The organism is Streptomyces sp. NPDC044921, assembly GCF_056432865.1.
In genome coordinates, this window is sequence record NZ_JBWKIF010000008.1 from 1 (window position 1) to 113,944 (window position 113,944).

General features: G+C 71.8%; 101 protein-coding genes (1 of these 101 cut by a window edge). 58 read left to right on the top strand and 43 right to left on the bottom strand.

Annotated features, from left to right (window positions below):
- Both AC07DA_RS14355 and AC07DA_RS14360 read right to left on the bottom strand, forming a co-directional pair.
- Positions 1-411 (bottom strand): helix-turn-helix domain-containing protein (locus tag AC07DA_RS14355; protein WP_479127870.1); only part of this gene is annotated, 411 nt, incomplete at its 3' end.
- A gap of 121 nt (positions 412-532) precedes the next feature.
- Positions 533-1,237, bottom strand: a complete 705-nt coding sequence (locus tag AC07DA_RS14360; RefSeq protein WP_479127872.1) for a uridine kinase family protein — start codon at positions 1,235-1,237, stop codon at positions 533-535.
- A 56-nt stretch (positions 1,238-1,293) separates the two neighbouring features.
- Between AC07DA_RS14360 and AC07DA_RS14365 the strand changes: the two genes are divergently transcribed.
- Positions 1,294-1,701, top strand: a complete 408-nt coding sequence (locus AC07DA_RS14365) for a hypothetical protein (RefSeq protein WP_479127874.1) — start codon at positions 1,294-1,296, stop codon at positions 1,699-1,701.
- A 68-nt stretch (positions 1,702-1,769) separates the two neighbouring features.
- Here AC07DA_RS14365 and AC07DA_RS14370 read toward each other — a convergent pair whose 3' ends face one another.
- Genes AC07DA_RS14370 through deoC form a run of 3 tightly spaced genes read right to left on the bottom strand, consistent with a single transcriptional unit; the run spans position 1,770 to position 5,086 of the window.
- Positions 1,770-2,660, bottom strand: coding sequence for an aldehyde dehydrogenase family protein (locus tag AC07DA_RS14370; RefSeq protein ID WP_479127876.1), 891 nt, complete (start codon positions 2,658-2,660; stop codon positions 1,770-1,772).
- Positions 2,661-4,118 carry an aldehyde dehydrogenase family protein gene (locus AC07DA_RS14375; RefSeq protein ID WP_479127878.1) on the bottom strand — a complete coding sequence of 486 codons (1,458 nt, stop codon included), beginning with the start codon at positions 4,116-4,118 and terminating at the stop codon, positions 2,661-2,663.
- Positions 4,119-4,123: 5 nt separating this feature from the next.
- Positions 4,124-5,086 (bottom strand): deoxyribose-phosphate aldolase, encoded by a 963-nt coding sequence (gene deoC / locus AC07DA_RS14380; RefSeq protein ID WP_479127880.1) that lies wholly within the window; start codon positions 5,084-5,086, stop codon positions 4,124-4,126.
- 101 nt (positions 5,087-5,187) lie between these two features.
- Here deoC and AC07DA_RS14385 point away from each other — a divergent pair, with 101 nt between their 5' ends.
- Positions 5,188-5,904, top strand: coding sequence for a PH domain-containing protein (locus tag AC07DA_RS14385; RefSeq protein ID WP_479127882.1), 717 nt, complete (start codon positions 5,188-5,190; stop codon positions 5,902-5,904).
- Between the two features lie 418 nt (positions 5,905-6,322).
- On the opposite strand, the gene AC07DA_RS14390 is transcribed toward AC07DA_RS14385, so the two are convergent.
- From AC07DA_RS14390 to AC07DA_RS14400, 3 genes are all read right to left on the bottom strand, one after another.
- Positions 6,323-7,969 (bottom strand): phospho-sugar mutase, encoded by a 1,647-nt coding sequence (locus AC07DA_RS14390; RefSeq protein WP_479127884.1) that lies wholly within the window; start codon positions 7,967-7,969, stop codon positions 6,323-6,325.
- Between the two features lie 335 nt (positions 7,970-8,304).
- Positions 8,305-9,129, bottom strand: a complete 825-nt coding sequence (locus AC07DA_RS14395; RefSeq protein WP_479127886.1) for a purine-nucleoside phosphorylase — start codon at positions 9,127-9,129, stop codon at positions 8,305-8,307.
- Positions 9,130-9,224: 95 nt separating this feature from the next.
- Positions 9,225-9,662: a gamma-glutamylcyclotransferase family protein gene (locus AC07DA_RS14400; RefSeq protein ID WP_479127888.1), complete on the bottom strand. Its 438-nt coding sequence runs from the start codon at positions 9,660-9,662 to the stop codon at positions 9,225-9,227.
- 84 nt (positions 9,663-9,746) lie between these two features.
- Here AC07DA_RS14400 and AC07DA_RS14405 point away from each other — a divergent pair, with 84 nt between their 5' ends.
- Positions 9,747-11,195, top strand: a complete 1,449-nt coding sequence (locus AC07DA_RS14405; RefSeq protein WP_479127890.1) for an NAD(P)H-quinone dehydrogenase — start codon at positions 9,747-9,749, stop codon at positions 11,193-11,195.
- 165 nt (positions 11,196-11,360) lie between these two features.
- A complete protein-coding gene (locus AC07DA_RS14410) occupies positions 11,361-12,338 on the top strand; it encodes a DeoR/GlpR family DNA-binding transcription regulator (RefSeq protein ID WP_479127892.1) in 978 nt (325 codons plus the stop codon).
- A 237-nt stretch (positions 12,339-12,575) separates the two neighbouring features.
- Here AC07DA_RS14410 and AC07DA_RS14415 read toward each other — a convergent pair whose 3' ends face one another.
- Positions 12,576-14,348, bottom strand: coding sequence for an acetyl/propionyl/methylcrotonyl-CoA carboxylase subunit alpha (locus AC07DA_RS14415; RefSeq protein WP_479127894.1), 1,773 nt, complete (start codon positions 14,346-14,348; stop codon positions 12,576-12,578).
- A gap of 336 nt (positions 14,349-14,684) precedes the next feature.
- Here AC07DA_RS14415 and AC07DA_RS14420 point away from each other — a divergent pair, with 336 nt between their 5' ends.
- Positions 14,685-15,110 (top strand): hypothetical protein, encoded by a 426-nt coding sequence (locus AC07DA_RS14420; protein ID WP_479127896.1) that lies wholly within the window; start codon positions 14,685-14,687, stop codon positions 15,108-15,110.
- Here the strand turns inward: AC07DA_RS14420 and AC07DA_RS14425 are convergent.
- The 4 genes from AC07DA_RS14425 to AC07DA_RS14440 form a co-directional block, all read right to left on the bottom strand.
- Entirely contained in the window at positions 15,079-15,699 is a 621-nt protein-coding gene (locus AC07DA_RS14425) for a Maf family protein (RefSeq protein ID WP_479127898.1), read from the bottom strand. The genes AC07DA_RS14420 and AC07DA_RS14425 overlap by 32 nt on opposite strands.
- Positions 15,700-15,730: 31 nt before the next feature.
- Positions 15,731-15,859: a morphogenic membrane protein MmpB gene (gene mmpB, locus AC07DA_RS14430; RefSeq protein ID WP_479127900.1), complete on the bottom strand. Its 129-nt coding sequence runs from the start codon at positions 15,857-15,859 to the stop codon at positions 15,731-15,733.
- A 111-nt stretch (positions 15,860-15,970) separates the two neighbouring features.
- The gene (locus tag AC07DA_RS14435; protein WP_479127902.1) at positions 15,971-16,180 is read right to left on the bottom strand and encodes an acyl-CoA carboxylase epsilon subunit; all 210 of its coding nucleotides are present in this window, start codon (positions 16,178-16,180) and stop codon (positions 15,971-15,973) included.
- A gap of 15 nt (positions 16,181-16,195) precedes the next feature.
- A complete protein-coding gene (locus tag AC07DA_RS14440; protein ID WP_479127904.1) occupies positions 16,196-17,800 on the bottom strand; it encodes an acyl-CoA carboxylase subunit beta in 1,605 nt (534 codons plus the stop codon).
- A gap of 110 nt (positions 17,801-17,910) precedes the next feature.
- Between AC07DA_RS14440 and AC07DA_RS14445 the strand changes: the two genes are divergently transcribed.
- Both AC07DA_RS14445 and AC07DA_RS14450 read left to right on the top strand, forming a co-directional pair.
- The gene (locus AC07DA_RS14445) at positions 17,911-18,774 is read left to right on the top strand and encodes a biotin--[acetyl-CoA-carboxylase] ligase (RefSeq protein WP_479127906.1); all 864 of its coding nucleotides are present in this window, start codon (positions 17,911-17,913) and stop codon (positions 18,772-18,774) included.
- Positions 18,775-19,020: 246 nt separating this feature from the next.
- Entirely contained in the window at positions 19,021-20,127 is a 1,107-nt protein-coding gene (locus AC07DA_RS14450) for an adenylate/guanylate cyclase domain-containing protein (protein ID WP_479127908.1), read from the top strand.
- A 41-nt stretch (positions 20,128-20,168) separates the two neighbouring features.
- Here AC07DA_RS14450 and AC07DA_RS14455 read toward each other — a convergent pair whose 3' ends face one another.
- Positions 20,169-20,867 carry a hypothetical protein gene (locus AC07DA_RS14455; RefSeq protein ID WP_479127911.1) on the bottom strand — a complete coding sequence of 233 codons (699 nt, stop codon included), beginning with the start codon at positions 20,865-20,867 and terminating at the stop codon, positions 20,169-20,171.
- Positions 20,868-21,083: 216 nt separating this feature from the next.
- Between AC07DA_RS14455 and AC07DA_RS14460 the strand changes: the two genes are divergently transcribed.
- The 3 genes from AC07DA_RS14460 to hutH all read left to right on the top strand — a co-directional run bounded on the left by AC07DA_RS14460 (position 21,084) and on the right by hutH (position 25,148).
- On the top strand, positions 21,084-21,884 hold the full coding sequence (locus tag AC07DA_RS14460; RefSeq protein ID WP_479127913.1) for an enoyl-CoA hydratase/isomerase family protein: 801 nt from the start codon (positions 21,084-21,086) through the stop codon (positions 21,882-21,884).
- A gap of 353 nt (positions 21,885-22,237) precedes the next feature.
- Complete coding sequence (locus AC07DA_RS14465; RefSeq protein WP_479127915.1) at positions 22,238-23,386, top strand: GGDEF domain-containing protein; 1,149 nt, start codon at positions 22,238-22,240, stop codon at positions 23,384-23,386.
- Between the two features lie 223 nt (positions 23,387-23,609).
- The gene (gene hutH, locus AC07DA_RS14470) at positions 23,610-25,148 is read left to right on the top strand and encodes a histidine ammonia-lyase (RefSeq protein ID WP_479128385.1); all 1,539 of its coding nucleotides are present in this window, start codon (positions 23,610-23,612) and stop codon (positions 25,146-25,148) included.
- A gap of 79 nt (positions 25,149-25,227) precedes the next feature.
- Here hutH and AC07DA_RS14475 read toward each other — a convergent pair whose 3' ends face one another.
- Positions 25,228-25,542, bottom strand: coding sequence for a hypothetical protein (locus AC07DA_RS14475; RefSeq protein ID WP_479127917.1), 315 nt, complete (start codon positions 25,540-25,542; stop codon positions 25,228-25,230).
- Between the two features lie 109 nt (positions 25,543-25,651).
- On the opposite strand from AC07DA_RS14475, the gene AC07DA_RS14480 reads away from it, so the two are divergent.
- The 3 genes from AC07DA_RS14480 (at position 25,652) to AC07DA_RS14490 (ending at position 31,142) form a co-directional block, all read left to right on the top strand.
- Entirely contained in the window at positions 25,652-25,984 is a 333-nt protein-coding gene (locus AC07DA_RS14480) for a hypothetical protein (protein WP_479127919.1), read from the top strand.
- Between the two features lie 263 nt (positions 25,985-26,247).
- On the top strand, positions 26,248-27,498 hold the full coding sequence (locus AC07DA_RS14485) for a L,D-transpeptidase (protein ID WP_479127921.1): 1,251 nt from the start codon (positions 26,248-26,250) through the stop codon (positions 27,496-27,498).
- A gap of 389 nt (positions 27,499-27,887) precedes the next feature.
- Positions 27,888-31,142, top strand: a complete 3,255-nt coding sequence (locus tag AC07DA_RS14490; RefSeq protein ID WP_479128387.1) for a S8 family serine peptidase — start codon at positions 27,888-27,890, stop codon at positions 31,140-31,142.
- A gap of 63 nt (positions 31,143-31,205) precedes the next feature.
- Here AC07DA_RS14490 and AC07DA_RS14495 read toward each other — a convergent pair whose 3' ends face one another.
- Positions 31,206-32,114: a helix-turn-helix domain-containing protein gene (locus AC07DA_RS14495; protein WP_479128389.1), complete on the bottom strand. Its 909-nt coding sequence runs from the start codon at positions 32,112-32,114 to the stop codon at positions 31,206-31,208.
- Between the two features lie 181 nt (positions 32,115-32,295).
- On the opposite strand from AC07DA_RS14495, the gene AC07DA_RS14500 reads away from it, so the two are divergent.
- On the top strand, positions 32,296-33,336 hold the full coding sequence (locus AC07DA_RS14500) for an NAD(P)-dependent alcohol dehydrogenase (protein WP_479127923.1): 1,041 nt from the start codon (positions 32,296-32,298) through the stop codon (positions 33,334-33,336).
- 156 nt (positions 33,337-33,492) lie between these two features.
- Positions 33,493-33,882, top strand: a complete 390-nt coding sequence (locus AC07DA_RS14505) for a VOC family protein (RefSeq protein WP_479127925.1) — start codon at positions 33,493-33,495, stop codon at positions 33,880-33,882.
- A gap of 92 nt (positions 33,883-33,974) precedes the next feature.
- Here AC07DA_RS14505 and AC07DA_RS14510 read toward each other — a convergent pair whose 3' ends face one another.
- The 4 genes from AC07DA_RS14510 to AC07DA_RS14525 all read right to left on the bottom strand — a co-directional run bounded on the left by AC07DA_RS14510 (position 33,975) and on the right by AC07DA_RS14525 (position 38,350).
- Entirely contained in the window at positions 33,975-34,919 is a 945-nt protein-coding gene (locus AC07DA_RS14510; protein WP_479127927.1) for a DUF5829 family protein, read from the bottom strand.
- Between the two features lie 277 nt (positions 34,920-35,196).
- Entirely contained in the window at positions 35,197-36,312 is a 1,116-nt protein-coding gene (locus AC07DA_RS14515) for an AI-2E family transporter (protein WP_479127929.1), read from the bottom strand.
- A 117-nt stretch (positions 36,313-36,429) separates the two neighbouring features.
- Complete coding sequence (gene msrA, locus AC07DA_RS14520) at positions 36,430-37,098, bottom strand: peptide-methionine (S)-S-oxide reductase MsrA (RefSeq protein ID WP_479127931.1); 669 nt, start codon at positions 37,096-37,098, stop codon at positions 36,430-36,432.
- 130 nt (positions 37,099-37,228) lie between these two features.
- Positions 37,229-38,350 carry a hypothetical protein gene (locus tag AC07DA_RS14525; RefSeq protein ID WP_479127933.1) on the bottom strand — a complete coding sequence of 374 codons (1,122 nt, stop codon included), beginning with the start codon at positions 38,348-38,350 and terminating at the stop codon, positions 37,229-37,231.
- Between the two features lie 164 nt (positions 38,351-38,514).
- Here AC07DA_RS14525 and AC07DA_RS14530 point away from each other — a divergent pair, with 164 nt between their 5' ends.
- Positions 38,515-39,669, top strand: a complete 1,155-nt coding sequence (locus AC07DA_RS14530) for a cystathionine gamma-synthase (protein WP_479127935.1) — start codon at positions 38,515-38,517, stop codon at positions 39,667-39,669.
- Between the two features lie 18 nt (positions 39,670-39,687).
- On the opposite strand, the gene AC07DA_RS14535 is transcribed toward AC07DA_RS14530, so the two are convergent.
- The 3 genes from AC07DA_RS14535 to AC07DA_RS14545 form a co-directional block, all read right to left on the bottom strand.
- A complete protein-coding gene (locus AC07DA_RS14535; RefSeq protein ID WP_479127937.1) occupies positions 39,688-39,936 on the bottom strand; it encodes a hypothetical protein in 249 nt (82 codons plus the stop codon).
- A gap of 46 nt (positions 39,937-39,982) precedes the next feature.
- Entirely contained in the window at positions 39,983-40,486 is a 504-nt protein-coding gene (locus AC07DA_RS14540) for a sigma factor-like helix-turn-helix DNA-binding protein (RefSeq protein ID WP_479127939.1), read from the bottom strand.
- 455 nt (positions 40,487-40,941) lie between these two features.
- Positions 40,942-41,448, bottom strand: coding sequence for a MarR family winged helix-turn-helix transcriptional regulator (locus tag AC07DA_RS14545; protein WP_479127941.1), 507 nt, complete (start codon positions 41,446-41,448; stop codon positions 40,942-40,944).
- 163 nt (positions 41,449-41,611) lie between these two features.
- Here AC07DA_RS14545 and ilvA point away from each other — a divergent pair, with 163 nt between their 5' ends.
- The 3 genes from ilvA (at position 41,612) to AC07DA_RS14560 (ending at position 44,778) form a co-directional block, all read left to right on the top strand.
- Positions 41,612-42,841 (top strand): threonine ammonia-lyase, encoded by a 1,230-nt coding sequence (gene ilvA / locus AC07DA_RS14550; protein WP_479127943.1) that lies wholly within the window; start codon positions 41,612-41,614, stop codon positions 42,839-42,841.
- A gap of 162 nt (positions 42,842-43,003) precedes the next feature.
- Positions 43,004-43,981, top strand: coding sequence for an ATP-binding cassette domain-containing protein (locus AC07DA_RS14555; protein WP_479127945.1), 978 nt, complete (start codon positions 43,004-43,006; stop codon positions 43,979-43,981).
- Positions 43,978-44,778 (top strand): ABC transporter permease, encoded by an 801-nt coding sequence (locus AC07DA_RS14560; RefSeq protein ID WP_479127947.1) that lies wholly within the window; start codon positions 43,978-43,980, stop codon positions 44,776-44,778. Before AC07DA_RS14555 ends, AC07DA_RS14560 begins: the two co-directional genes overlap by 4 nt.
- A gap of 98 nt (positions 44,779-44,876) precedes the next feature.
- On the opposite strand, the gene greA is transcribed toward AC07DA_RS14560, so the two are convergent.
- Together greA and AC07DA_RS14570 are read right to left on the bottom strand one after the other, a co-directional pair.
- On the bottom strand, positions 44,877-45,374 hold the full coding sequence (greA, locus tag AC07DA_RS14565; protein ID WP_311679916.1) for a transcription elongation factor GreA: 498 nt from the start codon (positions 45,372-45,374) through the stop codon (positions 44,877-44,879).
- A 179-nt stretch (positions 45,375-45,553) separates the two neighbouring features.
- Positions 45,554-45,952 (bottom strand): DUF4307 domain-containing protein, encoded by a 399-nt coding sequence (locus AC07DA_RS14570; protein WP_479127950.1) that lies wholly within the window; start codon positions 45,950-45,952, stop codon positions 45,554-45,556.
- 147 nt (positions 45,953-46,099) lie between these two features.
- Here AC07DA_RS14570 and mca point away from each other — a divergent pair, with 147 nt between their 5' ends.
- Together mca and AC07DA_RS14580 are read left to right on the top strand one after the other, a co-directional pair.
- On the top strand, positions 46,100-46,981 hold the full coding sequence (gene mca / locus AC07DA_RS14575) for a mycothiol conjugate amidase Mca (protein ID WP_479127952.1): 882 nt from the start codon (positions 46,100-46,102) through the stop codon (positions 46,979-46,981).
- Positions 46,974-47,273, top strand: a complete 300-nt coding sequence (locus AC07DA_RS14580; RefSeq protein ID WP_479127954.1) for a hypothetical protein — start codon at positions 46,974-46,976, stop codon at positions 47,271-47,273. The genes mca and AC07DA_RS14580 overlap by 8 nt, the downstream gene beginning before the upstream one ends.
- Positions 47,274-47,368: 95 nt before the next feature.
- On the opposite strand, the gene AC07DA_RS14585 is transcribed toward AC07DA_RS14580, so the two are convergent.
- The gene (locus AC07DA_RS14585) at positions 47,369-50,566 is read right to left on the bottom strand and encodes a tetratricopeptide repeat protein (protein ID WP_479127956.1); all 3,198 of its coding nucleotides are present in this window, start codon (positions 50,564-50,566) and stop codon (positions 47,369-47,371) included.
- Positions 50,567-50,813: 247 nt separating this feature from the next.
- On the opposite strand from AC07DA_RS14585, the gene AC07DA_RS14590 reads away from it, so the two are divergent.
- From AC07DA_RS14590 to AC07DA_RS14610, 5 genes are all read left to right on the top strand, one after another.
- Entirely contained in the window at positions 50,814-52,847 is a 2,034-nt protein-coding gene (locus AC07DA_RS14590; RefSeq protein WP_479127958.1) for a thioredoxin domain-containing protein, read from the top strand.
- Between the two features lie 146 nt (positions 52,848-52,993).
- Positions 52,994-54,304 carry a glycosyltransferase gene (locus AC07DA_RS14595; RefSeq protein WP_479127960.1) on the top strand — a complete coding sequence of 437 codons (1,311 nt, stop codon included), beginning with the start codon at positions 52,994-52,996 and terminating at the stop codon, positions 54,302-54,304.
- A complete protein-coding gene (locus tag AC07DA_RS14600) occupies positions 54,301-55,950 on the top strand; it encodes an ArnT family glycosyltransferase (RefSeq protein WP_479127962.1) in 1,650 nt (549 codons plus the stop codon). The genes AC07DA_RS14595 and AC07DA_RS14600 overlap by 4 nt, the downstream gene beginning before the upstream one ends.
- Positions 55,947-57,140 carry a glycosyltransferase gene (locus AC07DA_RS14605; protein WP_479127964.1) on the top strand — a complete coding sequence of 398 codons (1,194 nt, stop codon included), beginning with the start codon at positions 55,947-55,949 and terminating at the stop codon, positions 57,138-57,140. The genes AC07DA_RS14600 and AC07DA_RS14605 overlap by 4 nt, the downstream gene beginning before the upstream one ends.
- On the top strand, positions 57,137-59,542 hold the full coding sequence (locus tag AC07DA_RS14610) for a galactose oxidase-like domain-containing protein (RefSeq protein ID WP_479127966.1): 2,406 nt from the start codon (positions 57,137-57,139) through the stop codon (positions 59,540-59,542). The genes AC07DA_RS14605 and AC07DA_RS14610 overlap by 4 nt, the downstream gene beginning before the upstream one ends.
- Positions 59,543-59,621: 79 nt before the next feature.
- Here the strand turns inward: AC07DA_RS14610 and AC07DA_RS14615 are convergent, their stop codons facing one another.
- The 4 genes from AC07DA_RS14615 to trhA all read right to left on the bottom strand — a co-directional run bounded on the left by AC07DA_RS14615 (position 59,622) and on the right by trhA (position 63,441).
- Positions 59,622-60,353 (bottom strand): Mut7-C RNAse domain-containing protein, encoded by a 732-nt coding sequence (locus AC07DA_RS14615; RefSeq protein ID WP_479127968.1) that lies wholly within the window; start codon positions 60,351-60,353, stop codon positions 59,622-59,624.
- A gap of 33 nt (positions 60,354-60,386) precedes the next feature.
- The gene (locus tag AC07DA_RS14620; protein ID WP_479127970.1) at positions 60,387-61,013 is read right to left on the bottom strand and encodes a TetR/AcrR family transcriptional regulator; all 627 of its coding nucleotides are present in this window, start codon (positions 61,011-61,013) and stop codon (positions 60,387-60,389) included.
- 5 nt (positions 61,014-61,018) lie between these two features.
- Entirely contained in the window at positions 61,019-62,569 is a 1,551-nt protein-coding gene (locus AC07DA_RS14625) for a DHA2 family efflux MFS transporter permease subunit (protein ID WP_479127972.1), read from the bottom strand.
- Positions 62,570-62,727: 158 nt separating this feature from the next.
- The gene (gene trhA, locus AC07DA_RS14630; protein ID WP_479127974.1) at positions 62,728-63,441 is read right to left on the bottom strand and encodes a PAQR family membrane homeostasis protein TrhA; all 714 of its coding nucleotides are present in this window, start codon (positions 63,439-63,441) and stop codon (positions 62,728-62,730) included.
- 328 nt (positions 63,442-63,769) lie between these two features.
- Between trhA and AC07DA_RS14635 the strand changes: the two genes are divergently transcribed.
- Positions 63,770-65,599, top strand: a complete 1,830-nt coding sequence (locus AC07DA_RS14635) for a phosphoenolpyruvate carboxykinase (GTP) (RefSeq protein WP_479127976.1) — start codon at positions 63,770-63,772, stop codon at positions 65,597-65,599.
- Positions 65,600-65,806: 207 nt separating this feature from the next.
- Here AC07DA_RS14635 and AC07DA_RS14640 read toward each other — a convergent pair whose 3' ends face one another.
- Together AC07DA_RS14640 and AC07DA_RS14645 are read right to left on the bottom strand one after the other, a co-directional pair.
- On the bottom strand, positions 65,807-66,229 hold the full coding sequence (locus AC07DA_RS14640) for an ATP-binding protein (protein ID WP_479128392.1): 423 nt from the start codon (positions 66,227-66,229) through the stop codon (positions 65,807-65,809).
- Positions 66,230-66,261: 32 nt separating this feature from the next.
- The gene (locus tag AC07DA_RS14645; RefSeq protein ID WP_479127978.1) at positions 66,262-66,465 is read right to left on the bottom strand and encodes a hypothetical protein; all 204 of its coding nucleotides are present in this window, start codon (positions 66,463-66,465) and stop codon (positions 66,262-66,264) included.
- Between the two features lie 158 nt (positions 66,466-66,623).
- Between AC07DA_RS14645 and AC07DA_RS14650 the strand changes: the two genes are divergently transcribed.
- Positions 66,624-67,367 (top strand): helix-turn-helix domain-containing protein, encoded by a 744-nt coding sequence (locus AC07DA_RS14650; RefSeq protein WP_479127980.1) that lies wholly within the window; start codon positions 66,624-66,626, stop codon positions 67,365-67,367.
- 1 nt (position 67,368) lies between these two features.
- The gene (locus tag AC07DA_RS14655; RefSeq protein WP_479127982.1) at positions 67,369-67,560 is read left to right on the top strand and encodes a DUF397 domain-containing protein; all 192 of its coding nucleotides are present in this window, start codon (positions 67,369-67,371) and stop codon (positions 67,558-67,560) included.
- Between the two features lie 28 nt (positions 67,561-67,588).
- Here AC07DA_RS14655 and AC07DA_RS14660 read toward each other — a convergent pair whose 3' ends face one another.
- The 5 genes from AC07DA_RS14660 to AC07DA_RS14680 form a co-directional block, all read right to left on the bottom strand.
- Complete coding sequence (locus tag AC07DA_RS14660; RefSeq protein ID WP_479127984.1) at positions 67,589-67,966, bottom strand: hypothetical protein; 378 nt, start codon at positions 67,964-67,966, stop codon at positions 67,589-67,591.
- Positions 67,967-68,094: 128 nt separating this feature from the next.
- The gene (locus AC07DA_RS14665; protein ID WP_479127986.1) at positions 68,095-68,580 is read right to left on the bottom strand and encodes a hypothetical protein; all 486 of its coding nucleotides are present in this window, start codon (positions 68,578-68,580) and stop codon (positions 68,095-68,097) included.
- Positions 68,580-72,437, bottom strand: coding sequence for a DNRLRE domain-containing protein (locus AC07DA_RS14670; RefSeq protein WP_479127988.1), 3,858 nt, complete (start codon positions 72,435-72,437; stop codon positions 68,580-68,582). Before AC07DA_RS14670 ends, AC07DA_RS14665 begins: the two co-directional genes overlap by 1 nt.
- Positions 72,438-73,254: 817 nt before the next feature.
- Complete coding sequence (locus AC07DA_RS14675) at positions 73,255-73,626, bottom strand: hypothetical protein (RefSeq protein WP_479127990.1); 372 nt, start codon at positions 73,624-73,626, stop codon at positions 73,255-73,257.
- Positions 73,627-74,369: 743 nt separating this feature from the next.
- Positions 74,370-77,582 carry an RHS repeat-associated core domain-containing protein gene (locus AC07DA_RS14680; protein ID WP_479127992.1) on the bottom strand — a complete coding sequence of 1,071 codons (3,213 nt, stop codon included), beginning with the start codon at positions 77,580-77,582 and terminating at the stop codon, positions 74,370-74,372.
- A 645-nt stretch (positions 77,583-78,227) separates the two neighbouring features.
- Here AC07DA_RS14680 and AC07DA_RS14685 point away from each other — a divergent pair.
- Genes AC07DA_RS14685 through AC07DA_RS14695 form a run of 3 tightly spaced genes read left to right on the top strand, consistent with a single transcriptional unit; the run spans position 78,228 to position 80,496 of the window.
- On the top strand, positions 78,228-78,842 hold the full coding sequence (locus AC07DA_RS14685) for a hypothetical protein (RefSeq protein WP_479127994.1): 615 nt from the start codon (positions 78,228-78,230) through the stop codon (positions 78,840-78,842).
- On the top strand, positions 78,830-79,489 hold the full coding sequence (locus AC07DA_RS14690) for a hypothetical protein (RefSeq protein WP_479127996.1): 660 nt from the start codon (positions 78,830-78,832) through the stop codon (positions 79,487-79,489). The genes AC07DA_RS14685 and AC07DA_RS14690 overlap by 13 nt, the downstream gene beginning before the upstream one ends.
- On the top strand, positions 79,438-80,496 hold the full coding sequence (locus tag AC07DA_RS14695; RefSeq protein ID WP_479127998.1) for a hypothetical protein: 1,059 nt from the start codon (positions 79,438-79,440) through the stop codon (positions 80,494-80,496). The genes AC07DA_RS14690 and AC07DA_RS14695 overlap by 52 nt, the downstream gene beginning before the upstream one ends.
- A 222-nt stretch (positions 80,497-80,718) precedes the next feature.
- Here the strand turns inward: AC07DA_RS14695 and AC07DA_RS14700 are convergent, their stop codons facing one another.
- Both AC07DA_RS14700 and AC07DA_RS14705 read right to left on the bottom strand, forming a co-directional pair.
- Positions 80,719-81,177, bottom strand: coding sequence for an SCO4983 family protein (locus AC07DA_RS14700; protein ID WP_479128000.1), 459 nt, complete (start codon positions 81,175-81,177; stop codon positions 80,719-80,721).
- 110 nt (positions 81,178-81,287) lie between these two features.
- Positions 81,288-82,499, bottom strand: coding sequence for a pyridoxal phosphate-dependent aminotransferase (locus AC07DA_RS14705; RefSeq protein WP_479128002.1), 1,212 nt, complete (start codon positions 82,497-82,499; stop codon positions 81,288-81,290).
- A 126-nt stretch (positions 82,500-82,625) separates the two neighbouring features.
- Between AC07DA_RS14705 and AC07DA_RS14710 the strand changes: the two genes are divergently transcribed.
- Positions 82,626-83,555: a hypothetical protein gene (locus AC07DA_RS14710; protein WP_479128004.1), complete on the top strand. Its 930-nt coding sequence runs from the start codon at positions 82,626-82,628 to the stop codon at positions 83,553-83,555.
- Between the two features lie 352 nt (positions 83,556-83,907).
- Positions 83,908-84,831 (top strand): S1 family peptidase, encoded by a 924-nt coding sequence (locus AC07DA_RS14715; protein ID WP_479128007.1) that lies wholly within the window; start codon positions 83,908-83,910, stop codon positions 84,829-84,831.
- Between the two features lie 21 nt (positions 84,832-84,852).
- On the opposite strand, the gene AC07DA_RS14720 is transcribed toward AC07DA_RS14715, so the two are convergent.
- Together AC07DA_RS14720 and AC07DA_RS14725 are read right to left on the bottom strand one after the other, a co-directional pair.
- Entirely contained in the window at positions 84,853-86,466 is a 1,614-nt protein-coding gene (locus tag AC07DA_RS14720; protein WP_479128009.1) for an N-acyl-D-amino-acid deacylase family protein, read from the bottom strand.
- A gap of 13 nt (positions 86,467-86,479) precedes the next feature.
- Entirely contained in the window at positions 86,480-87,757 is a 1,278-nt protein-coding gene (locus AC07DA_RS14725; protein ID WP_479128011.1) for an amino acid deaminase, read from the bottom strand.
- Positions 87,758-87,891: 134 nt separating this feature from the next.
- Here AC07DA_RS14725 and AC07DA_RS14730 point away from each other — a divergent pair, with 134 nt between their 5' ends.
- The 5 genes from AC07DA_RS14730 to AC07DA_RS14750 all read left to right on the top strand — a co-directional run bounded on the left by AC07DA_RS14730 (position 87,892) and on the right by AC07DA_RS14750 (position 92,350).
- Positions 87,892-88,962: a sugar kinase gene (locus tag AC07DA_RS14730; protein WP_479128013.1), complete on the top strand. Its 1,071-nt coding sequence runs from the start codon at positions 87,892-87,894 to the stop codon at positions 88,960-88,962.
- On the top strand, positions 88,959-89,720 hold the full coding sequence (locus AC07DA_RS14735; protein ID WP_392110059.1) for an IclR family transcriptional regulator: 762 nt from the start codon (positions 88,959-88,961) through the stop codon (positions 89,718-89,720). Before AC07DA_RS14730 ends, AC07DA_RS14735 begins: the two co-directional genes overlap by 4 nt.
- Positions 89,717-90,127 carry a RidA family protein gene (locus AC07DA_RS14740; RefSeq protein ID WP_479128016.1) on the top strand — a complete coding sequence of 137 codons (411 nt, stop codon included), beginning with the start codon at positions 89,717-89,719 and terminating at the stop codon, positions 90,125-90,127. Before AC07DA_RS14735 ends, AC07DA_RS14740 begins: the two co-directional genes overlap by 4 nt.
- A gap of 116 nt (positions 90,128-90,243) precedes the next feature.
- The gene (locus AC07DA_RS14745) at positions 90,244-91,722 is read left to right on the top strand and encodes a GntP family permease (protein ID WP_479128018.1); all 1,479 of its coding nucleotides are present in this window, start codon (positions 90,244-90,246) and stop codon (positions 91,720-91,722) included.
- 103 nt (positions 91,723-91,825) lie between these two features.
- On the top strand, positions 91,826-92,350 hold the full coding sequence (locus tag AC07DA_RS14750; RefSeq protein WP_479128020.1) for a hypothetical protein: 525 nt from the start codon (positions 91,826-91,828) through the stop codon (positions 92,348-92,350).
- On the opposite strand, the gene AC07DA_RS14755 is transcribed toward AC07DA_RS14750, so the two are convergent.
- Positions 92,347-93,699, bottom strand: coding sequence for a M14 family metallopeptidase (locus tag AC07DA_RS14755; protein WP_479128022.1), 1,353 nt, complete (start codon positions 93,697-93,699; stop codon positions 92,347-92,349). The two genes, AC07DA_RS14750 and AC07DA_RS14755, sit on opposite strands and share 4 nt — an antisense overlap.
- A gap of 273 nt (positions 93,700-93,972) precedes the next feature.
- On the opposite strand from AC07DA_RS14755, the gene AC07DA_RS14760 reads away from it, so the two are divergent.
- The 4 genes from AC07DA_RS14760 to AC07DA_RS14775 all read left to right on the top strand — a co-directional run bounded on the left by AC07DA_RS14760 (position 93,973) and on the right by AC07DA_RS14775 (position 99,442).
- Positions 93,973-96,471 carry an ATP-binding protein gene (locus tag AC07DA_RS14760; RefSeq protein ID WP_479128024.1) on the top strand — a complete coding sequence of 833 codons (2,499 nt, stop codon included), beginning with the start codon at positions 93,973-93,975 and terminating at the stop codon, positions 96,469-96,471.
- A gap of 27 nt (positions 96,472-96,498) precedes the next feature.
- A complete protein-coding gene (locus AC07DA_RS14765; RefSeq protein WP_479128026.1) occupies positions 96,499-97,401 on the top strand; it encodes an anti-sigma factor RsbA family regulatory protein in 903 nt (300 codons plus the stop codon).
- An 81-nt stretch (positions 97,402-97,482) separates the two neighbouring features.
- The gene (locus AC07DA_RS14770; RefSeq protein ID WP_479128028.1) at positions 97,483-97,965 is read left to right on the top strand and encodes an ATP-binding protein; all 483 of its coding nucleotides are present in this window, start codon (positions 97,483-97,485) and stop codon (positions 97,963-97,965) included.
- 163 nt (positions 97,966-98,128) lie between these two features.
- Positions 98,129-99,442 (top strand): Nramp family divalent metal transporter, encoded by a 1,314-nt coding sequence (locus tag AC07DA_RS14775; RefSeq protein ID WP_479128030.1) that lies wholly within the window; start codon positions 98,129-98,131, stop codon positions 99,440-99,442.
- Positions 99,443-99,461: 19 nt separating this feature from the next.
- Here AC07DA_RS14775 and AC07DA_RS14780 read toward each other — a convergent pair whose 3' ends face one another.
- Positions 99,462-101,150 (bottom strand): chitinase, encoded by a 1,689-nt coding sequence (locus tag AC07DA_RS14780; RefSeq protein WP_479128032.1) that lies wholly within the window; start codon positions 101,148-101,150, stop codon positions 99,462-99,464.
- Between the two features lie 490 nt (positions 101,151-101,640).
- Between AC07DA_RS14780 and AC07DA_RS14785 the strand changes: the two genes are divergently transcribed.
- The 15 genes from AC07DA_RS14785 to AC07DA_RS14855 form a co-directional block, all read left to right on the top strand.
- Positions 101,641-102,474, top strand: coding sequence for a hypothetical protein (locus tag AC07DA_RS14785; RefSeq protein ID WP_479128394.1), 834 nt, complete (start codon positions 101,641-101,643; stop codon positions 102,472-102,474).
- A gap of 70 nt (positions 102,475-102,544) precedes the next feature.
- Positions 102,545-103,252 (top strand): Flp pilus assembly protein CpaB, encoded by a 708-nt coding sequence (gene cpaB / locus AC07DA_RS14790; RefSeq protein WP_479128034.1) that lies wholly within the window; start codon positions 102,545-102,547, stop codon positions 103,250-103,252.
- Positions 103,253-103,258: 6 nt separating this feature from the next.
- Complete coding sequence (locus AC07DA_RS14795) at positions 103,259-104,509, top strand: CpaE/TadZ family protein (protein WP_479128036.1); 1,251 nt, start codon at positions 103,259-103,261, stop codon at positions 104,507-104,509.
- 2 nt (positions 104,510-104,511) lie between these two features.
- Positions 104,512-104,895, top strand: a complete 384-nt coding sequence (locus AC07DA_RS14800) for a pilus assembly protein (protein ID WP_479128038.1) — start codon at positions 104,512-104,514, stop codon at positions 104,893-104,895.
- 1 nt (position 104,896) lies between these two features.
- A complete protein-coding gene (locus AC07DA_RS14805; protein WP_479128040.1) occupies positions 104,897-105,253 on the top strand; it encodes a TadE/TadG family type IV pilus assembly protein in 357 nt (118 codons plus the stop codon).
- A gap of 25 nt (positions 105,254-105,278) precedes the next feature.
- On the top strand, positions 105,279-106,616 hold the full coding sequence (locus tag AC07DA_RS14810; RefSeq protein ID WP_479128042.1) for a CpaF family protein: 1,338 nt from the start codon (positions 105,279-105,281) through the stop codon (positions 106,614-106,616).
- A gap of 9 nt (positions 106,617-106,625) precedes the next feature.
- Positions 106,626-107,570: a type II secretion system F family protein gene (locus tag AC07DA_RS14815; RefSeq protein ID WP_479128044.1), complete on the top strand. Its 945-nt coding sequence runs from the start codon at positions 106,626-106,628 to the stop codon at positions 107,568-107,570.
- Positions 107,571-107,588: 18 nt separating this feature from the next.
- Positions 107,589-108,476, top strand: coding sequence for a DUF5936 domain-containing protein (locus AC07DA_RS14820; protein ID WP_479128046.1), 888 nt, complete (start codon positions 107,589-107,591; stop codon positions 108,474-108,476).
- Positions 108,477-108,487: 11 nt separating this feature from the next.
- Positions 108,488-110,218, top strand: a complete 1,731-nt coding sequence (locus AC07DA_RS14825) for a sensor histidine kinase (protein ID WP_479128048.1) — start codon at positions 108,488-108,490, stop codon at positions 110,216-110,218.
- A gap of 42 nt (positions 110,219-110,260) precedes the next feature.
- Positions 110,261-111,214, top strand: a complete 954-nt coding sequence (locus tag AC07DA_RS14830; protein ID WP_479128050.1) for a response regulator — start codon at positions 110,261-110,263, stop codon at positions 111,212-111,214.
- Between the two features lie 145 nt (positions 111,215-111,359).
- Entirely contained in the window at positions 111,360-111,593 is a 234-nt protein-coding gene (locus AC07DA_RS14835) for a hypothetical protein (RefSeq protein WP_453047212.1), read from the top strand.
- Positions 111,593-112,210 (top strand): pilus assembly protein TadG-related protein, encoded by a 618-nt coding sequence (locus tag AC07DA_RS14840; protein ID WP_479128396.1) that lies wholly within the window; start codon positions 111,593-111,595, stop codon positions 112,208-112,210. The genes AC07DA_RS14835 and AC07DA_RS14840 overlap by 1 nt, the downstream gene beginning before the upstream one ends.
- Positions 112,211-112,226: 16 nt before the next feature.
- Positions 112,227-112,808 carry a hypothetical protein gene (locus AC07DA_RS14845; protein ID WP_479128053.1) on the top strand — a complete coding sequence of 194 codons (582 nt, stop codon included), beginning with the start codon at positions 112,227-112,229 and terminating at the stop codon, positions 112,806-112,808.
- 8 nt (positions 112,809-112,816) lie between these two features.
- Positions 112,817-113,464, top strand: a complete 648-nt coding sequence (locus tag AC07DA_RS14850; RefSeq protein WP_479128055.1) for an OmpA family protein — start codon at positions 112,817-112,819, stop codon at positions 113,462-113,464.
- Positions 113,465-113,506: 42 nt separating this feature from the next.
- Positions 113,507-113,944, top strand: partial view of a hypothetical protein gene (locus AC07DA_RS14855; protein ID WP_479128057.1) — the start only. 678 nt of this gene lie beyond the right edge of the window; the window shows 438 of its 1,116 coding nt (coding positions 1-438); its start codon is at positions 113,507-113,509; its stop codon lies beyond the right edge, outside the window.

Genomic DNA, 113,944 nt, shown 5'->3' on the forward strand with positions numbered 1-113,944 from the left:
GAGCTCGCCCGGGCGGTCGCGTTCGTAGCGGCGTATGACCCGGCCGGTGGTGCGGTCCAGGTGGGTGAGGCGGGCCAGTCGGTAGCGGACGAGGATCCGGTGGACGGTGGAGGGCACCAGGCCGAGCAGGTGCGCGATGCGGGCCGGTCCCCAGCGGCGCAGGAGCCTGACCTTGATGATCCGGCGTTCGGTGCGGGTCGGTGTCCGGCGCGGGCTGTGATGAGGGCGGGAGGAACGGTCGGACATCCCGGCTTCGCCCAGAGCACGGTAGCGGTCGGCCCATCGCTGGGCCGTGGTGGGTGAGACCTGGAAGCGCTCTGCGGCCCGCCGCAACGGCCAGCGGTCCTCGACCACGCAGCGGGCCAGACGCAGCCGTCCGGTCTCGGTCAGGGGTGCATTACGGTGGACCACGAGGGCCTTTCTGGTCGGTGCAGACGTCGCAATCCACACCGAACCCGAAAGGCCCTCACCCGTTCAAGATCCCTCAGCCGAGACCTGGCTCACCCGTCCACAACCTCCCCGGACAGAACATCTAGGCCGCCGTGCCCAGCCCCGCGCAGGGGCCCGCCGCGGCGGCCGCCAGCCGGCCCATCGCCTCGTCGCGGTCGCAGGCGTACGCGCCCAGCGCGGTCTGCCGGGCGACGATCGTGCGCTCCTGCCGCATCAGGCGCCAGCCGCGGCGCAGCAGGAACGGCACCGACTTGCGGCCCTCCCTCAGATCCCGCACGAAGCGGCGGCGGAAGGTCTTCACCGGGCCCCGGCTCAGGCACAGCGCGTCGGCGAGGACGCCGAGCTCCCGGCAGCGCGTGACGATCTCGGCGGCGAAGATGCCCTCCGCGATGAACAGCGGGGTCCGTCCGATGTCGACCGTCTCGGCGCCGGTGCGGGCGCTGAGCCCGATGTCGTAGACGGGCACGTCCGTACGGCCCGTGCGGCACAGCTCGGTGATCGCGGCGACGGCCGTGTCCGCGTCCCAGGAGTCCGGGTGGTCCCAGTCGATGTCGGAGCTCCCCGCCACCAGGGGCAATGTCGGGTCGTCGCCCTCCTTGTAGAAGTCGTCGAGCCGCAGCACCGGGAGGCCGGAGCGGGCCGCGAGGAGGGACTTGCCGGAGCCGGAGGGGCCGCAGAGCAGCACGACTCGCGCGGGTATGGGCACAGGGGAACTCACGGGACACCAGTGTGAGGCATCCGTCGGGCGCCGTACGACCCCGCGGGTCGGCTTTGAAGCGCGCGTCACACCCCAACTACCTTTCGCGTTGTTTCGGTTACCGAGTGCATCAGAAGGTGGCAGCGATGGCCCGACACGACTCCCCCAAGAAGCCGACCGCCCGGCGCGCCCTGGCCGTCCTCGCGACCGCGGGCGCGGCGCTGGGCGCGGGGACCACGACGGCGGCGGCGGACGCGGAGTCCCTCCTCGGCGTGGCCAGCACGCGGCCCACCTCCCTCGGCAGGATCGACCCGCAGTCCGGCCTGCAGGCCGCGACCGGCACGGTCGGCTACGTCACGGGCCCGGTCGCGGGCCTCAAGCCCAACCCGCTCGCCGGCACGGGAGTCGACCCGCTCGACAACGGCGTCGGCACCCAGCTGGGCGACTTCAAGCCGATGACGTCCCAGGCGCTGACGGGGCCGGTGGCGCAGGCGCGGTCGGTCGCGGGCATCCCCGTGGTGGGGCAGGCGGCCGGGCTGCTGCCGCGGCAGTAGGCGCACGTGTGGAAGAAGCCCCGGCCCTCCCGGACGGAGGAGGGCCGGGGCTCCGGCTGTGGGCGTGCCTAGTAGGAGGAACCCGACGCGCCCAGCGAACCCGTGGGGTGCCAGACCGTCTTGGTCTCCAGGAACGCCGTCATGCGGTCGGTGCCGGGCGTCCGCGCGTAATCCACAGGCTGTGGACGCAGCACGCGCTTGAGGTTGTCGGCCGCCGCGATCTCCAGCTCCATCGCCAGCGCCTCGTCGGCGCCCGCGAGGTCGATCGCGTTGACGTCCTGGTGCGCGGCGAGCGGGGTGGCGATCTCGGCCGTGCGGCCCGACAGGACGTTGACCACGCCGCCGGGGACGTCCGAGGTGGCGAGCACCTCGGCCAGGGACAGGGCGGGCAGCGGGGCCTTCTCGCTGGCCACCACGACCGCCGTGTTGCCCGTCGCGATCACCGGGGCGAGCACCGACACCAGGCCCAGGAAGGACGACTCCTGGGGCGCCAGGACGGCGACCACGCCGGTCGGCTCCGGGGAGGACAGGTTGAAGAACGGGCCCGCGACCGGGTTCCCGCCGCCGACCACCTGGGCGATCTTGTCGGTCCAGCCCGCGTACCAGACCCACCGGTCGATCGTCGCGTCCACCAGCGCAGCGGCCTTGGACTTCCCCAGGCCCTCCGCGTCGGCCACCTCGCGCACGAACTGGTCCCGGCGGCCCTCCAGCATCTCGGCGACGCGGTAGAGCACCTGGCCCCGGTTGTACGCCGTCGCCCCGGACCAGCCGCCGAACGCCTTGCGGGCCGCGACGACCGCGTCCCGGGCGTCCTTGCGGGAGGACAGGGGCGCGTTGGCCAGCCAGTTGCCCTTTGCGTCGGTCACCTCGTACACCCGGCCGCTCTCGGAACGCGGGAACTTCCCGCCGACGTACAGCTTGTAGGTCTTCAGGACGTTGAGCCGATCAACTGCACTCATTTAACGCTCGCCTTCCGGGCTCGACGGGGCGAGGTACGCCTCCAGGCCGTGGCGGCCGCCCTCGCGGCCGAAGCCCGACTCCTTGTAACCGCCGAACGGCGAGGTCGGGTCGAACTTGTTGAACGTGTTGGACCACACGACGCCCGCACGGAGCTTGTTCGCGACCGCCAGGATGCGCGAGCCCTTCTCCGTCCAGATGCCGGCGGACAGGCCGTACGGCGTGTTGTTGGCCTTGGCGACCGCCTCGTCCGGCGTGCGGAACGTCAGCACCGACAGCACCGGGCCGAAGATCTCGTCCCGGGCGACCGTGTGCGCCTGGGTGACGTTCGTGAACAGCGTCGGGGCGAACCAGTAGCCGCTCTCGGGCAGTTCGCAGGCCGGGGACCAGCGCTCGGCGCCCTCCGCCTCGCCCTGCTCGACGAGCGAGGTGATGCGGGTGAGCTGCTCCTCGGAGTTGATCGCCCCGATGTCGGTGTTCTTGTCCAGCGGGTCGCCGAGTCGCAGCGTGGACAGGCGGCGCTTGAGGGAGTCGAGCAGCTCGTCGTGGATCGACTCCTGCACCAGCAGGCGGCTGCCCGCGCAGCAGACCTGGCCCTGGTTGAAGAAGATGCCGTTGACGATGCCCTCGACGGCCTGGTCGACGGGTGCGTCGTCGAAGACGATGTTCGCGCCCTTGCCGCCGAGCTCCAGGGTGAGCTTCTTGCGGGTGCCGGCGACCGTCCGCGCGATCTCCTTGCCGACGGCGGTGGAGCCGGTGAAGGCCACCTTGTCCACGTCCGGGTGGGCGACCAGCGCCGCTCCCGCGTCGCCGTAGCCCGGGAGGATGTTGACGACGCCCCTGGGCAGGCCCGCCTGGCGGCAGATGTCCGCGAAGAACAGGGCCGAGAGGGGGGTGGTCTCGGCCGGCTTCAGGACGACCGTGTTGCCCGTCGCGAGCGCCGGGGCGATCTTCCACGCCAGCATCAGCAGCGGGAAGTTCCAGGGGATGACCTGGCCGGCGACACCGAGCGGCCGCGGGTTCGCGCCGAAGCCGGCGTGGTCGAGCTTGTCGGCCCAGCCCGCGTAGTAGAAGAAGTGCGCCGCGACCAGGGGCAGGTCCGCGTCGCGCGTCTCCTTGATCGGCTTGCCGTTGTCGAGGGTTTCGAGGACGGCCAGCTCGCGCGAACGCTCCTGGATGATCCGCGCGATGCGGAACAGGTACTTGGCGCGCTCCGAACCCGGCAGCGCCGACCACGTCCCGAAGGCCCGGCGCGCGGCCTTCACCGCGCGGTCGACGTCCTCGGACCCGGCCTGCGCGACCTCGGAGAGCACCTCCTCGGAGGACGGCGAGACGGTCTTGAAGACCTTGCCGTCGGCCGCCTCGACGAACTCGCCGTCGATGAACAGGCCGTAGGAGGGCGCGATGTCGACGATCGAGCGGGACTCGGGGGCGGGGGCGTATGCGAATACCGATGCCATGGTGATCAGTCCACCGTCACGTAGTCGGGACCGGAGTAGCGGCCGGTGGCCAGCTTCTGGCGCTGCATCAGCAGGTCGTTGAGCAGCGAGGAGGCGCCGAAGCGGAACCAGTGGTTGTCCAGCCAGTCCTCGCCCGCCGTCTCGTTGACCAGCACGAGGAACTTGACGGCGTCCTTGGACGTGCGGATGCCGCCGGCCGGCTTCACGCCGACCTGGATGCCGGTCTGGGCGCGGAAGTCGCGCACCGCCTCCAGCATCAGCAGCGTGTTCGCCGGGGTCGCGTTGACCGCGACCTTTCCGGTGGAGGTCTTGATGAAGTCCGCGCCGGCCAGCATGCCGAGCCAGCTCGCGCGGCGGATGTTGTCGTACGTCGAGAGCTCGCCCGTCTCGAAGATGACCTTCAGGCGCGCCGAGCTGCCGCAGGCCTCCTTCACGGCGGTGATCTCGTCGTACACCTTCAAGTATCGCCCCGCGAGGAACGCCCCGCGGTCGATGACCATGTCGATCTCGTCGGCGCCGGCGGCGACGGCCTCGCGGACGTCGGTCAGCTTCACGTCGAGCGAGGCGCGGCCGGCCGGGAACGCCGTGGCCACCGAGGCGACCTTCACGCCGGAACCGGCGACGGCCTCCTTGGCCACGCCCACCATGTCGGGGTAGACGCAGACCGCGGCCGTCGTGGGCGTCGTACGGTCGGTCGGGTCGGGCCGGACCGCCTTCGCGCCGAGCGCCCGGACCTTGCCCGGGGTGTCCGCGCCTTCCAGCGTCGTCAGGTCGACCATCGAGATGGCGAGGTCGATCGCGTACGCCTTGGCGGTCGTCTTGATCGATCGGGTGCCGAGGGAGGCCGCACGCCCCTCGAGTCCGACCGCGTCGACGCCCGGGAGCCCGTGGAGGAAGCGGCGCAGCGCGCTGTCGGACGCGGTGACGTCCTTGAGGGGGTGAGCTGCGGTGAGTGCAGAACTGGGCATGGTCACCAGACGAGCATATCTACGCGCGTAGCGGCTGTACAGCCCTCCGACTGTCCGCGGGCGGATGACGGAGCGCGGAAGCGGTCCGGCAGAATCGAGACATGACGAGCCCCGAGTCCCAGTCGCCAGCGTCGCAGCCTTCGGAGCCCGAGTCCCAGGACCGGGTGTACCGGTCGGCACCGGCCATCGCCGGTGGTGTGCTGCTGCTCGCCGTCGTCGGATGGCTCGGGATCGACGCCGTCGTCTCGGGCGAGGGGCGCACGCCGTGGCTGGCCCTCGCCCTGATGCTCCTCGTCGTGCCGCTGGTCGTCGCCTTCACGCTGCGGCCCGCCGTGTACGCGGGCGACGACCGGCTGCGGATCCGCAACCCGTTCCGCGTGATCGTGATGCCGTGGGGGAAGGTCGCGTCCCTGCGGTCCGCCTATTCGAACGAGATCCTCACCGACTCCGGCGCGAAGTACCAGCTGTGGGCCGTGCCGGTGTCGCTGCGGGCCCGCAAGAAGGCCGCGCGGCGCGAGATGCGGGCCACCGCGCAGGCGCGGCGGGCGATGGGCCGCGACGGGGCGCGGGACGAGGGCCGGGGCAGCGCGCTCGGGATGCGCTCGGGGCTCGGGGGCGGTCTGGGTACCGGGCCCGTCTCCGACGGGCCCGTCCGGGCCGAGACCGACCGGATCGTCGACGAGCTGCGCGGCCTCCACGAGGCGCGGCGCGAGGCGGAGTCGGCGCAGGGCGAGGTGACCGTGCGGTGGGCCTACGAGGTGATGGGGCCGGCGGTCGCCGGGGCGGTGCTGGTGCTGGTGTTGCTGCTGGCGGGCTGAGGCCGGCCGGGGGCGAGGCGGCACGCCGGGCGGGCGGGTGGCCGGCCGGGGCTGCGGTGGGTGCCGGGGTGGTCGGCCGGTGTCCTGGGGGGGGTGTTGCCCGAGTGCGCCGATCTCCTGCTCCTGGTCGGCGGGGGTGGTCGGCCGGGGCTTAGGTCGGTGCCGGTGCGGCCCGCCGGGGTCCCGGTGAGTGACGGCGGCGGTTCGGGTCGTGTCGGTCCAAGGGGGCGCCCTCGGCACAGACACCTGGCCACCCCGGACCCACCGTGGCGGGTGCTGGGAGCCGGGGGGCTCGGTTGGTGCCCGGGTGGTTCACGTCCGGCCCGGGCGCCCACGGTGCCGGGGTGGTAGGGCCGTGCCCGGGAGGGCTCCCCGCGGCCCCGGTGGGTGCCGGGGCCGCTCGGCTGGGGCGTCCCCGTCAGATGCCCGCCGCTGCCGACAGGTCGCGCTTGATCGACGCCAGTACGTCCGTCGCCTTCGCGCGGGCCGCGGGCAGGTCGGCGTGCGACGCGACGGGGACCACGACCTCCAGGTAGCACTTCAGCTTCGGCTCGGTGCCGCTCGGTCGGACGACGACCCGGGCGCCCTCCAGCGTGTAGCGCAGCCCGTCCGTGGGCGGCAGGGTGTCCGTGCCCCGCGTCAGGTCGTCGGTCCGGGTGATGGGCAGGCCGGCGAGCTCGGTCGGCGGCTGCTCGCGCAGGCGGGTCATCGCCGCCGCGATCAGCGAGACGTCGTCCACGCGGACCGACAGCTGGTCCGTGGCGTGCAGGCCGTGCTCCACCGCCAGGTCGTCCAGGAGGTCGAGGAGGGTGCGGCCCTCCTCCTTCAGCTGCGACGCCAGCTCCGTGACGAGCAGCGCCGCCGTGATGCCGTCCTTGTCGCGGACGCCGTCGGGGTCCACGCAGTAGCCGAGGGCCTCCTCGTAGCCGTAGCGCAGGCCCTCCGCGCGGGCGATCCACTTGAAGCCGGTCAGGGTCTCGACGTGGCGCAGGCCCGCCTTCTCGGCGATGCGGCCGAGCAGGGACGACGAGACGATCGACTCCGCGAAGGTGCCGGTCGCGCCGCGGCGGACCAGGTGGGCGGCGAGGAGCGCGCCCACCTCGTCGCCGCGGAGCATGCGCCAGTCGGTGCCGTCCTGGACGGCGACGGCGCAGCGGTCCGCGTCCGGGTCGTTGGCGATGATCAGGTCGGGGGAGGTCTCCCGGGCCTTGGCGAACGCCAGGTCCATCGCGCCGGGCTCCTCCGGGTTGGGGAACGCGACCGTCGGGAAGTCGGGGTCGGGATCGGCCTGCTCGGTGACCAGGACCGGCTCCGGGAAGCCGGCGCGGGCGAAGGCGGCCAGGAGGACGTCCTTGCCGACGCCGTGCATCGCCGTGTACACCGTGCGGGCGGTGCGCGGTGAGCCCTCGGAGAGGACCGCGTCCGTGCGGGCGAGGTAGGCGTCGAGGACGCTGTCGTCGAGGGTGTCCCAGCCCTCGGTGGGGCGGCGGACCGTGGTGAGGGACGCAACGGCGGCGATCTCCGCGGCGATGTCGACGTCCGCCGGGGGGACGATCTGGGAGCCGTCGCCGAGGTACACCTTGTAGCCGTTGTCGCGGGGCGGGTTGTGGCTGGCGGTGACCTCCACGCCGGCGACCGCGCCGAGGTGCCTTATCGCGAAGGCGAGGACCGGGGTCGGCAGGGGGCGGGGGAGGATCGCCGCGCGGAGGCCGGCGCCGGTCATGACGGCGGCGGTGTCGAGGGCGAAGTCGCGGGACTTGTACCGGGCGTCGTACCCGATCACGACGAGGCCGGCCGTGTCGTCCCCGTGCGGGGTCCCCTGCTTCTTGAGGTACGCGGCGAGGCCGGCGGCGGCGCGGATGACGACCGTGCGGTTCATGCGCATGGGGCCGGCGCCGAGTTCCCCGCGGAGGCCGGCGGTGCCGAACTGGAGGGTGCCGCCGAAGCGGGCGGCGAGTTCGGCGTGGTCCTGGGCGTCGATGAGGCGGGCGAGCTCGGTGCGGGTGTCCGGGTCGGGGTCCTCGGTGAGCCACGCCTGGGCCTGTGCGATGAGTTCGTCGTGCACGGTGTGGTCAGCCTCTCCGGTTGTCGTGGGTGCGGGTGCGGGTGCGGGTGCGGGTGCGGGTGCGGGTGCGGATGCCTGCGGCGGCCTGTGCGGGGGTGGTGCGGTGCGCGTGGCGCGTGACGCCGGGTGGGGGTCGGGGCCGCGCCGGGGGGTGTCCGTCCTCGGAACGGCGCGATCGACTTGCGTGCCGACTCACTCCTCGTTGACGCGCCAACCGCTGCGGGCGGACACCCCCCGACACGGCCCCTTCCGTCGTCCGGCGGGTGCGGGCGCGTCCCGGCTTCCGCCGCGGGCGCCGGCCCTGCCGGCTGGGGATCAGCGCCCGCCGGGTGCCCTTACAGGCGGCCCAGGACCTGGGCCAGCAGGGAGCCCATCCGGGTGGCGCTGTCGCGGCCCGCCTGGAGGACCTCCTCGTGGTTGAGGGGCTCGCCCGTCATGCCCGCCGCCAGGTTGGTCACCAGGGAGATGCCCAGGACCTCCGCGCCCGCCTCGCGTGCGGCGATGGCCTCCAGGACCGTCGACATGCCCACCAGGTCCGCGCCGATGACGCGGGCCATGCGGATCTCGGCCGGCGTCTCGTAGTGCGGGCCGGGGAACTGGGCGTAGACGCCCTCCTCCAGCGTGGGGTCGACCTCCTTGCACAGGGCGCGCAGGCGCGGGGAGTAGAGGTCGGTGAGGTCGACGAAGTTGGCGCCGACGATGGGGGAGGTGGCGGTGAGGTTGATGTGGTCGCTGATCAGGACCGGCTGGCCCGGGCGCATGCCCTCGCGCAGGCCGCCGCAGCCGTTGGTGAGGACGACCGTCTTGCAGCCGGCCGAGACGGCGGTGCGCACGCCGTGGGCGACGGCGGCCACCCCGCGGCCCTCGTAGTAGTGCGTGCGGCCGAGGAAGACCAGGGCGCGCTTGTCGCCGATCCGGTAGGAGCGGATCTTGCCGCCGTGCCCCTCGACCGCCGGGGGCGGGAAGCCGGGCAGCTCGGTGACCCGGAACTCGGCCTCGGGGGCGCCCAGGGCGTCCACGGCCGGAGCCCAGCCGGAGCCCATCACGAGGGCGACGTCGTGGGTCTCGGCGCCCGTGAGTTCGCGCAGGCGGGCCGCGGCGGCGTCGGCGGCCGCGTGCGGGTCGCCCTGGATGTCGTCCGGAAGAAGAGATGCGTTCACGCCGACGAGGGTAGCCGGTGATTGCCTACGCGCGTAGATGGTGGAGCTGACGGGGTGGCGATCGTTGTCTTGTCGTTTCCGACGAGGCGCTCGCGTCAGCAGGGGCGCTTGCGGAGCTCCATGACGTAGTCGTGGGGGGCGCCGGCCGACTCCGCCGCGTCGGCGATCTCGCCCAGGTAGCGGGCGGAGGGCAGGCCGCCCTCGTAGGCGTTGAGGGTGAAGGCCCAGGCGGGCTCCTCACCGTCGAGCGTGTGCACCCGTACGCGCGTGCGGCGGTAGATGTCGAGACCCACGCCCTCCCAGCGGTCCAGCGACTCCTCGTCCATCGGCGCGATGTCGTAGAGGGCGACGAAGACCTGGCAGAGGGGGTCCTCCACGATCGTCGGCAGGGCGCCCTCCCAGCCCATGTGCTCGCCGCCGAAGGTCAGTCGCCATCCGTTCAGCCAGCCGGTGGCGCGCAGCGGCGAGTGCGGGGCGCGGCGGGACATCAGCCGCGCGTCGAGGTTGCCGGCGTACGCGGCGTAGAGCGACATGGGGAGAGGGTACGGCAGGCCGTGCGGCGCCACTGACGTAACAGAGCCGCCCCGGGGCGGTGCCGCGCCGGGGGGTGCGGGACAATGGAGTACGTGACTCGGATCGTGATCATCGGTGGCGGACCCGGCGGATACGAAGCGGCGCTGGTGGCCGCACAACTCGGTGCGGAGGTGACCGTCGTCGACCGCGACGGTCTGGGCGGGGCGTCGGTGCTCACCGACTGCGTGCCGTCGAAGACCCTGATCGCCACGGCCGAGGTGATGACCACCTTCGACTCCTCCTACGAGGAGCTGGGCATCATCGTCGCCGACGACACCCCGCACATCGAGCAGGCAGCCCGGGTGGTGGGCGTGGACCTGGGCAAGGTCAACCGGCGGGTGAAGCGGCTCGCGCTCGCCCAGTCGCACGACATCGCCGCCTCGGTGACGCGCGCCGGGGCGCGTGTCCTGCGCGGGCGCGGGCGGCTGGAGGGCATGCAGGCGCTCGACGGGTCGCGCAAGGTCGTGGTGCGCGCCGCCGACGGGAGTGAGGAGACCCTCACGGCGGACGCGGTGCTCATCGCCACCGGTGGGCATCCCCGCGAGCTGCCCGACGCCCAGCCCGACGGTGAGCGGATCCTGAACTGGACCCAGGTCTACGACCTCGACGAGCTCCCGGAGGAGCTGATCGTGGTCGGGTCGGGTGTGACCGGCGCCGAGTTCGCCGGTGCCTACCAGGCGCTGGGCTCGAAGGTGACGCTCGTGTCGTCGCGGGACCGGGTGCTGCCGGGTGAGGACCCGGACGCGGCCGCCGTGCTGGAGGAGGTCTTCCGGCGGCGCGGGATGAACGTCATGGGGCGTACCCGGGCGCAGTCCGCCAAGCGGGTCGGGGACCGGGTCGAGGTGACCCTCTCCGACGGGCGGGTCATCACCGGGTCGCACTGCCTCATGGCAGTCGGTGCCGTTCCGAACAGCTCGGGCATGGGGCTGGAGGAGGCCGGTGTCCGGCTGCGCGAGTCCGGTCACATCTGGACCGACAAGGTCTCCCGCACGACCGCTCCCGGTGTGTACGCGGCCGGTGACGTGACCGGGGTCTTCGCCCTCGCGTCCGTGGCCGCCATGCAGGGACGTATCGCCATGTACCACTTCCTGGGGGACGCGGTGGCCCCGCTGAACCTGAAGACCGTCTCGTCGAACGTCTTCACCGACCCGGAGATCGCCACCGTCGGTTACACCCAGGCCGACGTCGACGCCGGGAAGATCGACGCCCGGGTGGTGAAACTGCCGCTGCTGCGCAATCCGCGCGCCAAGATGCAGGGCATCCGCGACGGCTTCGTCAAGATCTTCTGCCGGCCGGGCACGGGCATCGTGGTCGGTGGCGTGGTCGTGGCGCCGCGCGCCTCGGAACTGATCCACCCCATCTCGATCGCGGTCGACAACAATATGACGGTCGAACAGATCGCGAACGCCTTCACCGTCTACCCCTCCCTGTCCGGCTCGATCGCCGAGGTGGCGCGGCAGTTGCACACCCGGAAGATGAACGGCGACGGCTGAGGCCGGAACCCGCTCCTCGCTGGTCACGGCGCGTGTTCGCTCATGCGTGCGGCATAGGCGGGGCGACTAGGCCCTATACCACTTCCCGCTGCTCCGTGCGAACATCTTCTGCTATTCAGCGCAAACTGCTGAAAGCAGACGGTCGCTGGCGTTACTGTCAGTTTCGTGTTCGCTGCAGAACGTCGCCAATTGATCCTCGAAATGGTGCGAGCGAACGGGGCCGTGTCGCTCCGTGAGCTCGCCCGCGTCGTCCAGACCTCCGAAGTGACCGTACGGCGGGACGTGCGCGCGCTGGAGGCAGAAGGACTCCTCGACCGCCGGCACGGCGGTGCGGTACTGCCGGGCGGTTTCACGCGGGAGTCCGGCTTTCCGCAGAAGTCCCATCTCGCGACCGCCGAGAAGACCGCCATCGCCGACCTCGCCGCGAATCTCGTGGAAGAGGGGGAGGCGATCGTGGTCGGGGCGGGTACGACGACCCAGGAGCTGGCCCGCCGGCTCGCCCGGGTGCCCGGCCTGACCGTCGTCACCAACTCGCTGCTCGTGGCGCAGGCGCTGGCCCACGCCAACCGGGTCGAGGTCGTGATGACCGGCGGTACGCTCCGCGGCTCGAACTACGCCCTGGTGGGCAGCGGGGCCGAGCAGTCCCTGCACGGGCTGCGCGTGTCCCGGGCCTTCCTCTCCGGGAGCGGGCTGACCGCCGAGCGCGGGCTGTCCACGTCCAACATGCTGTCGGCGTCCGTGGACCGGGCGCTGGTGCAGGCCGCCGCGGAGGTCGTGGTCCTCGCCGACCACACCAAGCTCGGGACGGACACGATGTTCCAGACCGTGCCGACGGACCTCATCACGCGCCTCGTGACGGACGAGCCGCCCGCCCACGACGACCGTGCGGCCACGGAGCTCCAGGCGCTGGCCGACCAGGGTGTGCAGATCACCGTGGCCGGCGGGCAGGGGGGTTCCGCGGGGTCGGCCGGCCCCGGGGGTGATGCCGTCCCGGCGCGCCAGCAGCGCCGGGACGTGCCGTTGCCCGGGCCCCGGCGGCAGGTGCCGGGGAGTGGGGGCGGCGGGTTGCGGTCCACCTCGATGCTCGGGGAGCAGGGGCCGGGGACCGAGCGGGCCCGGGTGGCGGACCTGCGGCGTCGTTGAGTGTCGCGGCGGTGGGTGGAGTCGCTGCGGGTTGCGAGGTGCTCGGCGTTGCTGCTGGGGGACCGGGCGTTGCGCAACCCGGCGGTGCGGGATGCCGCTGCGCCCACCCGTGCCGCCCCAGCGGCACGACTGCCCGCAGCTGGGTGGAGCACCTGAGCGGCATGCGGGCCCTCGGTTGCAGGCAGCAGAGCGGCGCGGCCCCGACCCGGGGCCGCGCCGTAGGCGATGCGGTAGCGGTCAGTCCTTGATCTCGCAGATCGCCGCGCCCGACGTCACCGACGCGCCGATGTCCGCCGACAGGCCCTTGATCGTGCCGGACTTGTGCGCGTTCAGGGGCTGTTCCATCTTCATGGCCTCCAGGACGACGACCAGGTCGCCTTCCTTGACCTCCTGGCCCTCCTCGACCGCGACCTTGACGATCGTGCCCTGCATCGGGGAGGTGAGGGTGTCGCCGGAGGCGACGGGGCCCGACTTCTTCGCCGCGCGGCGCTTGGGCTTGGCGCCCGCCGCGAGGCCCGTGCGGGCCAGGGACATGCCCAGCGAGGACGGCAGGGAGACCTCCAGGCGCTTGCCGCCGACCTCGACGACCACCGTCTCGCGGCCCGGCTCCTCGTCCGTCTCGGCGTCGGCCGGCGCGGTGAACGGCTTGATCTCGTTGACGAACTCCGTCTCGATCCAGCGGGTGTGGACCGTGAACGGGTCCGACGAGCCGGTGAGCTCGGGCGCGAACGCCGGGTCCCTCACCACCGCGCGGTGGAACGGGATCGCCGTGGCCATCCCCTCGACCTGGAACTCCTCCAGCGCACGCGCGGCCCGCTGCAGGGCCTCCTTGCGGGTGCGGCCCGTGACGATCAGCTTCGCCAGCAGGGAGTCCCACGCCGGGCCGATGACCGAGCCGGACTCCACGCCCGCGTCCAGCCGGACACCCGGGCCGGACGGCGGGGCGAACGTGGTGACGGTGCCGGGCGCGGGCAGGAAGTTGCGGCCCGGGTCCTCGCCGTTGATACGGAACTCGAACGAGTGACCCCGCAGCTCCGGGTCGCCGTAACCGAGCTCCTCGCCGTCGGCGATGCGGAACATCTCGCGCACGAGGTCGATGCCGGCGACCTCCTCAGTGACCGGGTGCTCCACCTGCAGACGGGTGTTGACCTCCAGGAAGGAGATCGTGCCGTCCACGCCGACGAGGAACTCGACCGTGCCGGCGCCGACGTAGCCGGCCTCCTTCAGGATCGCCTTCGACGCGCGGTACAGCTCGGCGAGCTGCTCCTCGGAGAGGAACGGCGCGGGGGCCTCCTCGACCAGCTTCTGGTGGCGGCGCTGCAGGGAGCAGTCACGGGTGGAGACGACCACCACGTTGCCGTGCTGGTCGGCCAGGCACTGGGTCTCGACGTGCCGGGGCTTGTCGAGGTAGCGCTCGACGAAGCACTCGCCCCGGCCGAAGGCCGCCACGGCCTCGCGGACGGCGGAGTCGTACAGCTCCGGGACCTCCTCCAGCGTGCGCGCGACCTTCAGGCCGCGGCCGCCGCCGCCGAACGCCGCCTTGATGGCGATGGGCAGGCCGTGCTCCTCGGCGAAGGCGACGACCTCGTCGGCGCCGGACACCGGGTCGGGCGTGCCGGCCACCAGCGGGGCGCCCGCGCGCTGCGCGATGTGCCGGGCGGCCACCTTGTCGCCGAGGTCGCGGATGGCCTGCGGCGGCGGGCCGATCCAGATCAGGCCCGCGTCCAGGACCGCCTGCGCGAACTCGGCGTTCTCGGAGAGGAACCCGTAGCCGGGGTGGATCGCGTCCGCGCCGGACTCCCGGGCGGCCTTCAGCACCTTCTCGATGTCGAGGTAGCTGGTCCCGGGGGTGTCACCGCCCAGGGCGAACGCCTCATCCGCGGCGCGGACATGCAGAGCGTCCCGGTCCGGGTCGGCGTAGACGGCCACGCTCGCGATCCCGGCGTCCCGGCAGGCCCGGGCCACGCGGACAGCGATTTCGCCACGGTTGGCGATGAGCACCTTGCGCACGATTGAGGCTCCCTCCTTGAAACAAGCCGAGTTTAGGGACTGCCGACACGGCACTTCGACCCGTCCCCAGTGGTGAGCTTGCCCACACGGAGCGTGATGCGAGGCTCGCTCGACCCGCGAAATCCCTTGTCGCACCGCGGTACGCAGTACTCCTCCGGCAAACCCTAGCCCGCCGCTGTGGTCAAGGTCTCTGTCATCACGTGCTGCGGGCCACTCTGTTTCTTTGTGGAGTCCCTACGAATGGCCCAATGATTCTTTGCCCGCCACCGGGCCCTTGTCCCGGGGTTTACCGGTTAGTAGCGTTCCCGGTGTCTCGGACGGAGGAAGGTGGGCGCGGTGGTGCGCAGGCCGGTGGCGTGGGTCGTGGCGGTGGTGCTGTTCGCCGAGGCGTTCGGCGTCGCGGCGCTCAACTGGTTCCTGGGGGTCGTCGTCGACCGGCAGGACATGTCACTGGCCGGACTCGACCCGCACATGATGGCGGTGTCGTCGAAGGCCGCCGGGATCGTCTTCGGCCTCTACTTCGCGCTGTGCGGCCTGGTCGCCCTGCTCGTGGCGCTGCGCGACCGGCCCCCGGCGGGGTCCGGGCGCGTGCTGCTGGTCAGCGCGGCGGTGGTGCACGCCCTGCTGGGCGCCTTCGCCTGGGGGCTCGTCGGCTGGCCGGCGTTCCTGTCCATGGTGCTGGTGCTCGCCCTGATCGTGCTGCTGCTGATGACCCACGACCGGCCGGCGCTCACCTCTCCGCCGGCGCCCACAACTCCGTGATGCCGACGCCCAGTTCGGCCAGCAGCCGGCGGACCAGGGGCAGGCTGATGCCGATGACGTTGCCGTGGTCGCCGTCGATGCCGTCGATGAACGGGGCCGAGCGGCCGTCCAGGGTGAAGGCCCCGGCGACGTGGAGGGGTTCGCCGGAGGCCACGTAGGCGGCGATCTCCTCGTCGGTGGGCTCGCCGAAGTGGACGACGGTGGACGCGGTGGCGGAGACGTACCGGCCGGTGAGCGTGTCGTAGAGGCAGTGGCCGGTCTGCAGGGTGCCGGCGCGGCCGCGCATCGCCTTCCAGCGGGCGGTGGCCTCCTCGGCGTCGGCGGGCTTGCCCAGGGCCCGGCCGTCCAGGTCGAGCACGGAGTCGCAGCCGATCACCAGCGCGCCCTTGACGTCCGGCCGGGCCGCGACGACGGAGGCCTTCGCCTCGGCGAGGGCGAGCGCCAGGTCGGCGGGGGTGGGGGCGGTGACGGCGTCCTCGTCGACCCCGCTCACGATCACCTCGGGGGCGAGGCCGGCCTGGCGGAGCAGGCCGAGCCGGGCGGGGGACTGGGAGGCGAGCACGAGTCGGCGGCGCGGCTGGTCTGTCATGCGTTCAGCGTATCGGCGCCGCCGCGCTCCCTCACCTCACGCCGATCACGAGCATCGCCAGCACCATGGCCAGGGCCAGGAGAACGCTCAGCCGCCGCAGCATGCCCTGCGTGTCCCGCAGTTCCTGGGGCGGTTCGTTCTCGGGGTCGGACCACAGCATGAGTCCAGCGTGCGGCTCGGCGGGGCGGGGCGCCTGAGTAGGGGTACTCAAATTCGGCGCCCCGCGTGGCTCCGCCGCGCGCGGGCCCCCGCGCCCCTGGGGGCGGGAGCCCTAGTCCGGCCAGTACGTACGGCCCCAGGCCGACGGCCCCGGCTGGGGCAGGCGGTGGGCGGCGATGCGGGACGGGTCGGACCAGGAGTCGCGGGGCGCCGGCGCGCCGGGCGGCGTGGCGGCCGCCGCCGCGGCGCGGGCCCTGACCACCGCCAGGGCGGCGGCCAGCTCCTCCGGGGTCGGGTTGCCCCGTACGACCTTGATCGTCATATGGGCTCCTGGTGGCTAGAGGGGGATGTTGCCGTGCTTCTTCGGAGGCAGGGATTCCCGCTTCGTACGCAGTTGACGCAGGCCCCGTACGACGTGCCGGCGTGTCTCGGACGGCAGGATCACCGCGTCGACGTAACCGCGCTCGGCGGCGACGTAGGGGTTGAGGAGGGTGTCCTCGTACTCCTGGATCAGCCGGGCGCGCACCGCCTCCAGGTCCTCGCCGGCCGCCTCGGCCTCCGCGAGGGTGCGGCGGTGCAGGATGTTGACCGCTCCCTGGGCGCCCATGACGGCGATCTGGGCGGTGGGCCAGGCGAGGTTGAGGTCCGCGCCGAGGTGCTTGGAGCCCATGACGTCGTAGGCGCCGCCGAAGGCCTTGCGGGTGATGACCGTGATGAGCGGGACGGTCGCCTCGGCGTAGGCGTAGATCAGCTTGGCGCCGCGGCGGATGATGCCGTCGTGCTCCTGGTCGACGCCGGGCAGGAACCCGGGGACGTCGACGAAGGTGAGCACCGGGACGTTGAAGGCGTCGCAGGTCCGCACGAAGCGGGCCGCCTTCTCGCTGGCCTTGATGTCCAGGCACCCGGCGAACTGCATCGGCTGGTTGGCGACCACGCCGACCGGGCGGCCCTCGACCCGGCCGAAGCCGGTGACGATGTTCGGCGCGTACAGCGGCTGCGTCTCGAAGAACTCGGCGTCGTCCAGGACGTGCTCGATCACCGCGTGCATGTCGTACGGCTGGTTCGCGCTGTCCGGGACGATCGCGTCCAGCTCGCGGTCCTCGTCCGTGACCTCCAGGTCCGCCTCCTCGGGGAAGGAGGGCGGCTCGGAGAGGTTGTTGGACGGCAGGTACGACAGCAGCTGCTTGACGTACTCGATGGCGTCCTTCTCGTCCCCGGCCATGTGGTGGGCCACGCCGGAGGTCGCGTTGTGCGTGCGGGCGCCGCCCAGCTCCTCGAAGCCGACGTCCTCGCCGGTGACGGTCTTGATGACGTCGGGGCCGGTGATGAACATGTGCGAGGTCTGGTCGACCATGACCGTGAAGTCGGTGATGGCCGGGGAGTAGACCGCGCCGCCCGCGCACGGCCCGACGACCAGGCTGATCTGCGGGATGACACCGGAGGCGTGGGTGTTGCGGCGGAAGATCTCGCCGTAGGCGCCGAGGGAGGCGACGCCCTCCTGGATGCGGGCGCCGCCGGAGTCGTTGATGCCGATGACCGGGCAGCCGGTCTTCAGCGCGAAGTCCATGACCTTGACGATCTTCTGCCCGTAGACCTCGCCCAGCGCTCCGCCGAAGACGGTGAAGTCCTGCGAGAACACGGCGACCGGGCGGCCGTCGACGGTGCCGTACCCGGTGACGACGCCGTCGCCGTACGGGCGGTTCTTGTCGAGGCCGAAGTTGGTGGAGCGGTGCCGGGCGAACTCGTCGAGCTCGACGAACGAGCCCTCGTCGAGCAGGAGCTCGATCCGCTCACGGGCCGTCAGCTTGCCCTTGGCGTGCTGCTTCTCCACGGCGCGTGCGGAGCCGGCGTGCGTCGCCTCGTCGATGCGGCGCTTGAGATCCGCGAGTTTGCCCGCGGTCGTGTGAATGTCAGGCTGCTGCTGCTCTTCCGGCTCGGACATCGGGATGCGGCTCCCTGCCTGCTCAAAAGGGGGGACGGTTACTCATCCGTAGAGTAGTGGGGGCCCTCCACATCGGCAGTGCGGCGTTTACCACACCTAGGGTGGCTTGCATGACGCCGCGAGATGCATCAGAGCCGAACGGGAGCCGCTGGTCCGACCTGGACCGGCCGCCCCTGAACGTCACCGCCCTGCGCCGGGGCCTGGTGCGGGAGGGAGGGCTGTGGTCACGGGTGGACGTCGTCCAGCGCACCGGCTCGACCAACTCCGACCTGGTGGCCCGGGCGGCCGGGGGCGAGGCCGTGGAAGGGGCCGTGCTGGTCGCCGAGGAGCAGACGGCCGGGCGCGGCCGCCTCGACCGGCAGTGGACCGCGCCGCCGCGCTCCGGCCTCTTCTTCTCGGTCCTGCTCACGCCCGGCGAGGTGCCGGTGGCGCGGTGGGGGTGGCTGCCGCTGCTCACGGGGGTGGCCGTCGCGGCGGGACTGGCGCGGGCGGCGGGCGTCGACACGGCGCTGAAGTGGCCGAACGACCTGCTGGTCACCGTCGGGGGAGAGGAGCGCAAGGCCGGCGGGATCCTCGCCGAGCGGGCCGGTGACGGGGTCGTCATGGGGGTCGGCATCAACGTCACGCTCCGGGCGGACGAGCTGCCGGTGCCGACGGCGGGGTCGCTGGCGCTGGCCGGTGCCGTCAGCACGGACCGGGACCCGCTGCTGCGCGGGGTGCTTCGATCCCTGGAGGAGTGGTACGGGAAGTGGCGTGCGGCGGAGGGCGACCCGGGGGTGAGCGGTCTGCAGGAGGCGTATGCGGCGGGGTGCGCGACGCTCGGGAGGGTCGTGCGGGCGGAGCTGCCGGGGGACCGGGCCGTGGTGGGGGAAGCGGTGGCCGTCGACGGCGACGGGCGGTTGGTGCTGGCGACGGGGGAAGGGGTGCAGGAGCCGGTGGGCGCCGGGGACATCGTGCACGTGCGGCCGGCGTGAGCCGGGGCGGGACCCCGCCCCCGCCCGGCCCCGCCCCGTCCGGCGAGGGCGGACGAGACCGTTCGGGCCGACCGGGGGCCGAAGGGTGGGGCGGATCCCCCCGGGGGCGGTGGGGAAACGCCGTACACCCGGACGAGGCGCGGCACCCCACCCCCGGCCGGACCTGACGGAGTGAGCTGGCGCACACCTGCCGTAGAGTTGAGGCCGGTCGATACATGACCGTGACAGATCGGAAGGGCAGCACGCGTGACCGTCGACGACTCGGGCTCCGGCACGGACGCGCAGGGCGCCGACCCCGGCGAGGATCCGCTCGCCCTGCGGCTGGAACAGCTCATCCTGGGCGCCGAGCGCCGCTACACCCCGTTCCAGGCGGCCCGCAGCGCCGGCGTCTCCATGGAACTGGCCTCCCGCTTCTGGCGGGCGATGGGCTTCGCCGACATCGGGCAGGCCAAGGCCCTCACGGAAGCGGACGTGCTCGCCCTGCGGCGCCTGGCCGGTCTCGTCGAGGCCGGGCTGCTGAGCGAGGCGATGGCCGTCCAGGTGGCCCGCTCCACCGGGCAGACCACCGCGCGGCTCGCCGAGTGGCAGATCGACTCCTTCCTGGAGGGCCTGACCGAGCCGCCCGAGCCGGGCATGACGCGCACCGAGGTGACGTACCCGATCGTCGAGCTGCTCCTGCCCGAGCTGGAGGAGTTCCTGGTCTACGTCTGGCGCCGCCAGCTCGCGGCCTCGGCCGGCCGGGTGGTCCAGGCCGCCGACGACGAGGAGATGGTCGACCGGCGGCTCGCCGTCGGCTTCGCCGACCTGGTCGGATTCACGCGGCTGACCCGCCGGATGGAGGAGGAGGAGCTCGGCGAGCTGGTCGAGGCCTTCGAGACCACGGCCGCCGACCTGGTGGCCGCCAACGGCGGACGGCTGATCAAGACCCTCGGCGACGAGGTGCTGTACGCCGCCGACGACGCCGGCACGGCCGCCGAGATCGCGCTGCGGCTGATCGAGACCATGGCCCACGACGAGACCATGCCGGAGCTGCGCGTCGGCATGGCGTTCGGCACGGTGACCACCCGGATGGGCGATGTCTTCGGCACGACCGTGAACCTGGCCTCCCGGCTCACCTCGATAGCTCCGAAGGACGCCGTCCTCGTCGACACCGCGTTCGCCGAGGAGCTGATCCGCACGCAGGACGCCCCGGCCTCCGAGGCGGAGGCGGCCGAGGAGGCCGCGGCGGCGGAGAAGGAGGGCGAGGAGCCGCCCGTCTACCGGTTCGCGCTGCAGCCGATGTGGCAGCGGCCGGTGCGCGGGCTGGGCGTCGTGGAGCCCTGGCTGCTCACGCGGCGCGACACGACGCCGTAGCCGCTCGCGCCGTAACCGCTCGCGGGGGCCTCGGCGGGTCGTCAGCGGCGGTCGACCGGTGCGTCCACGCACAGGCCGATGATCGGCACGCACATGTCCGGGTCCCGCGGCTGCTTCGGCTCGTCGGGCTTGTCGGGCTGCTCCGGCGCCGGTGCCGCGGTGGGGGCGCTCCGGCTGGGCGGTGCCGGCGCGGTCGGGGCCGGGCGCGGGGTGTCGCCGCGGGGCGGCGGGGCCGAGGCGTTCGGCCGGTCGGGAAGGGGCGTGGTGCCGGGCCCGGCGGCCGGGGGCCGGTCCGGGGTCCGGCCGGAGCCGGTGCCCGGCGCGGACGGGGCGGGTCGCGCCTCGCCGGTGACCGGTGACGGGGTGAGGCCGCCGAGGGCGGTGGGCGACGAGGGGCTCGCCTCGGGCGCGGTCGGGAGGACCGCCGCCGTGCCGGGGGTCTCGTCCCTGCCGGAGACCACCGGGTCCGGGCGGGACTCGGCCCCGACGGTGGCCCCGCCGTCCGAGCCGGTGCCCGAGGTCAGGCGTACGAGGCTCAGGGCGCCCGCCGCCAGGGCGAGGCCACCGGCGGCGAGCAGGACCTTGCGTGGGCGGGGCTTGCGGTGCCGGCCGCGGGGGCGAGGGGCCAGGGGGCCGGGCCCCGCCGGGGACGCCTCGCGGGGCGCGGCGGGCTCCGGCCGGCGGGGCCGTACGGCTCCGGTGCCCTGCTGCGGCTTCGCCGCGGTGTTCGTCGTCCTCATGGTTCCCTCCCCGATGCGCACGCGCCCCCTGTGCGCCGTAGCGGACGCACGTTATGCGCTCTCTTGGGTGTTGGGGGACGAGTTGGGCGGATGTCACTCGAACGGGTGGGCGGGATGGGATGGGGGAACCGGCCGCGTCCGCCCTTTTCCCCCCGGGGCGCGGCTGCGATGATCTGAGCGTCGGTTCTTGTTAACCCGCGTTAACCGGAGGGTGTCATGAGTGAGGAACGGTTCGGGGAGTTCGTGCTGGTGCGGCGGCACGAGCGGGGACATGTCGCGGAGCTCGTCCTGGACCGCCCCAAGGCCATGAACGCGGTGTCGACCGAGATGGCGCGGTCGGTCTCCGGCGCGTGCGCGGCGCTGGGGGAGGACCGGGACGTGCGGGCGGTCGTCCTCACCTCGACGCACGAGCGGGCCTTCTGCGTGGGGGCCGACCTGAAGGAGCGGAACTCGTTCAGCGACGCGGACCTGCTCCGGCAGCGGCCCGTGACGCGCGGTGCGTACACCGGGGTGCTGGAGCTGCCGGTGCCGACGGTGGCGGCGGTGCACGGGTTCGCGCTGGGCGGCGGGTTCGAGCTGGCGCTGGCGTGCGACGTGATCGTGGCGGACCGGACCGCGGTGGTGGGACTGCCGGAGGTGTCGGTCGGGGTCATCCCCGGGGGCGGCGGGACGCAGCTGCTGCCGCGGCGGGTGGGGGCCGCCCGGGCGGCCGAGCTGATCTTCTCGGCGCGGCGGGTGGAGGCCGCCGAGGCCGGGCAGTTGGGGCTGGTCGACCAGGTGGTGGAGGAGGGCCGGGACCGGGAGGAGGCGCTGGCGCTGGCCACCCGGATCGCCGGGAACTCGCCGGTGGGGCTGCGGGCGGCGAAGCGGGCGCTGCGTCTGGGGCAGGGGCTGGACCTGCGGGCCGGGCTCGAGGTCGAGGACGCGGCCTGGCGGGCGACGGCGTTCTCCGGGGACCGGGCGGAGGGCGTCGCCGCGTTCAACGAGCGGCGCAAGCCGGAGTGGCCCGGGGAGTAGGAGCGCGCGAAGGGCCGAGCGGCAGCGTCGCCGCCGGGGTGGCGGGGCGGCGGGGCGCCGCGGCGGCGGGGAGTGCCTGGAGAGGTGCGTGAGAGGAGCCGTCCGGGGCGCGGTGGGGAGGGTTCGAGAGGGGCCGTCCGGGGCGCGGTGGGGAGGGTTCGAGAGGGGCCGTCCGGGGCGCGGTGGGGAGGGTCGGAGAGGGGCCGTCGGGGGCGCGGTGGGGAGGGTTCGAGAGGGGCCGTCGGGGGTGGGGGCCGGTGCCTGTGAACACCGTCCGTCTCGTGTGAACCCTCGCCCTCCCCGTTCGCCCCGTCAACAGAACGGTTTGGCCGAAAACTCCCTAGCCTGGGGTGATGGGTGAGGACAGACGGCTGGCTGCCGTCGTCGCGTTGGCTCAGGGGATGGCGGCCGCGCACGGCTTGCGTGAGGCGTGGCGTGCGGCGGCTTCGGGGGCGTGCCGGGCGCTGGGCGGCAGCTTCGCCGCGCTGTCGGTGTGGGAGCGGGAGCTCGGGCGGCTGAAGGTCCTCGTGAACGTCGGTGAGCTGGCCGAGGGCGAGGAGGAGTTCCCGGAGGACGAGGCCTACCCGGTGCACCAGTTCGCCGAGATCACCGAGTTCCTGCACGAGCAGTGGGCCGGCGGTGGAGAACCCGACGCCTGGGTGGAGACCGCCGAGGGGCTCGCCGCCGGGCGGCCCGGTTACTGCCACCAGCGGGTCGCCGCCCTGCGCCGCCGGGGCCGCGGCTGCTGTGTCGTCGCGCCGATCGTGCTGCACGGCAGGGCGTGGGGGGAGCTGTATGTGGCCCGCCCGGCCGGTGAGCCGGTCTTCGGGCGGGCCGACGCCGACTTCGCCACCGTCCTGGCCTCCGTCGTGGCCGCGGGCATCGCCCAGACCGAGCGTCTGGAGGAGGCCCGGCGGCTCGCCTTCACCGACTCCCTCACCGGTCTCGCCAACCGCCGTGCCGTCGACGTACGCCTGGAACAGGCCATCGAACGGCACCGCAGGGACGGCGCCGTCGTCAGCCTCGTCGTCTGCGATCTGAACGGGCTCAAGCGGGTCAACGACACCCACGGGCACGCGGCCGGCGACCGGCTCCTGGAGCGGTTCGGCTCGGTGTTGTCGCTGTGCGGGGCGATGCTGCCGGGGGCGCTCGCGGCGCGGCTCGGCGGGGACGAGTTCTGCCTGCTGGCGGTCGGGCCGCCCGCGGACCAGGTCGTGAAGGCGGCCGGTGAACTGTGCCGCAGGGCCGCTGAGTTGGAGCTCGGGGACGGTGTGGCCTGCGGGGTCGCCTCCACCGAGGATCCGATCGGGACCGTACGCTCGGCCCGCCGGCTCTTCCGGCTCGCCGACGCCGCGCAGTACCGGGCCAAGGCCGAGCGGGCGGGCCGTCCGGTCGTCGCCGGCCGGGCCGGACCCGACGACCCCGTGATGCGGCTCGCGGACGAGCCGTCCCAGGAGGCGGGCGGCGAGCGCCGTCGTTTCCGCGGCCGACACGCACCCTGACGCGACCGCGGCGGTCCTGGGGCCCCACGGCCCCTCCGGCCCCTCCGGCCTCGCGGCTCGTGGTCCGAGGCCGGCGCGGTGTCGGGGCCCCGGCCCTTGCGGTCTTGCGGCCCCGCTCTCCCGCGCCCCGCGTCCCCCCGAGGTGTGACGGACCGGTAAGGGGCGAACCCCGTCCCCAGTGGTGACATTGGGGAATTCACTGCGTACGCTCCTGAATATGGATATGCACACTGTGGTGGTGGGGACGTCCGGGGTGACCGCGTCCGACGTGCTCGCCGTGGCGCGCGGTGGTGCCCGCGTCGCACTCTCGGAGGAGGCCGTGTCCGCCCTCGCGGCGGCCCGCGAGATCGTGGACGCGCTGGCGGCCAAGCCGGACCCCGTGTACGGCGTCAGCACCGGCTTCGGCGCCCTGGCGACCCGGCACATCAGCCCCGGGCTGCGCGCCCAGCTCCAGCGCAACATCGTCCGCTCGCACGCCGCCGGCATGGGCCCCCGGGTCGAGCGCGAGGTCGTGCGCGCCCTGATGTTCCTGCGGCTGAAGACCGTCTGCTCGGGGCACACCGGCGTGCGCCCCGAGGTCGCGCAGACCATGGCCGACCTGCTCAACGCCCGGATCACCCCGGTCGTGCACGAGTACGGCTCCCTCGGCTGCTCGGGCGACCTCGCCCCGCTGTCCCACTGCGCGCTCGCGCTCATGGGCGAAGGCGACGCCGAGGGCCCCGACGGCACCGTGCGCCCGGCCGCCGAACTGCTCGCCGCGCACGGCATCCAGCCGGTCGAACTGCGCGAGAAGGAGGGCCTCGCCCTCCTCAACGGCACCGACGGCATGCTCGGCATGCTGGTCATGGCCCTCGCCGACCTGGAGACGCTCTACCGCTCCGCCGACGTCACGGCCGCCCTGTCCCTGGAGGCCCTGCTCGGCACCGACAAGGTCCTCGCTCCCGAGCTGCACGCCATCCGGCCGCACCCGGGCCAGGCCGCCAGCGCCGCCAACATGCTGGCCGTGCTGAAGGGCTCGGGTCTGACCGGCCATCACCAGGACGACGCCCCGCGGGTCCAGGACGCCTACTCGGTGCGCTGCGCCCCGCAGGTCGCCGGGGCCGGGCGCGACACCATGGCCCACGCCCGGCTGGTCGCCGACCGCGAACTGGCCTCGGCGGTGGACAATCCGGTGGTCCTGCCCGACGGGCGGGTGGAGTCCAACGGCAACTTCCACGGGGCGCCCGTCGCCTACGTGCTGGACTTCCTCGCCATCGCCGCCGCCGACCTCGGCTCCATCGCCGAGCGGCGCACCGACCGGCTGCTCGACAAGAACCGCAGCCACGGACTGCCGCCCTTCCTCGCCGACGACGCCGGTGTGGACTCGGGTCTGATGATCGCTCAGTACACACAGGCCGCGCTGGTGAGTGAGCTGAAGCGGCTCGCCGTACCGGCGTCGGCCGACTCGATCCCGTCCTCCGCCATGCAGGAGGACCACGTCTCGATGGGCTGGTCGGCGGCGCGCAAGCTGCGCACGGCCGTGGACAACCTCACCCGGGTCCTCGCCGTCGAACTGTACGCCGCCACCCGCGCGATCCAGCTGCGCGAGGGGCTGACCCCGGCGCCCGCGACGCAGGCGGTCATCGACGCCGTGCGGGAGGCGGGCGTCCAGGGCCCCGGCCCGGACCGGTACCTCGCGCCCGATCTGGCCGCGGCGGACGCGTTCGTGCGCGACGGGCGGCTGCTCGCGGCGGTGGAGTCGGTCACCGGGCCGCTCCAGTAACCAGCCGTCGGGAAGCGGAGGGGCCCCGCCGTCCGGCGGGGCCCCTCGGCCGTGCCCGTCGCCGGCGGCTCAAGTGCGGTCAGAGACCGAGGCGTTCCCGGCGGACCGAGTACACGACGAACCCGGCGCCCAGTGTGAGGCAGAAGGTCCCGCCGATCACGTACGGCGTGCTGTCGAAGCTTCCGGTGTCCGCGAGGCGGGTCCCCGGGACGGAGGCGTCCGCGGTCGTGGCCGCGATCCGCGCCTGCTCCGTGACCTGCGGCGACGGGTTGGTCGAGACCGCGTCTCTCACCGGGGAGTCCGACGTCGCGTTGGCGGACGGGACGAACCACAGGGCGCCCAGCAGGGTCGCCGCTGCGGTGGCGGTCAGCAACGGACGGCGAGCGGATGACACGGAATATCGATCCCCTTGTGACGTCGGCGAATTGGCCGTGTGGGGCGATGTTAGTGAAAGGCGCGGGTCACGGGAAAGTCACGGGCGGTCTTGGCCGTACGCTCCCGCCATGAGCACTCCAGAGACATCACGTTTTGTCCGGCTTCGGGTGGAGCTCGTCGTCGAGATCGAGGACCCCGACGCGGTCACCAAGTCGGCGCTGGGCCGGATCTCCACCGACGCCGCGATGCCGGAAGCGGAACGCGCCCACGCCGAGAGCGCTGTGACGGAAGACACCGCCGAGGCCCTCGCCTATCTCGTCGACCCGTTCGACCTGGTCAGTGAGGTGCCCGGGGTCGAGCTGCAGCAGGCCTCCTGGAGCAGCGAACGGATCGACTACGACCCCGATTCGCCGGACTGGGACCTCGACGAGGATGATGGCGACGACGACAGCGACGGTTGACCGCGCGGGAACCTCGTGACCCCGGGCGGCAACCGCCGCCCGGGGTCCTCGCGTCCGAAGCGGCGCACGGCCACACCCGTATCGCCCGGCACCGTCCGTCACGGACGTGGTGATCCCCACACCTGCGCCACCTGGGGAACCGGACGAACCGGTCGTAGCGTTGAAAGTTCTCGACGGGGACTCGCGAGTCCCGACGGGGGCACTTGGTTGGTGACGGGGGACTCGGGGTTTTGGGGAAATCGGCAACGATGGAGAAGCGTGTGATGACGGTCAGTAAGCGGCGCAAGGGCCTGACGGTCGCGTCCGCACTGCTCGGCGGAGTGCTGGTGCTCTCGGCCTGTTCCGGCGGCGACGACAGCGCCTCGGGCAGCGACGGCGGCGACAGCTCCCAGTCGAAGGTCGACGAGGCCGCGGCCAAGAAGACCTCCGAGGCCCAGATCAAGATCACGCCCAAGGACGGCTCGAACAACGCCTCGATCAACAACTCCGCCACCGTCACCGTGAGCAAGGGCACGCTCACGAACGTGAAGATGACGACGGCCGACGGCACCGAGGTGAGCGGCCAGATATCCGCCGACAAGAAGAGCTGGAAGCCCAGCACGCAGCTCGAGCGGTCCACCACCTACAAGCTGGCGGCGGAGGCCGAGGACTCCGACGGGCGCGTCGCCCACGAGAACGCCTCCTTCACCACGGTCTCCCCGGCCAACAGCTTCATCGGCAACTTCACCCCGGACGACGGCACCACCGTCGGCGTCGGCATGCCGGTCTCGATCAACTTCGACAAGGCGATCACCAACAAGGCCGCGGTCCAGAAGGGCGTCACGGTCAGCACGACCAGCGGCCAGGAGGTCGCCTGCCACTGGTTCAACGCCAACCGCATGGACTGCCGGCCCGAGGACTACTGGAAGGAAGGCTCCACCGTCACGCTGAAGCTCGCGCTCGACGGTGTCGAGGGCGCCGAGGGCGTCTACGGCGTCCAGCAGAAGACGGTCACCTTCAAGATCGGCCGCAACCAGATCTCCTACGTCGACGCCAAGACCAAGCAGATGAAGGTCACGCAGGACGGCAAGGTCGTCCGGACGATCCCGATCTCGGCCGGCGCTCCCGAGAACAAGACCTACGAGGGCCGCATGGTGATCTCCGAGAAGTTCAAGGAGACCCGGATGAACGGCGCGACCGTGGGCTTCACGGACGACGACGGCAAGGGCGAGTACGACATCAAGGACGTGCCGCACGCCATGCGCCTGTCCACCTCCGGCACCTTCATCCACGGCAACTACTGGGGTGCCAAGTCCATCTTCGGCAATGTGAACACCAGCCACGGCTGCGTCGGCCTCCAGGACGCCAAGGGTGCGAACGATCCGAACACGCCGGGCGCGTGGTTCTTCAACAACTCGATGATCGGTGACGTGGTCGTCGTCCAGAACACCGGCGACAAGACCATCGCACCGGACAACGGCCTCAACGGCTGGAACATGAACTGGGCCGACTGGAAGGCCGGTTCGGCAGTCTGACGGCCGGCAGCGCACGCGCGGAAGCCGCCGTCCGCCCCTCTTCCGGGGGCGGGCGGCGGCTTCGGCTTTCCCGGCCGCTTCTCATCCCCCCATCTCCGTCAAGGAGAACACGCGTGCGTAACGCCCCGACTCTGTAACGGGTTTCCGGCGGCTGTGTAACAGTCGGCCGACGGATTTCCTCCTCGCTTCTCATCTATTGAGTGCCTGATCACCCCTCGGCATACTGCCTGTTCCCGGGGGGTGTACGCGCATGCGTACGAGACCACCCCCGGCCGGGTGAACGGGGAATTCGCCCGGTACTTCTGCAAGGGGGAAACTTGCGCAGACAAGTGAAAAGGGCGTGCGCGGCCACGGTCGCCACAGCGGCAGCCGTGGCCCTCGCGGCGGGCATGACCAGCCCGGCGTCGGCCGACGGCGAGCGGACGGCCGCCGCCTCCAAGCGGGCCTCGCTCACCGCCAAGCACCACATCACGCTGATCACCGGTGACCGGGTCTCCCTGGACGCCAAGGGCCGCGTGGTCGGCCTGGAGCGGGCCAAGGGCCGTGAAAACATACCCGTCCAGGTCCGCAAGATCGACGGACACACCCTCGTGATCCCGGCCGACGCGGCCCGTCTCGTCGCCTCGGGCAAGCTCGACCAGCGTCTCTTCGACGTCACCGAGCTCAACAAGGCCACGACCCGCAAGGCCCAGAAGAAGGGCCTGAAGGTCATCGTCGGCTACCAGGGCAGCGCCGCGGCCACGAGGGCCGAGGTCCGTGACGCGGGCACCCTGCGCCACACGCTGAAGACCCTGAACGCCGACGCGGTCCAGACGCCGCAGGGGGAGACCCCCGAGCTCTGGGACGCCGTCACCAACGGCGACAAGACCGCCTCCGGCATCGCGCACGTCTGGCTCGACGGTGTCCGCAAGGCCACCCTCGACAAGTCCGTCCCGCAGATCGGCGCCCCCAAGGCCTGGGCCGCCGGCTACGACGGCAAGGGCGTCAAGATCGCCGTCCTGGACACCGGTGTCGACGGCACGCACGCCGACCTCAAGGGCCAGGTCGTCGCCGACAAGAACTTCTCCGCCGCGCCCGACACCACCGACAAGGTCGGCCACGGCACGCATGTCGCCTCCATCGCGGCCGGCACCGGCAAGAGGTCCGGCGGCAAGTACAAGGGCGTCGCGCCCGGCGCGAAGATCCTCAACGGCAAGGTGCTCGACGACAACGGATACGGCAACGACTCCGAGATCGTCGCCGGCATGGAGTGGGCCGCCGCGCAGGGCGCCGACGTCATCAACATGAGCCTCGGCGGCATGGACACGCCCGCGATCGACCCGATGGAAGCGGCGGTGAACAAGCTCTCCGAGGAGAAGGGCGTCCTGTTCGCCATCGCCGCCGGCAACGAGGGCGACTTCGGCGAGCAGACCGTCGGCTCCCCGGGCAGCGCCGCCGCGGCCCTGACCGTCGGCGCGGTCGACCACAAGGACGTCCTGGCGGACTTCTCCAGCCGCGGCCCCGGCACGGACGGCGCCCTCAAGCCCGACGTGACCGCGCCGGGCGTGGACATCACCGCGGCCTCCGCCCCGGGCAACCTGATAGCCCAGGACGTCGGTGAGAAGCCGGCCGGCTACATGACCATCTCCGGTACGTCGATGGCGACCCCGCACGTCGCGGGCGCGGCGGCGATCCTGAAGCAGCAGCACCCCGACTGGAAGTACCCCGAGCTCAAGGGCGCCCTCACCGGCTCCACCAAGGGCGGGAAGTACACGCCGTTCCAGCAGGGTTCGGGCCGCATCCAGGTCGACAAGGCCGTCAAGCAGACCGTCATCGCCGAGCCCGTGTCGGTGAGCTTCGGTATCCAGCAGTGGCCGCACACCGACGACAAGCCGGTCACCAAGCAGCTGACGTACCGCAACCTCGGTACGAAGGACGTCACGCTGAAGCTGACGTCGACCGCCACCAACCCCAAGGGCCAGGCCGCCCCGGCCGGCTTCTTCAAGCTCGGCGCCACCTCGGTGACGGTCCCGGCCGGTGGCAAGGCCTCCGTCCCGTTCACCGTCAACACCAAGCTGGGCGGCACGCTCGACGGCGCGTACTCCTCGTACGTGACGGCGACCGGCGGCGGCCAGACGGTCCGCACGGCGGCCGCGGTGCAGCGCGAGGTCGAGTCGTACGACGTCACGCTCAAGGTCCTGAACCGCGACGGCCAGCCGGCGAAGAACTACAGCGCCGACCTGACCGGCATCGCGGGCCTCGGCAAGGGCAAGGGGGCCATGCCGTACGACGCGGACGGCACGGTCACCGCGCGGCTCCCCAAGGGCACCTACGCCCTCAACGGCAACGTCTACGTGGGCGACGACCCGGAGAAGTTCGCGGGTGTCGACTGGCTCGCGCAGCCCAAGCTGAATGTCACCAAGGACACGACGGTCACGCTGGACGCCCGCAAGGCCAAGCAGGTGGACATCACCGTCCCGGCCAAGGGCACCAAGTCGGAGTTCGCCTCGGCCGACTACACGGTGACGACCGGTGACTCCAGCTACGGCTTCGGCTGGTGGCTGGACTCCTTCGCCGACATCCGCAGCGCCCACGTCGGTCCGCAGATCACCGACGGTTCGGTCACCCAGCAGTGGGACGGCCACTGGAGCAAGGGCGCCAGCGAGGAGTACAACACCATCGCCGGCGGCCCGGTCAAGCAGCTCGCCACCGGTTTCACCAAGCACTACAAGGCCGGCGAGCTGGCCACCGTGAAGGTCGGCCTCGGCGCCTCGACGGGCGGCAAGAAGGGCGCCCTCAACGCGGTGGGCTGGATGCCGTGGAGCTCCAGCGCCTCCTCGATCGGCATCGCGCAGACCCTGCCCGGCACGCGTACGGTCCACCTGTCCGCCCAGGGCGGTGTGCGGTGGCAGATGGAGTTCGCCCAGTACGGCGGGGTGGACGCGGACGGCTTCCCGATCGACGAGGCCGCCTACTCGATGGGCCAGGAGAAGTACGCGGCCGGCAAGAGCTACTCCAAGACCGTCAACACGGCCGTCTTCGGACCGCGGCTCGACGCCGACTTCGGCATCTTCCGCGACGGCAACGAGATCTTCGGTTCCCTGCCGCTGTTCGCCGACGGCAAGCGCAACGTGGGCTACTCGCAGTTCACGTCGGCGGCCACGACCCTGTACCGCAACGGCAAGAAGGTCGGCAGCAACGACGACCCGCTGTTCGGCGAGAAGACGTTCAAGGTCCCGTCCGGTGACGCCGAGTACAAGCTGACCACGTCGGTCAAGCGCAGCGTCAAGGTCGCTGCGGCCTCCACCCGCATCGACGCCAGCTGGACGTTCCGCTCGAAGAAGGTCACCGACCTCAAGCAGCTGCCCGCCTCCACGGCCCGCTTCAACGCGGCCACCGGGCTGGACAGCAAGGTCCCGGCCGGCAAGCAGGTGACCGTCCCGGTCACCGTCGAGGGCGCCGCCAAGGGCAGCAACCTCAAGTCGCTGTCGGTGTACGTCTCGTACGACTACGGCAAGACCTGGAAGAAGCTCGACGTCAAGAAGGGCAAGGTGTCCTTCAAGAACCCGGCGAAGGGGAAGGCCGTCTCCTTCCACGCCAAGATCGCCGACAAGAAGGGCAACAAGTCGACGATCTCGATCTACAACGCGTACTACGGAAAGTAGGCCGTAGGGCCCGTCCGTGACGGCCCGCCGGGAGCCTCGGCTCCCGGCGGGCCGTTCGCGCGTCTACGGGGCCGGGCTCTCGGCCCCCGCCCGCGTCGCGTCCGCCCCCCAGCTCGCCAGCAGGCGCAGGGCGTCCGCCGAGGCGGTGCCCGGCTCCGCGTGGTACGTGATCAGGGACTGCTCGGCGTCGTCCACCAGGCGGAACGTCTCGAAGGACAGCGTCAGCTCGCCGACCAGGGGGTGGCGCACGCGCTTGACGCCGTAGCTCTTCTCCTTGACGTCGTGGGCGGCCCAGAGGCGGCGGAACTCCTCGCTCTTCACCGACAGCTCGCCCACCAGGGCCGACAGCTGCGGGTCGTCCGGGTGGCGGCCCGCGTCCATGCGCAGGTAGCCGACGATGTCGGCCGCCTTCTGCTCCCACTCGGCGAACAGCTCGCGGTACTCGGGACGCAAAAAGATCATCCGCGCCCAGTTGCGCTCCTGGGCCGGCAGCTCCGCCCAGTCGCCGAAGAGGGCCGCGGCCATCCGGTTCCAGGCCAGCACGTGCGAGCGGCGCCCGACGACGTACGCCGGGACGCTGTCGATCGAGTCCAGCAGGTGCCGCAGCGCCGGCCGCACCTGCTGGCTGCGCGCCACCGGCTTCTTCTTGTGCTGCTTCGGCTTCGCCAGGTGCGTCAGGTGCGCGTGCTCGGCGTCGCTCAGCCGCAGGGCGCGCGCGATCGCGTCCAGCACCTCCGCCGAGACGTTGTGGCCGTTGCCCTGCTCCAGCCGCGTGTAGTACGCCACGGACACCCCGGCCAGCTGCGCCAGCTCCTCCCGGCGCAGCCCCGGCACCCGCCGCCGCCCGAAGTCGGGCAGCCCCACGTCCTCCGGCTTCAGCCGGGCCCGCCGGGTGCGCAGGAACTCGCTGAGCTCGGCGCGCCGGTCCAGGCCGCCTCCGGCCGTCTGTGCGGGTTCGGGCTGTTCGTCCACCATGCCCTCCAGTATCGCCGGTCGTACGCACAGCAGCCTGACCCCGCCAGTGGTACGCACGCCGTGCGTACGCAAAACCGTGGTCTGGGTGGCGTTCCGGCATTCCGGCACGGTGGGGAGCGTGCCCGGCCGGACGATCCAGAAGGCAGCCGGGCGCACAACCCCGCTAGGAGAACCCGGCATGACCACTGTTGCTGCGTACGCCGCTCCCGCCCCCAAGGCACCGCTGGAGCGCACCACCATCGAACGCCGCCAGGTCGGCGAGTACGACGTCCTGATCGACATCAAGTTCGCCGGCATCTGCCACTCCGACATCCACCAGGCCCAGGAGGGCTGGGGCGAGGCGATCTTCCCGATGGTCCCCGGCCACGAGATCGCCGGTGTCGTCTCCGAGGTCGGCGCGGGCGTGACCAGGTTCGCCGTCGGCGACCGCGTGGGCGTCGGCTGCATGGTCGACTCCTGCCGCGAGTGCGAGAACTGCAGGGCGGGCCGCGAGCAGTACTGCGTCCAGGGCAACATCCCGACGTACAACGGCATCGGCAAGGACGGCGAGCCCACCTACGGCGGTTACTCGGAGAAGATCGTCGTCGACGAGAACTTCGTCGTCCGCATCCCCGACGGACTGTCCCTGGACGTCGCCGCGCCGCTGCTGTGCGCCGGCATCACCCTCTACTCACCGCTCAAGCGGTTCGGCGCCGGCCCCGGCAAGAAGGTCGCGATCGTCGGTCTGGGCGGCCTCGGCCACATGGGCGTGAAGATCGCGCACGCGCTCGGCGCCGAGGTGACCGTGCTGTCGCAGTCGCTGCGCAAGCGCGAGGACGGCCTGAAGCTGGGCGCGGACCACTACTACGCCACCAGCGACCCGAAGACCTTCGAGGAACTGGCCGGCACCTTCGACCTGATCGTCTCCACGGTCTCGGCCCCGCTGGACTTCGGCGCCTACCTGTCGCTGCTGAAGACCGAGGGCACGCTCGCCAACGTCGGCGCCCCCGAGGAGCCGATCTCCCTCAACCTGTTCTCGGTGATCGGCGGCGGCAAGTCCCTCGCCGGTTCGATGATCGGCGGCATCGCGGAGACCCAGGAGATGCTGGACTTCTGCGCCGAGCACGGCCTGGGCGCCGAGATCGAGCTGATCCGCGCCGACCAGGTGAACGAGGCGTACGAGCGGGTCGTCGCCAGTGACGTGCGCTACCGGTTCGTGATCGACACCGCCACGATCTGAGACCCGGCGCTTCCGCAACCCGGAGGGCCCCGGCGCACCCGCGCCGGGGCCCTCCGGGCGTGCTCGTGATGCGCGAGGGCGTACACGCGGGGTACACAGGGGTACACAAGGGAGTGCACCGGAGGAGGTTCACCGATACGCCAGGGGAGGCCCGCCATGACCGTGCAGCTGAACCACACGATCGTCGCCGCCCACGACAAGCGCGCCTCGGCCCGCTTCCTCGCGGACATCCTCGGGCTGGAGGTGAGCGCCCCCTACGGCCCGTTCCTGCCGGTCGAGGTCTCCAACGGCGTCACGCTCGACTACATGGACAGCCCCGGCGCGATCACCCCGCAGCACTACGCCTTCCTGGTCTCGGAGCAGGAGTTCGACGAGATCTTCGCCCGGATCCGGGCGGCCGGCCTGACGTACTGGGCGGACCCCTTCCACAGCCGGCCCGGCGAGATCAACCACAACGACGGCGGCCGCGGGGTGTACTTCGACGACCCCGACGGCCACCGCCTGGAGATCATCACGAGGCCGTACGGCAGCGGCGGCCGGGGCTGAACGCGCCGCACCCGTCCGGCCCGGCACCCGTCCGGCCCGGCACCCGTCCGGCCCGGCGGCCGCCCGGCCGGACGGGTGCTGGCACCCGGGCCTCAGTCCGTCCGGCCCGGCCGGTCCCGGCCGTCGAAGGTCCACACGGCGCGCGGGCCGGGGCCCACGACCAGGTCCGAGTTCCCGAGCCGCTCCACGTGCCGGGTCGCCACCGGCCTGTTCAGCGACATCTCCACCTGCCGCAGACCCACCTGGTCGAGGGGCACGGCATCGAACCGGAGGGTGGTGCCGCCGCCCTTGGCGACGACGCCCCCGCCCGGCACCGACCGCACGGCGAACCCGCCCGCCTCCAGCAGCGGCACGGTGCTGGCGAGGTCCCGCGCGGTCACCGCGAGCCGGACGCCGGTCACGTCCCGCATCAGATGGTCGCGGTAGCCGTCGGACAGGTAGCGCTCGCGCCCCACGTCATCGGGATACGCGGCGGGCTCGGTGGCGCCGCGCGGATCGGCGAAGTACTCCGGCCGGTACTCCATGCCCCACGCGCCGAACGCGTCGTACTGGTCGGTGGTGAAGACCGCGTCGAACCACGGCACGGGGACGCCGTCGCCGAAGTCGCGCGTCTGCAGGAACTCCACCGGGTCGGCGACGCCCTGCTCGCGCAGCCGGGCGATGACCGTCGCCAGGTCGCCCGCCCGCTCCGCCGAGACGCCCATGCCGCCGGCGCCGAGGGTGCCGTCCTTGCCGGGCAGGTCGCCCACGCCGAACAGTTCGAGGTAGGTCTCGCGGCCGATGAGGTAGCGGCCCGTCCAGGTCTGCCCGCCGGAGCCGGTCGTGGTGCGGACCTGGAAGTTCGCGAAGTTTCGGAGGTACGCCGAGTGCTCGATCGCGTCGGCGGTCTCCCGGTCGAGCACGCCGTAGGCGTGGTTGTAGTACAGCAACTGCCGTCCGCCCCCGCCGCCGTCCCCGGCGTGCGCGGCGCCCTGGACCGCCCCCGCGAGGGCCAGGGTCATGACCATGATCACCTGTAACGCTCGTCTGAGAACCATGCGGGGAGCGTAGGCCGGGAGGAATTGGTTCCGCTGAGGATTACGGCGCCACGGCGGCGGAGGCCCGCCGGGCAGCCGCCCACGGGCGTGAAGGCCGTCAGGGCGCACCGCCCGCCGCGCTCACGCCCCGCCCGGACCGGCCGCCGCCGCGGCAGAGGGGCGGCGGCCGGGACAAGGGGGCACCCCAGCACGCAGCCAGCGGGCCGCCTCCACCCGACGCGACGTGCCCACCGGGCGGAGGCCGCTCCCCGCCCGCCCGGCGGAGCCCGCTGCGCGGCTAGGGCGCGGCGGGTCCCGCGAGGTCCGGATCGTCCTCACCCGGTCCCGGTGAGGGCTCCGTGAGCTGCTCGCGCACGTAGTTCCACACCACCGCGATCAGCGCCGCGACGGGCACGGCGAGCAGGCTGCCGACGATGCCGGCGACGTTGCCGCCCAGCGTCACCGCCAGCAGCACGACGGCCGCGTGCAGGCCGAGGCCACGGCTCTGGATCATGGGCTGGAAGACGTTGCCCTCCAGTTGCTGCACCACGACGATGATGACCAGCACGATCAACGCGTCCGTGAGGCCGTTGTAGACCAGTGCGATGAGGACCGCGACGAAACCGGCGAACAGGGCGCCGATGATCGGCACGAACGCGGAGACGAAGGTCAGCACCGCCAGGGGCAGCACCAGCGGGACGCCCAGGATCCACAGGCCCAGGCCGATCAGGACGGCGTCGAGCAGGCCGACGGCCGCCTGGGACCGTACGAAGGAGCCCAGTGTGTCCCAGCCGCGGGCGAACACGACGGGGACGTCGGTGGCGAGCCGGCCGGGCAGCTGACGGGCGAGCCAGGGCAGGAACCGCGGGCCGTCCTTCAGGAAGAAGAACATCAGGAACAGCGCGAGCACGGCGGTGACGACCCCGTTGACCACGGTGCTCACCCCCGTGACGACGGCGCCGACCATGCTGCCGAGGCCCTCCTGGGCCCGGGCCACCGCGGAGTCGAAGGCCCGGTCGATCTGGGCGTCCCCGATGTTCAGCGGCGGCCCGGCGGCCCACTCGCGCAGTCGCTGGATGCCCTCGACGACACCGTCGGACAACTCCGCGGACTGGGACGCCACCGGCACCGCGATCAACGCCACCACACCCGCCGCGACCAGCAGGAACACCACGGTCACCACCGAGGCGGCGAGCGCGGGCGGCCAGCCGCGCCGCCGCAGGACCCGCACCGCGGGCCAGGTGAGGGTGGTCAGCAGCAGCCCGATCACCAGCGGCCACACCACGGACCACATGCGGCCCAGCAACCACAGAGCCACGGCCAGCCCGGCCAGGACCAGCAACAACTCACCGGACACCCGCGCGGATATCCGCAACGCGGTACGGGATCTGGAGGAACTCAGGGGCGCAGTCACGAGGGCACCCTATGGGGTGCCCACGGCCCTGGGGGCCCACCGGCCCGCCGCGTCACACACCTCGCACGAGCCGACGAGGCGCGACGCCGCCGACGGGCCTTCCCACCGGCCCCGAGGTCACCCCTCGGCCCGGACCACCCCGACCGGGCAGGAGACGCCCGTCCCGCCGATCCCGCAGTAGCCGGCCGGGTTCTTGTCGAGGTACTGCTGGTGGTAGGCCTCGGCCGGGTAGAAGGGGCGCTCCTGGGCGGGGAGGATCTCCGTGGTGACGGACCCGTGGCCGGACGAGGTCAGGACCTGCTGGTAGGCGGCGCGGGACGCCTTGGCGGCGGCCTCCTGCGCGGGGGTGTGGGTGTAGATCGCGGAGCGGTACTGCGTGCCCACGTCGTTGCCCTGGCGGAAGCCCTGCGTGGGGTCGTGGGACTCCCAGAACGTCTTCAGCAGGCGCTCGTACGAGATCACCGCCGGGTCGTACACCACCCGCACGACCTCGGTGTGGCCGGTCAGGCCCGAGCAGACCTCCTCGTACGTGGGGTGCTCGGTGTGACCGCCCTGGTAGCCGACCAGGGTCGTCCAAACACCGGCCGGGAGCTGCCAGAACACCCGCTCGGCGCCCCAGAAGCAGCCCATGCCGAAGTCGGCGGTCCCCAGGCCCTCGGGGTAGGGGCCGAGCAGCGGCTTGCCGAGGACGGTGTGACGGTCGGGGACCGTGAACAGCGGCTCGGAGCGGCCGGTCAGGGCCTGCTCGCGGGTCGGCAGCCGGGGCGTGCGGCTGTGCGGGAACATGCGGTCTCCAGCGGGCTCCGGTCGTCTCCCCGGTGTCTCCGGGGAGGGCGTGCCGCCCGCGATCGGGCAGCGTCCCTTCCAACCTGCCCCGATCCCACGGAATTCCGGGGCGGAGCCCGTCCGGAGCGCCTCAGTGCGGCAGGTTCGCCGGGCTGCCGCCGTTCGCCTCGAAGCCCGCCACCGCCAGCGCCCGGTACACCGCGAACTCCGCGGCCGGGTCGGCGGACAGCGTCCAGGGCAGGGCGCCCACGTGCCCGTCGATGTGGACGAGCTGGCTCATCGCCTCGGACCAGCGCTCGCCGCGGACCAGGAAGAACACCAGCATGTGCCGCACGTGCGCCAGCATCGGGTCGTCCGGGCGGGCCGAGTGCACCGCGTGCAGCGCGCCGTGCACCGCCTTCGTGACGACCTCGGTCTGCCAGAAGCCGCTGACCAGCGTCACCTCGGGCAGGTGCTCGAACACCGCGAACAGGGGCATCGCCGCCAGCAGGGAACCCCGCGGCGCCCGGGCCGCGGCCGCCTCCGCGAACGCGTACGCCAGCTCCCGCGAGCCGTGCCACTTCTCGCACCAGTAGTGCAGCGCGGCCAGGTGCGCCCCCATGTGGTTCGGCGCGCGGTCCAGGATCCTCAGCCACAGCTGCTCGAAGTCCTTCTGGGAGTAGCCCAGGCCGCGGGCCACCGACAGCTCCACGATGTACGGGATCGGATCCCCGGGGGCCAGCAGCGCCGCGTCGCCGCAGGCCGCCTTCGCCTCCTCCATGATGATCCGGAACTCGTCCGTGCCGGGCGACGCCGTCCGCCACGCCTGCTGTACCAGGAACTCCGCGTGCACCGCCGCGCCGCCCGCGTCCTTCGGCGCCTCCGCCCGCCACACCCGCAGCCACTGGCCGCCCGGCGACTCGCCCACCCCGCCGGGCCGCTGCGCGAGCTCCAGCGAGGCCGCGCCCGCGAAGGCCTGCACACGCTGCCAGCGGCGCTCGCCCTCCGTCTCCGTGCCCGCGAGGAGCTGCTGGGCCGCGCGGTAGTCCTGCGTGCGCTGCACCACGTCCAGGACGTCCATCAGGTCCTGGTCGGGGCCGGGCATGCGGATGTCGAGCTCCTCCTCGCGGACGAAGCCGTAGTTCGCCGGGTCCGCGGCGTCCGGGTGGTCGGGCGAGACCAGCCCGACCGCCGCACCGCGCCCGCGCCGCAGGAAGGGGAGCAGCACGAAGCCCAGCATGACCAGTGCGATCAGGACCCAGAGAATCTCCATGCCACAAGCGAACCAGACCGCGCCGGCAAATGGCCAACCTGGTCCGCGAACCTGTGGAAAACCCGGCCCAGCTCCGCCCTCCGCCCTGGGGAGAACCCGGGCCGGGGTCCGGGCGGCCCTCGTGCTCCGGCACGTTCCGCGTCGGCGCACTACCCTCGGTGCCCATGAGCGACAGGCACATCAGTCAGCACTTCGAGACGCTCGCGATCCACGCGGGCAACACCGCCGACCCCCTGACGGGCGCGGTCGTCCCGCCGATCTACCAGGTGTCCACCTACAAGCAGGACGGCGTCGGCGGCCTGCGCGGCGGCTACGAGTACAGCCGCAGCGCCAATCCGACCAGGACCGCGCTGGAGGAGAACCTCGCCGCCCTGGAGGGCGGCCGCCGCGGCCTCGCGTTCGCGTCCGGGCTGGCGGCCGAGGACTGCCTGCTGCGCACGCTGCTCAGCCCAGGCGACCACGTGGTCATCCCCAACGACGCCTACGGCGGCACGTTCCGCCTGTTCGCCAAGGTCGTCGCCCGCTGGGGGGTGGAGTGGTCGGTGGCCGACACCGGCGACCCGGCCGCCGTGCGGGCCGCCCTCACCCCGAAGACCAAGGTCGTGTGGGTGGAGACCCCCTCCAACCCGCTCCTCGGCATCACCGACATCGCCGCCGTCGCCCAGGTCGCCCGGGACGCGGGCGCCAGGCTCGTCGTCGACAACACTTTCGCCACGCCGTACCTTCAGCAGCCGCTGTCCCTCGGCGCGGACGTCGTGGTGCACTCCCTGACCAAGTACATGGGCGGCCACTCGGACGTCGTCGGCGGTGCCCTCGTCGTCAGCGACCCCGAGCTCGGCGAGGAGCTGGCCTTCCACCAGAACGCGATGGGCGCCGTCGCCGGCCCCTTCGACTCCTGGCTGGTGCTGCGCGGCACCAAGACCCTCGCGGTGCGGATGGACCGCCACAGCGAGAACGCCGCCAAGGTCGCCGACATGCTCACCCGCCACGCACGCGTCACGAGCGTCCTCTACCCGGGGCTGCCGGAGCACCCCGGCCACGAGGTCGCCGCCAAGCAGATGAAGTCCTTCGGCGGCATGATCTCCTTCCGGGTCGAGGGCGGCGAGCGGGCGGCCGTCGAGGTCTGCAACCGCGCCAAGGTCTTCACGCTGGGCGAGTCCCTGGGCGGCGTCGAGTCGCTGATCGAGCACCCGGGCCGGATGACGCACGCGTCCACGGCCGGTTCGCTCCTGGAGGTCCCCGGCGACCTGGTGCGGCTGTCCGTCGGCATCGAGAACGCCGACGACCTGCTGGAGGACCTGCAGCAGGCGCTCGGCTAGTCCGGGCGCCGGCCGGGGTCACCAGCCGGTCAGGGGTGGAGTCGTGTCCGACGGCGGCTCCACCCACGGGCGGGCCGTCAGCGCCCAGACGGTGAACGCCACGGCCGCCGCGAACAGCAGCAGCCACAGCGCGCGGCGGGCGAGCGTGCGCCGCCGCAGCACGCGGGTGCCCCGGCGCACCGCCTCCGGGTGGATCTCCGGCGGCAGGGGCCGCTGCGCCTGCTCCAGGAGCCGCCGCACCGCCGCCTCGCGGTCGTTGCCGCTCATGTCCGCCTCCGGCTGTCGTGAGGGACGCCGCACCGGGCAGGCCGTCTCACGACGGCACGGCCTTCGCGGCCGTCACGGCGGGGGACGGGCCTCGCGGACGGCGCAGCAGCGTGGTCGTCGCCCGGTGGCAGATGGCCCGGACCCGCTCGGGGGACAGGCCCAGCAGGGCCGCGGCCTGCTCCTCGGCGACCCCCTCGTGGAGCCTCAGCACGACGATCAGCCGTTCCTGCGCGGTGAGCGCGGCCAGCGGACTCGCGGGGTGCGGTCGGGCGCGGCCGAACCCGCCGCGGAGGTGCCAGGCGCCGCGCGCGAAGCGGGTGGCGAGTTCCTGGCGGGTGAGGTCGTAGGGGTCCTCGCCGCGCAGCCCGTCCCAGCGCGCGTACGTGCGGGCCAGCGCGAGCGTCAGCAGGCGCCGCGCGCGCGGGTTGTCGTCCGGGGCCTCGGCGGTGAGCAGGGTGGCGGCGTGCAGCAGCCGCCCGGCCGCGCCCGCCACGAACGCCTCGAACTCCCGGGCGCGACGGGTTGCCCGGTACGCGTGCCGCTCTCGCACCTCGCCTCCCGCCCCGACGGCGACCCCGATGAGGATGCGGCCCCGGCCGCGCGCGGCGGGGACCCGGTCTCATATCAGGCCAGAGGCGCCCCCGCGGTCAAGAGCCGCGCACGGCCCGGCTCCGTCCCGCGGTACCGGGTCTCTTTCGCGTCCAGGCGGTCACCGGCCGCGCGTGCGGGCCGGGGACACCACCACGAGCGCATGCCGGGACGATCGCCGCATACGTGTGCACTCGACGGCTCTCGGCCCGCCGCGCGCGTGCTCCGGGAGAACACCCGCGGCCCGGCACACGCGTGTGCCGGGCCGCGGACTTCGTGCAAGGGGCCGGTGAGGGCGAGGATCAGGATGAGGTGCTGTCGGGTGGCGGTGTCGGCGTCCGTCCCCGGCGGCGTGTGCGGCGTGCTCCACCCCGCGTCACACGCGGAAGATCCCCTCGGACCGGGCGAGCGGGGCGATCAGGAGTCGGTCTGCGCCTCCGGCCCCGGCACCCCCTGCGCCGACATCCGCGCCGACAGCGCGGTGTTGAAGCGCGTCAGCAGGGAGCAGAACGCCTCGCGCTCCTCCGGTTCCCAGTCCTGGGTGAGCTCGGCCATCAACTGGCGCCGGGACGAGCGCACTTCCTCCAGCCGGGACTGCCCGCGCGGGGACAGCTGGAGCACCACCGCCCGCCCGTCCTCCGGGTGGGAGGTGCGCTTGACCAGACCGGTGTCGACGAGCGGTGCGACCTGCCGGGTGACCGTCGACGAGTCGATCCCCATGCTCGCCGCGAGCGCCTTGACGCCCATCGGCCCTTCCTTGTCGAGCCGGTTGAGCAGCAGGTACGCGGCGCGGTCCATCGAGTTGCGCACCTGCCCCACCCCGCCGAGCCGGGTCTGTTCCGCACGTCGGGCGAACAACGCCACCTCGTGCTGCAGCGTGTCGAGGAGGCCGGTGTCACCGACGGTCGTCATGTCCATCGACATTTCAGGTGTTGTGGGCATGGCCGGGGGCTCACTTCGTGGAGGGCTGGCAGATTGGGGGACAGGGTACGCGGCCGGGAGGCGGGTCGTACCGGCGCTGCGCAAAGCGGGTCTCGGAGGTTGGTCACAACGGCCGTCCCGGCCGGTGAACTGCGATGCTGGAGTCATGAGCTACAGCACGGCTGACTCCTTTCGGCCCGTCACCCTCGACGACGTGCGCGGCGCACAGAAGATGCTCTCGGGTGTGGCGCGGGTGACCGCGATGGAGACCAGCAGGTACCTGTCCCGCGCGGTGGGCTCACCGGTCCACCTCAAGTGCGAGAACCTCCAGCGGACGGGCTCGTTCAAGCTGCGCGGCGCGTACGTGCGGATCGCCGGCCTGCTGCCCGAGGAGCGCGCCGCCGGTGTCGTCGCCGCGAGCGCCGGCAACCACGCGCAGGGCGTCGCCCTGGCCTCCTCCCTGCTCGGCGTGCGCTCCACGGTGTTCATGCCGAAGGGCGCCCCGCTGCCCAAGGTCAGCGCGACCCGCGAGTACGGGGCCGAGGTGCGGCTGCACGGCCAGGTGGTCGACGAGACGCTGGCCGCGGCGCAGGAGTACGCGGCCGAGACGGGCGCGGTGTTCATCCACCCCTTCGACCACCCGGACATCATCGCGGGCCAGGGCACGGTGGGCCTGGAGATCCTGGAGCAGTGCCCCGAGGCGAGCACGATCGTGGTCGGCGTCGGCGGCGGCGGTCTCGCCGCCGGGATCGCGGTGGCGGTGAAGGCCCTGCGGCCGGACGTGCGGATCGTCGGTGTCCAGGCGACGGGCGCTGCCGCCTATCCGCCCTCCCTGGCGGCGGGGCGGCCGGTCACGGTGGAGAACCCGGCGACGATGGCCGACGGCATCAAGGTCGGGCGGCCGGGCGACGTGCCGTTCGGGATCATCGGCGAGCTGGTCGACGAGGTGCGCACGGTCGGTGAGGACGAGCTGTCCGCCGCGCTGCTGCTCTGCCTGGAGCGGGCCAAGCTGGTCGTGGAGCCCGCCGGGGCGAGCCCGGTCGCGGCGCTGCTGAGCGAGCCCGGCGCCTTCGAGGGCCCGGTCGTCGCGGTGCTCTCCGGCGGCAACGTCGACCCGGTGCTGATGCAGCGCGTGCTGCGGCACGGCATGGCCGCGCAGGGCCGCTACCTGGCCGTCCGGCTGCGCCTGACGGACCGGCCCGGTGCTCTGGCCACACTTCTGGGCGTGTTGTCAGTGGTCGACGCTAACGTCCTCGATGTGAGCCACGTGCGAACCGACCCGCGGCTCGGGCTCACGGAGGCGGAGGTCGAGCTGCACCTGGAGACGAAGGGCCCGGCGCACTGCGTCGAGGTGGGCCAGGCGCTGCGCGAGGCGGGCTACACGGTCATCGACTGACGGGGTCCGCCCCGGCCCGGCTGCCCGGTCAAGATCGCCTTTCGCCTTCCGTAGCGCACGCGGGAAAACTCGTTGAGGGACGCGATACATCGCGTTATGGTGTGTCTGTGAGCAACCTCACCGGACATCTGTCCGGTCATCCCCGAAGACGTGGAGATGTGTATGCCAGGCGCCATTTACGCCGAGGGTCTGGTCAAGACCTTCGGTGACGTCAGGGCCTTGGACGGCGTCGACCTCGACGTGCCCGAGGGCACGGTCCTGGGCCTGCTCGGGCCGAACGGCGCGGGCAAGACGACCACCGTCCGCTGCCTGACCACCCTGCTGCGGCCCGACAGCGGACGGGCCGTCGTCGCGGGCATCGACGTGCTGAAGCAGCCCGACGCGGTCCGCCGCTCCATCGGCCTGTCCGGCCAGTTCGCGGCGGTCGACGAATACCTCACCGGCCGGGAGAACCTCCAGATGGTCGGCCAGCTCTACCAGATGAAGGCCAAGGCGGCGAAGGAGCGCGCGGCCGAGCTGCTGGAGCAGTTCCACCTCACGGACGCCGCCGACCGCCCCACCAAGACGTACTCGGGCGGCATGCGCCGCCGCCTCGACCTCGCCGCGGCCCTCGTCGTCTCGCCCCCCGTGATGTTCATGGACGAGCCCACGACCGGCCTCGACCCGCGCAACCGCCAGCAGTTGTGGGAGGTCATCAAGCAACTGGTCTCCGGCGGTACGACCCTGCTGCTGACCACGCAGTACCTGGAGGAGGCCGACCACCTGGCGCACGACATCGCGGTGGTCGACCACGGCAGGGTCATCGCCCAGGGCACCTCGGACCAGCTCAAGGCCCGCACCGGCGGCGAGCGCGTCGAGGTCGTCGTCCACCAGGGCGAGCGCATCCCGGCCGCCGCCGAGGTCCTGGCCGGCTTCGGCAAGGGCGAGGTCACGGTCGAGGACCACATGCGCAAGCTCACGGTGCCCGTGACCGGCGGTGCCAAGCTCCTGGCGGAGGTCATCCGGGAGCTGGACACCCGCGGCATCGAGATCGACGACATCGGCCTGCGCCGGCCGACCCTCGACGACGTCTTCCTGTCCCTGACGGGACACGTGGCCGAGGCCAAGGGCGAGGAGAGCGACAAGGAGGCCACCCAGTGAGCGCCATCAGCGATTCCGCGGTCATCGCCCGCAGGAATCTGATCCGCATGGGCCGGATCCCCGAGATGATCATCTTCGGGCTGTTCCAGCCGATCATGTTCGTGGTCCTGTTCACCTACGTGTTCGGCGGCTCGATCCAGGTCGGCTCGTCCAGCTCGACCCAGGCCTACCGCGAGTTCCTGATGGCCGGCATCTTCGCCCAGACCGTCACGTTCGCCACCGCGGGCGCGGGTGCGGGTATCGCCGACGACATGCACAAGGGCCTCATCGACCGGTTCCGCTCGCTGCCGATGGCGCGGGGCGCGGTGCTCACCGGCCGGACCATCGCCGACCTGGTGCAGACGGCGCTCACCCTGGTCGTCCTGGCGGTCGTGGCGGTGATCGTCGGCTGGCGCACGCACGAGAACTTCGGCAAGGTGCTCGCCGGCTTCGGCCTGCTGCTGCTCTTCGGCTACGCGTTCTCGTGGATCGGCGCGCTCATCGGCCTGTCCGTGCGCACGCCGGAAGCGGCGACCTCGGGTGGTCTGATATGGCTCTTCCCGCTGACCTTCATCTCGAACGCGTTCGTGGACGCCAACCAGATGCCGTCGTTCCTGCGGCACGTCGCGGAGTGGAACCCGTTCAGCGCGGTGGTGCAGGCGTGCCGCGAGCTGTTCGGCAACCTCCCGCCGGGCTTCAAGACGCCTGACGCCTGGCCGATGCAGCACCCCGTGTGGGCCTCGCTGATCTGGTCGGTCGTGATCATCGCGGTCTTCCGGACGCTCGCGGTCCGCAAGTACCGCCGGGCCACCGGCTGACGGCTCCGGCCCGGGACCCGGTCCGCCGGGCGACGGCATGACGATGCCCCCGGCGCCGCTGCGGTGCCGGGGGCAGGTCCAGGTCCGATGGGGGCGGCTCAGCCCTCGTACGGCTCGGCCTTGAGGATCTTCACCGAGGCCTTCTTGCCGTTGGGCAGCTCGTACTGCGCGTCCTCGCCGACCTTGTGGCCGATCACGCCGGTGCCCAGCGGGGACTGCGGCGAGTACGTCTCGATGTCGGAGCTCGCGTACTCGCGCGAGGCGAGCAGGAACGTCAGCGTGTCGTCCTCGTCGCCGTCGAACGCGATCGTGACGACCATGCCGGGGGCCACCGCGCCGTCCGCCGCGGGCGCCTCACCGACCTTGGCGCTCTCGAGGAGCTGGGTGAGCTGGCGCACACGCAGTTCCTGCTTGCCCTGCTCCTCCTTGGCCGCGTGGTACCCGCCGTTCTCACGCAGGTCGCCCTCCTCGCGCGCCGCGGCGATCTTCGCGGAGATCTCCGCCCGCGCGGGACCAGTAAGGTACTCAAGCTCAGCCTTGAGCTTGTTGTACGCCTCCTGGGTCAGCCAGGTGACGTTCTCGCTGGTCTGGGTCACAGGTGCTCCTCGTAGGTACTGGGAATACAAAGCATCGCCCTACCCAGAAGCATGTTCCTTCACGGATGGGCGAAACCACGAGCCTAACAATTCAGGGGCCCGAGGGGGAGGACATAAGCCACCAGATTCGCGTCAACGCAGCTCAGAGGCTACGTATTGCGGGTGACGCGCGGCGGCCCTCAGTCGGCGTGGCACCCCAGCAGCTCGGCGGTCGTCCCCGGAGAGGTCGTACGGAGCGTGACGACCTGGTCGACGCGTGTGTCGTCCCCGTCGAAGCGGAAGTCCGCCCGGCCCACCTCGGCCCCGTCCTCCGCCTGCGAGCGCACGGTGCAGTAGCCGTCGGTACCGGCGTCCTTGCGGACCTCCAGATGCACCCGCACGGACTCCTTGCCCGGCTCGAAGCTGATCACCTCGGCGCTGATCTTGTTCTGTCCGACGTAGTGGTAGCCGAACCAGCCGATCAGTCCCAGCAGCGCCACCGCGAGGACGGCGCCGACGACCTTGAGCGTGCGGTCGGCGCGCTCGTCCGAGGTACGGCCGTAGCGGCCCTCGGGCGGTCGCGTACTCGCCGTCGTCATGATCGTCCTCCAGACAGGGCCGGGACGAATGTCCCGAAAGGGGCCCCGGGACCCGGTCCCGGAATTATTCGCCCCCCGATTCGGTCACTATAGAAGCCGCTGATTGCGCCGACGCACACAGGGCGCCGACTTACTGAGGATTGAGTCTTGACTGACCAGTTGCGACTGATGGCCGTTCACGCCCACCCCGACGACGAGTCGAGCAAGGGCGCGGCGACCATGGCGAAGTACGTGTCCGAGGGGGTGGACGTGCTGGTCGTGACCTGCACGGGCGGGGAGCGCGGCTCCATCCTCAACCCCAAGTTGCAGGGCGACGCGTACATCGAGGAGCACATCCACGAGGTACGCAAGAAGGAGATGGACGAGGCCCGGGAGATCCTCGGCGTCAAGCAGGAGTGGCTCGGCTTCGTCGACTCGGGACTGCCCGAGGGCGACCCGCTGCCCCCGCTGCCGGAGGGCTGCTTCGCCCTGGAGGACGTCGACCACGCGGCCGGCGAGCTGGTGCGCAAGATCCGCTCGTTCCGCCCGCAGGTGATCACCACCTACGACGAGAACGGCGGCTACCCGCACCCCGACCACATCATGACCCACAAGATCACGATGGTGGCGTTCGAGGGGGCGGCGGACACCGGGAAGTACCCGGAGACCGAGTACGGCCCCGCCTACCAGCCGCAGAAGCTCTACTACAACCAGGGCTTCAACCGCCCGCGCACCGAGGCCCTGCACCAGGCGATGCTCGACCGCGGCCTGGAGTCCCCCTACGGGGACTGGCTCAAGCGCTGGGAGGAGTTCGGGATGAAGCAGCGCACGCTGACCACGTACATCCCGTGCGCCGAGTTCTTCGAGATCCGCGACAAGGCCCTGATCGCGCACGCCACCCAGATCGACCCCGACGGCGGCTGGTTCAAGGTCCCGATGGAGATCCAGAAGGAGGTCTGGCCGACCGAGGAGTACGAGCTGGCGAAGTCCCTCGTCGATACCTCCCTCCCCGAGGACGACCTCTTTGCGGGCATCCGCGACAATGCCTGACATGAGCGCAAGCGCAAGCCTGGCAATGACGCACCTCGTCTCCTTCGCCAAGGAGGTCGACGAGGACAAGGTCACCCCCGGCGTCCTCGGCTTCATCGTCTTCGCGGTGATGGCGGTGGCGGTGTGGGCCCTGATGAAGTCGATGAACCGGCACATGAGCAGGGTGGACTTCACGCAGGTCCCGGACCCGAGGGCCGGGGACGGCGAGCAGGCCGGGACGGACGCGGGGACGACGGCCGCGGACACCGAGGCCTCCTCCGGCACCTCCGGCCAGGCGAAGAAGCAGGGCTGACGCCCCCGCCCCGAGGGGCGGCACACACCCGTCGGTGGTCTCCGAACCGCCGACGGGTGTCCTCGCGTCCCCGCCACCAGCGCCCGGGCCGGGGGTTACGCCGTGGTCTCCACCGCCACCCCCATCACCTCCCGCGCGTGCCGGCTGGGCGTCATGCCCAGCCCCCAGGCCTGCCAGCCCGCCTCCAGGCTCACGCCGCGCTCCAGCAGCAGCGCCCAGGCGTCGACGCAGTCGTCGAGCTTCTCGTCGCGCAGCGGGTGGCCCGCGCGGGCCAGCTCGGCGAGTTCCTGCTGGGCCACCGCCGTGCCGACCTCCACACCGCCGGGGGCGGCGTAGGGCAGGAGGGTGCAGCGCAGGAAGCGGGCCCAGTCCTCGCCCCTGCGGTCGCCGTAGGACGTGAACAGCCCGACGGCCTCGTCGCACAGCGCGAGCGCCTGCTGCAGGCGGGCGTTGCCCGCGTCCACGACGGCCAGTTCCAGGCCGGTCCACGCCTCGCCGTGGGCGACGCCGATGCGCCGGAAGTCGGCGCGGGCGTCCACCAGGAGCTGGCGGGCGAAGCCCGAGTTGCGCAGGGAACCCGTCTGCGCCGCGCGCTGGTCGCGGGTGACCCGGGCCGAGTGGTGTCGGGCGCAGGCCAGGCCGTAGACGTCCCGCATGCGGGAGAACATCGTGCGGGACCGTTCCAGTTCGCGGACCGCCTGGTCCAGGTTGCCGGTCTCCTCCAGGGCCTGGCCCAGGTAGTACAGCGTCCAGGCCTCGCCGCGCGCGTCCTCGTTGTCCCGGTGCCGGGCCGCCGCGCCGCGCAGCTCCTCCACGGCCGGGGACGCGTCGCCGGCCACCAGCAGGGCCCGCGCCAGCTGGGTCAGCGCCCAGGCCTCGCCGCGGGCGTCGCGGGTGCGGCCGTACAGCTCCAGGGCCGCGCGCAGCTCGGACTCGGCGCGCGGGACGTCGCCCCGGCGCAGGCTCAGCTGGCCGAGGTGGAAGTGCGCCCAGGCCTGGCCGTGCACCGACTCGCCCGCGCGGTGCAGGACCAGCGACTCGGTCAGCAGCTCCAAAGCCTCGCCCAGCCGGGCCCGGTCCCGCTCCACCGCCGCCAGGGCGTGCATCGTCCACGCCCGGTCCGTCGCCAGCTCGGGCGACGACTGCAGCGCCAGGGCCTCGCGGAGCTTCGCCGACGCCTCGGTCAGGTTGCCCTGGTGGTGCAGCGTGATGCCGAGCGAGCACAGGGCGCGGGCCGCCCCGGCGTCGTGGTGGGCCTCCCGGTAGAGGTCGACGACCGAGGAGAGGGTCGTGCGGGCCTTGTCCAGCTCGCCCAGCTGCCGGGCCGCGATGCCGGTACGCCACTGCACCGAGCGGACCAGCAGGCCCTCGTCCACGGCCTGGGCGAGTTCGCTGATCTCGCCCAGGCGGTAGAGGTCGCCGCGCAGCAGGCAGTAGTCGCACAGGGCGCCCAGCAGGTTCAGCACCGCCGCCCGGTTCACGCCCTCCGCGTGCCGCAGGGCCGTCGTGATGAAGCTCGACTCGTCGTCCAGCCAGCGCAGCGCCTCGTCGAGGGAGGGGAAACCGTACGGGCTGAAGCGGTTGGTGCGGGTCGACATGTTGCCATCGACCATGCGCAGCACCGAGTCGGCCAGCTCGGCGTAGTTCACGATCAGCCGCTCCTGCGCCGCCGCGCGCTCGGCCGGGTCCTCCTCGTCGAGGAGACGGGCCTGGGCGAACGAACGCACCAGGTCGTGCAGGCGGTAGCGGTCGCCGCGGACGTGGTCGATCAGACCGGCACGGGTCAGGGTCCGCAGGTGGCGGACGGCCTCCGCCTCGTCGGTGGCCAGCAGCGCGGCGGCCGCCGCGGCGCCGAGCGAGGCCCGGCCGGCCAGGGCCAGCCGGCGCAGCAGCCGCCGTACGGGTTCCGGCTGGTCGGTGTAGCGCAGCCACAGGGCGCGCTCCACCGGCTCGACCGGGCCGTACGCGCCCAGGTCCGTGACCAGGGCGCGCGGGGAGCGCGGGCCGAGGCAGGACCCGGCGATGCGCAGCGCCAGCGGCAGCCCGCCGCACAGCTCACGGACCCGCTCGGCGGACTCGGCGTCGTACGGCCCGGAGCGGTCCTGCGCCGTCGCGCCCAGCAGTTCCTCCGCCCCGGCCGCGTCCAGCGGCTCCACCGCCAGCTGGTGCACCCGCGCGGGCAGGCCGGCCGGCTCCAGCGGGGCCCGGGCGGTCACCAGCACCAGGCTGTCGGACCGCTCCGGTACCAGGGCGCGGATCTGCCCGGTGTCCGAGGCGTCGTCCAGGACGACCGTGACGGGCAGGCCGGTCAGATGCTGGTGGTAGAGCTCGCTCAGCCGCTTGACCTGCTGGTCGGGGGCGGAGCGTTCGCGGAACAGCAGCTGCTCGCGGGGCGCGCCGAGCCGGTTGAGCAGGTGCAGCAGGGCGTCGCGGGTGGACAGCGGGGACTCGCCCGGGCTGTCGGCGCGCAGGTCGACGACGCAGGCGCCGCGGAAGTGGTCCCGCAGCTCGTGCGTGGCACGCACCGCGAGCGCCGTGCGGCCGCTGCCGGGCGTGCCGTGCAGGACGACCACCGTGGGCCGGGTCTCCGTGCTCGCGCGGGCGGCCTGGACCCACTGCCGGATCCGCGCCAGCTCCTCGCGCCGCCCCGCGAACGGCTTGGCCGGTTCCGGCAGCTGCGCGAAGGACTGCTCCAGCACGCTGCGTCCGCGCGCCGCGGCGCTCTTGTCGGCGCCGCGCAGCCGCGGCCCGGTCTTGTTCCGCCCCGTGGAGGCGGTCAGGACGCGCTGCTGGTCCAGGAACGGACGGATGCCCCGCACCTCCAGCGCCGTCAGCCACTGCAGCCGCAGCTGCTCCGGACCGCCCGGCTGGCCGGCCGCCCCGGCACGGTGGTGCGCGGCCGGCAGGTGTGAGCCGGCCACCTTCACGACCGTCGCGGCGGCGCCCGCCACACCCACCGTCACGCCGGCGCCCAGGGCCGTGCCCGTGCCGGTGCCGAGGGCCAGGTCGGCGACGACGGCCGCGACCGCGGCGACCCCGGCCACCAGCAGCGGCGTCCCGGCGCCCTCCCGGGCGTAGCGCTGGGCGAAGGTCTGCTGCCCGGCGGCCGCCTCGTCCAGGGCGCGGGTGTAGGCCTCGTACTCCTCGGCCGCGCTCAGCGCCATCGCGTCGAGCGCCCCGCGCGCCCGCGCCAGCAGCACCTTCCCGTCACTGCGCCCGCCCGAACGGCGCACCTCCTCCTCCACGGCCCGCGCCAACAGCCGCTCTGCCTCCGCCCGATGACTGTCCCGCATCTCACGTCCCCCTCCGGCGGCAACGGCGGTCCCGGTCCTCATCGGCCGTTGCCCGCGCGTCGTCTCGGTCGTTTGCTCGGTCAAGTGTGCGGCGCACGGCGCACCGGGGCGAGGGGGCGTGCCCGGGCCGATGGTGTGCGGACCCGGGGCCGTTGGCGTGGGGCGCGCCCGGCGGCCGTGCGGCGGAAGCGGCGCCCGCGCGACGCCTGACGCGTGCGGAGCGGGGTACTGCGGCAGGATGGGAACCATGCCGAACCGACTGGCGCACGAGACGTCCCCCTACCTCCTCCAGCACGCCGACAACCCCGTCGACTGGTGGCCCTGGTCGGCCGAGGCCTTCGAGGAGGCCCGCAGGCGGAACGTGCCCGTGCTGCTCAGCGTCGGCTACAGCAGCTGTCACTGGTGTCACGTCATGGCTCACGAGTCCTTCGAGGACCAGGAGACCGCCGAGTACCTCAACGCGCACTACGTCAGCGTGAAGGTCGACCGCGAGGAGCGGCCGGACGTCGACGCCGTGTACATGGAGGCGGTCCAGGCGGCGACCGGGCACGGCGGCTGGCCCATGACCGTGTTCCTCACCCCGGACGCCGAGCCGTTCTACTTCGGCACGTACTTCCCGCCCGCGCCCCGCCAGGGCATGCCCTCCTTCCGGCAGGTGCTCCAGGGTGTGCGGCAGGCCTGGGAGGAGCGGCGGGACGAGGTCACCGAGGTCGCCGGGAAGATCGTCCGGGACCTGGCCGGCCGGGAGATCTCCTACGGCGACGCGCAGACCCCCGGCGAGCAGGAGCTCGCGCAGGCCCTGCTCGCGCTCACCCGCGAGTACGACCCGCAGCGCGGCGGTTTCGGCGGGGCGCCGAAGTTCCCGCCGTCGATGGTGCTGGAGTTCCTGCTGCGCCACCACGCCCGCACCGGCGCCGAGGGCGCCCTGCAGATGGCGGCCGACACCTGCGAGCGGATGGCCCGGGGCGGCATCTACGACCAGCTCGGCGGCGGTTTCGCCCGCTACTCGGTGGACCGCGACTGGGTCGTGCCGCACTTCGAGAAGATGCTGTACGACAACGCCCTGCTGTGCCGCGTCTACGCCCACCTATGGCGTGCCACCGGCTCCGGACTCGCCCGCCGGGTAGCCCTGGAGACGGCCGACTTCATGGTGCGCGAACTGCGCACGGCCGAGGGCGGGTTCGCCTCCGCCCTGGACGCCGACAGCGACGACGGCACCGGCAGGCACGTCGAGGGCGCGTACTACGTGTGGACGCCCGCGCAGCTGCGGGAGGTGCTCGGGGAGCAGGACGCCGAGCCGGCCGCGCGGTACTTCGGGGTCACCGAGGAGGGCACCTTCGAGCACGGCCAGTCCGTCCTCCAACTGCCTCTGGAAGACGGCCTGTTCGACGCCGCGAAGATCGCCTCCATCAGGGAGCGCCTGCTGGAGGCCCGGTCGCAGCGGCCCGCGCCGGGCCGGGACGACAAGGTCGTCGCCGCCTGGAACGGCCTGGCGATCGCGGCGCTGGCCGAGACGGGCGCCTACTTCGACCGGCCCGACCTCGTGGAGGCGGCCCGGGCCGCCGCCGATCTCCTCGTCCGGCTGCACCTGGACGAGCAGGCCCGTCTGACCCGCACCAGCAAGGACGGTCACGCCGGTGCCAACGCCGGTGTCCTGGAGGACTACGCGGACGTGGCCGAGGGCTTCCTCGCGCTCGCGTCGGTCACCGGGGAGGGGGTGTGGCTGGAGTTCGCCGGGCTCCTGCTCGACCACGTCCTGGCCCGGTTCACCGACCCGGAATCCGGCGCGATGTTCGACACCGCGGCCGACGCCGAGCGGCTGATCCGCCGCCCGCAGGACCCGACCGACAACGCCGCCCCGTCCGGCTGGACCGCGGCGGCCGGTGCCCTGCTGAGCTACGCCGCGCACACCGGCTCCGAGCCGCACCGCACCGCCGCGCAGCGCGCCCTCGGCGTCGTCAAGGCGCTCGGGCCGCGCGTGCCCCGCTTCATCGGCTGGGGGCTCGCCGTCGCCGAGGCCGTCCTGGACGGGCCGCGCGAGGTCGCGATCGTGGGACCGTCGCCCGACGACGAGGGCACGAGGTCCCTGCACCGCACGGCGCTCCTGGGCACGGCGCCCGGCGCGGTGGTCGCCGTCGGCGCCCCGGGAAGCGACGAGTTCCCGCTGCTCAGCGACCGTCCGCTGGTCGGCGGTGAACCGGCGGCGTACGTCTGCCGTAACTTCACGTGTGACGCGCCGACCACGGAGGTTGAGCGGTTGCGTGCGGTGCTGGGCGACTGAAGTCGGGAATCAACGGAAACAAGCTCTTTATCTGAACAGCCCCCAGGCTTCACAGTTCCCCCCTAATCTCTGCACAGTGACGTGACGGGAGGGGCCGCACCGGCACACCGTCACGACCGGGGGCTTCTGGATCTGGGGGGATCTGTTTGCTGACGTCTGTCTTCATCGCTGCCGTGTCACTGGCCCTGTTCTGGATGGCGGCGTTCACGCTGTGGTGGCAGATGCACGCCTGGCGCACGCCGGAAGTGCTCGCCTCCACACGGTTCAGCAGTCCGGACGGGGACGAGCACGTTGCCTTCTCGCTGCTGCTGCCCGCCCGGCACGAACAGGCGGTGCTGGACCACACGATCCAGCGCCTGCTGGAGTCGAGCCACACCGACTTCGAGATCATCGTGATCGTCGGGCACGACGACCCGGAGACCACCGCCGTGGCCGAGCAGGCCGCCGCGCGTGACCCCCGGGTCCGTGTCGTCGTCGACACGCACGAGAAGAAGAACAAGCCGAAGGCCATGAACACGGCCCTGCCGCACTGCCGCGGCGACGTGGTCGGCGTCTTCGACGCGGAGGACCAGGTCCACCCCGAGCTTCTCGCGCACGTCGACCACGCCTTCCGCACCACCGGCGCCGACGTCGTGCAGGGCGGGGTGCAGCTGATCAACTTCCACTCCAGCTGGTACAGCCTGCGCAACTGCCTGGAGTACTTCTTCTGGTTCCGCTCGCGGCTGCACCTGCACGCACAGAAAGGTTTCATTCCGCTCGGAGGCAACACCGTCTTCGTCCGCACCGACGTCCTGCGGCAGGCGGACGGCTGGGACCCGGACTGCCTCGCCGAGGACTGCGACCTGGGGGTGCGCCTGTCCAGCGTCGGCAAGAAGGTCGTCGTCGCCTACGACTCCGACATGGTGACCCGGGAGGAGACCCCGGGCTCGCTGATGTCGCTGCTGAAGCAGCGCACCCGCTGGAACCAGGGCTTCCTCCAGGTCTACCGGAAGAAGGACTGGAAGCAGCTGCCCACCCTCGGGCAGCGCCTCCTCGCCCGCTACACCCTGATGACGCCGTTCATGCAGGCCTTCACCGGCCTGATCATCCCGCTCAACGTGGCGATCGCGCTGTTCCTGGACGTGCCCGTCGGCATCGCCTTCATCACCTTCCTGCCGGCCGTCACCGCCCTGGTCACCTTCGTCTTCGAGATCGTCGGACTGCACGACTTCGGCAAGCAGTACGGGCTGCGCGTGCGGTTCGCGCACTACCTGAAGCTGATCGTGGGCGGCCCCTTCTACCAGGTGCTGCTCGCCGGCGCGGCCGTGCGCGCCGTCTGGCGCGAGCAGCGCGGCCGCAACGACTGGGAGCTGACGACCCACGTCGGCGCCCACCTCGGCGAGAGCGCCGTGACCCGGCAGGACGTTCCGGTGACCCGGCAGGACGCTCCCGTGACCCGAGAGGACGTTCCCGCGTGACCTCCACCCTTCCCGCGGTGACCGCCCCGAAGGTCCCCGCGCAGCGCACACCCGTGTCCGGCACCGGTACGCACCGGCGGCCGCAACCGCCGAGCCGGCTGCGCTCCTCGCGCCCCGACCTGCTCCTGTGCGGTGTCCTGCTCCTGGCGATCCTCGTCGTGCAGGGCTGGAACATCGCCGACTACCCCGCCCTCAGCGACGACGAGGGCACCTACCTCGCCCAGGCCTGGTCGGTGCAGCAGGGCAACGGCCTGGCCCACTACACCTACTGGTACGACCACCCGCCGCTGGGCTGGATCCAGATCGCCGTGCTGACCTGGATACCCGCGCTGATCAGCCCCGAGTCGATGACGGTCGGCACCATGCGCGCCGCGATGCTGGTGATCAGCGGCATCAGCGCCGTCCTGGTCTACGTGCTGGGCCGCCGGCTCGCCCTGCCCCGCTGGGCCGCGGCGCTCGGCATGGTCTTCTTCGGCCTGTCACCGCTGTCGGTCGTCCTCCAGCGGGAGATCTTCCTCGACAACCTCGCGGTGATGTGGACGCTGCTGGCCTTCACGCTGGCCGCCTCCCCGAGCCGCCACCTGTGGCACCACTTCGGCGCGGGCATCGCGGCCGCCACGGCCGTCCTCACCAAGGAGACGATGCTCGTCGTCCTGCCCGCCCTGTTCCTCACCATGTGGCGGCACAGCCACCGCGACACCCGGAAGTTCGCCCTCACCGGCGCCGTCACGGCGTGCGCCCTGATCGGCTTCTCCTACCCCCTGTTCGCCCTGCTCAAGGGCGAGCTGCTGCCGGGCAGCGGACACGTCTCCCTCTGGGACGGCGTCAAGTACCAGATGACCCGCCCGGGTTCCGGCTTCATCCTGGACCAGGGCTCCGGCTCCTGGAACGTGCTGCAGTCGTGGCTCTACTACGACAGGATCCTGCCCCTCGGCGGCCTCGCGGGCGCCCTGCTGCTCCTGGTCACCTGGCGCTGGTCGGTCACCGCCCGGGCCCTGGCGGGACCGGCCCTGGCCGTCGCGATCCTCGCCGCGCTGGCGCTGCGCCCGAACGGCTACCTGCCCGCGATGTACGTCATCCAGGCCCTGCCGTTCCTCGCGCTGGTCCTCGCCGGAGGCACCGCCTCCGTCGCCCACGCGGTGCTCAGCCGCTGGCGTTCCGAGGCGGAGAAGCGCTACGTCAGCACGGGCCGGTACGCGCTCGCCACGGTCCTCGCCCTGGCCGCCGGCGCCTACGTCCTGCCGCACTGGTACGACGGCGCCCGCACGGCCGTCACCACCGACGCCAACGCCCCCTACCGGGCCGCCTCGAAGTGGCTCGCGACCGAGGTCGAGCACCCGGAGCGCACCCGGGTGCTGGTCGACGACGCGCTCTGGCTGGACCTGGTGCACCAGGGCTACCGGCCCGGGCTCGGCGTCATCTGGTTCTACAAGGCCGACCTGGACCCCGCGGTGACGAAGACGATGCCGCGCGGCTGGAAGGACCTGGACTACGTCGTCGCCTCGCCGACCGTGCGGCGCGACGCGGCCGACCTGCCCAACGTCAGGGCCGCCATGGAGCACTCCGAACCGGTCGCCACCTTCGGCACCGGCGAGGACCGCATCGAGATCCGCCAGATCCAGAGCACCGCCGGAGGCGCGCGATGAGCCAGGAGTCCACCGTCCCCGGCGAGGTCGTCGAGGCCGCCGAGATCCCCGAACCGGGCGCCGTCACCATCGTCGTACCCACGTTCAACGAGTCGGCGAACGTGCGGCAGTTGCTGCGCCAGGTCACCGAGGCCGTGCCGGCCCGGCTGCCCTGCGAGGTCCTCTTCGTGGACGACTCCACCGACGACACGCCCGCGGTGATCGAGGAGGCGGCGCAGGACTGCCCCTTCCCGGTGACCGTGCTGCACCGGGAGGAGCCGGTGGGCGGGCTCGGGGGCGCGGTCGTCGAGGGGCTGAAGGCGGCCACGTCCGACTGGATCGTCGTCATGGACGGCGACTGCCAGCACCCGCCGTCCCTCGTGCCCGACCTGGTCGCGACCGGCGAACGCGCGGGCGCCGGGCTGGTCGTCGCCTCCCGGTACATCAAGGGCGGCAGCCGGGCCGGTCTCGCGGGCAGCTACCGGGTGGCCGTCTCGCGCGGCGCGACCTGGCTGACCAAGGCGCTCTTCCCGCGCCGGCTACACGGCATCAGCGACCCGATGAGCGGCTTCTTCGCGATCCGCCGCAGCGCGGTCACCGCCGAGGTCCTCCAGCCGCTCGGCTACAAGATCCTCCTCGAACTCGCCGTCCGCAGCCGCCCCCGCGCGGTCACCGAGGTGCCGTTCGTCTTCCGGGACCGGTTCGCGGGGGAGTCCAAGTCCACCGCGCAGGAGGGCCTGCGCTTCCTGCGCCACCTCGCCGGGCTGCGGGCCGCCTCACCGGTCGCGCGGATGGTCGGCTTCGGCCTGATCGGACTGACCGGCTTCGTGCCGAACCTGCTCGGCCTGTGGGCGCTGACCGCGCTCGGCATGCACTACGTACCGGCGGAGGTCCTCGCCAACCAGCTCGGCGTCGCCTGGAACTTCGTGCTCATCGAGCACCTGCTGTTCCGTGAGCGGCGCCGGCACCGGCGCTGGTGGGACCGGGCCGGGCGGTTCGCGCTGCTCGCCAACGCCGACCTGGTGCTGCGCATCCCGCTGATTGCCCTGTTCGTGCACCAGCTGCACCTGGGCGTGCTGTCCGCCACCGCGCTCGCGCTGGTGACGACGTTCGTCCTGCGCTTCGTGGCGACCGAAGCGCTGGTCTACCTGCCGCGCCGGGCCCGTGAGGAGTCCGTGCGCGGCGGCCGCACCGCAAGGAGAGCCGTGTGAACCCTCGTCGCAGAACGACCGCACTGCTGTCCGTGGCGGGCCTCACCGCGAGCCTGCTGCTGACCGCGCCCCAGCCCGCCTCCGCCGCCAACCTCATCAAGAACCCCGGCTTCGAGACCGCCGGCACCGGCGACATGCCGTACTGCTGGGAGAAGTCCGGCTGGGGCGACAACGACTTCACCTTCACCACCACCGCCGACGCGCACACCGGCTCCAAGGCCATGAAGGTCGAGCTGACCCGCCGCGTCGACGGCGACCGCAAGGCGCTGATCACCGAGTCCGCCGCCTGCGCCCCGGTGGTCACGCCGGGCAAGCAGTACGACCTCGGACTCTGGTACAAGACGACCACGCCCGACGCGGCGATCACGCTGTTCCGGCACGACACCACGGCCGGCTGGCAGTACTGGACCGACCTCAAGACGCTGGACCTGGCGGGTGACTGGACGGAGGCGACGGTCCGCACCCCCGAGGTCCCGGCCGGCACCGACCGCATCTCCTGGGGCGTCTCCGTCTACGGCACCGGCTCCGCCACCACCGACGACTACACGATGGACCAGGTCCCCGACCCGGTCCTCCCCCCGGAGTGCACGGGCACCGCCGAGCAGTGCGCGAACGGCACGTGGGACGTGCTGCCCACCCAGAACCCGGTCCGCTCGATGCACTCGGTGGTCCTGCACAACGGCAAGGTGCTGCTGATCGCGGGCTCCGGCAACGACGAGTCGATGTTCGAGGCGGGCACCTTCACCTCCGCCGTCTACGACCCGGCGAACGGCTCCTACAAGGTCATCCCCACGCCGGAGGACATGTTCTGCGCCGGGCACGTCCAGCTCCAGGACGGCCGCGTGCTGGTCATGTCCGGCAACAAGGGCTACCCGACGGCGGACGGCCGGATCGGCTACCAGGGCTACAAGGACTCGTACGTCTTCGACCCGGAGACCGAGACCTACAGCAGGACCAACGACATGAACGACGGCCACTGGTACCCGTCGGCCACGATCCTCGGCAACGGCGACGTCATCTCCTTCGGCGGCCTGCGCGAGGACTCCACCGGCTCGGTCACCGCCGAGCTGTTCTCCGAGGCCGAGCAGCAGTGGCAGCCGCTGTGGAAGGTCAACCAGACCTGGTCGTACTGGGGCCTGTACCCGTCGATGATCCTGATGCAGGACGGCCGCCTCTTCTACTCCGGCAGCCACGTCTTCGGCAACAACATCCCCGGCACCGGCTCGGCGATCTACGACTACGGCGCCAACACGATCACCCAGGTGCCGGGCCTGCAGAGCAAGGACGAGCGCGACCAGTCGGCCAGCGTGCTGCTGCCCCCGGCGCAGGACCAGAAGGTCCTCACCCTCGGCGGCGGCAACATCGACTCCAACCCCGAGGCCAACCGCCTGACCGACATCATCGACCTCAAGCAGCCGAACCCGTCGTACGTGGCCGGGCCGCCGATCCCGCAGGGCACGGTCGACCTGGGCAACGGGCCCGTCCCGCAGACCGGGAACCAGGGCAAGATGTACGTCTCCGCCGTGCTGCTGCCCGACGGCAAGGTGCTGGAGACGGGCGGCGCCCTGCACAACCGCGCCAACCCGGTCTACGAGACGTCGATCTTCGACCCGGCGACGGAGACCTTCGACCCGGTGGCCGTCGACCCCGAGGCGCGCGGCTACCACTCCTCGGCGTTCCTGCTGCCCGACGGCCGCGTGATGACCACCGGCGACAACCCGGGCAACGGCTCCTGGAACCACGACGTGTCGGTCTACAGCCCGCCCTACCTGTTCAAGGGGCCGCGTCCGCAGATCACGTCGGTCATCGACACCGAGTGGAACTACGGCGACACCCAGCGCATCACCGTCGACCGGCCCATCGCCAAGGCCGAGCTGATCCGCCCGGCCGCCGTCACGCACTCCTCCGACCCGAACCAGCGGTTCGTGGACCTGCCGCTGTCGGTCGACGGCAACAACATCGACCTCAATGTGACGAGCAACCCCAACCTGGCCCCGCCCGGTTGGTACATGCTCTTCGCGGTCGACGCCAACGGCGTGCCGTCGGTGGCGAAGTGGGTGCACCTCCAGGGTCCGCAGGCCCTGAAGGCGACGGATGCCTCGGCCCACGTCCACGACTTCGCGGACGCGCCGAAGGGCAAGGTCACCGGGCCCGGCAAGAAGCGCGCGGCGCAGAAGGTCAGCCCCACGGTCTCCGGCTGCGACCGGCACTACGGCTCGATCAACGTGTGCGTGCCGACGCACTTCCCGGCGGAGGTGAGGAAGACGACGGCCGCCCGCTGCGCGTGGCTGAAGGCGAACGACTACGGCCGTCTGAAGGTCAACGGCAAGGACGACCCGCTGGGCCTGGACCGCAACCGGGACGGGCTCGCCTGCGGCAAGCAGGACCTGAGAAGGAGCTAGCGGGTACGCACCCCGTCAGGGGCGCGGGGAACTGCGCGACCGGCCACGACGGTTTTGCAGTTCCCCACCGCGGGCTCCCTCAACGGCGCTCGGAGCACAGCGCGACGGCCTCCCGCACGATGGCCTCCAGTTGCTCGTGATGCGCGCCCCTCCAGTACGCCCGCCCGCACTCCCCGCACTGCGCGAACACGTCGTACGTGGCGTGCGTGCCGTGCTTCAGCTGATCCGCCACCTCGTCCTTGGTCGCCTCACGCAGCAGCCCGTTGCAGGCGGTGCAGCGCGTCCACGGGCGCAACTCGGGCCGGAACCGGTCCAGCACGTCCCGCAGCTGGTCCTCGGGACGTGTGCTGTAGACGAACGCCCCGGCCCACAGCTCGCGCCTGCGCAGCAGTCCCCGGTCGCGGCTCAGCATCACCCGCTGCTCGGCCGCCGAACGCGCGGCCAGCGCCGGGTCGCCGATGTCGGTCGACTCGTACGCCGTGTCCACGCCGAGCAGGCGCAGCCGGCGGGCCAGCGTGCCGAGGTGGACGTCGAGGAGGAACCGCAGGGGAGCGCCCGGGAGGCGCTGGGGGCGGGCGACGGTCCGCACCGTCACCGACTCCCCGGCCGCGGGGACGTGGGAGACGGGCACCTCGCGGCCGTCCACCAGCAGCGCGCCCACCTCGGTCAGCGGCACGCCCAGCGACTCGACGACGTGGCCCAGGCTGGAGACGCCGTCGGTGGCGGCGCGCACGGCGCCCGCCCGCTGGGCCCGCGGGACGAAGACGTGCAGTTCGGGGGCGAACTCGACGTGGATCTCGGGACCGTTCACCCGGTCAGGATGCCACGGGCAGGGGCACCGGCCTCACGGTTTTCCGGTCGGCAGACCGCGCTCCAGGACGTCCAGCGCACGGTCGACGAGGTCCCGGATGTCGTCGCGGTGGCCGGTCTCGGCCCAGTAGTGGGAGGCCTCCATCAGACCGCCCATCACGGACATGGCGAAGACCCGGAGCTCCAGGCCGTCGGGGTCGAGCCCGGAGCGCTCGGCGAGGGCCTCGCGCAGCAGCCGGCCGGTCGCCGCCATGCTCTCCAGCATCCGGGCGCGGACGGCCGGGACCTCGACGCCGAGCCGGGTCCGCAGCCGCATCACCTCCGGCTCCTCGGCGAGGCTCAGGTCCAGGGCCGTGCGGATCACGTGCCGCAGGATGTCGCCCCACGACTCGTCCTCCGGCCGGGCCCGCAGCTCCGCCAGCATCACCGGGTCCCACTCGTCGGTGATGACGATGTCCTCCTTGGTGGGGAAGTACCGGAAGACCGTCGACGGCGACACCTCGGCGCGCTCGGCGATCTGCTCGATCGTCGTGGCGTCGTAGCCCTGTTCCTCGATCAGCGCGTAGGTCGCGGTGCGGATCGCCTGGCGTGTCTTGATCTTCTTCCGTTCCCGGAGTCCCGGCTGGGGGCGGTCGGCGGAAGTGGTGCGTGCGGCCGTCATGAAGGTCATTGTCGGGCCTCGGCCCCGGGCCCTGCCATGACCGCGGCGCCCTCCCCGCCGTCCGCGGCTGTCCGCGTGTCCGGCAGGAACACCCCGGTGAGCAGCGCGGCGACCAGGGCCGTGACTCCGCACACCAGCAGCACCACGCCCATGCCGTGGACGTAGGCGCCGTCCGCGGACGTGGCGAGGCCGGTCACGCCCGTGCGCTCGGCGACGAGGTGCGCGGCCACCACGGACTCCCCGGCGGCGTCGGCGGCCCGGGTGGGCACTCCGCTCACGTCGAGGCGGTCCCGGTAGGCGCTCGCGAGCAGGCTGCCGAGCAGGGCGATGCCGATCGCGCTGCCGACCTGGCGCAGGGTCATGAGGAGCCCCGACCCGCTGCCGGCCCGGTCGGCCGGCAGCGTGGCCAGCGCGCCGTCCAGCGCCGGGACCACGGCGAGGCCGAAGCCCAGGCCGGTGACGGTCAGCCACAGCGCGGTGAAGCCGTAGCCGGAGTCGGGTGCGGTACGGCTGCCGAGGAACGCGGCGAAGGCGAGCACCACGAGGCCGCAGGTGACGACCGCCCGGGGGCCGAACCGGGCGACGACCGGCTGGGCGCCGCGCGCCGCGACCATCAGCCCGCCCATCATCGGCAGCAGCCGCAGCCCGGTGCCGAGGGCGTCGTGGCCGAGGACGGCCTGGAGGTAGGGCGGCAGCAGGAACAGCAGGCCCGCCAGGACGAAGGTGACCAGGGTCGCCGTGAGGGCGTTGACGAGGAAGCCGCGGTGGCGGAGCAGTTCCATGTCGAGCATGGGCCGCGCCACTCGCCGCTCGCGCAGCACCAGTCCGGCGAGCAGCGCGACGCCGGCGGTGAGGAACCCGGCCACCAGGGGGTCCCCCCAGCCTCGGGTGGGCGCCTCGATGATGGCGCAGACCAGGGCACCGAGTCCGGCCACGGTGAGCGCGGTGGCCAGGGCGTCGACCTTCGGGGAGGCCGGGTCGCGCGTCTCGGGGAGCAGGAGCAGGCAGGCCGCGACGCCGATGCCGACCATCGGGACGTTGAGCAGGAAGACCGAGCCCCACCAGAAGTGGTCGAGCAGCCAGCCGCCCAGGACCGGGCCGAGCGGCATGCCCAGCGCGGAGGCGGCCGACAGGACGCCGATCGCCTTGGACCGCTCGTCCGGCCCGAACAGGGAGGGCAGCACGGACAGCGCCAACGGCATGACCAGCGCGCCGCCCACCCCCATCACGGCCCGGGCGACGACGACCCAGGCCACGTCCGGGGCCAGGGCGCCCATGACCGAGCCGGCCAGGAAGATCCCGAGCCCGGTCACCAGCATCAGCCGCCGTCCGAACCGGTCGCCGAGCAGCCCGGCGGGGAGCATCAGCGCCGCGAAGACGACGACGTAGGCGTCCGCCATCCACTGCTGCTCGCCCGTGCTCGCGCCGAGGTCCTCGGCCAAGGTCGGCAGCGCCACGTTGAGGATCGTCAGGTCGAAGCCGAGCGTGAGCATGCTCGCGACCAGGGCCGTCAGGGCCCACCAGCGCCGGGGGTCGGGCGAAGTGACAGTAGCCATGAAATGACAGTAACTCTCAAAAGGTAGTAGCTGTCAATGCGGTGGAGGCCAGCTGTCCCCGTCTGGTGGTCCGCGCATGCGAAAAGGCCACGGCTGGGAAGCCGTGGCCTGGGTGGAAGCGGTGGAAGCGGTGGAAGCGGTGGAAGCGGGGGAGATCCCTAGCCGTGCTGGTACGCCACCAGTGAGATCCCCACGTAGTGCGCGATGAAGGCCGCCAGGGTGAAGGAGTGGAACACCTCGTGGAAGCCGAACCAGCGCGGTGACGGGTTCGGGCGCTTGATGCCGTAGATGATGCCGCCCGCGCTGTAGAGCAGGCCGCCCACGACGACCAGGACGAGGACCGCGACCCCGCCGGTGCGCATGAAGTCCGGCAGGTAGAAGACGGCCGCCCAGCCCATCGCGATGTAGCAGGGCGTGTAGAGCCAGCGTGGGGCGCCGACCCAGAAGACGCGGAAGAGGATGCCGGCCGCCGCGGCGGCCCAGATGCCCCACAGCAGCCACTGACCCTTGGCGCCCGGCAGGAGCAGCATGGTCAGCGGCGTGTAGGTGCCCGCGATGATCAGGAAGATGTTGGCGTGGTCCAGGCGGCGCAGCACGCCGTCCATACGGGGGCTCCAGTTGCCCCGGTGGTACAGCGCGCTCACGCCGAACAGCAGGCACGCCGTCAGCGCGAAGATGCCACAGGCGATGCGTCCTCTGGTCGTGTCGGCCAGGGCGGTCAGGACCAGGCCCGCGACGAGGACGGCCGGGAACATGCCGAGGTGCAGCCAGCCCCGGAGCTTGGGCTTCACGGGGTGCGGCAGGGAAAGCGCCTGCGGACCGCTGCCGCCGGCCGGCGAGTCCGAAGGCGCGTCGGGGACGAACGCAGTCATGACCAAATGGTAGCTACGGAACCGTAAGTGACGGATCAGTGCCGCTGATTGGGCGACGACGAGTGGCCATCCTCTCACTCCCGCCGCATGGTGGTCACGCAAACGGACGGTCAGGTGAACGCAACGTGCACGCAAAGCGCCCGCGAGAAACCGTGGCGATCCTCACGTTGCTCACCTGTGCGCTCCTCTGGACAGATGGGCGCTTCCGTCGGATGATCAAATGAGTGCGGTCGGCACCGGATGAGCGCCCGAGTCACACCGTGAAGCATCCGGGTCGCAGCCCCCACGGGGCCTCCACATCAAAAAAATCCCTCATTTAGGAGCAATCGTGGCGCGCGACATCGCGGCTCCCACCGTCCCCACCACACATCAGGGGCTGATCTCGTGGGTCAACGAGATCGCAGAACTGACGCAGCCGGACAACGTGGTCTGGTGTGACGGGTCCGAGGCCGAGTACGAGCGACTGTGCGAGGAGCTCGTCCAGAAGGGCACCTTCCGGAAACTCGACCCGATCAAGCGCCCCCACTCCTACTACGCCGCCTCCGACCCCACCGACGTCGCGCGCGTCGAGGACCGGACGTTCATCTGCTCCGAGAAGGAGGAGGACGCGGGCCCGACCAACCACTGGAAGGCCCCCGCCGAGATGCGGGAGATCTTCCAGGGCTCCGGCGGCCAGGGCGGCCTGTTCCGCGGCTCCATGCGCGGCCGGACCATGTACGTCGTGCCCTTCTGCATGGGCCCGCTCGGCTCGCCGCTGTCCGCGCTCGGCGTCGAGATCACCGACTCGGCCTACGTCGCCGTCTCCATGCGCACGATGACGCGCATGGGCCAGGCCGTCCTCGACGAGCTCGGCTCCGACGGCTTCTTCGTCAAGGCCGTGCACACCCTGGGCGCCCCGCTGGAGCCCGGCCAGGAGGACGTCCCCTGGCCCTGCAACCAGACCAAGTACATCTCGCACTTCCCCGAGGACCGCGAGATCTGGTCCTACGGCTCCGGCTACGGCGGCAACGCCCTGCTCGGCAAGAAGTGCTACGCCCTGCGCATCGCCTCCGTCATGGCCCGGGACGAGGGCTGGCTCGCCGAGCACATGCTCGTGCTGAAGCTGACCCCGCCGCGCGGCGAGGCCAAGTACGTCGCCGCCGCCTTCCCGAGCGCCTGCGGCAAGACCAACCTCGCCATGCTGGAGCCGACCATCCCCGGCTGGACGGTCGAGACCATCGGCGACGACATCGCCTGGATGCGCTTCGGCGAGGACGGCCGCCTCTACGCCATCAACCCCGAGGCCGGCTTCTTCGGCGTCGCGCCCGGCACCGGCGAGCACACCAACGCCAACGCGATGAAGACCCTGTGGGGCAACGCCGTCTTCACCAACGTGGCGCTGACGGACGACGGCGACGTCTGGTGGGAGGGCATGACCGAGGAGCCCCCGGCCCACCTCACGGACTGGAAGGGCAACGACTGGACCCCCGAGTCCGGCACCCCGGCCGCCCACCCCAACGCCCGCTTCACCGTCCCGGCCTCGCAGTGCCCGATCATCGCGCCCGAGTGGGAGGACCCCAAGGGCGTGCCGATCTCGGCGATCCTCTTCGGCGGCCGCCGCGCCACCGCCGTCCCCCTGGTGACGGAGTCCTTCGACTGGAACCACGGCGTCTTCCTCGGCGCCAACGTGGCCTCCGAGAAGACCGCCGCCGCCGAGGGCAAGGTCGGCGAGCTGCGCCGCGACCCCTTCGCGATGCTGCCGTTCTGCGGCTACAACATGGGCGACTACATGGCCCACTGGATCGACGTGGCCAAGGACAAGGACCAGTCCAAGCTGCCGAAGATCTACTACGTCAACTGGTTCCGCAAGGACGACGAGGGCACGTTCGTCTGGCCCGGCTTCGGCGAGAACTCCCGCGTCCTGAAGTGGATCGTGGAGCGCCTGGAGGGCAAGGCCGAGGGCGTCGAGACCCCCATCGGCATCCTGCCGACCAAGGAGGCCCTCGACACGGACGGCCTGGACCTGGCCGAGTCCGACCTGGACTTCCTGCTCACGGTCGACAAGGACGTCTGGCGCGAGGAGGCCGCCCTGGTCCCCGAGCATCTCAACACCTTCGGCGACCACACGCCGAAGGAACTGTGGGACGAGTACCGCGCCCTGGTGGAGCGCCTGGGCTGAGTCCCACCCCTGAACTCCGCGGCCGGCTGGAACCGACAGTGCCCTGACCAGCAACATCGTCACGGCCGGCCGCGGGACCGACTGGCGGGGCCCGCACAACGGCGTGCGGGGTTCGGGGCCGGTCACCGCGTCCTCCGTCCGCCCCGACGGAAACCCAGCGGCGACCGGCCCCCTCCCGCCCGCTTCGGCGCGGCCCGCTCCGCGGGCTCACGAACGTGCCGATGAAGGACCGAGCGCTCCGGCCGACGCCCTGCGTCGACCGGGGCGCTCGGGCGTTTCCGGAGTCTTGGGCGTTTCCGGAAGAGGTACGAGCAGCTCGCACCACACCGTCTTGCGGCCGGCCTCCTGCTCCACACCCCACCGCAGGGCCAGCGCGTCGAGCAACGCCAGCCCGCGGCCGGATTCCGCCTCGGCCCCGGCCGCCGCGACCAGGACGGGCAGGGCCCGGGGATCGGGATCGGTGACCCCGACCCGGACGCGTCCGCCCACCTGCTCCCACACCCGTACCGTCACGGGGACGCCCTCCCCGACGTGCCGGATGACGTTCGTGACCAGCTCGCTCGCGCAGAGCTGCACGTCGATGCCGTGCGGTCGCAGGGCCCGCCGCACGGCGGACACCTCGGCGGGCATCGCGAGCAGTTCGAGCGTCACCACCGGCCGCGTCACGCCGCGCCCTTGCGCAGGGCGGCGGCCAGGGCCTTGGCGGTGAGGAGATTGCAGTTGCCGAGCGTGATCAGCGGCCGGGTGGGGCAGCGGGCGGCGAAGGCCGGGAGGTCGAGGCCGAGGGACGGCAGCGTGATGCCGTGCGCGGCGAGGGCCTCTCGCAACTCCTCGACGCAGGCGTCGGCTTCGGCGGGGCTGTGCATGGGGGTTCACACCTTCCAGTGCGCTGAGTGACGAACTCCTCACACTGTGACGCCGACCGCCGTGCCGTGACAGCCCCTAAGCATCCCGCGCCTGATCTGCGCGGACGCGGTGCCGGGTGGGGTAGCGCGCGGTAACGGCACACCAAGGACGGTGAACGATGGGTCAGCGCAAGGACATCGACGGATCGACGGGCGTACCGACCTTCTACGGCAGTGAGTTGCGCTGGAAGCGGGAGGAGGCGGGCCTGACCCTCCAGCAACTCGTCGAGGGCAGCTTCTACGGCCCCAGCCACCTCAGCGAGATCGAGCGGGGCACACGCCGGATGCCGGCGGAACTCGCCGAGCACGTGGACCGGGTGCTCGGCACGGACGGCTTCTTCAGGCGGCGGTGCGAGGACGTGCGGCGGGCGAAGCGGCGGGGGCACGCGAGCTACTTCGAGCGGGTGCTGGAGGCGGAGCGGCACGCGGAGACCATCGAGGAGTGGTGCCCGACGCTGGTGCCGGGGTTCGAGGACGACCACAAGACCCCGGAGTACTGGGTCATTCTCCCCGAGTCGTTGCTGCGACAGCCGATCCTGCCGCCGGAGCGGAGCGCCGAACAGTGGGAGCGCATCGCGGAACTCGCGCGATGCCGCCGGATCGTTCCCCAGATCCTTCCGTGGAACTGCGGGGCGCATCCGCTCATGATGGGCATGGCGAAGGTCATGGCCTTCACGGACGCCCCACCGCTGGTCTATCTGGAGTCGCAGTACAGCGGGGACACCATCGACGATCCGGCTCTCGTGAAGCAGTACCGCAAGGCATACGATCGGCTCAGGGCCGCCGCACTGCCCCCGGAGGCGTCCCTCGCCCTGATCGAGCAAGCGGCTGAGGATGACCGAAATGGTAAAGAGCGCACGTGACTTGAGCGCAGCGGTCTGGCGCAAGAGCACCTACAGCAATGGCGACGGCGGCGACTGCCTCGAGGTGTGCGACGCCCACACCGCCGTCGTCCCCGTCCGGGACTCCAAGGTCCCTCACGGCCCGGTCCTCACCATCACGGCCCCGGCCTGGACGTCCTTCGTCACGTCCCTCAAGTCGGCACCCTCGGCCTGAGCTGCCACCGCCCCGAGGCCGGCGCGGATCACCGTTCCTCTCCACCTGGTCCGGAGCCGGCCTTTCGGCGGGCCCTGGTGATGCCGCCCGTCAGGAGGCCGGCCGCGCCGAACAGCACGCCTGCCTCCCACACGGCCCAGTCGAACAGGCCGGCGACGGCAGCGATGACTCCGACGAGGCCGGTGAGGACCCCCTGACCGGCGACGAGCAGCCAGCTGTTCGAAGGCACCCTGCCATCGCCCACCATGTAACGCGAGGCGAGCAGTACGCACGTGCTGAGACAGGCGATGCCGAGTGCGCTCCACCAAACGGGCATGACGTTCAGAGCGTTGGGCGAGGAGGCGATCAGAACCGGCCCCGCAGTGATGAGCCCCGCGAGGCAGATGCCGTGCAGCCGTTTCCCCATGGTGCATCTCCTGTCTCATCCGAACACCGTGGAACGTGAAGTGCGCGGGCCGGGAGTACCCCGGCCCGCGCTTGTGGTGACGGTCCCTGCGAACCCGCCTGATGGGCGGGAACCCGGGCGTGCGGCGGCTAGGGATTCACCGGGTCGCCGTTCCCGATGGCCAGCCACCACACTCCGTCGTCGCGGGTGAGGTCGAGGGTCTGGCGGCTTTCGCTTCCGTAGCGGAGTTCGACAGTGGCCAGACCCGGTGTGACGGGGTCCGCGACCACGGCCTGAACCGGCCGACCGGCCTGCGCGCCGAACTCGGAGATCAGGTCCCGCGCGGCCGCCTCCCTGCCCGTGTACCACGGCGCACCGATGTCCGCCAGATCCTCGGCGTCACCGTCCTGGAGGCGCTGGACGTAGACCTGGAGGAGCAGTTCGGCCTCGCGCGCGACCTCCTCGGCCTCGGGATAGGCCGACGTGGCGGCCCGGACCGTCAGGTGCACCTTGGGGGTGTCCCGCAAGGCGTAGGGTGCCGTGTCGCGCTGCGACCACCAGACCAGGGCACCCACGACCACGCAGAGAGCGACGACTACGGCGATGAGCCACTGCGCTTTCGCGGTCCGGGGCATCAGTACCACTCCGGAATGACTCGGTGGATGTTCGCCCACGTTCCCCTCTGGCTGTTGACATAGGTGTCGAGACGCTGGTTCAGACGGTTGTTGTTGTGGGCGCTCACGTAGGCCTTGCCGTTCTTCATCTTGGTGACGACGCCCGCGTGGTCCCAGCCGCCCTTGCCGCCCCAGTTGAAGAAGACCACGTCACCGACCTTGGCCTCTTTCTGCTTCGACTCGGTGTTCACGATGCCTGCGCTGTGCTTGGCGAGGAAGGTCTCCATCTTGTCGGCGACGGTCCACGTGTGGGACCACAGATAGTAGAACCCCCCGCCGGAGTGCGGTGGCGACGAGTGCTTGGTTCGCCACCAGTAGTTGGTGCTCTTCCTGTCCTTGCCCACGCCCTTCATGCGCATGCCGCCGCCGTGGTACAGCGCCTTGGACACGAAGTTGGTGCAGTCCTGGCTGTACTCGTGCCGATCGTTCCAGTGCTTCTTCGCCCACTCGGACGTGCCGCTGCGGCTGATGCTGCCGAAGGCTTCGAACTGCGCCGTTCCCAGGCCGGACGCGGCAGGGCTGTCGGGGACCTGTCGGGTGAGCGCGGTGGGCGAGACGTCGCTCTCCACGCTGCCGTACGTCACGGTTCCCAAGGCGTCGTCCCCCTTGGACAGGCGCTGCTCGTACTGCTGCGCGTTGAGCTTGCCGCGCAGTACGGGTGTGTCCTGTCCCGAGAAGGTGTAGAGGAGGGCCGTTTCGTTGGTCTCCGGTTCCTCGGGGCTGTCGGCGAGCGTCCGCTGCTCGTTCACGGTGGCCCGGACGGCCACCGATCCGCCGGAGGAGGGGAGGACCAGGACGTCCGACAGGGTCGACGTCATGGTCGTGTAGACGAGTCCGTCGGCCTCCAGGGACTTACGGGTGTCGAGCAGCCAGAACTCCTCGGCCTTCAGCAGCCAGGCGTACTTCGAGCCATGCGGCCTGCCCTGCGTCGCGGCCTCGGCCGTGCTGTGCGCCCCCGTGGTCAGAGCCGCGACGGCCGCGAGGTACTCGTCGAGCGCCGCGGTGTAGGTGGCGGTGCTCAGCGGGGCCTTCACCGGTGTGGCGGCATCGCTGGTCACGGTGGTGCTGGTGCCGTACGGGCTCGATGCCTTGACCCGGAAGGTGTAGGGAGTGTCGTTGCTGAGACCGGTGATGACGGCGTCCGTGCCGCTCGTGCTGCGCGTGGCCGCCACGGCACCGGAGGAGTCGATCGCGGACACCTCGTAGGTGAGCTCCGTGTCGTTGTAACCGCTGTCCTGGCTCGGATTCCAGCTCACCACCGCGCCCCGGTCGCCGGGCTGGGCGCGCAGGTCCCTGGGCGGTGACGGTGCCGTGGCCGGACCGTACTCGATGGTGAGCGCGACCGAGGTGAAGCTGATGCCCGCCGTGCCGGCCGCGCCTTCAGCCCTGCGCAGGACCAGACCGTGGTTGGCGTTCGCGCCGTCGGTCCACCCGGTGACCAGGCCGGTGACGTCGATCTTCCAGGGCGCGGTGGCCACCAGGTTGACGCCCGGAGCGGTAACACTGTCCAGCTCCGCTCCGGTCCCACTGGTGGCCCAGGCGCCGTTGAGCGCGTGCACCGCGAGGTCCGGTGTGGTCGCGGTGGACTGAAGTTGCAGCGTGGCGTTGGTGATGCGGGCCCCGGCCGGGACCTTCGACAGATCGGCCTTCACATGGCTTCGCCAGTTCTTGCCGGAGACACTGCCGACCTTCAGGGCCGTCGCCGTCTGGCCGACACAGTCGGTCGTGCCGGTGCAGACGGTGGCCTTGGTGAGCGGAACACCGACCGACGTGGACGCGGCCGTCTCGGCGGGCGGCGTGCCGGACCCCGCGGAAATCGCCGACCTCTCCGTCCAAGCGGAGCACTTGCCCTCGAAGCAGGCCCTCATCGACCAGTCGAAAGGCCCGGACGAGGTGAGCTTGGCCGCGGGGATCTGGAAGCCGGCCCGTTCACCGTTGGGCACGAGCTGAGTGCCCAGGAGCTGGGTTCCGCTCGCGTTGCCGAGCCGGAACTGCGCTTCGACCATGCCGCCGTTGGGGGAACTGACGACACCGGTCACCACAGGGGAGGCGGTGTCGGTCGCCCCGGCCTGAAGCCCAACGGGCAGGTCGGCGGGGTGCACGGCGCTCGCATCGACGAGGAACGTCGTCCAGCCGGACCACGCCGACGTGTCGATACCGTCACTGGTGCGTGCCCGCACTCTCAGATGGCTGCCGTCCGGCACCGCGGAGGCGGTCGGAATCTGCGTCGTGGCGACGGTGCCCGGTGTGAACTCCACCGTCTTTCCGGTCCACGTGTACGTGGTGTCGGCGTACGCCGGGTCGGGCTGCACCTGGAACTCGGTCGTCAGCGCGGATCCCGCGTCGCTGTCGTCGACCTTCGCCTGCAGGGTCGGGGTGAGCGAACCGATCGTCAGCGGAGTCTCCGACTTGCGCGGGGTCACACCCAGCTGCGCGGGTACGGCCGGGGCCGCGTTGTAGGTGACGATCAGCGAGGGCTCGGTCGCGGAGTCGTGCGAGCCGTCCACGTAGTTGGCGGACCGGTAGCGCCGCCAGGTGAGCGGATCCGTCTCGTCGACGGCGGCCAGACGGACCCCGTGGTCGGGCTGACCGTCCGCCCACGCCTGAACGATGCCTGCGACATCCCACGACACGTGGCCGGCCGGGCAGCTCGCGCTGTAGCCCTTCGCCGCCTTCGACACGGGGGCCGCCGTGGTCGTGGTGCTGGGCTGGGCCGACCAGGAGATCGCCGAGGGATCCCAGTCCGAGGTCACCCGCCGGACCTGGACTCCGGCGTTGTCCAGGGAACAGGACGACGACCAATAGGAGAACAGCCGCAGATCGGCGTCGAGGATCCGTTTGCCCCGGAACCGGTCCGTGTTGAACTTGAGGTAGGAGCGCGCCTTCTCCTTCCCGTCGTACGTGCCGGCCTTGAGCTCGGTGGAGCCGCGCTGGGACGACGGGTATGCCGCGTCCTGCACCCAGGTGTCCGTGAGCGGACCGAGCAGGGTGTTGGTCGGGTCCACTGTCACCGGATACCGCAGGTCCGGATCCTGCAGGAACGACTCGGCGGGCTTGAGCACCAGAGTCTGCTGGTTCCCGCTCGCCTCCACGGTCACGGCGACATCGGAGACGTCCTCCGGTTCACGCGAACCGGCGTGCTCCTCAGCTCCCCACATGACAGGCACGGGTGCGGTGGCCACATCCCCGCCGTCCTTGCCCTCCCAGAGCAGGCGCTCGTCACTGGTCTGACGCAGTTTCACGCCCTCGGCCGTCACGGGTATGCGCAGCTCGACCTGCCCAGTCGGCCGCTCCTTGAGCACCAGAAGGTGCGAGAAGCCCTCCGGCAGCGCGGACACCACCAAGTCGGCGCCCGGCTGCACGTTCTCGTAGGTCGCGGTGTTGCCCTGGAGGACCGGCCGGGGAAGCTCACCTTCCCAGCCGATGCCCAGGCTCCGACTGCCTTCGCTCACCTGGGCGAGAGGGCCGGAGCCGCCGGCGGAGATCGTGATGTCCGCCGCCGCGCGCTTGGGCTGGACGACCCCGTCACGCAGCACGAGCGTGGTGTCCACGTCTCGCCAGGCGCCCTTCTCGTCCTTGACCCTGATCGGGCCGGTGGACGACTCCTCGGTCACCGAACCGTCGGGGTTGACGTAGACGGTCGAACTCTCCGTCCGCAGGACGGGCACTTCCACCCTCTTGCCGAGCGCCGCGGCCCGGACGCGAGCCGCGCCGACCGCCGCGTCGTCGCCGCCGTCCCCCGACGCCGTCAGCGACGTGTCAGCCGGTCCCGTGGCACCGGCCGGTTGTGCCGGTGCGCCCAGGCCCGCGGCCAGCATGCCTGCGATCAGGCATGCGCTGACCCCGAGAGTTCTCGAACTCCCGGGTCTGGAAGGTCTCTTCACTTATCCCCCATCAAACTCACAGAAAGACAGCGAATCTTCACAGGGGGGTTTCGAGGGTGTCCAGCGAGTGAGACAAACCACACAGCGCCGCCCGCCGGGAGCGGCAGGGAGTCCAGCGTCCGTGAGCGCGTGGTTCCGGTCGCGAACGCTCATGGTGATGCAGGCTGTCGGTCACTGTCAGGAGCGAGTTCTCCGGCGCCCGAAAGCAACGTAGATGCAAGACGCTACGCCGGGAGCCGCCCCCATCAGACACAGCAGGGCCGTTCTTTCCTCCCCCAACGCGAAGGCCAGGAGAAGAAGGGTGATCATCACCGCTGCGTAGCCCACCATGAGCCATCTCAAGGGGCGGCTCGGGGACCAGTTGCGCATGAGGCACGCTCCAGGTGGGTGTGATCACAACGCGGGCAGCGCTGCAACTTTCCGGTCCAAGCACCGCTGACAGCAACGCTACTGGCGTCCTTTCGACGATGCTGTCGCCGCCCGAGCCTGGCGAGGTCAGGGGGTCGGTCCCCGTCGGTTGGCGGTGAGGCGATGCCATAGCGCCGCGACGGGGTAGGCGAGCAGCCCGACACCTCCTCCCCATACAACGAGCCAGAGCAGACCGACCGTGTCCCAGTCCACCTGGGGTAGTACAAGGGGCCCTGAGAGGATCAGGAGAATGAGACCGACTATCAGCCTGGTCTGGACATGGTTGGCTGGCATTACGTCACTCCTCGCCGCTCTAAGGAGACTGCCATTCTCTTGTTGCGGTTCACATCTGACTGTTTACGCGACGAACGAAGGTGCGGGCGTCATCCATGCGCAGGGGCGACACCAGCATCTCTTTCCCATTCATAAATCCGCCGTCAGGAGCGGTGATACGAATCTTCCCGCGAGCCAAGCTTACCGCGCACGCTCCGCGAGGGCTTTCCCAGATGGTACTGGCGACAATGCCGGTCACTTTTCCATAGCGCAGAACGAGTAAGCGTCGGTCGGTGAGGATCAAAGAACATCCCGTCAGCAGGAAAAAGTATGGTATGCCGCCGAAGGGGAAGCGAACTGCGAGCGCACCTTCGATCGTTTCACCCGACTCGAGGAAACTCCCAGATCGCCAAAGCCGCCATCGCGTTAGTTCCTTCTTCATGAACCTGCTTACTGAACAAGTAAACGGCAGACAGGGGACGACAGGTCGAGCGCTTATAGCGCGAGATCCTGCTGGAGGTTAGTCTTATGCGCTCCCGTTCCGCTGCCAGACAAGGGCACCAAATTCCTGCGGCAACTACTTTGAGCACAACCCCGCAGGACCTCTGCAGCTGGCCGATTTTCCGAGGAGGCCGCTGATTGTTCCAGCAATGAATGCGAATGTTCCTCCGATGATCGAGACTGCAGAAAAGATTCGCACTCCCGCGATCGCATCCTTCATCGACGCCCTCCCGCCATCCCATTGGTATGCATCCACGGTGCTGAGCACGCCTCCTGAACGGGTGGTAGATGCGATTCCCGTGCCGAGCCTGACTGTACGGTCGAGGAGATGCGACTCATCGCGACGCGCGGGAGCCCGGCTGCGGCCGGGGTTGAATGAGCTTGTGATCTCACTGTCCGCAACGTCGGCCCCGGAGCGGAAACGCTCCGGGCCGGACTCGCCGTCAGCTATTGGTCAGACAAGCAACGGCAGCTTTACCTTCTCAGCTCTTGCCTGACCGCACCCGCAGCACGCACTGCCAGAAGAAGACAGCCAAGCTGGTGACACCCAACACGAGAGGAATCACGGTGGATGAGGAGAGACCGAGATCTCCCTGTGCAAGTTGGGCAAGAAAATAGCCGAGCATTGCCACAGCCGTCAGCCCCGAACCGGCGAGGACCCATCGTTCCCCCGGAGGTGATGGGCTAGAAGCATTCATTGGCCACTCCTCCGATGCTGTAGGCGAGGGCGGGTATGGACGCCTCGTAGCCCACAACTGCCGCCCATGTCGAGGCTTCACCCGTAAGCGGTGTCGTCAGTAGACCCACGGTTGACGCGGCAGCACCGCCGAGAGAGAAGATGCCCATGACGACGTTCTCCGCGCATGAGGCGAGGCCCGTAGGGTCCGTCCGGTTGACGCAGTCTCCCTCAGCGTAGAGGTAGGGGTTCGTCTCCTGCCCCGACGGGTCGGGCTGGGTGAAGCGGCCGAGAGTGGGGTCGTAGTAGCGGTGGCCCATCTTGTAGAGGCCGGTCGGGTCCAGATACGTGCCCGCGTAGCGGTACGGCTGGGAGACGGCCTCGGTCGGTGTCGTACGCGGGAGGCCGGTGGGGCCGTAGGCGTAGGTGTGCGTGCGCTTGCCGGTGTCGTCGGTGAGGCCGAGGACGTTGCCGGTGGCGTCGGTGAGGTAGTAGTAGGACTTCCCCCCAGTCGTCATGGAGTTCAAGGTGCCCGCCGGTTCGCGGATGAATCCGGTGTCCACTCCGTTCGTCGTCGTGGAGGCCAGGCCCAGTGCGGTGTGGTGGAACCAGGTCGAACCCAGTTTGGTGCGCTCGGAGTTGTCCGTGCCGGCGTGGACCAGGTCGTAGCTCTTGCCGCCCGCGGTGATGGTGGAGAGCTGGCTGTGGTCGGTCCAGGTTTCGTTCGTGCGGGGGGTGGTGCTCGCGCCTGCCGTCTCGTTGCCGAGTTTGTCGTAGGACCAGCCGGTGGTGGAGCCGTTCTTGCCGGTCAGTTCGCTGGCGTCGTCGTAGGTGTAGGTGGTGCCGCCGGGGCAGGCGTTCTTGCTGCCGTCCTGGCTGGTGAGGTTGCCGGCCTTGTCCCAGCAGTACAGCCACGACGCCTTGCGGGCTCCGGCGGAGTCGGCTTCCAGGGCGTAGCGCAGGCGGTCCTGGGAGTCGTAGTCGTAGGTGGTTTTGTACTTGGTGAGGTTGTCGGTGCGGGTGCGGATCTTGGTGGTGTCCTTGCCCGCGGTGTTCTTGTAGTCGTAGGCCAGGTCGATCAGGGTGGTCGTGCCGGAGGTGGTCTTGACGGCCTGGGGGCGGCCGTTGTCGTCGATGGTCACCGACTGCGTCGTGCCGCCGGGGTAGACGGTCTTGGTGCGCTTGTCGTTGTTGTCGTAGTCGAAGTCGGTCTTCTTGCCGTCCGGGGCGGTCAGGTAGTCCAGGCGGCCGGCCTTGTCCCAGGTGTAGTCGGTCTTGCCGGTGGGGTCGGTGTAGTGGTCGACCTCGCCGCCCGGGGTGTAGGCCAGTGCTGTCTGGGCGCCGTTCTGCAGGGTGCGGACGCTTTCGCGGTTGAGCTTGTCGTAGGTCCAGATGGTGGTGCCGGAGGCGTCCGTACGGGACTTGACGTTGCCGTCGCCGTCGTAGGAGTAGGTGACCGTGGCGTTGGTGGAGGACACCTTCGTCACGCGGTCGCGGTTGTCGTGGACGTAGACGGTCTTGATGCCGCGTCCGTCGGTGACGGTCTCCACCCGGCCGAGTGCGTCGTAGGTGTAGGTCGTCGTGCCCAGCGGGGCGGGCGGGGTGACCTTCTTGAGGTTGCCCTTGGCGTCGTACTCGAAGGAGGTGACCTTGCCGTTCGCGTCCTTGGCGGTGCAGCGCTGGCCCTCGAAGCCGCCGCAGGCCGGGGTGTCCTTGTTGTAGGTGTACGCGCGGGTGCCGCCGGCCGTGCCGGAGGTGGTGACCGACATCGTGTTGCCGTTGGTGTCGTACGTGAAGGTGTCCTTGCGGCCGTCCGCGGTGGTGAAGTCGTTGGGCAGGTCGGTGCCGGCGATCGTCTGGTAGGCCGTCACGGACGCGGTGGCGCCGAGTGGGAGCTTCTGGGAGAGGGCGTTGTTGCGGCCGTCCCAGCCGTAGGTGGTGGTGTTGCCGCCGGTGCCGTCAGCGCCCGTGCCCATCGCGTCGGTCGCGCTCTGCAGAAGGTGGCCCGTGTACTTGGCGTGGCGCGAGTGCTCGAGGGGGTCGGTGACCTTGGTGACCTCGCCGTCCGCGTTGTGCAGGTACTTGGTGGCGTCGCCGTCGGGGTCGGTCACCGTCGTCGTGCCCGCGTCGGAGGGGGTGGCGGCCGTGTAGTCGTAGCGCCAGGTCGGGCCGATGTGGCCGGTGCTGGTCACCTCGGTGGCCCGCTGCATCGACCTGACCCGGTTGTGCGCGTCGTAGGTGAACAGCGTGACGGTGCCCTCGGGGGTGGTCACCTTCGTCAGGCGGCGCGAGGAGTCGTACGCGTAGGCGGTGGCCTTGCCGTCGGTGTCGGTGACCTTGGCCAGGTTGCCCGCCGGGTCCAGGTCGAGCACGGCCGTGCGGCCGGTGTGGTCCTTGGCCTGCCACTGGTTCGGGTAGGTCTTGACCAGGTCGATCCAGCGGCCCGAGCGGGTCTCGGTCAGCTTGAAGCCCTTGTGCTCGCCGCCCTCGTCGTGCTGGTCGACGGTGATCACACCGTCGTTGTTGTCCGTGACCTTGGCCAGCGTGCCGTGCGCGTCGTAGGTGTCCTTCGTACCCGACTTGCGGTCGGTCAGGGTGTAGGTGCCGTCCGCGTTCTTCTTCAGGTCCTTGGAGTAGCCCGTCGGCGTGGTGTAGCCGCCGGTGGACGTCTGCTGGAACCGCAGCGCGTCGCCGGTGGCGTCGTAGACGATCACTTCCCCGTCACCGAACTGGAGGTAGCGCTCGTAGGCCTGCCACCAGCGCTGCGACACCTTCCCCCAGGGCGCCTCCAGGGAGTTGTACGTCCGCGCCAGTTGCAGCTTCTGGCCCACGCCGGCGATGTCGAAGTCGGTGGCCGCCAGCATCAGGTTGCCGTTGGAGACGTTCACCCGCGCCACCAGCGCGTCGTTCAGGCGCGTGTCGGTGATGCGGTGCCAGGGCACCTCGCCCTGGCCCTCGGGGACGTACGTCGTCTCCGCCGCCTCGGCGACCGCGGCCGTGCGGGCGGCTTCAGTGGTGCCGGCGGTACGGGCCTTCTGCGCCGCCCGCCAGGCCCGCACCTCGGCCGACGGCTGCTCTTCCGCCTCCGACGCCGGGGGCCTGGTCACCCCGGCCGGCGTGGCCGCAGCCTCGACCTTGGTCGGCTTGGTCCACGGACTCTCCGGCTCCGGTAACTCCGGCTGGGGCGGCGCGGCCAGGCCCGGTGCCGCCGAGAGCACCACGGCGGCGGTCGTGAGCGCGGACAGGAGAGCGGTTCTGTGTGTTCTTCGGGCACGCCACAGGGACGTGCTCTGCGCACGTGAATGCATCAGCTTCCCCCACGGAAGACAGACAGGCAGAACCAGTGACCCATTCGGTCACCTCGGTCCCACAAGCTGTCACAAGAAGCGCACAAATCGGCGCGGCGTGCCCCCGAAGGCCTCATGCATGCGGGTGGGAATGGGCCCTGCCGCTTCTCCCGTCCAACCAGGCCCATATCGACGCAACTGCCGTGCGGTGGGCGCGGAATGATCGGTTCTGTCCTGCTTGCGGTGAATACGTTGACCGAAACCCGGCGAGCTGGTTCGGAGGTGTGACCCGCCGATGGTTATGAGCCATATCCGTACGTGTGTCCGAGCCGTTTCCGCGTCCCCGTGGCTCGCGGTAACTCTCGTGCTTTTCAGCGTGTTTGAGGCGAGTCGCCGCAAAGTGGAGCACTTCGTTCCATGCCTCCCGCATTGGCAAGATCGTTTCCTTGGCGCCGTGCGGGACTTGGCTTGCTGATCTTGGAAGGTCAGAGTGACTGCCGACGGGCGCCGCCGACCTGGAACACGGCGTTCGTCTTCGGCATCACCATGCTTCTGACCACACAGGGGGAACTTGTGGCCATGACCATGCGCCCAGGGCTGCGCATCACCACGTCCATAGCCGTCGCCGCGCTCACCGCGTCGGTCGCCTTCACCGCGGGCGGCCCGGCCGTCGCCGCCGACGGGATCCCGGCGGAGGCCGTGGGCACGGACACGACCGAGGTCGTCGAGATCACCGAGCCGGACCAGCAGCTCCCCACGGGAGACGCCGTGCTCGGCGAGGCGGAGCTGGGGGCGGACGACCCGGTGGAGGCGTCCGGCGCCGCGGGCTTCCGGGCCGCCGCCAAGCGGCTGCCGTACCTGTGCAAGGCCTCCGTGGACTACCCGCACAACTCGCACACCACCAAGGGCACCATCAACGTGCACTTCGACACCAAGTGCGGCCAGGTCGCCCCGAACCTCAACACCGAGGGCTCGCTGTCCCGCTCCCGCTGGTACGGCTGGGAGCACCTGAGCACCGGCAAGGGCGGCAAGAAGAACACCAAGAGCCTGCGCGTGGTGGCGCCCAAGGGGTGCAAGAAGGACACCTGGTACCGCTACAAGGGCCAGGCCCGCTTCTACGTGTCCGGCCCGCAGGGCAGGGGATCGGCGCACGTCTACAACCAGAACGACAAAGAGATCAAGTGCACCGGCTGACACGCCGGGTGCTGGGCGGGACGGCGGCGGGGAGTGCCACCGTCCTGCTCCTCGTGTCGTGCGCGGGGGCGCCCACCGGGTCCTCGACGGGGCCCGGTGCGGGGCGGACGGCGGATCCGGTGACGGGGGCGCCGTCCGCTCCCGCCCCACCGGCCGCCCCATCGGCCGCGCCACCGGCTCCGGCCGCCCGGCAGCAGGACGGCACCGGCCTGCCGCTGGTGGCGGGTCAGTGGGGCGACGGGCGCCGTAAGACACCACCGCGGCGTCTCGGCTGGGAGCGTCCCGCCGGCGGCGGCGTACGGTCCGCCGCCTCGCCCCTCAAGGTCACGGTCACCGCCGCTTCGGCCCCGTCGTACGTCTCGTTCATGCTGCACAGCAGGATCGACGAGGCCGGTATCCCGGACGAGGACACGCGGCGGCAGAAGATCCTGGCCTGCGGTGCGGGCATCACCGAACCCGGCTGCCGGATCAGGGAGAACGGGGACCGCTCGTACACGATCGAGACCCTGGGCGCGCCGCCTGCCGGCCACCCGTACCGCGTACTGTACGTGCAGTGGGCACCGGATCGTCCCGGCGCCGAGGAGACCTGGGCATCATGGCAACTACCCACTGGCTGGGCGACCCGCCCGCAGAGCACGACCCGCTGACCGTCTGGGCGTTGTCCCGGATCGCCGCGGCGGTCGCCGAGGACGCGCGGGTGGACGCGGTCGTCGAACTCGGCTGCGTGGAGCGGGAGTCCGCGCCGGAGCTGGAAGGGCGGTTCGGTGCCGGGACGACCGGCGGACCTGCCTCGCGTCGGCGCGGCGGCACACGGACCTTCCGGTTGGTGGGGGTATCGCCCGCCGTGCTCCGGGAGGAGGACTCCGACGAGCCGTGGGCCGTGCTGTTCGACCCTGCCCGGTTGATCCGGGGGATCGGGGCGGTGACGCGGGCCGAGCGCGGTGAGGGGTACGTCGAACTCTCCCTGGTCCCGCACCCGTTGTTCGCCGACCCCGCCGACGCCTGGTTGCCGCCCGGTGCCCGGGGCCTGGTCGTGCGGCTCGACCCGGTCACGGGTCACCTGTCGTCCGCCACGCTCCACGACGACCGTGGCCCGCTGGCCACGGCCCGGGTCCATGAGCTGAGCGTCCGCGACGTGCGGTCGTCGGCCGAGGCGGGGCGGGTGGTGGCGCGGATGGCCCGGACCCTGGTCGAGCCCGTCCGGCTGACGGCCGACGTCGCCGTCGAGGTCGACCCGCACGAGGACCTGGCCTTCACGGGCAGGCCGTCGGCCCGGTCCTGGACGGTCTCGACCGGTGGGCGCGAGGTGGAGGTGACCGGGGACTACGCGCCGGACGTGACGAGCCCGTTGGCGGCTCGCCTGGCCGAACTGCTCGCGCCCGCCAGGATCGTGTCCCACCTGGCCCACGTCACGGCCGTGTCGGCGACCTCCGTCCGGGCAGGCGTCCGTCCGCTGCGTGCCTTTCCGCTCAGCGCCTGGGCCCCGGACGAGAGCCTGACGTGCGGTTTCACCGTCGACCCGGAGACGGGTGTCCTGGTGCGGGCGGAGGCGACGGCTGAGGCGTCGGTCGAGGCGTCGGCTGATGCGGAGGCGGACGGACGCGTGGTCTTCCGCCACGTCGTCACCGCCCTCGGCGCTCCGGCCGCTCACTGATCCGGCCGCCCCGGCCGCCCCGGCCGCCCCGGCCGCTCCGGCCGCCCCGGTCGCACGTCACCGCGGGCGGGAGAAAGCCGGGCGTGGCGGGGCCGGGGGGGGGCCAGGCCGCCGTCTCCGACAGGCGTGAGGGCCACCGGGCATGGGCACTCGGTGGCCCTCACGGAGGGGTCAATGGCGCCCGGTCCGCGCGTCGCTGCGGGTGCGCGCGGACCGGGGCCGTCAGGGGGAGCCCGGGAGAGGGCTCAGCGGGAGCCCCGCGGGGCTCAGCGGGACGCGAGTTCGCGCGGCTCCAGGGCCGCCGTGCGCGTCCATCCGCTCGGCGGCCAGGATCGCGGCCGCCGTGTCGGCACGGGAGGCGGCGACGACCAGCGCCCGGCCCGCCAGGGCGTGCGCCCGCCGGTGCAGGGCGGCGGCGCTCCGCTCGCGCCGGGTGCCGGACACCCGGGCCGGGGCGGATCCGCCCCTCAGCCGGCCCACCTGCTCGGCGAGCCGTTCCGCCGCGTTGTCCAGGTCGGCCGAGCCCTCCAGCGCGCGCAGCTCGTCCGTGACGGCGAGCAGAGCGGCCAGATGGCCCGCGAGCTGGATGTCCAGCTCTTCCTCGCGGGAACGGTGGGGGAAGTCCGGGTTGGGGCCGTCCACCGTGCTGTGGACCGACTTGGTGCGGATCGGTTCGTACATGGGAGGGCCTCCTGAGTGCTTACAGGAAACCATCCTAGCTTAGATTTCGTCTAAAGTTGAGCAGTTCACAAAACCGGACCGACCGCATGCGTAACGTGAACGGCGTCTGCTCAGTGCTGGCTGTAGCCGTCCAGGAAGTGCCCGATCCGGCCCACGGCGTCGCGCAGGTCGCCGACCGTCGGCAGGGTCACCACCCGGAAGTGGTCCGGCTCCGGCCAGTTGAAGCCGGTGCCCTGGACGACCATGATCTTCTCCCGCCGGAGCAGGTCCAGGACCATCCGCCGGTCGTCCTTGATCTTGAACACCTTGGGGTCGAGGCGCGGGAAGAGGTAGAGCGCCCCCTTCGGCTTCACGCACGTCACGCCCGGGATCTGGGTGAGCAGCTCGTACGCGACGTCCCGCTGCTCGCGCAGCCGCCCACCCGGCAGTACCAGGTCGTGGATCGTCTGGCGGCCGCTGAGCGCGGCGACCACCCCGTGCTGTCCCGGCATGTTGGCGCACAGGCGCATGTTCGCCAGGATCGTCAGGCCCTCGATGTAGGAGTCGGCGTGCGCGCGCGGCCCGGAGATCGACATCCAGCCCACCCGGTAGCCGGCCACCCGGTACGCCTTCGACATGCCGTTGAAGGTGAGGGTGAGCAGGTCGGGGGCGACCTTGGCGGTCGGGGTGTGCACCGCGTCGTCGTAGAGGATCTTGTCGTAGATCTCGTCGGAGCAGACGAGGAGGTTGTGGCGGCGGGCGATGTCCGTCAGGCCCTTGATCATCGCCTCGTCGTAGACGGCACCCGTGGGGTTGTTCGGGTTGATGATCACGATCGCCTTGGTGCGGTCGGTGACCTTGCGCTCGACGTCGGCCAGGTCCGGCATCCAGTCGGACTGCTCGTCGCAGCGGTAGTGCACCGCCGTGCCGCCGGAGAGGGAGACGGCCGCCGTCCACAGCGGGTAGTCGGGGGCCGGGACCAGGACCTCGTCGCCGTCGTCGAGCAGGCCCTGCATCGCCATCACGATCAGCTCGGAGACGCCGTTGCCGATGAAGACGTGTTCGACGTCCGTCTCGATGCCGAGGGTCTGGTTGTGCATGACGACCGCGCGGCGGGCGGCCAGCAGGCCCTTGGCGTCCCCGTAGCCGTGTGCCGAGGAGACGTTGCGGAGGATGTCCTCCAGGATCTCGGGCGGGCACTCGAAGCCGAACGCCGCCGGGTTGCCGGTGTTCAGCTTGAGGATCCGGTGACCGGCCGCTTCCAGCCGCATCGCCTCCTCGAGCACCGGGCCCCGGATCTCGTAACAGACGTTGGCGAGCTTGGTCGACTGGATCACCTGCATGTCTGGGAGCTTACGGCCCGGTAATGCCTCACGGGTCGTGTTTTCCGCCACGTGAGACGCGGCGGTTTGGGTGGATATCGCCGTGCGCTGTCCCACCAGCACCTCTGGTCCCTAGAATGCGCCGCCATGTTCAAGCCATTCGACTGCGCCGACGGAGCGACGGGCGACGGGCCCCACGGGGCGCCGAACGTCTACGTCCCGCAGGGTGCCCCGCCCCCGGAGTACGACGCGTACGCCGATCCGGCCGCGGCCCACGGGTGGCAGGACGTCTACGACGGCCCGGCCACCGCGGCCGGCGGGGACCGTCCGGATGGTGGAGACCGCCCGTACGGCGGGGACCACCTGTACGGCGGGGACCACCTGTACGGCGGGACCCGTTCGCACGGTGGAGGCCGCTCGGACGGCGGGGACCACCTGTACGGCGGGGACCACCTGTACGGCGGGACCCGTTCGCACGGTGGAGGCCGCTCGGACGGCGCCGGTGACACGCGCGAGCTCCCGGTGGTGTCGGAGCCGGTGCCGGAGCCGGTGTCGGGGCGGGTCCGGTCCGGCGAGGGGCACCGCTCCCGCCGCAAGCCCGCCGCGTGGCGCACGCGGCGGGCCGCGTTGGCGGCCGGGGCCGTGGGGGCCGTCTCCACCGCCGCGCTGATCGCCGGGTTCTCCTTCTCGGACACCCCCTCCGGCGGGGTGCGGGGCGGCGAGGGCGGCCGCACGGCCCCGGCGGCGGGGGACACGCCGACCGCGCCGGTCCCGGGCGGTGCCGACGCGTCCGCCTCCGGCGCGCCGCTCGACGCCGGGCCGACGGACGGTGGTGGGACCACCGGCGCCGCGTCGGCCGCGTCGGCCGCGTCGGCCGGGTCGGCCGCCTCGTCCACCCCCTCCGCCCCGGCGAGCGCCGGCCCGTCGGCCGGCGGCTCGGGCACGTCGGAGCCCTCGGCCGGCGGCCTCACGGCCGGGACCCCGACGACGTCCGCACCGGCCGCCGCCGCGACGCCCCCGGGCCACTCGGACGGGAAGCCCGGCCGCGGTCCGGGCGGCACCAAGGGGCCCAAGTAGGGGTCCCGAACGGGGTGTCCACCGCCCCGCCCGGGCCGGACCGGTGGGTTCCGCGGCGTTGCGTGGCCGGGCGGCGCGGACCCCCGCGCTCCATGCCGTTCCTGGCGCGGTAGCGCGAAGCGCGGTTGCGCGGTCGGAGGCCGGGCGGCCGCCGCCGGGTCCCGGATGGTGGCGGGCCGCCCCCAAGTGGCGGGCCGTTCCGGCCGGTTCAGTAGGGTCGGGCGGGAGGTCGAGATTCCGTTTGTGGGCCGGGTCCTTGTGCGGTCCACTCTGCGACGATCACAATGCACATGACAACAGTGCGGGCGGCCGGAGTTCCTCCGGCCGCCTCCGTCGCAAGAGGGGACCCCCCATGAGAAAACCTCTCGCCGCCGCGTTCCTCGCCCTGGCGATAGCCGGGGCCGGCGCGGCTCCCGCGACCGCTGCCGAGGCCGCCCCCACGGGCGTCGGCAAGGTCGCGGACACGGGCTCGGCCACGTCCGCCGTCTCGGGCGTGGTCACGTCCGTCGAGCAGACGCTGGCCGGGCTCAACCCGTCGGCCAAGGCGGTGAACTTCGCCGGCACGGTCGCGCTCAGCAACTGCTCCGGCTCGGTCGTGCGGATGCCCGACTCCGAGAGCGACGACCCGGCGCTCGTGATGACCAACGGCCACTGCCTGGAGTCCGGCTTCCCCGGCCCGGGCGAGGTCCTCGTCGACAGGGCGTCCAGCCGCACCTTCAGCCTGCTGAACGCCTCCGGCTCGCGCGTGGCCACCCTGCGCGCCGCCAAGCTCGCCTACGGCACGATGACCGACACGGACGTCGCGCTGTACCAGCTCACCACCACGTACGCGCAGATCAAGAGCGCGTACAACATCAACGCGCTGACGCTGAACGACAGCCGCCCGGTCGCCGGCACCGCCATCGGCATCCCCTCGGGATACTGGAAGCGGATCTACAGCTGCTCCATCGACGGGTTCGTGCCCACCCTGAAGGAGGGCGACTGGACCTGGAAGGACTCGGTCCGCTACACCTCCGCCTGCAACACCATCGGCGGCACCTCCGGCTCGCCCGTCGTCGACCAGGCCACCAACAAGGTCGTCGCCGTCAACAACACCGGCAACGAGTCCGGTGAGCGCTGCACGGTGAACAACCCGTGCGAGGTCGACGCGAACGGCACCGTGACCGTCCGCAAGGGCATCAACTACGCCCAGCAGACCCACCAGATCCCCGCCTGCTTCGGGATCGACAACAAGCTCGACCTGAGCGCGAGCGGCTGCACCCTGCCCAAGCCGTAGGGCAGGGCGCCGGCCGGGCGGTCACGCGGGGTAAGTCCCGCGGACCGCCCGGCCCGCCAGCACGTCCGTGCGCCGCCCGTCCTCGATCACGAACCGGCCGTCGACCAGGACGTACGGGATGCCCGTCGGGAGCCTGCGCGGTTCCGCGAACGTGGAGCCCGCGGCGACCGTCGCCGGGTCGAAGAGCACCAGGTCCGCCCGGTACCCCTCGCGGACCAGCCCCCGGTCCGGCAGCCGCAGCCGGGCCGCCGGACGCGAGGTGAGGTGCGCGACGCATTCCTCCAGTGACAGCACCCCCAACTCCCGCACGTAGTGGCCGAGGTAGTGCGGGAAGGTGCCGTAGGCGCGCGGGTGCGGCTTGGCACCCTGGAGGATGCCGTCCGAGCCGCCGGTGTGCACCCGGTGGCGCATGATCTCCCGGACGTTCTCCTCGTGGCCCACGTGCTGGAGGATCGTCGGGGCCAGCCGGTCGGCCAGCAGCAGTCCGCGCGCGGTCACCCACGGGTCCTCCCGCCGCAGGGCCGCCGACTCCTCGATCGTCCGGCCCACGTAGTCGGCGAGGGCCGGATCGTTCACACCGGAGATCTCGATCGTGTCCCACTCGACGGGCACGCCGTGACAGCCGTCGGAGCCGGTGACCTCCAGGTCGTGGCGGATGCGTTCCGCCGTGCCGTGGTCCGCCAGGCGCCTGAGCGTCTCCTCCGGGCCGCCCTCGCTCGCCCAGCTCGGCAGCACCGCGGCCAGGGTCGTGCACCCCGGGGTGTAGGGGTAGGTGTCGAGGCTGATGTCCGCCCCGGCCGCCAGGGCCTCGTCCAGCAGGGCCAGCAGCTCCGGCGCCCGGCCCTTGTTGACACCGAAGTTCATCGTGGCGTGCGCGAGATGCAGGGAGCAGCCCGCCTCCCGCGTCAGCGCGATCATCTCCCGGTACGCCTCCAGGGCGCCGGCGCCGTAGGAGCGGTGGTGCGGGCAGTAGTAGCCGCCGTAGGAGGCGACCACCCGGCACAGTTCGGTCAGTTCGGCGTCGCGGGCGTACATGCCGGGCGTGTACGTCAGCCCCGACGACATGCCGACGGCGCCCTGTTCCATGCCCTCGGCGATCAACTGCCGCATCCGGTCCAGCTCCCGCGGGGTGGCCGGGCGGTCCTCCCAGCCGACGGCGAGCGCCCGGACCGTGCCCTGCGGGATCAGGTAGGCCGCGTTGACGGCGATCCCGCGGTCGAGCCGGTCCAGGTACTCGCCGACCGTGCGCCAGTCGAAGTCGACGTCGTCTCCGGGCCCGTTCCACCCGGCGATCGCCCGGCGCACCTCGCCGAGCGTGCGGTCGTCGACCGGCGCGTAGGACAGCCCGTCCTGGCCGATGACCTCCAGCGTCACGCCCTGCGCGGCCTTGGCGCTGTGGTCGGGATCGCGCAGCAGCGCCAGGTCGCTGTGGGCGTGCATGTCGACGAAGCCGGGGGAGAGGACCAGTCCCTCGGCGTCCAGCTCCCGGCGTGCCTTCGGCCGCTGGCAGCCGGCCGCCGCGGCCTCCTTGACGATCCCCACGATCCGGCCGCCGTCGACCACGACATCGGCGCGGTAGGCGTGCGCGCCGGAGCCGTCGACGACGTCGGCGTCCCGGATGACGAGCTCTTCCATCGCTTCCCGCCTCCTAGAAGAACGTGCGCACGTAGTCGACGACCGTGCCGTCCGCCTCGGCGACCGGGATCAGCTGCCACTTGTCGAACGAGGTGCACGGGTGGGACAGCCCCAGCCCGACCCAGTCGCCGACCTCCAGGTCCGCCTCCGGGGTGGTGCTCAGCCAGGCGTGCTGGTCGGACAGGGCCGTCACCGCCACGCCGGTGGCCGGTCGCTCGGTGCCGTCGCGGCGGATCACCTGTGCGACGGGCAGGTCGAGGTCGTAGGCGGCGTCCCGCTTGCCCGCGTTGACGAAGGCCTGCTCGGCGGAGGGGCGCGACACCACCTGGGCCCACAGCCGGAACGCGGGCTCCAGGGCACCCTCCCCGGGCATCCGGTTGAACGGGGTCAGCCTGCGGTAGTGGCCGTCGTCGTGCGAGACGTACGCGCCCGAGCGGAGCAACTTCAGTACGGGCCGGGACAGTTCGGGAATGTCCGCGAAGACCTCGGCGACCGCGTCGAACCAGGCGCTGCCGCCCGCGCTGACGACGATCTCGTCCAGGCCGGCGAAGCGTCCCGCCTTGTCGAAGTCCGCAGCGAGCGCGACCAGTCGCCGCAGCCACGCCGTCACCCGCTGCGGGTCCGCCCCGGGCACCTCGCCCTCGTAGCCCGCGACGCCGGCCAGCCGCAGCGTCCGGGTCGCGGCGACGGCGTCGGCGACCGCCGCGCACTCCGCCTCCGTGCGGACACCGGTCCGGGCGCCCTCGCCGGCGGCGAGCTCGACCACCACGTCCACCGGCCGGGCGGCGCCGCTCAGGGCCGCGTCCATCAGCTCGACGCCGCGCACCGAGTCGACGTAGCAGACGAACCCGAAGTCCGGGTCGGCGTCCAGTTCGGCCGAGAGCCGGCGCAGGGCCGCGGCGTCGACGAGCTCGTTCGCGAGGAACACCCGCCGGATGCCGAAGGCGCGTGCCACCCACACCTGGTGCGGCACCGCCAGCGTGATGCCCCACGCCCCGTGCTCGATCTGCCGGTGGAACAGCTGCGGGGCCATGGAGGTCTTGCCGTGCGGCGCGAAGGCCAGGCCGTGCCGGGCCGCGTAGGCCTCCATGAGCTTCAGGTTGTGCTCCAGGCGCTCGGCGGACAGCGCGAGCACCGGGGTGGCGAAGCCGCCGGTGAAGAGGTCGCGGCGCTGGGCGGCCAGCTCGCCGACCGTCAGCCCGTCGGCGTCCGGCGGGAGGCCCTTGAAGCGGTGGTCGACGCGCTCGTCGGCGAGCCGGGCGAGGGACTCGGCTGCGGTGTCGGCTGGCATGGAGCCTCCTGATCAGCTGTGTTGCATTGCTTGCAACCTTCATTGCGTATATCGCTCAACGCTGTCTAACATCTCGGCCACCGCCGGTCAATGAATCCGCCACCCGCCGACGCCACCGAGGAGCTACGAGCATCGTGACCCCCACCGGACCCAGCGACGCCCCCGGCGTCGTCGACGTCGTCGCGCTCGGCGAGTCCATGGTCACGTTCCTGCCCTCCCGGCCGGGCCGCCTCGCCGACGTGCCGTCGTTCGAGCGGGGGATCGGCGGGGCGGAGTCCAACGTGGCGTGCGTGCTCGCGGCGGCCGGGCACTCCGTGCGGTGGGTCAGCGCGGTCGGCGCCGACGGCTTCGGCGACCACCTCGTCGAGGAGATCGGGTCCTACGGCGTCGACGTCGCGTCCGTACGGCGCGACCCGGCGCGTCCGACCGGCATCTACTTCCGCACGGCCGGGGACCGGGCCACCGACGCCCACGAGGTCGCCTACTACCGGGCGGGGTCGGCCGCCTCGGCGATGTCCGCCGGCACCGTGGACCTGGCGGCCGTCCGGGCCGCCCGGGTGCTGCACCTGTCGGGGATCACGGCGGCGCTCTCCGGCAGCTGCCTCGACCTGCTGTGGGAGCTGACCGAGCCGGGCCCGCGGCGGCCGCTCATCTCCTTCGACGTCAACCACCGGCCCGGCCTGTGGCCGGACCCGGACGGACCACGGGTGCTGCTGGACCTCGCCCGCCGCGCCGACCTCGTCTTCGTCGGCTCCGACGAGGCCGTCGACGCGTGGGGCCTGCACGGCGCGTCCGCCGTCCGGGACGCCCTGCCCGAGCCCGAGCTCGTCGTCGTCAAGATGGGCCCGGGCGGCGCCGTCGCCCTCGACAAGGACCCCGGCGACGCGGCGGACGCGGACGGCACCGCCACCCTCGTCCGCGCCCCGCGCGTGGACGTCGTCGCCGCCGTCGGCGCGGGCGACGCCTTCGCCGCCGGGTTCCTCTCCGCCACCCTGCGCGGACTGCCCGTGCGGGACCGGCTGCGGCACGGGCACCTCATGGCCGCCGCCGCCCTCACCGTGCCCGGCGACCTCGCCGTCCCGCCCGCACGCGAGCACGCCGACCGGCTCGTCGCCCTGGACGACGCGGCATGGGGGAGACTGCGACTCGGCCCCGGCTGGACCGAGGACGTCCGGCGGGCCGACGAGGAGGTACGAACGCCATGAGCCAGACCGTCGACCGCGCGCTCAGCATCCTGCCGCTGCTCGCCGAGGGGCCCGCCGACCTGGGGCAGGTCGCCGACCGCCTCGGCGTCCACAAGTCCACGGCCCTGCGCCTGCTGCGCACCCTGCACGAGCACGGCCTGGTCTACCGCCAGTCCGACCAGCGCTACCGCCTCGGTGCCCGCCTCTTCGCGCTCGCCCAGGAGGCCATGGAGAACCTCGACGTCCGCGAGATCGCCCACCCGCACCTGGTCCGGCTCAACGAGAGCTGCGGGCACACCGTGCACCTGGCCGTGTACGAGGAGAACGAGGTCCTCTACATCGACAAGGTGGAGAGCCGCTACCCGGTGCGGATGTACTCCCGCATCGGCAAGCCCGTCGCCATCACCGTCGCCGCGGTCGCGAAGCTGCTCCTGGCCGACCTGCCCGAGCACGAGCGGCGGGCGGTCGCCGAGAAGCTCGACTACCCCAGTTACACGGCCCGTTCGACCCCCAACGCGAGCGCGTTCCTGCGCGAGCTGGAGAAGGTGCGCGAACAGGGCTGGGCCACCGACCTCGGCGGCCACGAGGAGTCCATCAACTGCGTCGCGGCGCCCATCCGCGGCGCCGACGGCCGGGTCGTCGCCGCGATGTCGGTCTCCGCGCCGAACGTCGTCGTCACCGCCGACGAACTCCTCACCCTCCTGCCGCTGGTGCGCCGTACGGCGGACGCCATCAGCGGGGAGTACTCCGGCAGAACACCAGTGAAGGGCACCGCATGACGGACAAGATCGCACTCACCCCGAAGACCCACACCACCCCGCCGGCGAAGTTCTCCCACGGTGTGAGGAAGGGCAACATCCTCCAGGTCGCCGGCCAGGTCGGCTTCCTGCCCGCCGAGGAGGGCAAGCCGCCCACGCCCGCCGGGCCGGCCCTGCGGGAGCAGACCCTGCAGACCCTGGCCAACGTCAAGGCCATCCTGGAGGAGGGCGGCGCCTCCTGGGACGACGTGATGATGATCCGCGTCTACCTGACGGACGTGGCCCACTTCGCCGAGATGAACGAGATCTACAACGCGTACTTCGAGGAGCAGGGCCTGACCCAGCCGCCCGCCGCGCGCACGACCGTCTACGTCGGTCTCCCCGCGGGCCTGCTCATCGAGATCGACGCGCTCGCCGTCCTCGGCTGACCGGCCCCCACCCCCACCCCCCACCTCCGCACGCCCGTGAGGCGCGGCGCCCCGATGCGCCGCGTCGCGCTCCCCCCTACCCAGAAGCTGCATGCACTTACGCAGAGGACCCCCGCATGTCCCATCCGCTCGCCGCGTCCGCCCCCGCCGAGACACCGCCCCACACGGGAGGACTGCTCCTCCTCGTCGACGGCACCGCCGGACTCCTGCTCACCGCCGCGCTCGGCATCGCGCTGCTGCTGTTCCTCATCATCAAGGTGCGACTCCAGCCGTTCGTCGCCCTGCTCGCGGTCTCCATAGCCGTCGGCCTCGCGGCCGGCCTGTCGGTCACCGAACTCTTCGGCACGGTCCAGAGGTCGGACGCCGTCTCCACCATCGAGTCCGGCATGGGCGGCATCCTCGGCCACGTCGCCATCATCATCGGCCTGGGCACCATGCTCGGCGCGATCCTCGAAGTCAGCGGCGGCGCCGAGGTCCTGGCGGGCCGTCTGCTCGGCCTGTTCGGCGAGAAGCGCGCCCCGCTGGCCATGGGCCTGACCGGCCTGATCTTCGGCATCCCGGTCTTCTTCGACGTCGGCATCTTCGTGCTGGCCCCCATCGTCTACGCCGCCGCCAAGCGCTCCGGCAAGTCGATCCTGCTGTACTGCCTGCCGCTGCTCGCGGGCCTGTCCGTCACCCACGCGTTCCTGCCGCCGCACCCCGGCCCGGTGGCCGCCGCCGGTCTGCTCCACGTCGACCTCGGCTGGGTCATCCTCATGGGCGTCGTCTGCGGTCTGCCCGCCGTGGTGGCCGCGTGGGCGTACTCGGCGTGGATCGGCCGCCGCATCTTCGTGCCCGTGCCGCAGGACATGGTCGAGGCGGCGGAGGAGGCCAGGCGGGCCGTCGTCGACGAGCAGCGGGCCGCCGGGGTGGCGCCCAGCGAGCAGCCGGTCTCCCTCGGCACGGTCCTCGGCATCATCGGTACGCCGCTGGTCCTCATCCTCGCCGCGACCTTCTCCTCGATCGCCCTGGAACCCTCCACGCTGCGCTCGGTGATCGAGTTCTTCGGCAACCCGTTCGTGGCGCTCACGATCGCCCTGTTCCTCGCGTACTACCTGCTGGGCATCCGCCGCGGCTGGTCCCGCAAGTCCCTGGAGACGGTGTCGACGGCGTCCCTCAAGCCGGTCGGCAACATCCTGCTGGTGGTCGGCGCGGGCGGCGTCTTCGGCGCCGTCCTCAAGGCCAGCGGCGTCGCCCAGGCCCTCTCGGACACGTTCAACGACGTCGGCCTGCCGGTGATCGTCCTGTCCTACCTGATCTCCGTGGTCCTGCGGGTCGCCCAGGGCTCGGCGACGGTGGCGATCGTGACCACGGCGGGCATCGTGGCGCCGCTGCTGTCGGAGGGCGACCACTCGCAGGCCTTCGTGGCCCTGGTCATCATGGCCATCTCCGCGGGCTCCATCTTCGCCTCGCACGTCAACGACGGCGGCTTCTGGATGGTCGCCAAGTACTTCGGCATCAGCGAACGGGACACGCTCAGGACGTGGACGGTGCTGGAGAGCGTGCTGTCGGTGGCCGGGTTCGTGGTGGCGGCGGTGCTCAGCCTGTTCCTGTAGGCGTCCCGCAGGCGCCGTGGGGCGGCCGGTTCTTGTAGGTGTCTGATAACGAAGTCGGGGCCGACTGTGTGCGGCACGGGTTTCTCGACCATACTGCTCCGCTGTGGAGCAGCGCATAGGTTCGAGCAGCCAGCCCCTGGAGGGCGCCGGATTCGACCCGGCCTTCATCCCCGGGCTCACGTCACCCGCGTCCGCCCGTACGGAGGAGGACCGGCCGGACGAGGAGCCCGAGGCCGCCGAGGCCGAGGAGGCCGCCCCCGAGGCGGAGGAGAAGGACACGGCGTCCCCCTCCGAACCGGAGGAGGACGCCGCGGCCGACGGTCCCGTCTTCGAGGCGTCCGACCGCCGCGCGCGGATCGTCGCCGACCACAGAGGCGTGACGCTGCGTCTGGACGACCAGGAGTGCGAGTTCCGCTGGGACGAGATCGGCGCGGTGGAGACGGAGACGGCCCGCTTCGGCAAGCGGTACACCGTCACCGTCCACACCCCTGACCGGCGCTGGTACCCGATCGAGATCGAGGCGCCGGCCAGGAGCCGGTTCGCCGAGTGGGACGCCCGGCTGGACGAGGTCCTGGACGCCTACTTCGAGGACGGCGCCGAGGAAGGCGCAGCGGACGACGCGGACTAGCCGCAGTACTGCGCTTCCTTGCCGATCGACCGGTACATGCAGTCCGCGTTCTCCAGCAACTGCAGCACCGCGTCCCGGTTGCGGGAGGTCTCCCGCTCGATCACCTCGTCGGGCGGGTAGAACCCGCCCCCGCCGGACCGGGGATACATCTCGAACGTGTAGCCGAAGATCTTGTGCACGCCCCAGAGGTAGTCGTCGATCGACCCGTCCGTGATGTACAGGTCGCTCGACTGCTGCGCCGTGTACCCGTTGCTCGCGGCCATCTTCTGCCCGACCGCCTTGAACGCCGCGTGGTCGTCCGCGGTCATCCCGGTCGTGGTGTCGGAGTACGTGTAGCCGAACGGCCACAGCACCAGCTCGCTGTACGTGTGGAAGTCGACCCCGGCCCTGATCTGCTGCTTGCCGCCCACGACCCGGCTGCGCACGAAGTCGGCGACGACCTTCACCTCCGGCGCGGACTCGGGCGCGGAACCGCGGTAGGTGTCCGAGGACGCCGACCCCGAGGAGCCGCCGCAGCAGCCCCAGCGGTAGTTCCAGTTGCGGTTCATGTCCGTACCGACGTACGACGAACCGGAGTTGGGCTGCCGGTTCTTGCGCCACGAGCGGTAGGAGCCGGTGGCGATGTCGTACTCGCCGCCGTCCGGGTTCATGTCCGGCACGATCCAGATCTCGCGGTTGTTCACCATGCTGGTGACGCGTGAGTCGGAACCGTAGTCGGAGGTCAGCTCGCGCAGCAGGTAGAGCGCCATCTCGACGGTGAGGTGCTCGCGGGCGTGCTGGTGGTGGGTGAACAGCACCTCCGGCTCGGACTCGTCGCTCGCCACGTTGTCGCTGATCTTGATGGCGACGATGTTCCGGCCCTGGTACGACTTGCCGATCACGCGCTGGCTCGCGATCGACGGGTTGGCCGAGACGATCGAGTTGATCTCGTTCGTCATCTCCGCGTAGTTGTGGTACTTCGAGTCGGCCGACGGGAAGTCGAAGATCCGGACGTCGTCCTCGCCGGCGGACCGGTCGGGCACCGCGCCGAGCGGGGTGACCTCGTAGCCCCGGGCGCGCAACCGCTTGATCTGGTCCGCGCGTCCGGAGACGACGACACCGTGGCCGTGGACCTCGTCGACGGTCACGCCCGCGCGCTGAAGTGCCGTGCGGTCCTCGGCCGTCGAGTGCAGGTGGATCTCGTACTGCCGGATGCCGTCGGCCGCCGGTGCGGCCTTCGCCGCGCTGTCGGCGGTGGCGTCCGGCGCCGTCGCCGACAGGGGAGCCGCGAGGGCGAGGGCGAGGACGGCGGCGAGGGCGGCGGTGCGTCTGCCGGTGCGGGCACCGGAGCCTCGTATGCGAAGTCGCATGAAATCTCCTTGTGGGAGGTGGGGTTGTTCCGTGCGACGTACGTGGTGCGGGTGGCGCACATCGTTCTGCCAATGGCATGAGCAGGTCAAGACTGAAAGCGGCCGTGCAGTGTACGCGTGCGGCGCGTCGGTCGAGAGGGACCGACTGAAGTCCACCCACGGGTGTGACCCGGGCGTGCATATATGTACGGGATCGGGAGAGGGTGGGGACTCGCGCACAGGGGAACCGGACTGCCCGGGACCTCGCACCACACCCCAGAGGACTGGCTGATCATGGGCGGATCAGCGCCACGAAGGGACCACCGGCTGCCGGTCGAGACGACCAGCTTCGTCGACCGGCGTGGCGAACTGACCGAAGGACGCGAGCTGCTGGCCCGCGCACGGCTCGTGACGCTGACCGGGCCGGGCGGCGTCGGCAAGACCCGGCTCGCCGCGCGCATCGCGGCCCGGGTCCAGCGGGCCTTCCCGGACGGCGTGCGCTTCGTGCACCTGTCCGGGCTGCACGACCCCGCGCTCGTCCCGCTGGCCGCCGCCGACGCGCTGGGCCTGCACGACCACTCCGCCCAGCCGCCGCTGGACGCACTCGTCGAGCAGGTCCGCGACCGGCGGCTGCTGCTCGTCGTCGACAACTGCGAGCACCTCGCCGGTGCCTGCGCCCGCCTCGCCGCCGCCCTCCTGCACGGCACCGAGGGCGTCCGGATCCTCGCCACCAGCCGGCACCGGCTCGGCCTCACGGAGGAGCACCTGCTGGAGGTGCGCCCGCTGCCGGTGCCCGACCCGGACGGCGACCTGTCCGCCGCCGAGGGCTCCGCGGCCCTCACCCTCTTCGCCGACCGCGCGGCCGCCGTGGCACCCGGCTTCCGCCTCACCCCCGCCAACCTGGCGTCCGTCGCCCGCCTGTGCCGCCGCCTGGACGGCCTGCCCCTCGCCATCGAACTGGCCGCCGTCCGCATGCGCGTCCTCGACGTCGACCAGCTCCTGGACCGGCTCGACGACCGCTACCGCTTCCTCACCACCGGCAGCCCCGCGGCCCTGCCCCGCCACCAGACGCTGCGCGCGGCGGTCGCCTGGAGCCACGACCTGTGCACCGGGGCCGAACAGCTGGTGTGGGCGCGGCTGTCGGTCCTGGCGGGCAGCTTCGACCTGGAGACGGCGGAGGCGGTGTGTGCCGACGACACCCCGCCGGGCGCCGCCGCGCGGCCGGCCGACGGGGGCGAGTACGCCGCCGGCGCGTTCCGGCACCAGGCCCGCGGCACGGAACCCGCCCGGCTCACCGACGGCCCCGGCACCCGCCCCCGCTGCGCCGGAGCGCCCACCGGGACCGTCGTCCTGCCCGCGCCGCACCCCGTGGGTCTGCGCACCGACGACGTACTGGAAGCCGTCGCCGGGCTCGTGGACAAGTCCGTCCTGTGCCGCGAACCGGGACCCGACGGGGTGCGGTACCGGCTGCTCGACACCCTGCGCCAGTACGGCCTCGAGCAGCTGCGGCGGACCCCGGGGGAGGAGACCGCCGCCCGGCGGCGGCTGCGGGACTGGATGCTCGAACGCGTCCAGAAGTGCGAACGCGACTGGTTCGGGCCCGGACAGCCGGAGATCGTGGCCCGCCTGCGCGCCGACCGGGACAATCTGCGCGCCGCCCTCGACTTCAGCCTCGCCGACCCCGCAGAGGCCCGCGCCGGGCTGCACCTCGCCGGCACCCTCTGGTTCCACTGGCACGCCTGCGGCGCCCCCCGCGAGGGCCTGTACTGGCTCGACCGGGCCCTGGCCGCCCACCCCGAGCCGACCAGGGAGCGGGCCCGAGGGCTGTGGGTCGCCGGGTTGCTGGTGGCCGCCACCCAGGACTTCCCCCGGGGCCTGCGGCACGCCACCGAAGCCCTCGCCCTGGCCCGCACCCTGGGCGACGGCGCCGAGGCCGCCCACGCCGAGTACGTCATCGGCGTCATCCGGCTGTTCGGCGACGACCTGCCCGGCGCGCTGCGGCACTTCGAGACCACCGTCGCGCGCGGCCCCGTGCCCGGCCAGCACCTCAGCCTCGTCGGCCTCGACCAGGTCGAACTCGCCTGCGCGCTGGGCTTCCTGGGGGAGGCGGACCGGGCCGTGGAGGTGTGCGAGCGGGCCCTGCGGCTGTGCGAGCGGCACGGCGAGCAGTGGGTGCGCTCGTACGTGCTGCGCATGCTCGCGCTCGCGCACACCGTGCGCGGCGACGCGGCCCGGGCGGAGCGGCACGCCCGCGAGGCGCTGCGGCTGAAATTCGCCGTCCACGACGTCATCGGCATCGCCCTCACCCTCGACCTGCTCGCCTCGATCGCCACCGGGCGCGGCGCCCACGAGCACGCGGCCGTGCTGCTGGGCGGCGCCGACCGCGTCTGGGCCGACATCGACGTCGGCCGCTGGGGCGCCCGCACCCTCACCTCCGCACGCCGGGACAGCGAGGAACGCGCGGGCCGGGCCCTGGGCCGCGAGGCGTTCGAGCGGGCCCACCGGCGCGGCGGTGCCCTGCCCCTCGCGGAGCTGGTCGGCCACGCGCTCCAGGAACCGGCCACCGCCGAGCCCGCCGCCGCCCCGCCGCCGCACGAGGACATCCCCGTCCGTCTCACCCGCCGCGAGACCGAGGTCGCCCGGCTCGTCGCCGAAGGCCTCGCCAACCAGCAGATCGCCGACCGCCTGGTCATCGCCCGCCGCACCGCCGAAGGCCATGTGGAACGCATCCTCAGCAAGCTCGGCTTCAGCAACCGCAGCCAGATCGCCGCCTGGGTGGCGGCCCAGCGCTGACCGCCCGTACCCACCCGAGGGGATCACGTGACCACCGGACAGACCAGCCCGTTCGACCACCGCATGGCCGTCTTCGGCTCCGACGACGCCTTCCTGGCCGCCGCCCTGCCCTTCCTCGGCGAGGGCCTCGCCGCCCCCGGCGAGCCCCCGCCCGTGGCCATCGCCGCGCCGCGCAACCTCGACCTGCTGCGCGACGCCCTCGGCGGTGACGCCAAGGAGATCACCTGCGTCCCGCACACCGAGTGGTACACCGGCTCCGCCGCCAACGCCGTCGCCCGGGCCGCCGCCCACCTCACCGCCCACGCCGGCCCGGGCGGCCGGATCCACCTGCTGATGGAACCCGTCTGGAGCGGCCGCGCCGGACGCTCGACCCGCGAGACGGCCGAGTGGATCCGCTACGAGGCACTCGCCAACCCCCTCTTCGGTCCCCTGGCCACCACCGCCCTGTGCGCCTACGACACCCGTACCGCCGGGCCCGCCGTCGTCGCCGCTGCCCGCCGCGCCCACCCCGGCACGGAGGCGTACGAGGACCCGTTCCGGCTCGTGGCCGAACTCGACGCCGTACCGCTGCCGCTGCCCCCGGAGAACGCCGAGCCCCTCGCCGGGCCGCACGCGGCGGCCGTGCGCGGCTGGGCCGAGTCCCGGGGACTGCCCGCCGCCGACGCCGAGTTGTTCGCCGCCGCCGTCGCCGAGGCCGCGGCGGCGCTCGCCCCCCTCGACGGCACCGCCCTGGTGTGGGGCGAGGCGCCCGCCTGCGTCTGCGAACTGCGTTCGTCCCGGCCCGTCGCCGACCCGCTCGCCGGCTTCGTCCCGCCCCCGCCCGACGGCCCGGAGCCCGGCCCGGGCCTGTGGTACGCGCGGCAGGTCTGCGCGTACGTCGACGTCCGCGACGACAGCGCCGGCGCGACGGTCCGCCTGCAATACGCGTAGGGCCGCCACCTGCACAAGCAGGTAGGGGAACGGGTAGTCCTCCCCCTGCGCCGGACCTTCCCCGGGGATCACCCTGGACGCATGCTGCAACTCTCCGGGCGCCACCTCCCGGACCCCGACCCCCACCACGGCCCGTTCCCGCAACCGCCCCTGGGAGCGGGCCACCTGAGTGTCGAGTACGCGCCCCGGCCCTCCGCCGTCCGCGAGGCGCGCGCGGAGGTGCGCCGGCAGCTGGAGTGCTGGGGGATCGCGGAGCGCGGCGACGTGGTGGACGTGGCCGAACTGCTGGTCGCCGAACTGGCCACCAACGCGCTGGTGCACGCCGGGAGCCGCTTCCGGCTCACGCTCTTCGCCGCGCACGGCGTGCTGCGCTGCGAGGTCGCCGACGGGGAGCGGCGGGTGCCCCGGGTGCTCCAGGCGGGCACCGGGGAGAACGGCCGGGGAATGTTCCTGGTGGACGCGCTCGCCCAGCGCTGGGGCTGCCACCGGGACGCGTCGGGCAAGACCGTGTGGTTCGAGCTCGGCACGTGCGGGGCGGACGGCTGCGGTCGGCGACAGCCGTGACGCCACCGCTGGGTTCGGCCGTCCCCGGGGCTCGCACGAGCCGCCGGGGGGCCGTTCCCGTCCGCGGGTGCGCGGGGGCGCGGCGCGCGGTTCCCCGCGCCCCCGGGACCATCGCGCTCGCGCCCTCTTGTCCGTCCGGGCCGTGTGCGGTTACTTGATCTGCATGGCGGACACCACGGGCAACACCACGGACCAGGCCTCCCAGCAACCTCCCCCGCGCAAGGCCAGTTGGAAGTACATCGGGCCGGGGATCGTCGTCGCGGCGACCGGGGTGGGGGCCGGGGACCTCGTCGCCACGCTCATCGCCGGCAGCAACTTCGGCTACACCCTGCTGTGGGCCGCGATCATCGGCTGCCTCGTCAAGATCTCCCTGGCCGAGGCGGCGGGGCGCTGGCACCTGTCCACCGGCCGCACCCTGTTCGACGGCTGGGCGAGCCTCGGCCGCTGGACGACCTGGTTCTTCGCCGTCTACGTCGTGGTGTGGGGCTTCGTCTACGGCGCGGCGGCGATGTCGTCCAGCGCGCTGCCGTTGCAGGCGCTCTTCCCCGACGTGATGGACCTGAAGTGGTGGGGCATCGCCTGCGGCCTGGTCGGGCTGGTCTTCGTCTGGTTCAACAAGTACGCGGTGTTCGAGAAGGTCATGACGATCCTGGTGGGCGTCATGTTCGTGGTGACGGTGTACCTGGCGATCAGGGTCACGCCGAACATCCCCGACGCCTTCGCCGGGCTGCTGCCGGTGCTGCCGGACGAAAAGGACTCGATCCTCAACACGCTGGGCCTGATCGGCGGCGTGGGCGGCACGATCACGCTGGCGGCGTACGGCTACTGGGTCAACGCCAAGGGCTGGACCGACACCGGCTGGATGAAGGTCATGCGCCTGGACAACCGCGTCGCCTACGCCACCACCGGCGTCTTCGTGATCGCGATGCTGTTCGTCGGCGCCGAGCTGCTGCACTCGGCGAACATCGCCATCGCCGGCGGTGACAAGGGCCTGGTCCAGCTGGGCGACATCCTGGAGGAGGAGTACGGCGCCGCGACGGCGAAGTTCTTCCTGGTCGGCTTCTTCGCCACGTCGTTCACCTCGCTGATCGGGGTGTGGCACGGCGTGAGCCTGATGTTCGCCGACTTCATGGGCCGCCTGTCGGGCCGGGGCCGGGCCAAGGGCGAGGAGGTCGCCTCGGGCGAGCGCGAGCGCTCCTGGCCCTTCCGCGCGTATCTGCTCTGGTTGACCTTCCCGCCCATGATCCTGCTCCTCGAAGGCCAGCCCTTCCGCCTGATCATCATCTACGGCGTGCTCGGGGCGGCCTTCCTGCCCTTCCTCGCCGGCACGCTGATCTGGCTCCTGAACTCCCCCCGCACGCCCCGCGAGTGGCGCAACGGCCCGGTGAGCAACGTGATGCTCGCCCTCGCGGGGCTGCTGTTCCTGATCCTGTGCGTCAAGCAGGTCTGGGACCAGCCGTGGGGGGAGTTCTTCTAGGCACGGGAGGACCGGGAGGCTACGGCAGCGCGTCCACGTGCGGCCCGACGACGTTGGACCACGCGTTGCCGGAGGTGGCGTCCCAGTTGGTCGACCAGGTCATCGCACCCCGCAGGGCCGGGTACGTCCGCGGCGGCTTGAAGCTGCCGCAGTTGGTGGCCCTGGTCAGGCAGTCCAGGGCGTTGTTGACCACGGTCGGCGGGACGTAGCCGCCTCCCGCCGCCCGGGTGGAGGCGGGCACGCCGAGCCCGACCTGGGACGGGGCGAGGCCGTTCTCCAGCTGGATGCAGGCCAGGGCCGTCAGGAAGTCGACCGTGCCCTGACTGTAGACCTTGCCGTCGCAGCCGAGCATGGAACCGCTGTTGTAGTACTGCATGTTGACGACGGTGAGGATGTCCTTGATGTTCAGCGCCGTCTGGAAGTAGGAGTTCGACGTCGACTGCATGTCGATGGTCTGCGGGGCCATCGTGATGATCAGCGACGGGCCCGCCTTCGCGGACAGGGCGCGCAGCGCCTGCGTCATGTAGGTCGCGTTGAGGCCGTTCTCCAGGTCGATGTCGACGCCGTCGAAGCCGTACTCCTGCATCACGGACCAGACGCTGTTGGCGAAGTTCGTCGCCGAGGCCGCGTCGTTCACGGTCACCGTGCCGCGCTCACCGCCGACCGAGATGATCACCTTCTTGCTGGCCGCCTGCTTGGCCTTCACGTCGGCCTTGAACTGCTCGACGGTGTAGCCGTTCAGCCCGGCCGAGTCGAGGGTGAACGACACCGCGCCGGGTGTGGCGGTGGCGTCCGCGAAGGACACCGCGATGATGTCGTAGTGGGCGGGCACGTCCGAGATCCTCTGGACGGCCGCGCCGTTGTTGAAGTTCTGCCAGTAGCCGGTCACCGCGTGCTTGGGCAGGGCGGGGCCGGGGCCGCTCGTGTTGTTGGTGGTCCCGGTGACCGCCGCCGACTTCGGCGACTCACCGGCCGCGTTCGTCGCCGTGACCTGGAAGGAGTACGACGTCGAGGCCGCGAGGCCGGTCACCGTGGCCGAGGTGCCGGAGACCGCCGTGATCTTCGTGCCGTCGCGGTAGACGGTGTACCCGGTGGCGCCCGAGACGGTGTTCCAGGCGAGCGAGACCGAGGAGGACGTGGTGCCGGTGACGCGCAGTCCGCTCGGCGCGGTCGGGACCGTGGGGCCCGGGTCGGTGCCGCCGCCCCCGTCGGGGCCGAACACCGACACGTCGTCGGCGTAGTACGCGGCCTGCCCGTACCAGCCGTGCGTGTACACCGTCACCGAGGTCGTCGACGCGCCCGTGGTGAAGGTCGTCGACAGCTGCTTCCAGGACGTGGAGTCGGGGGTCCAGGTGGACACGTCCGTCGTGCCCGTGCCGGTCACGCCCAGGTAGGCGTAGCCGCCGCGCACCCAGGCGCCCAGGCTGTACCTGGAGTTGGGCTGCACCCGCACGGTCTGGGTGCACCGGGCGTTGTCCTGACCGGCCGGGGTCGCCCGCAGCGCGGACGTGCCGGTGCGCACGGGGGAGGAGACCGCCGCACCGCTGCCCGCCGAGCAGGTCCAGTCGCTCAGGCCCGACTCGAAGCCGGCGTTCCGGACGTTGTTGACGTCGGCGGCGGAGGCCTGGCCGACGGTCGTGACAGAGAGGGCCAGGGCAGCCGTGAGGGCGCCCGACCACAGCCGCAGGAATCGTCTGTGTCTGGACATGACAAGAAGGTGGTCCAGACCAAAGCCGGTGTCAAGAGGTCCAGACCAACCGGTCCGGCAACGGTCCCGCCGCGCATCCCGCGAGCGGCGCACCGACCGGCAGCCCCAGGACTCCGCGAGGTGACGCACCGGCACCTCCCCGCCGCGGTGCGGGATGCCGCTTCGCCTCCTCGGTGCCCGGCGGCTTGCCCGGGCCCGGGGCCCGCACGCGGACCCACCGTCAACCCCGGGCCCGCCGGGTCCACCGCCCGGCCCCCTCCGATGACCGGCAAGATGCTCAACCTGCCCCGTTTTGACGCACCTTGTGCAACGGCAGTTGCCCACCAGCTACCCAAACGCTGTTCTCCGGTCACAGAGCCGTGGATACAGTGCTGAGGTAGTCACGCAGTGAAGTCGACACGGCGCGCCGGAGTGACACCCGGCGCTCCGACGGGCATGGGGAAACGGGGAGCTGCGCGTGCCAACTGCCATTGCCGTGACCAGTGCCGACATGGCACTGCCGCCACAGGACGACCGCACCCTGCCCGCCGTCGTGCTCCGGGACATCGCCGAACGCCCCCTGGAACAGGCGCTCGCCGACCTCCAGGCCCTGGTCGAGCACCACGGTCACGTGATCGTGGTCTGCTCACCGGCCGCCCCCACCGCCCTGCAGCGCCGCCTGCACACCCTGCGCTCCCTCCTGGAGACCGACCGCGTCGCCCTGTTCCGGCCGGATCTGCCGCCCCTCGGACTGGCCGTGCTGGCGCGGCAGTTGCGCCAGCTCGCCTCCTGCGACCTCAGCCCCGGCGTGCTCGCCTCCGCCGGGCGGCTGCTCGTCCACTACATCCACGCCGGAGCGCTGCTCAACTCCGTCGCCCGCCTCGACCACGTCCCCGTCGGCCTGAAGTCGCACGCCAAGTCCTGGGTGCCCGGCAGCCAGTTCGGCGTCCTCGCCCACCCCGAGCCGCAGCTGGTCAGGATCACCCCCGAAGCGCTGCTGCCCGGCCCCGAGTTCGGCACCTGGATGCTCCTCGCCAAGGGACAGCTCCAGTCCGACTGGGTCAGCGCCACCCTCGCCCCCGCCTGGAAGGTGCAGGGCCTGCGCGAGACGCAGCTGCCGGCCGAGTCACCGCCCTGGTGGGGCACCGGCAAGCTGATCGAGTTCTGCAGCTACCTGCCCGACCTGTCCGTCCTCTACCAGCTGGTCACCTCCGTACGGCGCAGCCGCTGCCACTGGTGCGGCATCGACGTCATCGGCGACCGCTGCGTCTTCTGCTCCGCCACGCCGCCCGTCTACGACAGCCCGCCCCCGAAGCAGCTCGAGAACCGGACGGCAGCCGGGTGAGCCCGCGCCCCGCCCTTCGGCACCGCTCCCGTCCCGCTCGACCGATATCCCCAACGAGGTAGTACGGTTCATGAATTCCCGTCAGCGCCGCGGCGTGATCCTCCTGCTCCTGTCGGTCGTCTGTGCCCTCGGCGCCTTCGCCGGCGTGCTGTCCGTCATCAGCGACGTGGAGTCCAAGGTCGGCCCCGAGGTCACCGCCTACCGGCTCAAGTCCGACGTGCCGCCCTACACCACCCTCGGCACAGGCCAGTTCGAGAAGATCAAGATGCCCGAACGGTGGCTGTCGGACAACGCGGTCACCGACCTGCGCGACATCCGGGGCAAGATCGCCGTCACGACCCTGAAGGCGGGCTCCCTGCTCCAGTCGGACATGATCGTCCGCCGGCCGGCCCTCCAGCCCGGCCAGCAGGAGGTCGCCATCATGATCGACGCGGCGACCGGCGTGGCCGGCAAGATCACCCCCGGTGCCGCCGTCAACGTCTACGCCACCTTCGAGGGCGCGCGCGAGGGCGACCCCGACCAGTCGAAGATCATCGTGACCAACGCCAAGGTCCTCGACGTCGGGAAACTGATCGCGCTCAACCCCGACGAGAACAACCGCTCCCAGCAGGCCACCGACGCCGTCCCCATCACCTTCGCGCTGTCCGCCCGGGACGCCCAGCGCATCACCTACGCCGAGTCGTTCGCCAAGCGGGTCCGGCTCGCCCTGGTCGCGCCCGGCAGCGACACCACCGTCCCCGAGCAGGACCGGACGTACGAACTCGCGAAGGACAAGTGAGAGCGCATGCCCACGAGGATCCTCCCGGCAGTCGGTGACGCGGACGCGGTCCGGTCCGTCACCACACTGCTCAGCCAGCTCCCGGACGCCGAACCGGTCACCCCGGTGGTCGACTCCACCCAGCTCGTCGACACCCTCGCCCGCCTGGCCGCCGAATCCGTCGACGAACTGCCCGAGGTCGTGATCGTCCACGAGCGGATCGGCCCGGTCCCCGCGCTGGAACTGATCCGCGAAGTGGCCCTGCGCTTCCCCGCCGTCGGCGTCATCCTCGTCACCTCCGACGCGAGCCCCGGCCTCTTCCAGGCCGCCATGGACTACGGCGCCCGCGGCCTGGTCGCCCTGCCGCTCAGCTACGAGGAACTCGCCAGCCGCGTCCAGGCGGTCGCCCAGTGGTCCACCGGCGTACGCCGGCACCTGGGCGCCGGCGGTGACGTCTTCACCGGCGTCGGCGGCACCGTCGTCACGGTCAGCGGCGCCAAGGGCGGCGTCGGGGCCACCCTCACCGCGATCCAGCTGGCCCTGGCCGCCCAGGCCTCCGGCCGCAGCACCGCCCTGGTCGACCTGGACCTCCAGACCGGCGACGTCGCCTCCTACCTGGACGTGCAGTTCCGCCGCTCCGTCGTCGACCTGGCCGCCATCACCGACATCTCCCCGCGTGTCCTGGCCGACGCGGTCTTCCGCCACGACACCGGCCTCGCCCTGCTGCTCGCCCCGGCCGAGGGCGAGCGCGGCGAGGACGTCACCGACCGCGCCGCCCGCCAGATCGTCAGCGCCCTGCGCTCCCGCTACGAGGTCGTCGTCATCGACTGCGGCGCCCAGATCGGCGGCGCGGGCGCGGCGGCCGTGGAGATGGCGGACCGGGCCCTGCTGGTCACCACCCCGGACGTGGTCGCCGTACGGGGCGCCAAGCGGGCGGTGCGGATGTGGGACCGGCTGCAGATCCGCAAGGCCGAGGAGACGACCGTCGTCGTCAACCGGCACACCCGCGCCACGGAGATCCAGCCGCCCCTGATCCGGAGGATCACCGGCACGGCCGTCGCGGCCACCGCCGTCCCCGCCCACTTCAAGGAACTGCAGAGCGTGGTGGACGCGGGCCGCGTCCACGAACTGGAGAACAAGAGCGCGGTGAAGCAGGCCCTGTGGGGCCTGGCGGCCGAACTGGGCCTGGTCAAGGTCCCCGAAGGCGCCCAGAAGACGGGCCGGTTCCGGGGCGGCGACCGGGGGTCGGTGAGCCTGCGGCGGAGAAGGGAGGGGTGAGCATGGCCCCGAGCAAGCGGCACCGTGACGCGGGCCAGGTGACCATCGAGTTCCTCGGCATGACGCCGACGATCCTCGTGACGCTGATCGCGCTGTGGCAGATCGTCCTCGTCGGCTACACGTTCACGCTCGCGGGCAACGCGGCGGACGAGGCGGTGCGGGCGGGAACGGCGGTGGGGCCGGGCGCCCGGCAGGGCGCGTGCCAGGAGGCGGGGCTGAGGCACCTGTCGGAGGCGTGGCGTTCCGGCGCCACGGTGACCTGCGGCGGCTCCGGCTACGTGACGGCCGATGTCCGCCTGGAGGTCCCGATCCTCTTCCCGGGCACGCTGTCCTTCCCGTACGCCGTCAAGGGCCACGCTGGCGCGGTCGAGGAGGAGACGGACTGACATGGCCGGTATCCGCAGGGCCCGCGACCGCGGCCAGGTCGCCATCGAGTTCATCGGCTTCCTGCCGATCCTGCTGCTCGTCGCCCTGGCGGCCGTGCAGCTCGGCCTGATCGCCTACACCGCCCAGCAGGCCGGCACGGCGGCCCGGGCCGGAGCGCGCAGCGCGTCGCTGGACGGGCCGCACGAGGCGGACTGCCGGGCCGCGGTGAGCAGCTGGCTGGCCGACGGCACCAGTTGCCCGGCGTCGACCGGCGGGGACGAGGTGACCGTCACGGCCACCGTGCAGATCCCCTCCGTCGTGCCCGGCTGGGACTTCGGCCCCGCCGTCAAGACCGCCACGATGCCGCGCGACCACTGAGCAACGAGCGAGGAGCACCGGACTCATGAGCCTGCGAGCACGCATCAGCACCCCCGAGGAGAACGGCAACCGGGGTGAGGACGGCCACATGGTCGCCTCCTACCGGGCCAAGCTCCTGGAGGAGATCGACCTCGCGGAGATGAGCTCGCTGGCCGCCGCCGAGCGCAGGGCCCGGCTGGAGCGGGTGCTCGGGCACATCATCAGCCGCGAGGGCCCGGTCCTGTCGACCGTGGAACGCTCCCAGCTGATCCGCCGGGTCGTCGACGAAGCCCTCGGCCTCGGCATCCTGGAGCCGCTCCTGGAGGACGCGTCCATCACCGAGATCATGGTCAACGGCCCGGACGCGATCTTCGTCGAGCGCGGCGGCCGCGTCGAGCAACTGCCGCTCCGCTTCGCCTCCAACGACCAGCTCATGCAGACGATCGAGCGGATCGTCTCCACGGTCAACCGCCGCGTCGACGAGTCCAATCCGATGGTCGACGCCCGCCTGCCCTCCGGCGAGCGCGTCAACGTCATCATCCCGCCGCTGTCCCTGACCGGCGCGACCCTCACCATCCGTCGCTTCCCGCGCTCCTTCACCCTCCAGGAGCTGATCGGCCTCGGCTCGCTCGACGAGCCCATGCTGTACCTGCTGGCCGGGCTGGTGCAGGCCAAGTTCAACATCATCGTCTCGGGCGCGACGGGCACCGGCAAGACGACGCTGCTCAACGCGCTCTCCGGCCTCATCCCCGAGGGCGAACGCATCATCACCATCGAGGACTCGGCCGAACTCCAGCTCCAGCAGCCGCACGTGATCCGCCTGGAGTCACGCCCGCCCAACGTCGAGGGCAAGGGCCAGGTCACCATCCGCGACCTGGTCCGCAACTCGCTGCGCATGCGCCCCGACCGGATCGTCGTCGGTGAGGTCCGCGGCGGCGAGTCCCTCGACATGCTGCAGGCGATGTCGACGGGCCACGACGGCTCGCTGGCGACCGTCCACGCCAACAGCGCGGAGGACGCCCTGATGCGCCTGCAGACCCTCGCCTCCATGTCGGACGTGGAGATCCCCTTCGTCGCCCTGCACGACCAGATCAACAGCGCGGTGGACGTCATCGTGCAGCTCACCCGGTTCGCGGACGGGGCCCGCCGCATCACCGAGATCGCGCTGATGGACAGCCACGGCAGCGACCCGTACCGGCTGGTCACGGTCGCCCGCTTCCACGCCCAGCCGATGGCCGCCGACGGCCGCATCTACGGGAACTTCGAGTACCACCCCCTCCCACGCCGCACCGCCGACCGCCTCTACATGGCGAGCCAGCCCATCCCGCAGGCCTTCGGCGTCGCCCGGAGCGAGGACCAGCTAGCCACCCGAGAAGCCAGGTAGGACCGACCGATGGAACTGCACCAGCTCATCACGCTCACCACCGGCATCACCCTGCTGACCTGCGTCCTGGCGGTCATCGGCCTGCACTCCTACGCCATGGGCAAGGCCCAGCGCCAGGCGCTCGTCGACCGCCTGTCCGCCACCGGCCAGATCCCGGTGGCCGGCCGCCGCCGCCACTTCCGCGGCATCGACCGCCGGCTGCGGCGCACCAAGCTCGGCAGGAAGCTGGAACTCCGCCTGGCGGCGACGGGCCTGGACATCACGCCGGGCGAGTTCTTCGTCTCCATGCTGGCCACGGTGGCGGGCCTGTGGCTGATCGGCCAGGCGGCCCTGGCACCGTTCTTCGGGCCGCTGGCGGGCCTGCTGGGCGTGTGGGCGGCGTTCCAGTTCCTGAACTGGCAACGCCAGAAGCGCATCGAGAAGTTCATCAACCAGCTCCCGGAGATGTCCCGGATCCTGGCCAACGCGACCCAGGCGGGCCTGGCCCTGCGCACGGCGATCGGAATGGCGGCGGAGGAGATGGAGGCACCGGCGGGGGAGGAACTGGGGAAGGTTTCGGCCCAGCTGGCGGTGGGCGCGTCCCTGGACGACGCGCTGGGAGAAATGGCGGACCGCCTCCCGTCCCGCGAGCTGGTCGTCCTGGTCACCACGCTGGTGCTGTCCAACCGGGCGGGTGGGCAGGTGGTGAGCGCGCTGCGGAATCTGACCGAGACGCTGGAGGAGCGGAAGGAGACCCGGCGTGAGGTGCGGACGCAGTTGTCACAGGTCAACATGACGTCGTACGCGGTGCCGGTGCTGGGCGTCGGCTCGCTGTTCCTCATGGACGGCGTGAAGGACGGCGCCCTGGAACGCATGACCGGCTCGCCCTTCGGCCAGGGGGCGGTCATCGTCGCCTTCTCGCTCTACGCCGTCGGCTTCCTCCTCATCCGCCGCCTGTCCCGCATCGACGTCTGAGAAGCCCGGAGGCACACCATGGGACTGCTTCTCGCCCTGCTGATGGGCATCGGCGTCTGGGGCGTCTTCGCCGGCCTCCGCATGTACCGGGCCGAGGCGAAGCTCCCCGGCGACCTCGCCCTCGCCCTGGAGGTCGGCTCCACGCGCACCGGCGCCGTCGACTCCCTCGTCGACCGCATGGGCATGCGCTACGCGCCCGCCGTGCTGCGCCTGATGGGCCCCAAGCAGGTGGCCAAGTACCGCCGCAAGATCGACCTCGCGGGCAACCCCGGGGGCCTGACCATCGACCGCTACGCCGCGCGGCGCGCGGTCTACGGCGCCCTGGGCGGCGTCGGCTTCCTGGTCTTCCTCATGCGCGGACAGCTGTTCGTCGCGCTGCTCCTGCTGGCCTTCGGGGCGTTCTGGACGGAGGTCGGCATCTGGTCGGCCATCCGCATCCGCAAGGACGTCATCGAACGGACCCTGCCGGACTTCCTGGACGTCCTCGCGGTCGTGGTCAGCGCGGGCCTCGGCTTCCGCCAGGCCCTGGACCGGGTGGCGTCCAGGTACGAGGGCCCCTGGGCCGACGAACTGCGCATCACCCTGCGCCAGATGGACCTCGGCATGAGCCGCCGCGACGCCTTCGCGGAACTGCGCCGCCGCAACGACTCCGAGCAGGTCGCCATGTTCGTGACGGCGTTGCAGCAGGGGGAGGAGCTGGGCGCCCCGATCGTCGACACACTGGTCTCCCTCGCCAAGGACATGCGGCGCACGGACGCCCAGAACGCCCGCAGGAAGGCGGCCCGGGCGGTCCCGAAGGCCACGATGATGATCACGACCTTCATGGTCCCGGCCACGATGCTCCTCCTCGGCGCCGGACTGATCCTCGGCTCGGGCACGGACTTCGGCTCGGTCACGGGGAAGTAGGGAACGCCAGGATGTCGATGACAGGGGAACGCAGCGGACTGCTGGGCCGTCGCCGCCGTGCCGACCGGACCCCGGAGATCACGACGCCCCCGGCGGGCACGGTGCTTCCCGCCCATGTCCGCACGGGCGCGCCCGACGTCCCCGTGACCTCGGTGACCCCCGCGCTGCCACCTGGCTGGGAGCCGGTGGGCGGCCGGGTCGGGGGCGAGCGCACGCTGCGCGTCGAGGGAACCGGACCCCGCGCGACGGAGGTTTCCGCGCCTACCGCGGCAGATGCGCCCGCGCAGGGCGGGGAAGGACAGGCGAACGCTCCCTCGCCCGCGCAGGATGGAGAAGGCCCCGGGGGCGCTCGGGGACCGCGTCCGGAAGATGCGGGCGACGGCCGGTCAGCCGACGGCGGTGCCACGCCCCCGCCGGCATCCCCCGCACGCGCCGACGACAGCGGCCCGGGCGGCGCCGTCGCTCACTCCCTCCCGGCCGAGAGCCGCCGTGTCACACCGCCCCGTGACCCGGCCATGGACATCCAGGTCAACGCCCTCCAGGCCATGTGCCGACAGGTGTTCGGCTTTCGCCTGGCCATGATCGCCCTGGCGACACCCACGGCCCTCCTCAACGCCAACGAGGGCCTTCCCACCCGCCTGGTCGGCGCGGCCGTGGTCGTCACCTTCATGACCTCCTACGTCCTCTTCAGGGACTGGGAACGTTTCGGTCCCCTGCTCCTGCGCCACCCCACCCTCCTCGCCGCGGACACCCTCTTCGGTGCGCTGCTCCTCATCTCCGCGGGCCCCGACAGCACCCTCGCCTACGTCAGCGTCTGCACCCCCCTGCTCGCCGGCCTGGTCTACGGCTGGCGGGGCGCGGCCGTCTTCGCCTCCCTCCAGGCCCTCCTGCTCCTCCTCATCCACGCGGCCCAGGAGGACCCGGCTCCCGGCATCGCCGAGTCGACCCTCCTGCCCGGCCTCTGTGTCATCGCCGGTGCCGTCGGCTCCAGCCTGCGCAACCTGATGCTCCGCTTCGGCGCGGCCACCCAGGCCCTCACCACCGTCCAGGCCCGCCTCGCCGTCACGGAGGCGGTCAGCGCCGAACGCGCCCGGCTGGCCCGGGAGATGCACGACTCGGTCGCCAAGACCCTGCACGGTGTCGCCCTGGCCGCCGACGGCCTGACCGGCTCGGCCGGCGCCGAGCGCATGGACCCGGCCCTGGTCCGGCAGCAGGCCGCCCTGGTCGCCCGCTCGGCGAGACGTGCCGCGGCGGAGTCCCGCGAACTCCTGGCCGACCTGCGCCGCGAGTCCGACCCCGACCAGGGCACCGACGTCCTGGTCGAGCTGGCCGCCCGCACCCGTGACTTCAGCACCCGCACCGGCCTGCCCGCCGTCTACCACCCCACCGGCGAACACGCCGTGCCCCCGGTCCCGCCCGCGGTGGCCCGCCAGCTCCTCACCATCGCGTCGGAAGCCATGGAGAACGCCCACCGCCACGCCGAACCGAGCCGGGTGGACGTCCGCGCGGGCGTACACGGCGACCTGCTCCGCATCAGCGTCCACGACGACGGCCGGGGCCTCCCTCCCGGCACCACCCTCGAACAGCTGCGCCGCGCGGGCCACTTCGGCCTGGTCGGCATGGTCGAACGCGCCGCCTCGGTCGGCGCCCGCATCCGCATCGGCCGCGGCGGCCACCCCCAGGGCACGGAGGTCCGCCTGGAACTCCCCTTGGCGGCCCTGACGACACCATCAGCGCCCTGACGCCCGCCACCGCCTGACCCCCACGACCCGAGAGGAGGCCCGATGCCGGACCCCACCACCCCACACCCCGGCGCACCGCAGCCGCCGCCCCCGCAGAACCCCTTCGGCGCTCCACCGGCCCACCGCCTCCGGGTCGTCGTGGCGGACGACAACCCGGTGGTCCGCGCCGGCCTGACCGCCCTGCTCTCCGGCCGCGCCGACATCGAGGTCGTGGCCGAGGCGGCCGACGGCCGCCAGGCCTGCGAGGCCGCCCACCAGCACCGCCCCGACGTCGTCCTGCTCGACGTCCGCATGCCCGGCGTGGACGGCATCTCCGCCCTGCCCTACCTGGTGCGGATCGCGCCGGTGGTGATGCTGACCTACAGCAGGGAGTCGGAGATCGTCCAGGAGGCCCTGCGCCGGGGCGCCGGGGGTTACCTGGTCCACGGCGAGTTCACGGCCGACCAACTGGTCGCCGCGGTACGGGACATCAAGGAGGGCCGGCCCCACTTCACGCCCACGGCGGCGGGGGCGCTCCTGACCCAGCTCCGCCAGAGCCGGCCACCGGCCGGGCCGTCCCTGTCCGAGGGCCTGGGGCAGTCGACAAGTGCGACTGCATACGGAATGTCAGGATCCGTAAACTCGCATAATCCTCCCCAGGAACCCGCGTGGCCAGCTGGTTTCCCGGCGCGCCACGCCCCGTCCTCCTCCGCTTCTTCAGAAAACCTTTCGCAAGTGCAACCGGATATGGCACAGTCTTCGTCTGGGTGGGCGAGCGGCCGTCCGGCCGCTCCCGACAGGTCGCGGTTCCAGCTGAGTACGAGGGAGGCGGAGATCATGGACCTCATCGCGTCCGGCATGAACAACCAGCAGATCGCCGCCACGTGCTTCATCAGTGAGAAGACCGTCAAGAACCACATCAACCGCATCTTCGCCAAGCTCCACAGCACCAGCCGCTCCGAGGCCGCCGCGAAGTGGATCGGCACGGCACCGGACTCGCACCGAGGACTGGGGTGACGCGCGGTGACGCCATGGGGAGAGAACCGCCTGGGCCCGAGCGATTGGGCCCGGAATTGGGTCCTGGGACCCTCTGACGGACAGCCTGTCCCGCCGTACGTTCCTCCTGCCGAAAGCGGCACAGCCGAAACCGGAGGGGAACACCATGAGCGACCTGATGCTGAAGACCGCCGTCGCGACCAAGGTCCGCGTGAACGGCTGGAAGAACACGACGGTGCAGGCGATGCAGCGCCGCGCCGGCGACAAGGGGCAGACGGCGGTCGAGTACCTGGGCATCATCGCGGTGGTGGTGGCGATCGTGCTGGCGATCACGGGGACGAACATCGGCCAGACGATCCTCAACAAGATTCAGGCACAGATCGCCAAGGTCGCTCCTTGATCCGACCTCGCCGTTACGGTGACGCAGGGCAGGCCTTCCCCATCTACATCACGGTGGTGGGGGGCCTGCTCTTTCTCGCGTTCGCCTACTTCGCGGTCGGCCAGGCCGCAGCGAACAGGAACGGTGCCCAGACAGCCGCCGACGCAGCGGCTCTTGCAGCCGCGCAGGACAAGCGTGACCAACTCGCCGAAGCGTGGGTGAGGGACGTGCTCGATCCCACCAAGTGGCGGGCCGTCTTCGAGGGTGCTGCCGAGGGCCTCACTCCGTCCTGCTGGCGTGCGTACGAACTCGCCGCCCAGAACGACGCCCAGGTGAACAGTTGTGATCCGCAGGGTCCGCTCCGATTCGCGGTGGAAGTCGAGACCAACAAGTCGGTCGGTGAGTCCATTGTCCCGGGCACGGAGGACTACAGGTCCGATGCTTCCGCCACGGCCGTGATCGAAGCCCGTTGCGACTTCGAGCCCCTGGCCGAGGAGGCCGAGCCCGACATACTGCCCAAGCTGCTGTGCGAGGACGGGGTGGAGTGGGAGTTGAAGCCGGACGACCTCGAACTCCTGCCGGACCCCGAAGACCTCTTCGATGTCCACCTGGCCAATTCGCAAGCGAACGACGAGTGACGAAGGAAGCAGAGAGATGAGCATTCGGTTCACTGCGAAGGCGCGCGGGGGGATGGTCGCGCTCGCCCTTGCGGCCGGCCTGGCCGTCGGCGTGGGCGGCTGCAGCGGTGGCGGGGACGACGACAAGAAGCCGAACTCCTCGGCGCCCGCTTCCAAAGAAGGCGGATCCCAGCCGAGTGCTCAAGAGGGGCAATCGGAAACGCCCCTGGCTGAAGTGAAGGGCACCGAAGGACTGCTCCTCCAGATCACTTCGGCCACACGAGACGCGGGCGGGTTCGTCACTGTGAGCGGGAATTTGAAGAACGACGGCGCGAAATCGGCCGTTATTCCGTCGCAGATGAGCGGTGACGAAACGGAAGTCATCAAGCACGGCCCCTCACTGGGGGGCGCCACGCTCGTCGACTCCAAGGGAAAAAAGCGCTACTACGTGCTCCGCGACACGGATGGCCGGCCTCTGACTACGACAGGCTTCGGGACACTCGAGCCCGGGCAAACCCTCCCGGTCTTCATGCAGTTCCCGGCCCCGCCGACGAGCACTACTGAGGTCGGTCTCCAGGTGCCCACGTTCTCCAGCGGCACCATCAAGATCTCCGGGTGAGGCTGGCCATGACCCGTACGCACCGTCGAACGGCGACGCCACGCCTCGCCCTGGTCCTCACCGCCGCCGGCCTCATGGTCGCCACGAACGTCTACGGCGCCGTGTCGGCCCACGCCGACGAAACCCCCGGCGTCCCCCCCGGCACCGAGGCCTCCGCCTCCGCCCCCGTCGACGTCGACCCCAACGACCCGGACCTGAAAATCCCCGAAGGCGCCACCCTCGCCGAACCAAAGGTCCTCGACATCAAACAGGTCGTCGAGGACCAGAGCGGCGACGAACGCCGTGAGGACACCAACGCCGACGTCAAGTTCGCCCTCCAGGCCGAGGTCCTCTTCGGCAAGGACAGCGCGAAGCTCAGCGCCCAGGCGAGGGCCCGCATCACCGCGATCGCCCAGGAGATCAGGACCCAGAACGCGACGAGGATCCGCGTCTTCGGCTTCACGGACAACCTCGGCTCCTCCGCCCACGGCGACGTCCTGTCCCGCAAACGCGCCGACGCCGTACAGAACGTCCTCGACCGGGAGCTGACCGACTCCAACGTCACGTACGAGGTCCGCGGCTACGGCGAGCAGTACCCGATCGCCGACAACTCCACGGAGTCCGGTCGCAAGAAGAACCGCCGGGTCGAGGTCTCCTTCCCCCGCTCGGAGAGCTGAGGGACGGAGGATCCGAGCCGGTGGTTGCTACGGGGAGGCCCCGTGAGTGAGTGGCGACTGAACCGCGCGCTGCCGAGCCTGGCCGCCGGGGCCGGACTCGGCGGCGTGCGGCACGTCCACCACGAACGCCGCCCCTGGCCCGTCCTGATCACCGGAAAACTCCTGTTCGACGCCGTGACGGTCCCACTGCTCGTCCGCTCCCTCGCCGAACTGACCGTCGCCCCGGGCGTCAGACCCTTCGCGGTGTTCGGCTGGCTGCTGGTGACCTGGACCGCCCTCGTGTACTGGGTACTGGCCCGGGACGGCAGACGTGCCTACGCGGTGTGCGACGGCGGTCTGCTGATCCACACGGACGGCACGGACCGAGCCGGGGCCACCGCCGTCCCCACCGCCACCGCCATCCCGTGGGACGCGGTCGACACCGTCGAAACCGTCGACGACGCGAGCCCACAACCCCCGCGCCTGTACTGGCTGGACGGC

Bases quoted from the DNA above. Each gene is read 5' to 3' on its own strand.
- AC07DA_RS14660 (WP_479127984.1), bottom strand. From the start codon at position 67,966: ATGGGGAAACGGCTGCACGGCATCTGCCTCGCGGGGCTCATCACTGCG.
- AC07DA_RS14585 (WP_479127956.1), bottom strand. From the start codon at position 50,566: ATGCGGGACAGTCATCGGGCGGAGGCAGAGCGGCTGTTGGCGCGGGCC.
- AC07DA_RS14755 (WP_479128022.1), bottom strand. From the start codon at position 93,699: ATGCGACTTCGCATACGAGGCTCCGGTGCCCGCACCGGCAGACGCACC.
- AC07DA_RS14425 (WP_479127898.1), bottom strand. From the start codon at position 15,699: ATGACAGACCAGCCGCGCCGCCGACTCGTGCTCGCCTCCCAGTCCCCC.
- AC07DA_RS14835 (WP_453047212.1), top strand. From the start codon at position 111,360: ATGAGCGACCTGATGCTGAAGACCGCCGTCGCGACCAAGGTCCGCGTG.
- trhA (WP_479127974.1), bottom strand. From the start codon at position 63,441: ATGACTGCGTTCGTCCCCGACGCGCCTTCGGACTCGCCGGCCGGCGGC.
- AC07DA_RS14485 (WP_479127921.1), top strand. From the start codon at position 26,248: ATGACGGTCAGTAAGCGGCGCAAGGGCCTGACGGTCGCGTCCGCACTG.
- ilvA (WP_479127943.1), top strand. From the start codon at position 41,612: ATGAGCTACAGCACGGCTGACTCCTTTCGGCCCGTCACCCTCGACGAC.
- AC07DA_RS14685 (WP_479127994.1), top strand. From the start codon at position 78,228: ATGACCATGCGCCCAGGGCTGCGCATCACCACGTCCATAGCCGTCGCC.
- AC07DA_RS14805 (WP_479128040.1), top strand. From the start codon at position 104,897: ATGGCCGGTATCCGCAGGGCCCGCGACCGCGGCCAGGTCGCCATCGAG.
- AC07DA_RS14760 (WP_479128024.1), top strand. From the start codon at position 93,973: ATGGGCGGATCAGCGCCACGAAGGGACCACCGGCTGCCGGTCGAGACG.
- AC07DA_RS14500 (WP_479127923.1), top strand. From the start codon at position 32,296: ATGACCACTGTTGCTGCGTACGCCGCTCCCGCCCCCAAGGCACCGCTG.
- AC07DA_RS14695 (WP_479127998.1), top strand. From the start codon at position 79,438: ATGGCAACTACCCACTGGCTGGGCGACCCGCCCGCAGAGCACGACCCG.
- AC07DA_RS14530 (WP_479127935.1), top strand. From the start codon at position 38,515: ATGAGCGACAGGCACATCAGTCAGCACTTCGAGACGCTCGCGATCCAC.
- AC07DA_RS14510 (WP_479127927.1), bottom strand. From the start codon at position 34,919: ATGGTTCTCAGACGAGCGTTACAGGTGATCATGGTCATGACCCTGGCC.
- AC07DA_RS14740 (WP_479128016.1), top strand. From the start codon at position 89,717: ATGACGGACAAGATCGCACTCACCCCGAAGACCCACACCACCCCGCCG.
- AC07DA_RS14810 (WP_479128042.1), top strand. From the start codon at position 105,279: ATGAGCCTGCGAGCACGCATCAGCACCCCCGAGGAGAACGGCAACCGG.
- msrA (WP_479127931.1), bottom strand. From the start codon at position 37,098: ATGTTCCCGCACAGCCGCACGCCCCGGCTGCCGACCCGCGAGCAGGCC.
- AC07DA_RS14770 (WP_479128028.1), top strand. From the start codon at position 97,483: ATGCTGCAACTCTCCGGGCGCCACCTCCCGGACCCCGACCCCCACCAC.
- AC07DA_RS14460 (WP_479127913.1), top strand. From the start codon at position 21,084: ATGAGTGAGGAACGGTTCGGGGAGTTCGTGCTGGTGCGGCGGCACGAG.
- AC07DA_RS14620 (WP_479127970.1), bottom strand. From the start codon at position 61,013: ATGACGGCCGCACGCACCACTTCCGCCGACCGCCCCCAGCCGGGACTC.
- AC07DA_RS14785 (WP_479128394.1), top strand. From the start codon at position 101,641: ATGGCACTGCCGCCACAGGACGACCGCACCCTGCCCGCCGTCGTGCTC.
- AC07DA_RS14555 (WP_479127945.1), top strand. From the start codon at position 43,004: ATGCCAGGCGCCATTTACGCCGAGGGTCTGGTCAAGACCTTCGGTGAC.
- AC07DA_RS14535 (WP_479127937.1), bottom strand. From the start codon at position 39,936: ATGAGCGGCAACGACCGCGAGGCGGCGGTGCGGCGGCTCCTGGAGCAG.
- AC07DA_RS14665 (WP_479127986.1), bottom strand. From the start codon at position 68,580: ATGCCCCGGACCGCGAAAGCGCAGTGGCTCATCGCCGTAGTCGTCGCT.
- AC07DA_RS14720 (WP_479128009.1), bottom strand. From the start codon at position 86,466: ATGGAAGAGCTCGTCATCCGGGACGCCGACGTCGTCGACGGCTCCGGC.
- AC07DA_RS14445 (WP_479127906.1), top strand. From the start codon at position 17,911: ATGACGCCGCGAGATGCATCAGAGCCGAACGGGAGCCGCTGGTCCGAC.
- AC07DA_RS14795 (WP_479128036.1), top strand. From the start codon at position 103,259: ATGCCCACGAGGATCCTCCCGGCAGTCGGTGACGCGGACGCGGTCCGG.
- hutH (WP_479128385.1), top strand. From the start codon at position 23,610: ATGCACACTGTGGTGGTGGGGACGTCCGGGGTGACCGCGTCCGACGTG.
- AC07DA_RS14370 (WP_479127876.1), bottom strand. From the start codon at position 2,660: ATGAGTGCAGTTGATCGGCTCAACGTCCTGAAGACCTACAAGCTGTAC.
- AC07DA_RS14365 (WP_479127874.1), top strand. From the start codon at position 1,294: ATGGCCCGACACGACTCCCCCAAGAAGCCGACCGCCCGGCGCGCCCTG.
- AC07DA_RS14440 (WP_479127904.1), bottom strand. From the start codon at position 17,800: ATGTCCGAGCCGGAAGAGCAGCAGCAGCCTGACATTCACACGACCGCG.
- AC07DA_RS14505 (WP_479127925.1), top strand. From the start codon at position 33,493: ATGACCGTGCAGCTGAACCACACGATCGTCGCCGCCCACGACAAGCGC.
- AC07DA_RS14705 (WP_479128002.1), bottom strand. From the start codon at position 82,499: ATGCAGGTGATCCAGTCGACCAAGCTCGCCAACGTCTGTTACGAGATC.
- cpaB (WP_479128034.1), top strand. From the start codon at position 102,545: ATGAATTCCCGTCAGCGCCGCGGCGTGATCCTCCTGCTCCTGTCGGTC.
- AC07DA_RS14400 (WP_479127888.1), bottom strand. From the start codon at position 9,662: ATGTCGCTCTACGCCGCGTACGCCGGCAACCTCGACGCGCGGCTGATG.
- AC07DA_RS14480 (WP_479127919.1), top strand. From the start codon at position 25,652: ATGAGCACTCCAGAGACATCACGTTTTGTCCGGCTTCGGGTGGAGCTC.
- AC07DA_RS14525 (WP_479127933.1), bottom strand. From the start codon at position 38,350: ATGGAGATTCTCTGGGTCCTGATCGCACTGGTCATGCTGGGCTTCGTG.
- AC07DA_RS14605 (WP_479127964.1), top strand. From the start codon at position 55,947: ATGAGCCAGGAGTCCACCGTCCCCGGCGAGGTCGTCGAGGCCGCCGAG.
- AC07DA_RS14385 (WP_479127882.1), top strand. From the start codon at position 5,188: ATGACGAGCCCCGAGTCCCAGTCGCCAGCGTCGCAGCCTTCGGAGCCC.
- AC07DA_RS14570 (WP_479127950.1), bottom strand. From the start codon at position 45,952: ATGACGACGGCGAGTACGCGACCGCCCGAGGGCCGCTACGGCCGTACC.
- AC07DA_RS14735 (WP_392110059.1), top strand. From the start codon at position 88,959: ATGAGCCAGACCGTCGACCGCGCGCTCAGCATCCTGCCGCTGCTCGCC.
- AC07DA_RS14645 (WP_479127978.1), bottom strand. From the start codon at position 66,465: ATGCACAGCCCCGCCGAAGCCGACGCCTGCGTCGAGGAGTTGCGAGAG.
- AC07DA_RS14745 (WP_479128018.1), top strand. From the start codon at position 90,244: ATGTCCCATCCGCTCGCCGCGTCCGCCCCCGCCGAGACACCGCCCCAC.
- AC07DA_RS14710 (WP_479128004.1), top strand. From the start codon at position 82,626: ATGTTCAAGCCATTCGACTGCGCCGACGGAGCGACGGGCGACGGGCCC.
- AC07DA_RS14625 (WP_479127972.1), bottom strand. From the start codon at position 62,569: ATGGCTACTGTCACTTCGCCCGACCCCCGGCGCTGGTGGGCCCTGACG.
- AC07DA_RS14465 (WP_479127915.1), top strand. From the start codon at position 22,238: ATGGGTGAGGACAGACGGCTGGCTGCCGTCGTCGCGTTGGCTCAGGGG.
- AC07DA_RS14650 (WP_479127980.1), top strand. From the start codon at position 66,624: ATGGGTCAGCGCAAGGACATCGACGGATCGACGGGCGTACCGACCTTC.
- AC07DA_RS14405 (WP_479127890.1), top strand. From the start codon at position 9,747: ATGGAGTACGTGACTCGGATCGTGATCATCGGTGGCGGACCCGGCGGA.
- AC07DA_RS14490 (WP_479128387.1), top strand. From the start codon at position 27,888: ATGACCAGCCCGGCGTCGGCCGACGGCGAGCGGACGGCCGCCGCCTCC.
- AC07DA_RS14700 (WP_479128000.1), bottom strand. From the start codon at position 81,177: ATGTACGAACCGATCCGCACCAAGTCGGTCCACAGCACGGTGGACGGC.
- AC07DA_RS14545 (WP_479127941.1), bottom strand. From the start codon at position 41,448: ATGTCGATGGACATGACGACCGTCGGTGACACCGGCCTCCTCGACACG.
- deoC (WP_479127880.1), bottom strand. From the start codon at position 5,086: ATGCCCAGTTCTGCACTCACCGCAGCTCACCCCCTCAAGGACGTCACC.
- mmpB (WP_479127900.1), bottom strand. From the start codon at position 15,859: ATGCTGTGGTCCGACCCCGAGAACGAACCGCCCCAGGAACTGCGGGAC.
- AC07DA_RS14435 (WP_479127902.1), bottom strand. From the start codon at position 16,180: ATGACGATCAAGGTCGTACGGGGCAACCCGACCCCGGAGGAGCTGGCC.
- AC07DA_RS14825 (WP_479128048.1), top strand. From the start codon at position 108,488: ATGTCGATGACAGGGGAACGCAGCGGACTGCTGGGCCGTCGCCGCCGT.
- AC07DA_RS14845 (WP_479128053.1), top strand. From the start codon at position 112,227: ATGAGCATTCGGTTCACTGCGAAGGCGCGCGGGGGGATGGTCGCGCTC.
- AC07DA_RS14580 (WP_479127954.1), top strand. From the start codon at position 46,974: ATGCCTGACATGAGCGCAAGCGCAAGCCTGGCAATGACGCACCTCGTC.
- AC07DA_RS14715 (WP_479128007.1), top strand. From the start codon at position 83,908: ATGAGAAAACCTCTCGCCGCCGCGTTCCTCGCCCTGGCGATAGCCGGG.
- AC07DA_RS14775 (WP_479128030.1), top strand. From the start codon at position 98,129: ATGGCGGACACCACGGGCAACACCACGGACCAGGCCTCCCAGCAACCT.
- AC07DA_RS14375 (WP_479127878.1), bottom strand. From the start codon at position 4,118: ATGGCATCGGTATTCGCATACGCCCCCGCCCCCGAGTCCCGCTCGATC.
- AC07DA_RS14820 (WP_479128046.1), top strand. From the start codon at position 107,589: ATGGGACTGCTTCTCGCCCTGCTGATGGGCATCGGCGTCTGGGGCGTC.
- AC07DA_RS14780 (WP_479128032.1), bottom strand. From the start codon at position 101,150: ATGTCCAGACACAGACGATTCCTGCGGCTGTGGTCGGGCGCCCTCACG.
- AC07DA_RS14455 (WP_479127911.1), bottom strand. From the start codon at position 20,867: ATGAGGACGACGAACACCGCGGCGAAGCCGCAGCAGGGCACCGGAGCC.
- AC07DA_RS14850 (WP_479128055.1), top strand. From the start codon at position 112,817: ATGACCCGTACGCACCGTCGAACGGCGACGCCACGCCTCGCCCTGGTC.
- AC07DA_RS14830 (WP_479128050.1), top strand. From the start codon at position 110,261: ATGCCGGACCCCACCACCCCACACCCCGGCGCACCGCAGCCGCCGCCC.
- AC07DA_RS14815 (WP_479128044.1), top strand. From the start codon at position 106,626: ATGGAACTGCACCAGCTCATCACGCTCACCACCGGCATCACCCTGCTG.
- AC07DA_RS14590 (WP_479127958.1), top strand. From the start codon at position 50,814: ATGCCGAACCGACTGGCGCACGAGACGTCCCCCTACCTCCTCCAGCAC.
- AC07DA_RS14670 (WP_479127988.1), bottom strand. From the start codon at position 72,437: ATGCTGGCCGCGGGCCTGGGCGCACCGGCACAACCGGCCGGTGCCACG.
- AC07DA_RS14675 (WP_479127990.1), bottom strand. From the start codon at position 73,626: ATGAAGAAGGAACTAACGCGATGGCGGCTTTGGCGATCTGGGAGTTTC.
- AC07DA_RS14725 (WP_479128011.1), bottom strand. From the start codon at position 87,757: ATGCCAGCCGACACCGCAGCCGAGTCCCTCGCCCGGCTCGCCGACGAG.
- AC07DA_RS14640 (WP_479128392.1), bottom strand. From the start codon at position 66,229: ATGCCCGCCGAGGTGTCCGCCGTGCGGCGGGCCCTGCGACCGCACGGC.
- AC07DA_RS14800 (WP_479128038.1), top strand. From the start codon at position 104,512: ATGGCCCCGAGCAAGCGGCACCGTGACGCGGGCCAGGTGACCATCGAG.